Source organism: Streptomyces sp. NPDC047315 (assembly GCF_040643215.1).
Lineage (GTDB): Bacteria > Actinomycetota > Actinomycetes > Streptomycetales > Streptomycetaceae > Streptomyces.
In genome coordinates this window covers 56,900-162,276 of sequence record NZ_JBEYTZ010000023.1, presented here as the reverse complement: position 1 = coordinate 162,276, position 105,377 = coordinate 56,900, and the positions used below count along the sequence as shown (strand labels likewise).

Below are 105,377 nucleotides of genomic sequence, written 5' to 3'. Positions count from 1 at the left end.
CATATCTGGCGTTGACTTTTGGCACGCTGTTGAGTTCTCAAGGAACGGACGCTTCCTTCGAGTCCCTTCCAGGACCCTCCGGGCTTTTCCCTTCGATGTTTCAAACCTTATCAGGCTTTTTCTGTCCCTCTGACCATCCCCTGCGGGCAGGCAGAGGTGTAGACCAGTTAGGATCTCGGCTTGAAAGGTTGCTGCCGACCCCCGACTCGACGTCGCGTTGGGGTCACGCAGGGGTACGACAGTACCTGGCGCCGGAGAGCGAGGCAAATCGTTTCCGGGGGCCCTCTAGGTCCGTCAACCCGGTAGCTTTCGGGCGGAACTAGGACTTCAACTGACATACGCTTCTGAACAGTGTGCCGCCCCCTACGAGCAGTCACGGGGGTGCGGCGAATCTCCACCCCTGGGAGGCCCCATGACCACAGTGACGTCCCCGCTCGCCGGACGTGCCATCGGACTGTCCGCGGTGCCGGACCCGGTGTTCTCCGGCGCGATGGTCGGTCCCGGTACCGCCATCGACCCCGTCCGTGAGCCCTCCGAGGCCGTGTCCCCCGTCGACGGCGTCGTCGTCTCCCTGCATCCGCACGCGTACGTCGTGGTGGACGGCGAGGGGCACGGCGTGCTGGTGCACCTGGGCATCGACACCGTGCAGTTGAACGGCGAGGGCTTCGAGCTGCTGGTCAACAAGGGCGACACCGTCACGCGCGGTCAGGCCATGGTGCGCTGGAACCCCGTCGCCGTAGAAGAGGCCGGCAAGTCGCCGATCTGTCCGATCGTGGCGCTGGAGGCCACGGCCGATGCGCTCGCGGACGTCGTCGAGAGCGGCGACGTGAAGGTGGGGGACTCCCTCTTCTCCTGGCAGTGACGTCGTCATGACGTCCGTAGGCCGTGGTCACGGCCGGTACGACATCCACCGCGGCGGCACGGGCCGCCGCTCGACCGGGGACGGGTGAAATGGAGACAACCCTGCGAGGCGTCGGCGTGAGCCACGGTGTCGCCATCGGAGAAGTGCGGCACATGGGCACGGCGGTGCTGGAGCCGCCCGCCAAGCAGAACCCCGCGCAGGACACGGAGCGCGAACAGGGGCGCGCCCGTCAGGCGGTTGACGCCGTGGCCGCCGACCTGATCGCCCGGGGCAATCTGGCGGGCGGTGAGGCGCAGGCCGTGCTGGAGGCCCAGGCGCTGATGGCCCAGGATCCGGAGCTGATGGCGGACGTGGACCGGCGGATCGCCGTCGGGAGCACGGCGGAGCGCGCGGTCTACGACGCGTTCGCCGCCTACCGGGCGCTGCTGGCGGGTGCCGGCGAGTACCTGGCCGGTCGGGTCGCGGACCTCGACGACGTGCGCAACCGGATCGTGGCGCGGCTGCTCGGCGTGCCCATGCCGGGCGTACCGGACAGCGACGAGCCGTACGTACTGATCGCACGGGACCTCGCGCCCGCGGACACGGCGCTGCTGGATCCGACGTTGGTGCTCGGCTTCGTGACCGAGGAGGGCGGGCCGACCAGCCACAGCGCGATCCTGGCGCGGGCGCTCGGGGTGCCGGCCGTGGTGGCGCTGCCCGGTGCCGGCGAGCTGGCCGAGGGCACGCTGGTCGCGGTGGACGGCAGCACGGGCGAGATCTTCGTACAGCCGAGTGCGGAGAAGCAGGCCGAGATGGAGCGGGCCGCGGCGGAGCGGAAGGCGGCGCTCGCGGCGTCGAGCGGGCCGGGGGCCACCTCGGACGGGCACAAGGTGCCGCTGCTGGCGAACGTCGGCGGCCCCGATGACGTGCCGGCGGCCGTGGAGGCCGGTGCCGAGGGCGTCGGGCTGTTCCGTACGGAGTTCCTGTTCCTCGACGACAGCAAGCAGGCGCCGTCGGAGGAGAAGCAGGTCGAGGCGTACCGCCGGGTGCTGGAGGCGTTCCCGGAGGGCCGGGTCGTCGTGCGGGTGCTGGACGCGGGCGCGGACAAGCCGCTCGACTTCCTGACGCCGGCCGACGAGCCGAACCCGGCGCTGGGCGTGCGGGGGCTGCGGTCCCTGCTGGACCACCCGGAGGTGCTGGCGACGCAGCTTTCGGCGCTGGCGAAGGCGTCCGAGGGCCTGCCGGTGTACCTGGAGGTCATGGCGCCGATGGTGGCGGACCGTACGGACGCGAAGGCGTTCGCGGACGCGTGCCGGGCGGCCGGGCTGCGGGCGAAGTTCGGCGCCATGGTGGAGATCCCGTCGGCCGCGCTGCGGGCGCGGTCGATCCTCCAGGAGGTGGAGTTCCTCTCGCTGGGCACCAACGACCTGGCGCAGTACACCTTCGCGGCGGACCGTCAGGTGGGTGCGGTATCGCGCCTGCAGGATCCGTGGCAGCCGGCGCTGCTGGACCTGGTGGCGCTGTCCGCCGAGTCGGCCCGGGCCGAGGGCAAGAGCTGTGGGGTGTGCGGTGAGGCCGCCTCCGATCCGTTGCTCGCCTGCGTGTTGACGGGGTTGGGCGTCACGTCGCTGTCGATGGGTGCCGCGTCGATCCCGTACGTGCGGGCGATGCTCGCGAAGTACACGCTGGCGCAGTGCGAGCGGGCTGCCGCCGCTGCGCGGGCCGCGGACACCGCCGAGGAGGCGCGGGCGGCTGCCCAGGCGGTGCTGTCGGGCGAGTAGCGCTCGCTGGTTGATTGTGTGTGGGAAGGGCCTCGCTGGCGCGGGGCCCTTCCGTCGTCTTCGTACGACTCGGCTTCAGCGGTGGGAATCCGGGTCGTCCGTGGGAACCTCGAAGCCGGCGCGGTACTCCACGTTCGGCTCGGGGGACACGGGCTCGCCGGTGGTGGCGTCGGTGCAGTAGGCGCTGAAGACCTCGGCTTCGGTGAGGGGGACGAGGCTGCTCGCGTGCAGCCGCCAGCCGTGCAGTCGGACGGGGGCGTCCTCCTCGGTGGTGGTGCGCAGGACGACGCCTGCGGGGCGGTCGAGGGCGACGGCGGTGGCGAGGACGGTCACGAACTCGGTCAGCGCGACGGTGTCGATGCGGGCGGTGGCGCTGGTGGCGTCGCGCTCCGCCTGGAGGGCGGCGAGGAGGTGTTCCTCCGGGGCGAGGACGCTGCACACGAGGTGGTGTGCGCCGGGGCCGGCGGCTTCGAGGAGCCGGCTGAGCAGGTGGAACGCCCGGTCGAAGGACGCCTTCCCGATGTCTTCGCCGCAGTGGGCGCAGGCTCCGATGTCGGCGAGGAGCGAGGCCGCGTACTCCCAGGTGGCCCGGCGGACGGCGTTGTCGATGAGTCGGGGCAGCAGTTCGTCCAGGGGTTGGCCGGTGTAGGTGAGGGCGTCGCCGCGGGCGGCGACGGATGCGGTGAAGCGGCTTCGACTGCGGACGGCGTCGGGGGCGATGCCCTCGTCGGTGCAGTACTCCGCGAAGTCGTCGGGGTCGAAGAGGGCCACGGAGGTGTGCAGGCCGCCGGCGGCACGGGAGGTGAGCAGGGCTTCGACGTGGCGCAGGTACGCGGGGTGGTCGTCGAAGGGGAAGGTGTCGTACCCGCGCATGGCTTGGAAGTCGTGGGCGTCGGTGAGGACGCCGACGGTGCCGGGGACTTCGCGGCGCAGGGCGCGCCGCTGCGCTGCCCGGGTCCGCGGCCGGCCCGTGGTGCGTCGGGGTCGATGGGGACGGCGGCGGGCCCTCGGCGTACTGCTGTGGTCTCGGTGGTCGCGGTCACGGTCGTCGCGGTGGTCACCGTGGTCGCCGTGCTCGGTCGGTGTGGTGTCGGGTGCCATGGTCTCCCCCTGGGCGTGCCTCGGCCGGGCGTGCGTAGGGGCACGTCCGACCGAGCGCGTTGCGTCGATCAGTGGCTACTCACCGTAGCGACCGCCACTGACAACGCCGGCGGGAGCGGGCGTCAGGCGCGGTGCCGGGTACGGGCGAGTTCCACGTAGAACGCGAGCAGTTCGGGCTTGTCGACGGAGCCCGGGTTGACCGCCTTGTCGGGGGCGGCGCCTTGGAGGAGGCGTTTGACGGGCACTTCGAGGCGCTTGCCGGTGAGGGTGTGGGGGACGGCGGGGATCTCGATGATGTCGTCGGGGACGTGGCGCGGCGAGAGCTGTTCCTTGATGGTGTTCTTGATCGTGGTGCGCAGTTCGCCGTCGAGCGCGACGCCGTCGGCGAGGTGGACGAAGAGGGGCATCCAGTAGCCGCCGCCTTCTTCTTCCAGGCCGATGACGAGGGATTCGCGGATCTGCGGAAGGCGTTCGACGGCTTCGTAGATGTCGGCGGAGCCCATCCGGACGCCCTGGCGGTTCAGGGTGGAGTCCGAGCGGCCGTGGATGACGACGGTGCCGCGGCTCGTGATGGTGATCCAGTCGCCGTGTCGCCAGGCGCCGGGGAACATGTCGAAGTACGCGGCGCGGTAGCGGGCCTCGTCGGGGTCGTTCCAGAAGGAGGTCGGCATGGAGGGCATGGCCTGGGTGACGATCAGCTCGCCGACCTCGTCGACCACGTCGTGGCCCGCGGGGTCCCAGGAGTGCAGGTCGGTGCCGAGGCCGGCGGCCTGGAGTTCGCCGATGTGGACCGGGAGGGTGGGGACGGCTCCGGCGAAGCAGCTGCACACGTCGGTGCCGCCGCTGACGGAGGCGATCCACAGGTCGGCGCCGGCCGCGGCGAACTCGTCGTGCAGCCAGCGGAAGCCGTCGGGCGGCAGGGGGGAGCCGGTGGTGGCGACGCAGCCGATGCGGGAGAGGTCGTGGTCGCGCGCGGGGTGCACGCCGGCCTTGCGGCAGGCCATGACGTACGCGGCGGAGGTGCCGAAGAAGGTGGCGCCGGTGCGTTCGGCGACGGCCCACTGGGCTCCGACGTGGGGGTGGCCGGGGCTGCCGTCGTAGAGGACGACGGTGGTGCCGGTGAGCAGGCCGGAGACGAGGAAGTTCCACATCATCCAGCCGGTGGAGGTGTACCAGAAGAACCGGTCGCCGGGGCCCAGGTCGCAGTGCAGGGCGAGCTGTTTGAGGTGTTCGAGGAGGATGCCGCCCTGAGATTGGACGATGGCTTTGGGCAGTCCGGTGGTGCCGGAGGAGTACAGGATCCACAGCGGGTGGTCGAAGGGAACCGGTTCGTACGTCGGGGGGCCGGGGTCGCCCGCGGTGACCTCCGCCCAGCCGTCGGCGCCGTCGGGTGTCGGGGTGCCGAGCAGGGGGACGTGGACGACGGCGCGCAGGGTGGGGAGTTCGGCGCGGAGTTCGGCGACGGCGGCGGTGCGGTCGTGTTCCTTGCCGCCGTAGCGGTAGCCGTCGACGGCGAAGAGGACGACGGGTTCGACCTGTTGGAAGCGGTCGAGGACGCTGCGGGCGCCGAAGTCGGGGGCGCAGGAGGTCCACACGGCGCCGACGGCGGCGCTGGCGAGGAGTGCGACGACGGCCTGGGGGACGTTCGGCAGGTAGGCGCAGACGCGGTCGCCGGGGGCGACGCCGAGGGAGCGCAGGTGGCCGGCGAGGGCGCCGACCTGGCGGCGCAGCTCGGCCCAGCTGGTCGCAGCGGGCCCTGTGGTGTCGTCGGTGGCTTCGTCGACGTGGAGGAGGGCCGGGGCGTCGGGGCGGGTGTCGGCGGCGCGCAGGGCGTGTTCGGCGTAGTTGAGGGTGCCGCCGGTGAACCAGCGGGCGCCGGGCATCCCGGGGTGGGACAGCACCTGGCTGTAGGGGGTGGTGAACGTGACGTCGAAGTACTCGGCGATCGCGCCCCAGAAGGTGTCGAGGGACTCGACGGACCAGGCGTGGAGTGCCGGATAGCCGCCGTCGGCGGGCGCTCCGTGGTGCTCGGCGGCCCAGCGCTGGAAGTGGGTGATCCTCGCGGCGGCGATCCGGTCGGCGTCCGGCTGCCACAGCGGGGCGGGGGCGGCGGCTGGGGTCGCTTGGTGCGCTGCGTTCGCTGGGGTCACGGTGCGGCTCCCGGATGGCTCTGGTCCGCGCCCCGGCCCTGGGTGTCAGGGGTGGGGCGCCGTGTGCTGTCTGAGGCTTGGTGCGGCGGTGAAGGGGCTCCGTGCGGGTGCGGGGTGTGTCCGTGGCACGGGCTGACACGGACGATGCCACGTGATCGTCTTTCGCACCAGAGCGGCCGGAGCGTCGAGAGCCACAGGCGCAGTGCGGGTGCGGCGCGGGTGCGGTGGCTGTCCGGACGTGCACGGGCCTGTACGTACCTGCACAGGTCTGAGCAGTATTGATCGAATCCCCAAGAAGTTGTCGGAGATGAGAGCGGATGAGGGCGCATGAGAACAGATGCGACCGAACCCGATCTGTCATTCGGTCGGAGGTGGCGTCACCCTGGGTGAACGGCAGTTGAACGGTCCTCGTGTACGGGCCCCCGGGTGGCAGGCTGACGTGCATGGACGGTCATGAGCTCGTGCGTTCGGTGAGGAACCTGGCGACGCGCCGGGGGCTGCGCTCCGTTCGGTCGGCGTGGCGCGGACGTCGTGCCGATGCGCGCAGCCTGCCGGCGCGGGGTGCGGAGCGGGCGCGGATGCCCGGTTCGGTGACGGGCGTGGAGCCGCTGCCCGGCGGTGGCGTCGTGCGCTTCGCCCGCTCCGAGTTGCGGATCCTGGTGGCGTCCGGGGGCGCGGTGTTCTGGGGGTGGGACGGGGCCGGCCCCGAGCCGTCGTACGCACTGGCCGGCGCGGCGCCCGAGGCGGATCCGCGGGCGCAGTTGGAGCCGGACAAGGACGGCGGCTGGCGGGTGGTGTCCGAACGGGTGACGGTGGAGGTCTCCCGGCACGGTGCCGTGGAGGTCCGTACGCCCGGCGGGGTGGTGTTGCGACGGGATCTGCCGCCGCGCTGGTGGGAGCCGGTGCGGGGCGGCACGGCGCGGTGGGTGCAGCGCACCGAGGTGGCGGCGGACGCGCGCTTCTTCGGCCTCGGCGGGCGGGCCGCCGGCCCGCGGCTGCCCAGCGGTGAGTACCGCCTGTGGAACACCGACCCCAAGGGTTCGTTCGGCCCCGGCGACGATCCGCTGTCCATCACGATGCCGGTGCAGGTGGTCGTCGCCGACGCCGGGACGCACCTGGCCTTCTACGACAACACGTGGGAGGGGCGGGTGGTGCTGCGCGAGGGCGCGGAGGGCGAGGGCTCGGGGCACGACCGGCCGGGCACCAGCGTGCTGCGGATGGACGGCGGCCCGCTGCGGTGCTGGGTGATCGTGGGGACCCCGGCGCGCGTGCTGGCGCGCTGGTCGCAGCTGACGGGGCCGGCCGCGGTGCCGCCGTCGTGGGCGCTCGGCCCGCAGCACGCCCGTTGGGGCTTCGGCAGCCAGCAGGAGGTGCGCCGGATCGTCGCCGGCTACCGGGAGCGGGACCTGCCGCTGTCGGCGGTCCACCTCGACATCGACCACTACGACGGGCACCGGGTGTTCACGGTGGACCGGGAGCGGTTCCCCGACTTGCCGGCGCTCGCCGAGGAGTTGCGGGACGCCGGGGTGCGGACGGTCTCCATCGTGGATCCCGCGGTGAAGGCGGAGCCGGGGAACGCGGTGTACGACAGCGGCCGGAGGGCCGGGGCCTTCGTACGGGACGCGCGCGGGCGCGAGGTGCGCGGCGAGGTGTGGCCCGGCGCCTGCGCGTATCCGGACTTCACGGATCCGCAGGTGCGGCAGTGGTGGGGCGAGTGGTACGAGGAGCGCCTGGCCCAGGGCTTCTCCGGCGTGTGGCACGACATGAACGAGCCCGTGTCGTTCGCACCCTTCGGGGACATGACGCTGCCGCGTTCCGCGCGGCACGTGCTGGAGGGGCGCGGGGGTGACCACCGCGAGGCGCACAACGTGTACGGGCTGACGATGGCGCGCGCCGGGTACGAGGCGCTGCGCCGGCTGCGCCCCCAGGAGCGGCCGTTCCTGTTCACCCGTTCGGGGTGGGTGGGGATGCAGCGCTACGGCGGGACGTGGTCGGGCGACGTGGCGAGCGACTGGCCGGGGCTGCGGGCCTCGCTCGCGCTGGTGCTGGGGCTCGGGCTGTGCGGGGTGCCGTACTCGGGCCCGGACGTCGGCGGCTTCGACGCGGTGCCGTCGGCGGAGCTGTATCTGCGCTGGTTCCAACTGGGTGCGTACCTGCCGCTGTTCCGCACCCACAGCGCGATCGACGCGGGGCGCAGGGAGCCGTGGGAGTTCGGCCCCCAGGTCCTGCGGCACGCGCGCGCCGCGCTCGTGGAGCGGGAGCGGCTGCGCCCGTACTTCGTGACGCTGGCGCACCTCGCGCGGTTGACGGGGGCGCCGTACGTGCGGCCGGTGTGGTGGGGGGCGCCTCAGGACCGGGCGCTGCGGGAGTGCGACGACGCCTTCCTGCTCGGGGACGCGCTGCTGGTGGCTCCGGTGTTGGAGGGCGGGGTGGAGCGGCGCACGGTGCGGTTGCCGCGGGGCCGTTGGTACGACACGGCGACCGGTCGGGCGTACGACGGGCCGGGACAGGTGGAGGTGGCGGCGCCGCTGTCGCGGGTGCCGGTGCTCGCGCGCGCGGGTTCGGTCGTGCCGGTGCGGGGGGCGGACGGGCGGCTGGAGTTGGAGGTGTGGGCGCCGGTGGAGGGGCGCAAGGGCGGAGGGCTCGTGGTGCCGGACCGGGGGGACGGCTGGGGGCGCGCGGAGGTGGAGCGGTACGCCACCAGGTTGACGAAGGGGCGCGTGGTGGTGAAGCAGATCCGCGGGGACGGCACGGCCGCGCCCCGCCTGCGGGTGCGGGTGCGGGGCCTGCCGTAGAGGTACGGCGCCGAGTCAGGCGTAGCGACCGGCGAACCAGTTCGCGACCGCCGCGGTGTGCAGGGGGAAGGCCAGTTCGTCGGGGGCGCGCAGCAGGTGCCAGCCGGTCGTCTCGGCCGTGGGCGCCGACGGCGGCAGGACGTCCGCGGCGAGCGTCGGCAGCAGGGCGAAGACCAGCAGGTGCCCGCTGGAGCTGCTGAGGGCGTCGGCGAGCCGGACCGTCGACGCTTCGGCCTCGATGCGCGTCTCCTCACGCAGCTCCCGTACGGCGGCTTCCTGCCAGGTCTCCTGGAAGTCGACGAAGCCGCCGGGGAGCGCCACCTTCCCCGCCTCGGGCTGCACGGTGCGGGTGATGACGACGAGTCCGGTGCCGTCGGCGTCGTGCACCGGCTGGAGCGCGACGGCCACGGGCAGCGGATTGCGGTAGGCCGTGGCGCCGCACGACGTGCAGGTGCGCGGCCAGTCGACCGCGGATGCGTACGGGGCGCCGCAGTCGGCGCAGTGGGAGTTCGGGGGCACGCGCGGACTGTAGCCGACGGCGCCGCGGGGGCTTACGGTGCCGGGCATGGAGCGGACTTTCGATTCGTACGAGGAATTCTGGCCGTACTACGTGGCGATGCACTCCAAGGCGGCCACCCGGTGGGTCCACCTCGCGGGCACGCTGACCGGGCTCGCGGTCACGGCGTACGGGCTCGCGCGCGGGCGCCGGCGGTACCTGGCGGCGCTGCCGCTGATCGGGTACGGCACGGCGTGGCCCGCGCACTTCTTCATCGAGGGGAACAACCCGGCGACGTTCGGGCATCCGGCGTGGTCGCTGCGGGGTGACGCGCAGATGATCCGGATGATGCTGGCCGGCAGGGACGCGGAGTTGGCGGAGACCGCCGCCAAGTGGCTCGCCGAGAACGGCTGACCCGTGGCACACTTCTGACGTTCCGTCAGATCTCGTGTTCGGGAGGAACCCTTGACGCGCACACCCGTGGTGGCCGGCTGGTTCACGCTGGGCGACGGAGAGGAGTTCCGACTGCTCGGCACCCGCTGCGCCGACTGCGGTGCGGTCTTCTTCCCGCGCGAGGACTCCTTCTGCCGCAACCCCGCCTGCGCCGGTGAGGAGTTGGCACAGGTCGCGCTCGCCCGGCGGGGCACGGTGTGGTCGTACACCGACGGCCGCTACCGTCCCCCGCCACCGTACGTCTCCGACCCGGACGCGCCCTGGGAGCCGTACGTCCTCGTCGCGGTCGAGTTGGCCGCGGAGGGAATGGTGGTGCTGGGGCAGGCCGCACCCGGGGTGTCGACGGCGGACCTGGCGGTGGGCGCCGAGGTCGAGCTGGTGCCCGGGGTGCTGGACGAGGACCCCGACACGGGCGCCGTACGGACCACCTGGCACTGGCGTCCGGTGGGTGCGGCGTCATGAGCGGGGAGCGGGACGTCGCGGTCCTCGGGGCCGGCATGCACCCCTGGGGCAAGTGGGGTCACAGCTTCGTCCGGTACGGCACCCTCGCCGCCCGGGCCGCCCTCGCCGACGCGGGCTTGGACTGGCGCCGCGTCCAATCCGTCGTCGGCGCGGACACGGTGCGCGGCGGCTACCCCGGATACGTGGCCGGCGCCACCTTCGCCCGGGCCCTGGGCTGGCAGGGGGCGCGCGTCACCAGCGTGTACGCCGCCTGCGCCTCCGGGGCGCAGGCGATCGCCACCGCACGCGCCCAGATCCTCGCCTCGCTCGCCGACGTAGTGCTGGTCGTGGGCGCCGACGCCGCCCCGAAGGGCTTCTTCGCGCCCGCCGGCGGCGACCGGCCGGACGACCCCGACTGGCTGCGCTTTCGGATCCTGGGGGCGACCAACCCCGCGTACTTCGGCCTGTACGCCCGCCGCCGCATGGCCCTGTACGGGGACACCACCGACGACTTCGCCCTCGTCAAGGTGAAGAACGCGGCGGCCGGCGCGCTCAATCCGCACGCCCGCTACCGCAGGGCCGTCACGGTCGGTGAGGTCGCCGCCTCCCCCGTCGTCGCCGACCCGCTGCGGCTGCTGGACGTCTGCGCCACCTCGGACGGCGGCGCGGCGCTGGTGCTGTCCAGCGTGGAGTTCGCCCGTCGGCACGGCGCGGTCGACCCGGTCCGCATCCGGGCGGTGTCGACCGTGACCCCGACGTATCCGAAGACCGTGCTCGACCTGCCGGACATCGCGACGGACTCGACCACGGCGGTCCGGGCCGACGGCGGCGGCTCGTTCAGGGCGTCCATCGCCCGCGCCGCGTACGAGGAGGCGGGCATCGGGCCCGATGACCTGTCGCTCGCCGAGGTGTACGACCTGTCCACCGCGCTGGAACTGGAGTGGTACGAGGACATCGGGCTGTGCGGACCGGGCGAAGGGGCGAAGCTGGTGCGCGAGGGGGTCACGGCGCTCGGCGGGCGGGTACCCGTCAATGCGAGCGGTGGGTTGGCGTCGTTCGGGGAGGCCGTGCCCGCCCAGGCCATCGCGCAGGTCTGCGAGCTGACCTGGCAGTTGAGGGGGGCGGCGGGCGCACGTCAGGTGGCCGGGGCCCGGGTCGGGGTCACCGCCAACCAGGGGTTGTTCGGGCACGGGTCGGCGGTGGTGGCCGTCCGCTGACGACCGCAGGACACGGGTCGGGCATCAGGCGGAGGCGTGGCGGCGCTCGGACGCGACCCGCTCCAGGGCGTGCTCGACCACCGCTGCCAACACCAGCTTGGCCGAGTCGCGTTCGCGGGCGTCGCACGTCATCAGCGGCACCCCGGGGTCGAGGTCGAGCGCGGCGCGCACGGACCCCACGGGGAACCGCTCCGCCCCGTCGAAGCAGTTGACGGCGACGGTGAAGGGGATGCCCCGGCGCTCGAAGTAGTCGACGGCGGCGAAGGAGTCCGCGAGGCGTCGGGTGTCGGCCAGCACCACGGCGCCGAGCGCGCCCTGCGCCAACTCGTCCCACAGGAACCAGAAGCGCTCCTGCCCCGGCGTGCCGAAGAGGTAGAGCACCAGGTCCTCGCGGAGGGTGATGCGGCCGAAGTCCATGGCGACGGTGGTGGTCGTCTTGCCCGCGACGCCCGCGGTGTCGTCCACCGGACGCCCCGCCTCGCTCAGCACCTCCTCGGTGCGCAGCGGCCTGATCTCGCTCACCGCGCCCACCAGCGTCGTCTTGCCCACCCCGAACCCACCGGCGACCAGGATCTTCAGTGCCACCGGCTCGACGGGCTTGCGGACACTAGAGCGCCCGAAGGCCATTGATCACCTCACGGAGGATGTTCACGTCCGGCAGCTCGGCCGGCGGAACGGGGCGGGAGACGTGGACGAGTTCGCCCTCGACGAGATCGCCCACCAGCACCCGCACGACCCCCACCGGGAGGTCCAGACCCGTGGCGAGTTCGGCGATCGACTGCGGGCTGCGCTCGCAGCGCTCGACGATGTCGACGTGCTCCGGTGAGAGCGACCCGTCGTGGTGCAGGTGGTGGGCGGTGGGTTCGGCCACCACCAGGGCGATCAGATCGAGCCGGTGCTGACCCGTACTGCTGGTGCGACCGCGGGTCATGGCGTACGGGCGGACCACCGGTGACGCGTCGGCGTCGAAGAAGTGGTGGCGGTGCTGGGAGTGCCGGGGGTGGTGTGCCGAGTCACTCATGCCCGCGCTCATCCCCCGGCGCTGGCGTGACCGGTCCGGGGGGCGGTGGACAGGTGCGCGCCGACCCGCTTGACCATGAGGGTCATCTCGTACGCGATCTGGCCGACGTCGGAGTCGGCGTCGGCGAGGACGGCGAGGCAGCTGCCGTCGCCGGCCGCGGTGACGAAGAGGAACGCCTCGTCGAGCTCCACCACGGTCTGACGGACCTCGCCCACGTCGAAGTGGTGTCCGACGCCTTTGGCGAGGCTGTGGAAGCCGGAGGCGACGGCGGCGAGGTGCTCGCCGTCCTCCCGGGTCAGCGCGCGGGAGGCGCCGGTGGCCAGGCCGTCCCGGGAGAGCACCAGGGCCTGGCGGATGCTGCCGACCCGGTCGACGAGTTCGTCGAGCAGCCAGTTGAGTGCGCCGGAGCCCTGCGCGGGGTGTTCGCCGACGGCGTGTGCTGCGGCGTGCGGTGCGGTCATGGGCCGTCCCCCTCGGAGGTGGTTCGTGGTGCCGGCCGGCCGGTGCCCGGGCCGGTGGACTGGTGGACGCCGTCGGCGGCACCGTCCGCGTTCTCGCGGCGGCCCCGTTGCCAGCCGCGCTGCATCGCCGCCATGCGGTTGCGCACCTCGTCCGGGTCGCGTTCGACGTTCGGGCCCGGGTGGCGGGCGTCGTCGCGGTGGGCGGGGGGCCGCCGGGCCCCGCCGGTGTCGGGGTCGGCCTTGAGCTGCGGGGCGAGGCTGGCCTGGCGCACCCGGCGCGGCAGTCCGTCGACCGACGTCGGCGACGGCTCGTGCGAGGGCTCGTACAGCGGGACGGCGGCGGGCGCTTCGGGGCGGCCGGCTGATCCCGCGCGCGCGGGACCCGGCTCCGCGGGGTCCGGGGCCGGCAGGGGCTCGGGGAACGGCACCGGGTGGGTGCGGCCGGGCTCGTCGACCCTGCGTCCGCCGTCGGTGATCAGGGTGGGCGGCTTGGTGCGCCGGGGCAGCGGTGCGCGGCGGGCCTCGTCGGGCTGCGGCTCGTACGGAGCGGGGGCGAGCGGGGGCAGCGCGTCGGAATGGTCGGCGTGGTCGGCGTGGTCGTCAAGGGCTTCGGGGTCCCCGAGGTCGCCGGGGGCGTCCCAGTCCGTACCGCTGCCGAGGAGCGCAGGACCGTTCCGCCGCCCCTGGCCGCTCTTGGCGAGGGCGGACAGCTTGGCGCCCCCCTCGCCCTTGCCGGAGCGCCGGCCGAAGGGCCCCTCCCCCGCCCGCTCGATGCGGACGCCCCTGCTCTCGGTGTCCGGGGCGTCGGTGAGCAGCGCTGCGGGGACGAAGACGATCGCCGAGGTACCCCCGTACGGGGAGGGCTGGAGCGACACCCGTACGTTCTGGCGCTGGGCGAGCCGGCTGACCACGAACAGGCCGAGCCGGTCGGTGTTCGACAGCTCGAACTCCGGGGTCTCCGCGAGGCGCAGGTTGGCGTCCAACAGGACCTCGGGCGCCATGCCGAGGCCGCGGTCGTGGATCTCCAGGGTGAAGCCGTTCGCGACGCGTTCGCCGTTGACCTGGACCGTGGTGTGCGGCGGTGAGAACACCGTCGCGTTCTCCAGGAGTTCGGCGATGAGATGGGTGAGGTCGGCGACGGCCGATCCGCCGACGCCGATGCGGGCCAGCCGGCGCACCTCGATGCGTTCGTAGTCCTCGACCTCGGCGACCGCTGCCCGGACCACGTCCATCAGCTGGACGGGTTTGCGCCACTGGCGGGAGGGGGTGGCGCCGGAGAGGATCACCAGGCCCTCGGCGTGGCGGCGCATCCGGGTGGTGAGGTGGTCGAGCCGGAAGAGGTCCGCGAGTTCGTCGGTGTCCTCGGTGCGGCGCTCCATCGTGTCGAGGAGCGTGAGTTGGCGGTGGAGCAGTACCTGGTTGCGGCGGGCGAGGTTGACGAAGACCTCGGAGACGCCGCGGCGCATCTCGGCCTGGCGCACGGCCGCGTCGACGGCGGCGCGCTGGAGGGTGTTGAGGGCGTGGCCGGCCTGGCCTATCTCGTCCTTCTCGTACTCCAGGCGCGGGGCTTCGGTCTCCACGTCCACCTGTTCGCCGGCGGCCAGGCGCCGCATGACGCTGGGCAGCCGGACGCTGGAGACCTCGTGGGCCTCCCGGCTCAGTCGGGAGAGGTCGCGGACCAGGTCACGGCCGATGCGGACGGAGACGACGACGGAGACGAGGAGGGCGGCGAAGCCGAGGATTCCGGCGATGCCCGCCTTGACGAAGACGTCGTACGTGACCGGTTCCACCCGGTCCTCGTGACGGTTGTGTGCCGCGACGCCCTCGTTGCGGAGTTCGTCGAGCACCGGGGCGGCGGCCACCTGCCACTCCTCGGCTTCGGACGCGGACGCGTGCCGCACCGGGCCGCCGGTGGTCAGCCGCTTCTCGGCGTCGCGCAGGGGCGCGGTCTCCGGGCCCTTCCAGAACTGGCGGTGGATCTCGCGGTCCTTGGGGAGCAGAGCTTCGAGGCTGGTGTCGTACAGGACCTCGCGCCGGGCGACGAGGCCGGTGAGCTGGCGCAGTTCGTCGGCGTCCACCCGGCCGGCGGCGAAGGCGGACGCGATCAGGGCGTCCTCGCGCGCGAGCGCCTCCCGTGCGCGGCCGAGGCCGACGAGGGCGCGGCCCTGGCGCTCCAGGCCGACGTCGCCGAGGGAGTGGAGGGAGTTCAGGAGGGAGAAGCCGGGGTCGACGATGCCGTTGTAGTACTCCAGCGCCTCGACGCGGGTGACGGTGCCCGTCTCCACGGAGCGGCGGAGCGCGGCCAGTCCGTCGTATCCCTTGACCAGCTTGGCGAGCTTGCGTTCACCATCGGAGCGCACCGCCTCACGGATATCGTCGTCTTCCGCCCTGGCCCTGACCTCGGCGACGGCCTCGTCCGTGGTGCCGCGCTTGGTGCGTAACTCGGGGAGCGCGGTGGAGGCGCGGCGGTCCGCGAGGTAGACGAGGGTCTGGCGGCGCTCTTGCTGGAGGGCGTCGATCGCGCGGGTGACGGGTTCGCCGACGTCCTCGCTGACCGAATTGGCGTCGAGGAGCTCGCTGGCCTCCCGGCCGGTGAGTGCGGTGGTGAAGGCCCACAGCGCGGTGAGCGAGAGCAGCGGCACCAGCAGCACCGCCACGATCTTCCGGCGGATGGACTTCCCGCGAAAGCGCATGGCCTCCCTCCCCCGGCCGGAACCGCCCCAGCGGACGGTGGTGTTCCGTCAGCTCCGTCAACAAACGGCGCGAGCCTACTACTGTCACACAAGCAACTCGAAGGGTCGTCCGGACGATTTTCGGCCGACCGCGGCGGCGTTGCCCACGGGTCGTTCCGGCATTCAAGGTGTTGGGATTCTCGGCGTGTCGCGAGGGGGCGGGGAGAGTGCCGACTCCTCCGCCGTTGGAGATGGCCGGATTCCTTCGTTCTTTGCCCGTGTGGTGGAACAAATCCGCGCAGTCGTGCGTCCTTATGTGCAGAGCTGTTGGGATCCTGGCGATACCGGTCGGTAGTGCGAGGTTCGCCCGCACTGCCGGTTTTCCCCTGAGGTCTCCGGTCCCGGTTCACCAGTGTCGATTTTCCGGTGGCCGTGGCGTCGGCGGCGGCAGGGGCTGGAGTAGGTGCGGGGGATTTCGGGCAGCCACCCAAAGGCCGGATGGATGTGGGGGGACGTGGGGAGTGACCAGAACGATGGACAAGGGGGAGCGCCGCGAGCCGATGCGGTACGCCGCGGGTGAGGCGCGCGCGCCGCGGCAGCTGTGGATGGAGGAGCCCACCGCCCGGCCCCGGCTCGCGGACCCCGTGCGCACCGCCGCGGTGCGGGCCGTGCTCATCGTGGCCGTCACGCTCATTCAGGCGATGGTGGCCTTCCTCAGCACCCTCGCCGGCTCCTGGCTCGCCTTCCCGATGGTGCTCAGCAGCGTCGCCAGCACGGTCGTGGCGACCTGGGCGGTCTTGGACGTGTGGGTGACCCACCAGGTCTGGAAGCAGCGTCACGGCGTGATTTCCGAGCCCAGCAGCAGCGCCCGCCAGTTGCGTCGGGAGCGGCGCCGGGCCCGGCGGGCGGCCCGTGCCGAAGCTCGTCGCGAGGCGCGAATACGCCGCCGCGAGCAGCACGGCACAGCGCGGATGGCCGAGGTCGAGGCGTAAGTCGGCGCCGCCGCCCGACGGAAGGGCGCCGGCGGCCTGCTGCCGTCACCCTTCCTGTGCGTGCTCCTGTGCTTACTGCTGGCTTTGCTGCTGTGCTCGCTGCTGCTGCGTCTGCTCCTGTACGTGCTGCGGTGTTTGCTGCTGGGGGGAGTGCGCCGCCTCGCTGGTGGCGGGCGGGGTCTGGGCGGGCAGGGGTGCCGGTTCGCTCGTCGCCCGCTTGTACATCCGCGTGGCGGTGATCTCTCCGTGGACCTGCTCGCCCGACGGGTCCTGCTGGGGCAGCCCGGGGCGCAGGTGCTCCTCCACGCTGATGTACTTCAGCCCGGCCCGCAGGTCGGCGTCGTTGCGCAGCCGGATCACCAGGGGGAACTCCGCCAGGGCAGTGGTGTCGAAAAGGCCCGTCGTGTAGAGGAGCTGGACGCCGAGCGCATCGGAGACGGCGCGCTGGAGTTCCAGCAGATAGGTGGCGTTGGCCCGGCCGATCGGGTTGTCGAGGAAGAGCGTGCCGGCGTGCCGGTGGCGGTCACGGCCGCGGTCGTTGCTGCGGAGCGCCGCCATCGTGCAGTACAGCGCGATGGCCGCGGTCAGGAGCTGGCCGCCGGAGAAGACGTCGCCCATCTGGCCGACCGGGACGCGTTCGGCGCGCAGCACCGCGTCCGGCTTCAGGATCTCCACGGCAATGCCCTTGGGTTGCAGCGCCGCCTGGACTCCGCGCAGCAGCAGGGACATCCCGTCCCTGCGGCCCTCGCCGTACGCCGCTGAGGCGTTCTTGCGCACGGCCGCGCGGGTGGCCTCGTCGATGACCTCGCCGAGGCGCTCCGCGAGCGTGGCCTGGTCGGGCTCTTCGAAGCGGATCCGGAGGAACTCCTGCCCGGACCACTCACCGAGCCCTTCCGGCAGCCGGGACAGGCGCTGCGCCGAGCGCAGGGTGGCCAGCGCCGATTCCACCAGTCCGCGGAGCCGGTCGACGATGGTGTCGCGGTTGCGCTCCAGCTGCTGGAGTTCGTCGGTGAGCACCCGCAGCCGGGGGGCGAAGGCTTCCGCCCACGCCGCCGCGTGTTCGGGCAGTGCGGCGGCCGGCAGCTCGCGGATCTGCTGGCGCGCGGGGGTGCGGACCTGTTCGTACCGGGTGGAGTTGGCGTGCCGTACGAGGACGTCGGAGGCTTCCCGTACGGCGGACTCGGCCGCCGACAGGTCCGTGGCGCAGCCGCGCAGGGAGCGCCGGGCCTCGGCGGTGGACTGCCGGGCCTCGGCGAGGTCCCCGGCGTACGGCTCGGGGTCCTGGGCCGGCTCGTCGTCCTGCTGGTCGCGCAGCAGGTCGCGGAGTTGGGCGGCGGTCTCGTCGAAGCCGCCGGCGGCGTCCTCCGCGGCGCGGTGCGCCTGGAGCAGTCCGCCGTGGACCTCGCGGGCGGTGTCCAGGGCGTCGGTGCGGGCGGCCAGTTCGGCGGTGGCGGTCCGCAGCAGGGTCTGGGCGTGTTCGGCGTCGGCGGGGAGCAGTTCGTCCGGAAGGTCCGTGTGTGATTCGCCGTCGGCGGGGGCCAGCCGCTCCGCTTCGCCCCGCAGCCTGCCCAGCTTCTCGCTGGCCTCCGACGCGCGGGACTCCAGGGTCTGGACGAGGGATTCGGCCCGGGCGACGGCGGACTGCCGCGAGGGCCCGTCGGCGCCTTCGGTGCTCTCCAGCAGCTGTGCCGCACGGGTGCGGACCTTGTTGGTGAGCCGGTCCAATTCGGCCAGGGCGGCGCTCTCGTCGCTCTCGGCACGGGCCTGTTCGGCCCTCAGGTCGGCGCCGACGCCGACCTTCTCGTAGAGCTGGGAGGCCGCGCGGTACGCCTCGCGCAGCGCGGGCAGCGCGGTGCGTGTGCGCGTCGACGCTTCTTGAGCCGGGTCGTCCTCGTCGGGGAGGTGGTCCGGAGCGCCGGCGATCTCGGCCCGTTCGGCGCGCAGCGCGCGTGCGGTGCGGCGGGCGTCGTCGGCGGCGCGCTGGGCGACCCGGCGGTCCTCGTCCGCCGCCTTCGCCCGCTCCAGGCAGCTCGCGGCCCGCTCTTCCGACTCGGCGGCCTCGTCGGCCAGTTCCCGCAGCTTGACCTGCCAGCCCGCGCGTTCCCTGAGCCGGAAGGCCAGCCCTGCGAGGGCGTCGGCGGCGCGGCGGGCGCGCTGGGCCTGCTCCTGGCGCTCTTCGCGTACGGCCGCGGTCTCGGCCGCCGCCTCGTCGGCTTCGGTGCGTACGACGCGGGCCTCGGCGAGCTCGGCTTCCGCTGCCTCGGCGGCGTCGCGGGCCGCGGCGGAGCCCCGGGCGAGCTCGGCGAGCATGCCGGGCGGGCAGTCGGCGCGCCACGAGCCGAGGCGCGCGGCGAGCGCGCGGTCCCCGGCGAGCCGGGTCGCGAGCGCCCTGATCTCCTCGTCCCTGGCGGTGGCGCGGGCGCGCAGCGCCTGGCGCTCCTCGTCGGCGGCGTGTTCGTCGTGCATCGCCGGGTTCGGCGGTACGAGGAACACGCCGGAGTCGTCGCCGCCCTGTGCGGGCACCGGCGCGAGCAGGGCGGCGGTCGTGCCGACGGCGACGGCGGAGCGGGGCAGCAGGGCGGCGCCGGCCAGCACCTCGCGGGCGCGGACGTGGGAGGCGGGGTCGGTGATCACCACGCCGTCGACCAGTTCGGGGCGGGCCGCGAGCACGGCGGCGTGGTCGGCGGGGTCGACTGCCTGGGCCAGGTAGCGCCAGCCGGGCAGGGCGGGGACGCCGTGCTCGGCCAGGAACTCGACGGTCGCCAGGACGTCGGGGCCCGGCGGCAGCAGCCCGCCGTCGCCGAGCGCGCCGAGGATCCGGGCGTCGTCGGCGGCGGCCGTCCGCAGGTCGAAGAGCTGACGCTCGGCCGCGGTGACGTACTGCTCCAGCAGCGCGCGCAGCTCGTCGGCACAACGGTCCAGCTCTTCGGCGGCGAGGGGGCCCTCGTCGGCGCGCAGGGGTTCGCCGGGGCGGGCGTCTTCGCCCTGCGGGTCGTCCGCGTCAGCGGGGCGGGGCGCAGCCGCGGTCGGTGCCGGGGCCGGGGGCAGGCTCAACAGCTCCGCCAGGCGGGGGTCTTCGGCGATGGAGGCGGCGGCCCGGTGCTCCGCGCCGTGGGCGTTCTCCGCCGCGCTCGCCGCGTCCGCGGCCCGGGCGGCGGCCAGTTCGGCGCGGGACTCCGCGGCGGCGGCCTCCTTCGCCCGCTCGGCGGTGCCGCGCGCCGCTTCCCGCGCGGTGTCCCATGCGGCGACCGCGGTCTTCTCGGCGTCGCTGGCCGCGAGCGCGGCCCTGGCCGGGTCGGCGTCGGGGGCGGTGTCGTCGAGCCAGCCGGCGCGTACTGCTTCGGCGGTCTCCTGCTCGACCTCCGCCAGCCGCTGGCGCAGGTGGCCGATCTCGCTGCGGGCGCGCTGGGCTTCGGTGGCCGCGGCCGTGGCGTCCCGGTGGGACGCTTCACCGGTCTCCTGGAGCGCGGCGGACCGCTCCTCTTGTTCGTTGGCGAGCCGTTCGCCGTCTTCGGCGGCGGCGTGCAGGGCGCGGACGAGGTCGGCGGCGGCCCGGGCGCGGGCGGCGAGCGCGGGGGCGGCGTCCCGCTCGGCCTCGCGGATGGCGGCGGCCACGCGCGCGGAGCGGTCGCCGGCGGCCCGGTGCCGTAGGACGGCCTCCGCGGCCTGCCACGCCGAGTGCAGCGTACGGGCGTCGATCAGCTCGCGGCGCTGGGCGGTGGCGCGCTTCTCGGCGACGGCGAGGGCGAGCGAGGCGTTGCGGTAGGCGAGTTCGGCGGCGACCAGGGAGCTGCGGGCCCGGGTCCGTTCGGTTTCGGTGACGGTGTGGGCGGCTGCGGTCACCTGCTGTGCGAGGTCGGCGGCGCGGGCGCGTTCCTCGGCGGCGCGGGCGGCGAGCCGACGGGTCAGGCTGCGCGTGCGGCGTTCGGCGCCGGCGTGGATCTCGCGGGCCCGGGCGCGGGTGTCGGCGGCCTCCACGATCCGGTGCAGCAGGTCGACCGAGCCGGCGGTGAAGTCGCGTTCGGCGGTGAGTTCGGCGCGGCGGCCGAGTTTGTTGCCGAAGCCGCTGACGAGGTCGGCGAGGCCGTCGGTGTCCCGGGTGTCGGTGACGGCCCGCAGCAGGAGGTCGGTGAAGTCGGAGTCCTTCTTCACCGCGAAGAGGCCGGCCGCCTCGCCCTCGTCGGCGTTCATCTCGCGCTGGTAGCGGAAGAGTTCGGGGTCGAGACCGAGGTCGCCGAGGTGTTCGTTCCAGCGGTCGTGGATCTCTTCCCAGTGGACGTCCAGGTGGAGGTACGCCTTGCCGGCGTCGGTGAGCGCGTCCCGGAAGCCCTTCATCGTGCGGCGCCGGCCCCGCGCGCCGGAGGCCCCTTCGGCCGGGCGGCGCACGGCGGTGGACTCGGCGACCGGGAGGGAGTCCAGGCTCAGGCCGGGGCCGGGGCGGAAGGAGTACCACGCCTCGGCGAACTTGCGCGGGTCGTTGGAGACCTGGCGGCCCCGCCACTCGCTGACCTTGCCCACCACGACCAGTTCGCCGGTGAGGGTGTGCTGCCATTCGAGGGCGACGTGCCCGCAGTCGTCGGCGAGCAGGAACTTGCGCAGCACGCCCGAGCTGGCGCCGCCGAGGGTGTTGCGGTGGCCGGGCAGCATCACCGAGAAGATCAGCTTGAGCAGTACGGACTTGCCGCCGCCGTTCTCCAGGAAGAGCACTCCGGCCGGGGCCGGTCGGCGCGGCGGACCGACGGGCTCGTCCTCGAAGAACTCCGCCTGGGTGGGGGCGGGGTGGGGCACCGGCTCGCCGACTCCGCGCAGGTCCAGGACGGTGTCGGCGTAGCGCGCACCGGCGGGCCCGATGGAGTAGAGGCGAACGCGGGACAGCTCGTACATGGCGGCGGACTCTCAGATGTCGACTGGTCGGGGTGCGTGCGGACGGGGCGCGGGTCGCGCGGTGGGCAGTGGTCGCGGGGCTGGGTGCGGAAGGGCTGCGTGTCTACGTGTGGAAGGGCAGGCCGGCGTCGGCGGCCAGCTCCAGGTCGTCCCCGTCGGGGGGCGGGACCAGGGTGGGGCTTCCGTCGCTGACGGGGACGACGCCCAGCTCCAGCAGTTCGGCCATGGCGGCGGTGCCGGCCATGTCGCGGACCTGGAGCTGGTAGCGCGCGGTGGTGCGGTAGGCGCCGCCGGCGTCGTCGCCGGTGCGCTGGAGGAAGCCGGAGTCCGCGAGGAAGGCGACGGCCTTGCCGACGATGCCGGTGGTGGATCCGGCCAGTCGCCGGGCGTCCTTGGTGGCTCCGGTGGCGCTGCGGCGGGAGTAGACGCGCCAGGCGGCCTCCAGGCCGGGGGCGTCGGTGGCCGGGTCGGTGTTGTCGCCGCGCTCGTCGGCGCGCTCCTCCAGCCGGCGGCACGCCTGGCGGACGTAGCCGTCGACGCCGAGGATCGTGATGCGGCCGATGTAGGCGTCGTCGGCGAGGTCTTCGGGGCGGGGGAAGGCCATGGCGGCGACCGCGAGGTGGGCCAGTCCGTGCAGGAAGCGGTCGGTGGAGTCGGCGGAGGTGCGGCGGGCGTAGTCGCCCATGCGGACGGCGAAGACGGAGTCCTCGCCGGCGCTGATCGCCATGCCGGCGCGCGGGGACACCTCCAGGACGAGGAGTCCGAGGCCGGTGGCGACCGCGTCGGCGAGCCGGGCGAAGGGGGCGTCGTCCCGGTAGCGGCGCAGCAGTTCGGCGTACTCGGCGTCGCGGGCGGGCAGCAGCTTGGGCTGGAGCCCGAAGGAGACCAGGCGGGCGGCGTCGGCCGCGTCGGCGGGGGTGACCTGGGCGGCCGGGGTGCCGGCCGCGTCCACGGGCGCGTCCGCCGGGGCGGGGCCTGGCCAGGGGGCGCGCTCGGCGTGCGGTTCGGTCACTGGACGTGCTCCTCGTACGGGCGGGCGGGTCGGGGGCGCAGCGGGGCGGCGGCCGGTCGTCGGCGGGGGCGCGGGCGGGGGTTCATGCGGCTTCCGTGCGGTCGGCGGCCATGCCGACGGCGTCGAGCAGGGCGGTGCCCACGATCAGGTCGGCGCCGCCGAACTCCGGGTCGTCGAGTTCGGTGCCGTCGTCCACGGCGAACAGGAGGCGTTCTTCGCCCTGGCGGTAGGCGGTGCCGACCGGGGGGCTCGCGGCGTGCACGGCGAGCAGTGCGACCAGGTACGGCAGGTCGGGGTCGCGGCGGCGGGCGTCGGCGAGGAGTCCGGAGAGCCGGCGCGGCGCGTCGTGCTCCAGGTCCAGGAGCTCCATGGCCTGGGCGAGCTGTTCCTCGCTGAAGCGGCTGTCGTCGGGGGTGGCGATCAGGTCGGGCTCGGGCATTTCGGCGCCGAGGTGGTCCCGTTCGACGGGGGGCGTGAGCAGCAGGTCGACCAGGTCGGCCAGGCGTACGGACGACGGGGTGCGCAGCCCGGTGCCCCGGGCGAAGAAGGCGTCGGTGACGCGGACCGCCGACTCGACGGGGAGGGGCAGGAGGGGGGCGACGAGCTGGCCGTGGAGGTCGAGTCCGGTACGGGTGGTGGGGCGGGCGAACGCCTGTCGGTCCTGTTCGGCGCGGAAGAGGGGTCCGGCTTCGAGGAGTCGGGACTGGAGCTGGGTGTGTCGGCGGATGCAGTCCTTGACGATGTCGACGAGTTCGGCGGCGCGGCGCTTGTGTTCGGGGTCCTCGGCCTCGTCACGCGCCTTGCGGATGTTCGTCAGGATCGCGTTCTCGTGCCGGTAGCGGTCGGCGACGTGGTCGAGCGCTTCGGCGATCAGGTCGGGAACGGCGTTCAGCCAGTCCACCGCGCGGACGTTGCGGCGGGTGGCTTCCAGGGTGCGGCGCAGGGTCTCGGCGTACTGCACGGTGCGGTAGCGGGCCTGTTCGGCGGCGAGTTGGGCGTCGGCGAGCCGACCGCGGCTGATCAGGACTTCCAGTTTGACCTCGGCGGCGATCTGCGCACTGGTCACGTCGGTGTCGAGGGCGCCGACGAGGACGTTGACCGCTTCGTCGGTGGTGCGGAGGTAGACGCTGCCGCCGTAGCCGGGGACCTCTTCGATCAGCTTGAAGTCGTAGTCGCGGCGGGTGTAGACGCCGTCGGTGCCGAAGGTGCCGTAGACGGCGCGGAAGCCGCGGTCCACGCTGCCGACGTTGATCAGGTTCTCCAGGACCCAGCGGGCGACGCGCTCGTGTTCGGCGGCGGGGCGGCGGGGGGCCTGGGCGGCGATCCGGGGCAGCAGCCTGGCGACGATCTGTTCGTGGTCGGCGCCGGTGTCGAAGTCCATGTGCAGGGTGACGAGGTCAATGGCCGCGAGGGCGACCTCCGCCATCGCGTAGACCGTGTACTCGCCGGCGAGGTTCGCCTTGCGGGCGTCGAGGTCGTGCAGCGGCGCGGTGCAGGCGAGCGCGCGCAGCCGCCGCGCGAGCCCCTCGTCGGCGGCCGGGCCCTGCGCGGGCCGCGGCCCCGCGCTGAGCTGGGGCGGAACGGGGTCCGTCGAGGCTGGCGAAGTCACGGTGCACAGATTAGGTCCTCGCACTGACACTGGTCGAAACGGCGCAGATGCCGCCCGTCGGGTGCGGCGCGGCGGGCACCGGAACGGGGCCGGTGCGGGCGCGGGAGCGCGTGCGCGCCCATACGTCGTACGCCACTACGTCAGTACGCGTCAGTACGCGTCGGAGCCGTCGACCAGGTGTGCGTACGTCTCGACCATCTGGGCCCGGGAGTCCTCCAGGTACTGCACGAGCAGCCGTTCGGCCGCGGTGGCGTCGCCGGCGCGGAGGGCTTCGAGGATGGCGCGGTTGCGCACGAGGTACGGCTGGTGGAGGCGGCGCGGGTCGTCGACGACGTGGAAGGCCAGGCGCAGCTCCGCCAGCACGCCCCGCATGAGTTCGTCGGTGCGGGCGCTGCCCGCGAGGGCGACCAGCTCGCGGTGGAAGTGGATGTTCGCCGTGGACACGCCCGTCCAGTCCGCCTCGCGCTCGTGCTGTTCGCCGGCGCTGACGGCGGCTTCGAGCGCGTCGACGTCGTACGGCGGTGCGCCGAGGCCGTGGACGACGGCGCACTCGACGAGCTGACGGGTGCGGTAGATGTCGGTGACGTCCTGGACGGCGAGCATCCGGACGAAGACGCCTCGGTTGAGCTGGTGGACGAGCAGCCGTTCGTGGGTCAGCAGGCGGAAGGACTCGCGCAGGGTGTTGCGCGACACTCCGAGCGCCCGCCCGATGACCTCCTCGGACAGGCGTTCACCGGGGCGGAAGTAGCCCTCGGCGATGCGGGTGCGCAGGATGTCCGCGACGCGTTCGGCCGTGCTCGTGCGGCCGAGCAGCGCGCGGTCGTCCTCCAGTCCGCCGGGACTGCCCGGACCGCCGGGATCGCCGGGAGCGCCGGAACCACGGGGACCGCCGGGGACACTCGAACCGCTCGCCCCACCGGCCCCACTCGAACCCCCCGTCCCACCGACTCCGCTCGGCCCGCGGGATCCGCCCGTTTTACCCGTTCCGGTCTCCGTCGCCCTCACGACACCTCTCTCTCCAGCCGGGAGCAGCTTCAACCCGGCGCGCACCGGCGCACGGAAGCCATCGTAGAAGGAAACAACGAGCCAACGCGCCCCTTGTCGGATCGTTCAACGATCCCCTAGCTTGATGACATCGCACAGTCACCCTCCCCGCTCGACACTGCGAGGTGCAGATGAGCACGACTCGGGTACAGCCGAAGAAAGGTCAGCTCCCGGCGGACGCGGGAGCCTTCGCCTGGCTGAGGGCGTTGGGGCCGCGCGGACGCCGGGCGTTCGGCGGCGCCTTCGGGGGCTACGCCCTCGACTCGTACGACTACTTCACACTGCCGCTGAGCATGGTGGCCATCTCCGCCTACTTCAGCCTGGACAACGGCCAGACGGGGCTGCTGACCACGGTCACCCTGGTGGTGTCCGCCATCGGCGGCGCGCTCGCCGGGATACTCGCCGACCGCATCGGCCGGGTGAAGGCGCTGATGGCCACCGTCATCACCTACGCCGTGTTCACGGTCGCCTGCGGCTTCGCCCCCAACTACGAGACGCTGCTGGTCTTCCGGGCGCTCCAGGGCCTCGGCTTCGGCGGCGAGTGGGCGGTCGGTGCGATCCTGGTCGCGGAGTACGCGACGGCGAAGCACCGGGGCCGCACGCTCGGCGCCGTGCAGAGCGCCTGGGCCGTCGGCTGGGGCCTGGCCGTGATCGTGTACACGCTGGTGTTCGAGTTCCTGGACCCGGACACCGCCTGGCGGGTGATGTTCTGGACCGGCGCGCTGCCCGCGCTCCTCGTCATCTACGTGCGGCGACACGTCAGCGACGCCCCCGAGGCGACCGCACGGCGACAGGCGAGCACGGCACGCGGGTCCTTCGCGGCGATCTTCAAGAAGGACCTGCTCAAGGTCACCCTGTTCGCCACCCTGCTGTCCACCGGCGTCCAGGGCGGGTACTACACCCTGGCCACCTGGGTGCCCACGTATCTGAAGACCGAGCGCGGACTGACCGTGGTCGGCACCGGCGGATATCTGGCGCTCCTGATCTCCGGGGCGTTCCTCGGCTATCTGACCGGTGGCTATCTCACGGACCGAATAGGTCGCAAGAACAACATCGCGCTGTTCGCGGTGCTGTCCGCCGTGGGCATCCTCTGCTACGCCAAGCTCCCCGAAGGGGAGAACGGCCTGCTGCTGCTCCTCGGCTTCCCGCTCGGGTTCTGCATGTCGGCCATCTTCAGCGGGTTCGGCTCGTTCCTGAGCGAGCTCTACCCGACGGCCGTACGCGGCACGGGCCAGGGATTCACCTACAACAGCGGCCGGGCGGTGGGGGCGTTCCTGCCGACCTGGGTCGGCTACATGTCCGACAGTTGGGGTGTGGGCGGCGCGCTGCTCCTCGGCGCCGTCGGTTACGGTCTCGCCGTCGTGGCGCTGCTCGGGCTTCCGGAGACCCGGGGCAAGGAGTTGCTGTGACACCGGGGGACCGGGAAAGGAAGGGCTGCACATGACGTGGGCGTCCATCGATCTCAACGCCGATCTGGGCGAGGGCTTCGGCCAGTGGCGGCTGACCGACGACGAGCAGTTGTTGTCCGTGGTCACCAGCGCGAACGTCGCCTGTGGCTTCCACGCCGGGGACGCGACCACCATGCGTCGGGTCTGTCGGCTGGCGGCCGAGCGCTCGGTGCGCATCGGGGCCCACGTGGCGTACCGCGATCTGGCCGGGTTCGGGCGGCGGGCCATGGACGTGCCCCCGGACGAACTCGCGGCCGAAGTCGCCTACCAGATAGGCGCGTTGGAGGTGTTCGCCCGATCCGCCGGCTCCCGCGTCGCGTACGTCAAGCCGCACGGCGCCCTGTACAACCGGGTGGTCCGGGACGAGGATCAGGCGGCGGCCGTGGTGGACGGCGTGCTGCTGACGGGAGAGCGGCTGCCGCTGCTCGGGCTGCCCGGGTCCGCCCTGCACGTGGCGGCGGAGAAGGCCGGACTGCCGGTGATCACCGAGGGTTTCGCGGACCGTGCGTACACCGCGGAGGGCACCTTGGTGCCCCGTGACCAGGATGGAGCGGTGCTCACCGACGCGTCGGCCGTGGTCGACCGGTCCGTCAGCATGGCACGCTTCGGCGTGGTCGGCTCGCACTGCGGTCGGTCGGTGTCGGTGCGGCCCCGCTCCCTGTGCGTCCACGGGGACACCCCGGGCGCGGTGGCATTGGCCCATCAGGTGCGCCGGGGGCTGGAGAGCGCGGGCGTACGGGTCGGGGCGTTCGCATGAGGGCTCTACCGGTGGGTGATCGGGCGCTGCTCGTCGAGCTCGCGGACGGGCAGGAGACGGGCGCGCTGCACGCCGAGTTGGTGCGCCGGCGCGCGGCGGGCGACCTGCCGGCGGTGACGGAGATCGTGCCCGCCGCGAGGACGGTGCTGCTCGACGGCCTGGCCGACCCCGCCGGCTTCGCCGTCGAGTTGGCCGGGTGGCGCGTGCCGCCGCTGCGGTCGCAGGAGGCGGACGTCGTCGAGGTGCCGGTCCGCTACGACGGGCCCGATCTGGCGGAGGTGGCCGCGCTGTGGGGGGTGTCGGTGGAGCAGGCCGTGGCGGTCCACTCCGCGGTCGAGTTCCGGGTCGCCTTCTGCGGCTTCACACCGGGCTTCAGCTACCTCACCGGCCTCCCCGCACGGTACGAGGTGCCGCGCCGGGCGACCCCGCGCACCTCGGTCCCGGCCGGCTCCCTCGGCCTCGCCGGCCCGTACACCGGGATGTATCCCCGCTCCTCGCCCGGTGGCTGGCAGCTCATCGGCACGACCGACAGCCCCCTGTGGGATCCGCGCCGGGAGCCGGCCGCCCTGCTGTCCCCCGGAGCTCGGGTGCGGTTCGTACCGGAGAGCGCATGACGGATCGCGCGATCGCCGTCGTACGGGCCGGGGCACTGACGACCGTGCAGGACCTGGGCCGCTTCGGGCACGCCCACCTCGGGGTGGGGCGGTCCGGGGCGCTCGACGGGCCCGCGGCCCGGCTGGTGAACCGGCTGGTGGGCAATGCCGAGGGGGCCGCGGTGTTGGAGACCACGGTCAACGGTTGTGCCGTGCGGCCCCGTCGGGCGGTGACCGTGGCCGTGGGCGGTGCCCCCTGCCCGGTCGCCGTGGACGGCCGGCCGGTGGCGTGGGGGGCGGCGGTGCGGGTGCCCGCCGGCGCGCTGCTGGAGCTGGGCCCGGCGACGTACGGCGTACGGAGCTATCTGGCGCTGGCCGGCGGTGTCGCCGTCGAGCCGGTGCTCGGCAGCCGGGCCACGGATCTGTTGTCGGGCCTCGGCCCGGCGGTGCTCACGGACGGGGCCGTGCTTCCGCTGGGGGCGCCGGGCGGTGCGCCGGGCCGGGTCGACGGCGTCGTGCCCTGGTCCAGCCCGCCGCCCGAGTTGGTGTTGCGCATCCGCTTGGGGCCCCGCGCGGACTGGTTCACCGGGGCGGCGCTGCACACCCTCGTCGCCGGCGGCCACCAGGTCTCGGCGGCGGGCAACCGCATCGGGATGCGCCTTGAGGGCCCGCCGCTCCAGCGGGCGCGGGAGGGGGAACTGCCCAGTGAAGGCATGGTGTTGGGGGCGGTCCAAGTGCCGCCGGACGGCTGCCCGGTGGTCTTCCTGGCCGACCATCCGACGACTGGCGGCTATCCGGTGGTCGCCGTCGTCGACCACCGCGACCTGCCCGGCGCGGCCCAGGCCGTGCCCGGCACCCCGGTGCGGTTCGTCCCCGTGTGACGAGGGAGCCGGATCCCGGGGGCACGGTTCAGGGCACGGGTGGTCCGTATCCCCCGCCGCCCGGGGTCTTCATCACCAGGACGTCGCCTGGGGCGACGTCCACCGCATCGACGCCGCGGAGCGGGGTGACGGTGCCGTCGGCGCGTTCCACCGCGTTCTCGCCGAGCGCCCCGGGGCCGCCGCCGGCCATGCCGTAGGGCGCGATGCGACGATGACCGGTGAGCAGGGCCACGGTCATCGGCTCCAGGAAGCGGATGCGACGGACGACGCCGCAGCCGCCGTGCCAGCGGCCGGTGCCGCCGCTGCCGGTGCGCACGGCGAAGGAGTCGACGCGCACCGGGTAGCGCCACTCCAGGACCTCCGGGTCGGTGAGGCGCGAGTTGGTCATGTGGGTCTGGACTGCGTCCGCGCCGTCGAAGCCGTCGCCCGCGCCGGAGCCGCTGGCCACCGTCTCGTAGTACTGGACGCGGTCGTTGCCGAAGGTGAGGTTGTTCATGGTGCCCGCGCCCTCGGCCTGGACGCCGAGGGCGGCGTACAGCGCTCCCGTGACGGCCTGGGACGTCTCCACGTTGCCGGCGACGGTCGCCGCGGGATGTTCGGGCGCGAGCATCGACCCGGCGGGGACGCGGACCTCCAGGGGCTCCAGACAGCCGCTGTTCAGCGGGATGTCGGCGCCGACGAGGGTGCGGAAGACGTAGAGCACGGCGGCCATCACCACGGAGGTGGGGGCGTTGGCGTTGCCGGGCAGTTGCGGCGAGGTGCCGGTGAAGTCCAGCACGGCGCTGCGCGCCTCGCGGTCCACCCGCAGCGCGACCTGGATCACCGCGCCGCCGTCCGTCTCGTAGCGGTACGTCCCGTCCGTCAGCCCGGCGACGATGCGACGCACCGACTCCTCCGCGTTGTCGCGCACGTGCCGCATGTAGGCGTGCACGACATCCAGCCCGAACTGGTCGACCATGTGGTCCAGTTCCGCGATGCCCTTCTCGTTGGCGGCGATCTGGGCGCGGAGGTCGGCGAGGTTCACGTCCGGTGCGCGCGACGGGTAGCGGCCGGCGGTCAGCAGTTCACGGGTCTCCGCCTCCCGCAGCCGCCCGTCCCGCACCAGCAGCCAGTTGTCGAAGAGGACGCCTTCCTCCTCGATGGTGGTGCTGAAGGCGGGCATCGACCCCGGGGTGACGCCCCCGATCTCGGCGTGGTGGCCGCGCGAGGCGACCAGGAACCGCAGCCGCGGACCGTCGGCCCCCGCGCCGTCCCCACCGTTGCCGCCGTCGCCGCCTTCGGCGCCGAAGACCGGTGTCACCACGGTCACGTCGGGCAGATGGGTGCCGCCGTGGTATGGGTCGTTGATCGCGTACACGTCTCCGGGGCGCAGCCGGTCGCGGTTGCGGCGCAGCACCTCCTTGATCGACTCGCCCATGGAGCCGAGGTGCACCGGGATGTGGGGGGCGTTGGCGATGAGGTTGCCCTCCGGGTCGAACAGGGCGCAGGAGAAGTCGAGCCGCTCCTTGATGTTGACGGAGTGGGCGGTGTTCTCCAGCCGTACGCCCATCTGCTCGGCGATGGCCATGAAGAGGTTGTTGAAGACCTCCAGCAGCACCGGGTCCACGTCCGTGCCCACGGCGACGCGCTCGGGCCGGGCCGTGACCCGGGTCAGCAGCAGTTCCCCGCCGTCGTCCGCCTCGGCCCGCCATCCGGGGTCGACGACGGTGGTCGCATCGTCCTCCGCGACGATCGCCGGCCCGGTCACCGCGTCGCCCGCGCGCAGGTCCGTGCGCCGGTGCAGCGGCACGTCCCGCCAGGCGCCGGCGACGTACATCGGCACCATGGCCCGCGGCCCGGCCCTGTTGGGCTCTCCCCCTTCCTCTGCCCCTTCGTCAGCCCCTTCGTCAGCCCCTTCCTCAACGCCGTGTTCGGCCCGGTGCTCCTCCGCCGCCCCGGTCGCCTCCACCGACACCGCCTCGACGACCAGCGGTTTGTCCATGGTGAAGGCGTACTGCGCGCGGTGGGCGGCCTCGAAGTCGCCCCGCATCACGTTCTCGTCCGCGAGCGGTACGGGCAGGGGCGCGTCCGTGCCGGCGTACCGCAGCAGCACCTTCGCGCGGGTGGTGATCGCCGCGTCCGCGATGCCGTCGGCCCGCAGTTCGGCGCGGGTGCGGTCGGCGAGTTCCCGGCACAGCTCCCGCACCCGAGCGACGGCCCGGGCGTTCAACTCGGCTTCCACGGACTGCTCGCGCATGGCGGTGGCGTCGGCGAGCCCGATGCCGTACGCGGAGAGCACACCGGCCAGCGGCGGCACGATCACGGTGGAGACGCCGAGGGCGTCGGCGACTGCGCAGGCGTGCTGGCCGCCGGCGCCGCCGAAGGAGTTCAGGGCGTAGCGCGTGACGTCGTGGCCGCGCTGAACGGAGATCTTCTTCACGGCGTTCGCCATGTTGAGGACGGCGATCTCCAGGAAGCCGGCGGCCACGTCCTCTGGCGCGGGGGCGGTCTCGGTCTGCTGCCGCACCCGTTCGGCGAGTTCGGCGAAGCGCTCGCGGACGGCGGCGGCGTCCAGCGGTCGGTCGCCGTCCGGGCCGAAGACGGCGGGGAAGTGGGCCGGTTGGATGCGGCCGAGCATGACGTTGGCGTCGGTGACGGTCAGCGGTCCGCCGCGGCGGTAGCAGACGGGGCCGGGCACGGCGCCCGCCGAGTCGGGGCCCACGCGGTAGCGGCGGCCGTCGAAGTGGAGCACGGAGCCGCCGCCCGCGGCGACGGTGTGGATGCTCATCATGGGCGCGCGCATCCGCACGCCGGCGACCTGGGTGCCCAGTTCGCGTTCGAACTCCCCCGCGTAGTGCGACACGTCGGTGGAGGTGCCGCCCATGTCGAAGCCGATGACCCTGCGGTGGCCGGCGCGCCCGGCGGTGCGGGCCATGCCGACCACTCCCCCGGCCGGTCCGGACAGCACCGCGTCCTTGCCGCGGAAGTGGGCGGCCTCCCGCAGTCCGCCGTTGGACTGCATGAACTGCAGGCGGATGCCGGGGAGTTCGGCCGCCACCTCGTCCACGTACCGCCCGAGGATCGGCGAGAGGTACGCGTCGACGGCGGTGGTGTCGCCGCGGGGTACGAGTTTGATCAGCGGGCTGACCTCGTGGGAGCAGCTGACCTGGGTGAAGCCGAGTTCGCGGGCGGCTTCGGCGACCTGCGTCTCGTGGTCGCGGTGGCGGTAGCCGTGCATCAGGACGACGGCCGCGCTGCGGAAGCCGTCGGCGCGGGCCGCGGCCAGCCGTTCGGTGACGGTCGCCAGGTCGAGGGGGCGTACGACGGTGCCGTGCGCGTCGACGCGTTCGGGGACCTCCACGACCCGGTCGTACACGGCCTGCGGCAGCAGGATGCGGCGGTCGAAGATGCGGGGGCGGTTTTGGTAGGCGATCCTCAGGGCGTCGCCGAACCCTTCGGTGATCAGCAGGACCGTCGGCTCGCCGCGCCGCTCCAGCAGGGCGTTGGTGGCGACCGTGGTGCCCATCTTGACGCAGGAGACCCGCTCGGCCGGGACGGGCTCGTCCGGACCCAGGCCCAGCAGCAGTCGGATGCCGGCGACGGCCGCGTCCCGGTAGCGCTCGGGGTCGTGGGAGAGGAGCTTGCGGGTGACGAGGCGTCCGTCGGGGCGTCTGCCCACGATGTCGGTGAAGGTGCCGCCGCGGTCGATCCAGAACTCCCAGGGCCCGGTCATCCCTCCATTGTGGCGGGCGGGAGGCCGGCGGACACGGCGACGGAACCGACCGGCGCTGGGCGGTGTATACGAGGTGCGGCGCGGCGGGCGGGTCCGGGCGCACGGCGGGCGGCAGGGCCGGCGGGCGGGTCCGGGGGCACGGCCCGGGTTCGGACCCGCCCGCCCTCGTGCGGGGCGCGCAGCGCGTCAGATCGCCGGGGTGTCCGGACTGATCCTGCTGCGCACGGCCGTCTGGACCTCGTCCTCCTCGGCCGGGTCGGCGGCGAGGCGGCGCAGGCGTTCGGCGACGCGGATGTCACCGGTCTCGGCGTGGCGGGCGGCCACCTCGCGGGTCGTCTCCTCGCAGTCCCAGAGGCATTCGACGGCGAAGCCGGCCGCGAAGGAGGGGTCGGTGGCGGCCAGGGCGCGCGCGGCGCGTCCCCTGAGCTGGGAGGAGGCGGTCTCTCGATAGATGTGGCGCAGGACGGGGGCGGCGCAGGCGATGCCCAGGCGGCCGGTCCCGTCGACGAGCGTCCAAAGGAGGGGGGCGTCCGGCCCGTCGGCCCGGACGGTTTCGCGCAGGGCGCCCAGGACCAACTGGGCGTCGCTGGCGGTGCCCCGGCAGGCGAGCACGCAGGCGGCCGACGCGCCGAGCGCGTCGGGGCGGTGGACCCAGCCGCGGGCGCGGTCCACGGCCTCCTCGCCGCACATGCGCTCGAACGCGGCGATCGCGGCGTCGGCGACGGTGCGGGAGCCGGTGGACGCGGCGAACTCGACGAGGTCGAGGACGGCGGGGTCCCGGGATTCGGCGAGGTAGTGCAGGGCGGCGCTGCGGGCGCCGTCGCCGCCCTCGCGCGCGGCGGTGACGATCAGGGCGCGGTCGTCCGTGCCGGCGACCGCGACGAGGCACCGGGCGGCGGGGACGTGCAGTGCGACACCGCGCGCCGCGCCCTCGTCGGCCCAGTCGAAGACGGCCTGGACGCTCCAGCCCGGGCGGGGGCCGCTGGGCCGCAGTTGGCGCTGCCAGCGGTCGAAGGAGCCGGCTTCCTGGGCGGCGCGCACCCGGGCGCCCACGCCCTCGCGCGGGTCGTCGGCCCACAGCCGCCACGGCCGTGGCTCGAAGGCGTCGCGCACGGTGACGGCCAGGTCGGCGTCGCCCTCCGGGGTGGCGGGAAATCTGGCCAGGATCGGAGTGGCGAGGGAGCGCAGCCCGGCGTCGTCGTCACGCAGCGCGAGCTCGTCGAGGGCCCAGGCCCAGTTCGAGCCGCGGGTAGCGTAGTCGCGCAGCACCTCCAGGGCGTCCCGCCTGCCGTACGAGGCGAGGTGGCCGAGGACGGCGAGTGCGAGCCCGGTGCGCGCCTCGTCGGTGTCGACGAGGTCGTCCGTATCGCACAGGTGGCGCTGGATCGCCTCAAGACCTCCGTGGAGGTCCAGGTAGAGGCGTGCGTAGTAGAGGGAGCGGTTCTCGACCTGCCAGTCCTTGCGGGGGTCGTTCAGTACGCAGTGGTTGAGGGCAGCGAGCGCTTCGGCGCGCGGTGCGGCAAGCGCGTGCAGCGTGCCGTCGCCGCGGCCCCTCTGCAGCAGGCCGAGCAGCGTGCCGCTCGGCGCTATGACTGGATCGAACATGGGGAAAGCCTCACATCAAGCTCTCGACGCGACCGGTGAACGTGAATGCCTAGGCCGCGCAGCAGCATGCGGACCCGTCCGTCGCCACGCGCGCTCGACGCGTCTTCTGCTCGGTGTAGACCATCTTCATCGCCTCTCGTCGGTGGGTCCCAGGGGAATTCCCGGTGATGTCCAGGACAGGACCCGTCGTCATGATGACCCACCCATATCGCCACCGCGACCACATTTACGACGTCCCTCCCGGGGCGGCCGAGACGGCCTCCGGGCGACGACGGCGGAAACTCTCCGTGACGAAACGGTGGGCGCCCGGCAGCTCACTCGTCGCCGAACAGCCTCAGAAGCTCTGTCTTCCCAAACATCCGCGCGGTATCCACGGCGGAGGGAGTTCCCGCGCGCGGATCGGCGCCGTGCGCCAGCAGGACGCGGACGACCTCGTCCTCCCCCTTGAAGACCGCGCCGGCGAGCGGGGTCTGGCCGCGGTCGTTGGGGCGGTCCGGCTCGGCGCCGCGGGCGAGGAGGGCCTCGACCGCTGCCGTGTGGCCGTGGTAGGCGGCGAGCATCACGAGGGTGTCGCCGCGGTCGTTGGTGAGGTTCGCGGGCACTCCGGCGTCGACGTACGCGGCGAGCGCCTCGGTCTCGCCGCGGCGAGCCAGGTCGAAGACCTTGGTCGCGAGTTCGATCACTTCCGGATCGGGGGACTCGCTCATCGGAAGGACCTCCTTTCACTCCGTTGACCTGGGCGTACGGCGGGAACAGCCGTACGAGCGCATCGATTGGGCGACAGGTTACTGCCCGCGGCGCCGGCCGCGGGCCGCGACCGCGGCGGGCGCATGTCGACGCGCGGACCGATGTGCACCATTTCAGTGAAGTTCATTACTTTTCACCCGTTTGCACCTTTAATCGCATATGTGATTCCTGTGAGGTTGGAAGTACTCATGGTGACTGTCCCCTCACCCAGGAGAACCTCACATGATCCTCTCCATCTCAGGCGTGGTCCTGCTCGCGATCATCGTCTTCCTCTTCTTCAAGAAGGACGGGCTGAAGGCGTCCCACGCACTCGTGTGCGCGCTCTTCGGATTCTTCCTGGCGGGCACCGCCATCGCCCCCAGCATCACGGCCGGCAGCCAGAGCCTCGCCAGCCTGCTTGGCGGCATCAAGTTCTGACCCGCGAGCCGCCGTTGCGACCCGCGAACCGCCCCCCTTACCGCACGCATCCCAGGAGAACGACGTGGCCCGGCTACCGCTCCCCCGCATCCTGAGCACCGGATCCGCGCAGCTCGCCCGGAGTCGGGAGTTCGCACGCACGGCCGCGGACGGCGCCACCGACGTGCTCCATCCGCTGATCACGGTCTCCCGCGGGCTGCGGCAGCTGACGGGCCTCGCCCGGCAGAGGTGGCTCGCCACCCCCAGGGAGAAGCGCGGTCCCCTGCTCTTCTTCGTCGCGGTCGGCGTGCTGGTGGTGGCGTTCGTCCCGTACGGGCCGCTCACGGCCCTGATCGCGCTGATGGCCGCAGCCGCCTGGAAGGGGCGGGTGCGCACACCCGTGCGGACCGGCCCCGACGAGGCCGAGGCCGGTCGGCTCCAGGCCCTCTACGACGCGCTCGTGCCGTACTTCACCAACCCCGACGACCCCGCTCCGCTGTTCGCCCACGGCGGCCAGTGGAGCAGCGCCTTCAGCGACCACGCCTTCGACGGCGCCGGCCGGCTCACCGCGCTGCGCATCTCCTACCCCGCCTACTTCACCGACGGCGAGGAGGAGTCCCGGGCGCGGATCGAGCAGGTGCTGCACGCCAAGTCGGGGCGGGGGCGCGAATACCGCTTCTGCTGGGACGAGGAGGGCAACCGCCTGCTGATGACGGTGCTGCCGGCGCTGGCGACCACCATCACCGCCCAGCGCTTCGTGACCGCCCCCGGCGAGACCGTGCTCGGCTTCACCGACGCCGACGCGGTGCAGCGCACGGTGCCCGTCGCGGACGGCGACGGCACCCGGGACGCGCCCCCGGTCATCTGGCGCACCGGCCCCCGCTCCACCGAGCCCCATCTGCTGGCCGTGGGCGAGCCCGGCAGCGGGACCACCACCCTGCTGCGCTCGATCGCCCTCCAGGCACTGGCCCACGGCGACGTGCTGATCGTGGAGGGCAGCGGCACCGGGGAGTACGCCTGCCTCACCGGGCGCGGCGGGGTACTCGCCGTGGAGTGCGCACTCTCCGGCGCCCTGGCGAGCCTCGAATGGGCGGCCCGGGAGACCGAGCGGCGGCTGATCGCCGCGAACCGCGCACGCCAGGCGGGGCTGCCCGCGCCCGACGACACCAAGCGTCCGCTGTGGATCCTGGTGGACCGACCGTCCGTCTTCGGGCACCTGGCCGCGGCCGACGGCCATCCCGACCCGCAGGAGCTGCTGTCGGTGCCCCTGCGGCACGGGCGGGCGGCCCACGTCACCGTCGTGGTGGCCGAGCAGTCCGACTGCCTGGACGAACTGTGCGAGGCGGTGCTCGCGCACACCCGCGCCCGGGTCGTGCTCGGGCCGGCCGACTTCGACCGGGTCGAGGCCGTGCTCGGGGCGGTGCCGCAGACCACCCCCGCGCCGCAGGTGCCGCCGGGCCGCGGCTACGCGCGGCTCGGCACCGGTCCCGTGCTACGGCTCCAGGTGCCGGCGACGCCCGATCCGTACGACGAAGCGACCGGCCACGACCAGCGGCTGGCCGTCCTGGAACTGCTGCCCGAACGGCCCGACGGGGCCGAGCAGGGCGAGGCGTACGGGCAGCGGGACCCGCACCGGCAGCACGACGTGCGCCCCGTCGAGCCGGTGTCGATCCCCGCCGCGAAGATCGACGGGCCGGCCCCGCCAGCGGACACCGCGCGACCGGTGCCCGCAGAAGGCTGACCCGCGGCGTCCGCGCCTCACGCCACGAAGGTGCGCGGCGCCTCCGCGCCCGTCGTCCCGCCGGTGCGCACCACCCGCGCCGCGGCGGCCAGCCGCACCGCCGCCTCGTCCGCGACCGGTCCGCCCACCGTGAACGGCAGCCGGACGAAGCCCTCGAAGGCCCCGTCGACCCCGAAGCGCGGGCCGGACGGCACCCGCACCCCCACGCGTTCGCCCGCCTCCGCGAGCCGGGAGCCGGAGAGTCCGCCGGTGCGCACCCAGAGGGTGAGGCCGCCGCGGGGGACGGTGAACTCCCAGTCGGGCAGCTCCCTGCGCACCGCGCTCACCAGCGCGTCCCGGTTCTCCCGCGCCTGGGCGCGGCGCACCGCGACCGCCTCGTGCCACCCGCCGGTGCGCATCAGCCAGTGGACGCCCAACTGCTCCAGGACCGGGGTGCCGAGGTCCGCGTAGGCGCGGGCGGCGACCAGCGAGCGGATCACGTCGGGCGCGGCGCGCACCCAGCCGATGCGCATCCCGGCCCAGAACGCCTTGCTGGCGGAGCCCACCGTGACCACCGTGCCGCCCGCCGGGTCGAAGGCGCACACGGGTCGGGGCATAGCCCGCCCGTCGTCGTCCAGGTCCAGCTCGGCCATGGTCTCGTCGACCACCAGCACGGTGCCCGCGGAGCGGGCCGCCTCCACCAGGCCGCGGCGCTGGTCCTCGTCGGCGAGTGCGCCCGTGGGGTTGTGGAAGTCGGCGACGACGTACGCCAGCCGGGGCGCCGCCTGGCGCAGCACCTGCCGCCAGCGCGACAGGTCCCAGCCGCCGAGTTCCTCCTCCATCGCGACCGGCACCAGCCTGGCCCCGGCCTCCCGCATCAGCTGGAGGATGTTGGCGTACGACGGCGACTCGACGGCGATGCGCTCGCCGCGGCCGGCGAAGAGGTGGCACAGCGCGTCCATGGCGCCCATCGCCCCGGTGGTGACCATGATCTGTTCGGGCATGGTGGGGATGCCCTGCGCCGTGTAGCGGTCGGCCAGCATCTGGCGCAGCACGGGGATGCCCGCGGGGTAGTCGCCGTGGGTGTGCGCGTACGGCGGCAGCTCGTCGAGCGCCCCTTGGAAGCTGCGGGTGAGCCACGGCTCCGGGGCCGGCAGCGCCGCGCAGCCGAGGTCGATCACGGAGCCGAGCGCCTCGGGCGGCAGCGGCTCCAGACCGCGCGCCGGCAGCGGGTTGCCGGCCGGGACGGCGGTCCAGCTGCCCGCCCCCCGGCGGGATTCGAGGAAGCCCTCCGCGCGCAGCGCCTCGTACGCCGCGGCGACCGTGGTGCGGGAGACGGTGAGGGCCAGCGCGAGCTCGCGCTCGGCCGGCAGTCGGGCGGCGACCGGAACGCGCCCCTCCAGGACCAGCAGGCGGATGCCGTCGGCGAGCGCCCGGTAGGCGGGCGGCTTGCGCGTGCCGGGACCGGCCGGGCGGTGCTGTTGGGCGGCGAGCTGCCGGGCGAGCTGAGCAGCACCCACGGCAGAAGTCCACTGAGCCATGGAAGTCAGTCCACCTTCCTTGAATTGGCCATGGTTGGCATCTACTCAATGGCCACAGGGTGTCATGAGTCAGTCCACCATCGCCAGGAGGGGGCCTCATATGTCTGAGGAATCGATCGCACCGACGGACGCACCTTCGGACTCGGCCCGGGCCGCCGGCGCCGTGCGCTCCCGCCGACTGCCGCGTCGGCTCGCCCAGCTCTACGGAGGGCTGGTGCTGTACGGGGTCAGCGCCGCCGTGATGGTCCGCGCCGGCCTCGGGCTCGACCCGTGGGGCGTCTTCCACCAGGGGCTGGCCGAGCGGACCGGGCTGACCATCGGCGTGGTGACCACCCTCGTCGGCGTGCTGGTGCTCCTCGCCTGGATCCCGCTGCGCCAGCGGCCGGGGCTCGGCACGATCTCCAACGTCCTGGTCATCGGCGTCGCGATGGACGCCGCCCTGTTCGTCCTCCCCGACGCGAAGGGGCTCGCGGTGCAGATCCCGGTGCTGGTCGCGGGCGTGGTGGCGAACGGCGCGGCCACCGGGCTCTACATCGCGGCGCGCTTCGGGCCCGGCCCCCGGGACGGTCTGATGACCGGGCTGCACCGGGTCACCGGCCGCTCCATCCGACTGGTCCGCACCGGCATCGAGGTGGCGGTGGTCGCCAGCGGCTTCCTGCTCGGCGGCACGGTGGGCGTCGGGACGGTCGCGTACGCCCTGGGCATCGGTCCGCTGGTCCAGGTGTTCCTGCGGATCTTCGCCGTGCCCGAGGACGGTCCGGCCGCCGAGGCACCCGGGGGCCGCGTGGTGGCCCGCGGGCAGGTCGCCGAGGGCGGACCGGACGCCGGCGCTCCGGCTGAAGGAGCGATACTGCGGCAGTGACCCGCGTACCGAGACCCCGACCGTGCCACCCCGCGCTGGAGCATCCGTCCGTGCTGCCGTTCGCCCACCGCGGCGGGGCGGCGGACGGCCTGGAGAACACGGTCGCGGCCTTCCGGCGCGCCGCCGCCCTCGGCTACCGCCACTTCGAGACCGACGTCCACACCACCGCGGACGGACGGCTCGTCGCCTTCCACGACGCGACCTTGGACCGGTTGACGGACGTCGGCGGCCGGATCGCGCAGCTGCCGTGGCGCGAGGTGCAGCGGGCCAGGGTCGCCGGCCGGGAGCCGGTGCCGCTCTTCGAGGAGCTGGTGGAGGAGTTCCCCGCCGCCCGGTGGAACGTGGACATCAAGGCGGAGTCCGCCTTGGAGCCGCTGGTGGACCTGGTGCACCGGGCCCGGCTGTGGGACCGGGTGTGCGTGGGGTCCTTCTCGGAGGGCCGGATCGCCCGCGCCGCCAAGCTCGCCGGCCCCCGGCTCGCCACGTCGTACGGGGTGCGCGGCGTCGTCGGGCTGCGGCTGCGCTCCCTCGGGCTGCCCGCGGCGGTGCGCGCCGGCGCGGTGTGCGTGCAGGTCCCCGAGACCCGCGGGGGCGTACGGGTGGTGGACCGCCGCTTCGTGCGGACCGCGCACGCGCGCGGGCTCCAGGTCCACGTGTGGACGGTGAACGACCCGGACCGGATGTGCGCCCTGCTCGACCTGGGGGTGGATGGCATCATGACCGATCGTTTGGAGACGCTGCGCGCGGTGCTGACCGATCGGGGTGCCTGGGCCTGACCCGCGCGTCCGCACCGCGCACGAACGAGGGGGGCGCGGCATGACCGCCGGGACCGCGGAGCACGAGGGGGCTGCGGGCGACGGCCGCGGGCCGGACGGGCCGGAGGGCGCCGCGCCGCGGGAACGCCGGCGCGAGCAGCACGGCTGGTACGCGTACGACTTCGCCTGCTCGGTGTACTCGACCAGCGTGGTCACGGTGTTCCTGGGGCCGTACCTGACCTCGGTGGCGAAGGCCGCGGCGGACGGCGAGGGGTACGTGCACCCGCTGGGCGTCCCGATCCGGGCAGGTTCCGTCTTCCCGTACGCGATCTCCGCGTCGATCGTGCTGGCAGTGGTGCTGATGCCGCTGGCGGGCGCGTGGGCGGACCGCACGGGGCGCAAGAAGCCGCTGCTGGCCGTCGCCGCGTACACCGGCGCCGCCGCGACCTGCGCCATGTTCCTGCTGGACGGGGAGCGCTATCTGCTCGGCGCCGGCCTGCTGATCGTCGCCAATGCGTCACTCGCGGTGTCGATGGTGCTCTACAACGCGTATCTGCCCCAGATCGCGACCCCCGAGGAGCGCGACGCGGTCTCCTCTCGCGGCTGGGCCTTCGGCTACGCCTCCGGCGCGCTGATGCTGGTGCTGAACCTGGTGCTGTACGCGGGCCACGGCTCCTTTGGGCTCTCCGAGTCGGAGGCGGTGCGGATCTGTCTGGCCTCGGCCGGCCTGTGGTGGGGCGCCTTCACGCTCGTCCCGCTGCGGCGGCTGCGGGACCGGGCGGCGCCGCGGGCGGGCCGCGGGGCACCGTCGGGCGGTTGGCGGCAGCTGGTGGCGACCTTGAAGGACATGCGGCGGCATCCGTTGACGCTGTCGTTCCTGCTGGCGTACCTCGTCTACAACGACGGCGTCCAGACCGTGATCTCCCAGGCGTCGGTGTACGGCTCCGAGGAGCTGGGGCTGGGACAGACGACGCTGATCGTGGCGGTGCTGCTGGTGCAGGTGCTGGCGGTGGCGGGGGCGCTGTGGCTGGGTCGGCTGGCCCGCACGCACGGAGCGAAGCGCGTCGTCCTCGGCTCGCTGTCCGCGTGGACCGCGATCCTGGCCGCGGGCTACTTCCTCCCGGCCGGCGAGCCGGCGTGGTTCTTCGCGCTCGCGGCTGCGATCGGGCTGGTGCTGGGCGGCAGCCAGGCGCTGTCCCGCTCCCTCTTCTCCCACCTGGTGCCGCGCGGCAAGGAGGCGGAGTACTTCGCGGCGTACGAGATGAGCGACCGGGGCCTGAGCTGGCTGGGGCCGCTGGTGTTCGGGCTCGCGTACCAGCTCACCGGGAGCTATCGCGACGCGATCCTCTCACTGGTGGCCTTCTTCGCCCTCGGATTCGTCCTGCTGGCGCGGGTGCCGGTACGGCGGGCGGTGGCCGCCGCGGGCAATCCCGTGCCGGAGCGGATTTAGACGTTGAAGTGAAAGGCCGGTAGTGTACGCGTTTGGCCTGCCAGGCGGACCGTTACTGCGCACTGAGGAAGCGGCATCACTGGGTGACACTTTCTGTCAGATGTGACAAACCGGGCACTGGTGGGTACTTCAACCTAGGGCTTGTCGTGTGGATCCCGCCCGATCCGTTCGACGCGTCCAGGGGAAAGCAGCGGCACGACGGGCGACGCATGACCCGGAACGGGAATCTTTACGGCCGACCGGACGTTGACCGGATGACGACGACAGCGACACCTGTCCTGTGGGCGACAAGCCCGGGAGGCACGATTCATGAGTGAGCGAGCTCTCCGCGGCACGCGACTCGTGGTTACCAGCTACGAGACGGACCGCGGCATCGATCTGGCCCCGCGCCAGGCGGTGGAGTACGCATGCCAGAACGGACATCGGTTTGAGATGCCGTTCTCGGTGGAGGCGGAAATTCCGCCGGAGTGGGAGTGCAAGGCGTGCGGCGCCCAGGCACTCCTGGTGGACGGCGAGGGCCCCGAGGAGAAGAAGGCCAAGCCCGCGAGGACGCACTGGGACATGCTCATGGAGCGGCGCACCCGCGAGGAGTTGGAGGAGGTGCTGGCCGAGCGGCTGGCGGTCCTGCGCTCCGGCGCGATGAACATCGCGGTGCATCCGAGGGACAGCCGCAAGTCCGCCTAGGTTCGCCTGGGCATGGGCACCGGGTCGCCCGCGACCCGGTCAGCCGGCGGTCCCTACACGGACCGCACGGACGGCGCCAAGAAGGACGGCACCATCGAAAGGGGCCGGGACACACACCGTGTGTCCTGGCCCCTTTCGTATGTTCGCTTTCACACGTCTTCGTATGTCCGCCTTCGCGCGTCTTCGTATGTCCGCCTTCGCGCGTCCGCCTTCACATGCCGGGCGCTTTCGAATGCCTGCTGCCCGTTACGGCCTGGGGTCGCCGTCCGGGCGGATGACCTTGCCCTCGATGATCCTCGGCTCCTGCTCGGCCCCGGACCCCGCCCCCTGGCCGGACCCGGCTCCCCCGGCCGACGGCTCCGGGTGGATGACCTCGCCCGGGACGACCTTGCCGTCGGGACGGCGCATCCGCGCCTGGTTGAACGCGTCGCCGAGGCTGCCCGGCGCGGCGGCCTGGATGCGCCGCTCGATGGAGCGCTCGACAGCCCTGCTCAGGAAGGTGCGGACGGGCGGTACGAGCAGCACCAGGCCCACCGCGTCCGAGATGAACCCGGGCAGCATGATCAGGCCCCCCGCGAGCATCAGGAAGCCGTTGCCGTTCGCCCCGCTCTCCGGCGTCTCGCCGCGCTGCTGCCGCTGGAGCGTCTCCGCGAGGTTGCGGTAGGCGTTGCGGCCGGCGCGCTTGATGATCGTGCCGCCGAGGACCGCCCCCGCGATCAGCAGGGCGAGGACGGTCAGCGCGCCGACCTTGGAGCCGACGAGGATCAGCACCCAGATCTCCAGGGCCAACCAGAGGGCGAGGCCGATCGGGAGGATGCTGCGGACGCGCGAGCGCTTGGGGGGCAGGGAGCCGGTCGTCATGCTCCCAGTGTGCCTGGGTGCCCGTCGAAGCGGCACGGGCGGGTGATCATCGGACGGAACGGAGCTGGGCTGGGACGACGGGCGTCGGGTCCGTCAGACCGGCGGACGGCCCCGGAAACGGTTCGCCCGGTCCGAGAGACCCCAGCCGGCGACCCGCCACAGGGCCTCCACGGCGATGTCACGGTTCATCTTGGAGTCGCCCAGCTCCCGCTCGACGAAGGTGATCGGCACCTCCACCACGTGGAACCCCAGGGCCACGGCCCGGCGCGCGAGGTCGACCTGGAAGCAGTAGCCCTGGGAGGCGACCTGCGAGAGCCCGAGGCCGCGCAGCGTCTCGGCGCGGAAGGCGCGGTAGCCGCCGGTGACGTCCCGGATGGAGAGGCCGAGGAAGAGGCGGGAGTACGTGCTGCCGCCGCGGGAGATGAACTCGCGGTACTTGGGCCAGTTCACGACCCGGCCGCCGGGGACCCAGCGCGAGCCGAGCACCAGGTCGGCGCCCTTGAGGGCGGTGAGCAGCCGGGGCAGTTCCTCGGGCTGGTGGGAGCCGTCGGCGTCCATCTCGATCAGGACGCCGTAGTCGCGCTCCAGCCCCCAGGCGAAGCCCGCGAGATAGGCGGCGCCCAGCCCTTCCTTGCCCTTGCGGTGCAGGACGTGGACCTGCTCGTCCTCCGTCGCGATTTCGTCGGCGAGCTTCCCGGTGCCGTCGGGGCTGTTGTCGTCGGCGACGAGCACGTCCGCGTCGGGGACCGCGGCGCGGACCCGGGAGACGATCTTCCTGATGTTCTCGGCCTCGTTGTAGGTCGGGATGATCACCAAGGCTCGGCCGAGCGGACCGTACCGCCTCTGGGCCTCGCGGTCCTTAGCGCCGTCGTTCACTGCTGCCCCTTCGTGTCGTGCACAGGGCCCCACCTTAGCGATCGTCGGAGCGTTCGCAGGGCACCCGGCAGCGACGGCACGGACAGGGGGTGTCGTGGGGCCCGGGCCAGCGGGACCGAGAGGCGAGGGGCGGGGGCGGTGCGCGTACGGATCGGGGACCGGCGTCCTTCGGGCCGACCTGGGATCCGCTGGCTGCGGATCGACCGAGAGCCGTTGTCTACTGAACGCCGGGCCCCACCCGGGTCACACCTGCCGATCGGCTGAAACCTTCCCTCGCCCCCGAGGCGCGGACGCTGGACCTGGCTCCCAGTGGCAGTGCTCCGGTGCGGTGCACTGCCCCATGACCCAGCGGCGTCGACGACTTGCGTGGAGGTCCTGCCGGTCGGACGTCCTGTGGTGGACTCGGCCGAACCTACCCGCCCGTGGGCGCTCCATGTCAACAGTCGTGCGATCTGCGCGGTTTGCCCAATTCGCCCGACCAGTACCGAAGATCCGCAGGTCGTGGCGGACCGTTCCGAGCGCCGGTTGACGGAGCGAAATGTCCGTACGTCACCCGTTCAGGCGATCAAAGACGGTGCGACCGGAGACCACCGTGCGCAGGCAGCGCGGGAGTTCGCCACCGGGCGTGAGGTCGGGCAGCCCCGGGGTGCCCGAGCGCGGGTCGGTGGACCAGCGGGCGACCCGGTCGTCCGGGGCCTGGACCACCAGGTCACCGGCGTGCCACACGGCGTAGTCGGCGGGTGCGCCGGGCACCAGGACGCCCGCGTCGTCCCGGCCGATCGCCCGCCAGCCGCCGCGGGTGTGGGCGGTGAAGGCCGCCCGCACGGACACCCGGTGCTCGGGGGTGCGGTGGAAGGCCGCCGCGCGGACCGCGCCCCAGGGGTCGAGCGGGGTGACCGGGCTGTCGGAGCCGAAGGCGAGCGGCACGCCCGCGCGCAGCAGCGCCGCGTACGGGTTGAGGGTGCGGGCCCGCTCGACGCCCAGACGCTCGGCGTACATGCCCGTTTCCCCGCCCCAGGCGGCGTCGAAGGCCGGCTGGACGGAGGCGGTGAGCCCGAGGTCGGCGAAGGCGGCGACGTGCTCGGGGGTGAGCATCTCGGCGTGCTCGACCCGGTGCCGGGCGGCGCGCACCCGGGCCGTGCCGAGCGCGTCGGCAGCCGTCCGCACACCGGCCACCACCGCGCTCAGGGCGGCGTCACCGATGGCGTGGAAGCCGGCCTGGAGCCCGGCTTCGGTGCAGGCGGTGACGTGGGCGGCGATCTCGGGGACGTCCAGGTGACGGACGCCCGTGTGGTCCGCGTCGGCGTACGGGTCGTGCAGACAGGCGGTGTGGGAGCCGAGTGAACCGTCGACGAACAGGTCGCCCGCAGCCCCGACGGCGCCGAGGTCCCGGATGCGCCGGGCGTCCTTTGCATCCGCGATGCGCTCGGCCCAGTAGCCGACGACCCGGGGGCCGGGGTGGGACTCGGCGAGGGCCAGCAACCCGGTGAAGTCGGCCTCGTCGGAGATCTCAGGCCCGCCGCACTCGTGCAGGGTGCCGATGCCGAGGGAGGCCGCGCGGTCGAGCGCGGCGCGCTGGGCCGCGGTGCGCTGCGCGGGGGTGACGGCGGCGTGCGCCGCGGCCCGGACCGCGTGGTGCGCGGCGCCGGTGAGCGGTGCGTCGGGGTGGTACCCCGACAGCTCGGTGACGCCCGGCACCAGGTCGAGCAGGGCGGTGCTGACGACGGCCGAGTGGACGTCGACCCGGGGCAGATAGAGCGGACGGCCCCCGGTCGCCTCGTCCAGCTCCGCGCGGGAGGGCGGCCGGCGCTCCGGCCAGCGGGCCGCGTCCCAGCCGCCGCCGAGCAGCACCGCGTCGTCCGGGCGCGCGTCGGCGTGCCGCCGTACGAGCGCGAGCGCGTCCGCCACCGTGTCCGCCGCGGCGAGGTCGAGGCCGGTGAGTGCGAGCCCGGTGGAGGTGGTGTGCACATGTGCATCGGTGAACGCGGGGGTGACGAGGGCACCGTCGAGGTCGACGACGTCGTCGGCCGCCGCGGCGAAGGCGTCCGCGGCCCCCTCGGACCCCACCCAGGCGACGTGTCCCCGTTCGACCACCATCGCGGTGGCGAAGGGGTCGGCGGGGCTGTGGACTTCTCCCCCGCGCAGCAGGACGGTGCGGTGATCGCCGCGGGCGGGGGTGGTGCGCTCGGTCATGGCACCAGCCTAGGTCGCCCGTTCCTGGCCCCTCTGCCCGCCCTGCGGACGGGCCGGGCCCTTTGGTGGGTACGACCTCCCGGGACAGAACGCCCGGGTCGGATCCTGATGGTCCCGCGCGCTTCCTTGTGCCTCAGGACGTAGCCGCCGCGACCCTGCGGGAGGATTGGTCTCCGCCGCCCGGTGGGTGGCTGTTCGCGCAGTTCCCCGCGCCCCTGATCCGCTGCCCCCGTCACTCGTCTGCGGGCTGAGGGCAGGGCATTCAGGGGCGCGGGGCGACAAACCACAGACGGGCCGCAGACGCCGCGCTGCGCATTCGCCACGCCGCTACCGCCCCGCCAGGGCGGTGGCGTTGGGGGCTCTCCGGGCGCGCTCTAAGGGGCGCCCTTGATCTTGGGCGGGCGGGCCTCGTAGGGGGTGGAGAGGACGACGGTGGTGCGAGTGGAGACGCCGGAGAGGGAGCGGATGCGCGTGAGCAGGTTCTCCAGCTCCACCGGTGCGGCGACGCGCACCTTCAGGATGTAGTTCTCGTCGCCGGCGACGCTGTGGCACGCCTCGATCTCCGGGACGCCCGCGAGGCGTTCGGCGATGTCGTCCGGGGCGCTGGGGTCGAAGGGCTTGACCGAGATGAACGCGGTCAACGGCAGCCCCACCGCCTCCGGGTCGACGACGGCCGCGTAGCCGCGGATGACGCCGCGCTGTTCCAGCCGGCGGACGCGCTGGTGCACCGCCGAGGTGGACAGCCCGGTGGCCTTGCCCAGGTCGGTGTAGCTCATCCGCCCGTCCTTGACCAGCAACTCAACGATCTGACGATCCAGCTCCTCCATGCGGATCAACTTAATTGCCGCGGCGGCTTCCGGCACACCCGTACGCCGCGTCGAGCGCCCCCGGGGCGTTCGTGTGACCAACGCCACAGACCCTGAGGGGTGTCCGTCGTGACCGGACGGTTATCCGGGGGGCCCATGGGGAAGTGCTTGCTGTGGTCGAGGCCACATGAGCCGGGTTGGCCCACCTGAGGGGGAGTACTCCATGCAGAGCGTCAGGAAGAGCGTCCGCACCGAACCGGAGCCTGTTGATCCGGCGGAGTCTGCGAGGTCTGCCGAATTGGACGAGCCGAGCGCCTACGACACCTTCGACATGTACCGGGTCATCTGCCCGGACTGCGCACAGCCCATCGCTCTCCTCGCGGAGGAGGACGTACTCCCGGAGCACGCCCTGTGCCCCACCCCCTGGAACCCCTTCGGACTGACGGTCTGCTCGGGCACCGGTCGCCCGGCGGCACAGGCGCGTCCCGCTGACGAGACGATGGAGCCCCAGGAGCAGGGCATGGGGCTGCTGTTGACGCTGCCTCAGGGGCTGGACTGGCGCATGCAGCCGTTCTCGCACGTCGGCGGCCCCGGCTCGCGCCCGCGGCAGTTCCCGCCGATGCGTCACCGCGCGGCCTGACGGCGCGCAGGGCCGGCCGGTCACGGCGGCCCCACGATCGAACGGCACGCGGAAGGGGGCCGGGCTGACGCCCGACCCCCTCTGTTCTTGCGTCGACTCCCGTGCCGACTCCCCAGTGGAGCGCCGTTCTCGTGTCACCCCGCCCGGGTCAGCGGGATTCGGGTCCCGCCAGATGACGGGCGATCACCATCCGCTGGATCTGGTTGGTGCCCTCCACGATCTGGAGGACCTTGGCCTCGCGCAGGTATCGCTCGGCGGGGAAGTCCGCGGTGTAGCCGTAGCCGCCGAGCACCTGCACGGCGTCCGTCGTGACGCTCATCGCCGCGTCCGTGCAGAACAGCTTCGCCATCGCGGCCTGCTTGGAGAAGGGCCGGCCGGCGTCCCGCAGCCGCGCGGCGGTGAGGTACAGCGCCCGCCCCGCCTCCACCTTGGTGGCCATGTCGGCGAGCAGGAACCGCAGCCCCTGGAAGTCCGCGATGGGCCGGCCGAACTGCCGCCGCCCCGCGGCGTAGCGAACGGCCTCGTCCAGCGCCGCCTGGGCGACGCCGACCGCGCAGGCGGCGATGCCGAGCCGGCCCGTGTCCAGCGCCGCGAGCGCGATGCCGAAGCCCTGTCCCTCGTCGCCGATGCGCCGGCCGTCGGGGACCCGTACGCCGTCGAGGTGGAGTTGGGCGGTGGGCGAGCCCTTCATGCCCATCTTCTTCTCGGGCGCGGCGGGGGCCAGCCCCTCGGCGTCGCCGGGGACCAGGAAGGCGGTGATGCCCCGGGGCCCGTCCTGGCCCGTGCGGGCGAAGACGGTGTAGAAGTCGGCGACGCCGCCGTGGGTGATCCACGCCTTGGTGCCGGTGAGCACCCAGTCGTCGCCGTCGCGCACGGCGCGGGTGCGCAGGGACGCCGCGTCGGAGCCGGAGGACGGCTCGGAGAGGCAGTACGCGCCGAGGAGCCCGCCGCCGAGCATCGCGGGCAGGTGCTCGGACTGCTGCTCCTTCGTGCCGTAGCCGGCCAGGGCGTGGCAGGACAGCGCGTGGACGCTGACGCCGAGGCCGACGGTCAGCCGGGCCGCGGCGAGCTCTTCCAGGACCTGGAGGTACACCTCGTACGGCTGGTCTCCGCCGCCGTACTCGCTCGCGTAGGTGAGGCCGAGCAGTCCCGACTCGGACAACAGGGCGAAGGTGTCCCGGGGGAAGCGGCCGGCGTCTTCCTCTTCGGCGGCCCGGGGGGCGATCTCCCGCTGGGCGATGTCTCGCACCAGGGCGATCAGGTCCCTGGCCTCGTCGGTCGGCAGCTCACGTTCCACCGGCTGCGGGGGGCGGTCGGGCATTGCGGCACTCTCCTCCCTCTCGGGCGATGCGGGTGGCGCGCCCCATGGTTGGGTGCACGCAGCACCGGTTTTTTAGCCATGCCGATGCTGCCCTTCCGGATCGCGAAACGGCTGCACGGCTGTGTCGGCGCGTCGAGTATGCCCGATCTTCGTACCCGCGTCACCAGGGGAAAGAGCCGTCCCGGTGGCCCGATTCCCGCCTCCCGCCGGCGCTGAGCTGCGGCGCTGGGCGCCGCTCAGTGGATGCCGAAGGCCGCCAGTGCCTTGCGCTGGGCCGGCGTGGGGCGCTCGGGCCAGAAGAGGTAGCAGATGCCTCCGGTGCCGGACACCACCCGACCGCTGGCGTTGTACCGCTTGGTCCGCAGCCAGATGTTCTCCCACTCGCGGCGAAGATAGACGCGGCGCACGGCCTCGTTGTCGTCGGACGCGGGGTCGTTGGCGATCACGTCGCCGTCCGGGGTGAAGCCTATGACCGTCATCAGGTGGCCGGCCGTGCCGTAGCCCGCGCCCGTCAGCTCCTCCGCGCGGAAGGACTGCGAGGTGATCGCCGGGATCCCCACCCGGATCAGCCGCTCCAGGTCCGTGACCGAGGCGAGCCGGGTGACCACGGCGTTCATCCCGGGGTAGGTGGCGGCGTAGGCCGCGTTGAAGGACCAGTTCCCGCAACCCTTGTACTGGTAGTCGTACGTCTGGCGGGCCGCGTGGCACACCTGCGGGTCGTCGAACGTCGGGTTCACCCACGCCAGGTCGTCGGCGGTGGGCTTGCGCCCCCAGTACTCGACGATCATCTGCGAAGACGTCGGGCTGCACCACGCCTCGCCGCCGTTGTCGTACTCCGGGTACCGGCCGGCGTGGATGTTCTGCGAGTAGCGCGGCACCGCCAACTCGCGCGCCGGGCCCGGTTCCGACGCCGGCACCGTGAAGCGGTCCGGTACGTCCGAGGCCATCGCGCCCAGCCGCCACACCGTGGGCGTCGGACGGGTGCCCGGCCTGCGGTACAGGGTGAGGCGCAACCGGTAGGCGGCCAGCCGCAGCCCGCTCGCCGGGTCGTTCACGGAGAAGGTGTCGGTCCAGATGCTCGACCTGCCGTCGGTCTGGTCGTCGACCGAGGTGCGCCGTATGTCGCCGTCCCCGGCCGCCCAGCGGCCCATGACGAACCAGGGCGTGGCGGTGCCGTCCGAGTAGGTGCCGCCGAGTTCGACCTGGATCCAGGTGCCGGCGGGGGTGTGGGCGTTCCACGAGGCCACCACCTCGGTCGCCGGCACCGCGGACCGGTGTGACGGCGAGGTCCAGGTGGCGTACTCGTAGCGCTCGGTCCGTCCGGTGTGCGGATCGGTGTGGTCCACCACGCCCACGGCCCGGTCGATCACCACCCCGGGGCGCTGTCCGGGGGCGGCGCGGGTGCCGTCGGCAGTGCCGCAGCGCCAGTCGGTGTACGAGGTCCAGAAACGGTTGTCCACGGTCCGGGTGGTCCTCACGGGCGCATCGGGAACGTCGGGCGTGTCGGGCGCTGCGAGTGCCGGGACGGCGGTGGAGGCGGACAGCGCCCCGGCTCCGGCCGCCGCGGCGATCGCCGCACCCAGCACGGACCTGCGCGTAGTGGCTCTGGCCATGGAAACCCCCAAGTCGAGTGCGCCCAGTGGATGGCGCGGGCTGCCGCCCGCCGGTGGGCGGCCCGCGGGCCGCGCCGCAGGCCACTATCACCCCTGCTCGCCGTTTCGGCCAGCGTCCCGGGCCTGCGTCGTTCAACCAATATTGGTCTGGTCCACTGAAGCCCGTGCCGTCTTCCGCGCCCGGTCAGGGGCCGGGCGCCGCACGCGGGGCGGCGGCGCGCGGGCCCCCGTAGGGTGGTGGTGTGGACGATGTGGACCGACTGGCCGAGTCGCTGTACGCCGGGCCGCCCTCCTGCGGGCCGGTGCGGCTGGTCGCCGTCGACGGGCACGCCGGGTCGGGCAAGAGCACCTTCGCCGGCCGCCTCGCCACCGTGCTCGGCGGTGACGTGCCGGTGCTGCACCTCGACGACCTCGCCAGCCACGAGGCGTACTTCGACTGGACGGGCCGGGTGCTCGACCAGGTCGTCGATCCGCTGTCGCGGGGCATCACGGCGCACTACGAGCCGTACGACTGGGTGGCGCGGCACTTCGCCCCGGCGCGGGAGCTGCCGCCCGCCCCCCTGGTGCTGATCGAGGGCGTGGGCGCGGGCCGCGCGGCGCTGCGCCCGCACCTGGCCCGACTGCTGTGGATGGAGCGCTCGCCCGAGGAGTCCTGGCTGCGGGGCCGGCAACGGGATGGAATCGGCCTTTCGGCCTTCTGGGACAGCTGGACCGTGGCCGAGACCCAACACTTCCTGGCCGATCCTTCGCGCGCGTTCGCCGATGCACTGGTTCGTGAGTGCCCCGAGGGGTACGAGGTGCACCCGGGGCCGATGACGTCCGCTTGAGGGCATAGGATCATCACATAGAGTGACACCCCTCTCCGGTCAGTGCGCCGCGTCGGGAATCCGCCTCATCAGTGCCCGAACTCCGCTTGACCCGGGGGGTGTCCAGGTCTTACGTTCTCAATGTGCGGCTTTTCGAAGCTGCCGCAGACGCGAAGCCCCCGGTTGTTCCCCCGTGATCGGGGGCTTCGTTCTGTCTTCGTCGCGCCGCCGCCGGCCGCCGCTCCTAACCCACGGTCACCGTCGCCGGATCACTCCCCGGTGGCCTTAAGCCAGGCGTCCCCCCGCAGGTACGATGCCCTTCGATGGGGCCCCGGCCGGGCCAATTCCCGTCCGCGACAAGGTGGTTTACGTCGGTGTACTTGTGGGGGACCTGATGGACATCGGCACGCAGGGCGGACCAGCCCCGGCCGACCTCGCTTGGGTGCGCGGTGTCGACGCGTACACCATGGGGGCGTATCCGCAGGCCGAAGAGGAGTTCCGCACCGCCGTACGGCTCGACCCGGGGATGGCCGACGGTTGGCTCGGGCTCCACGCACTGCGCGTGGACACGGCGAACGCCCTGCTCCGCATGTTCCGGGCCCGCGACCGCTTCGGCGAGCAGCGCCACCGCCACCGCCGGACCCTGAACTCCTGGTACTGGCTCGGCTGGTGGGTCCAGCCGGTCCTGGAGAGCCCGCGCGACCTCCTGCTCGCCCACGCCTCCCACTGGCTCGACGGCCGCCACGTCCCGGAGCTCGACCGGGCGCTCGCCGGGCTGCCGCCGATCGACGCCGACCCTCAGGTGCGCTTCCTGCACGCCTGCCGCGCGTACCTCGTCAAGGACTGGGAACAACTGGTCCGGCACACCGAGCAGTTGGTCCACGATCCGCTGTTGGGGATCGAAGCCGGGCTCTTCGCCGGAATGGCACGGGTGCGCCTGGAGATGTACGGACAGGCGGAACCGCTGCTGGCCACCGCCCTGATGCGGTGCCGCAGCGAGCAGCCGCAGCGCAAGGAGCTGCGGTACTGGCTGGCGCGCGCCCACGAGGGCACCGGCCGGACCGCGGCGGCCCTGCCGCTGTACCGCGCGGTGCACCGCATCGACCCGGCGTTCATGGACACCTCGGCGCGGCTGGCCGCGATCGCGGAGTACGACGGACTCGACGGGGTGGACGTCGCCACCGGCTACGACGCGGCGGGCCTGGCGGTCAGCCTCGCCGGCTACGGCCAGGAGGCGACGGAGGTCGAGGCGGAGGGGCCGGCGGCGACGGAGCCGCGCCCCGGTGGCGAGCCGCCGTCCCCGCTCGATCCGACCGTCCCGCCCGAGGCGGCGACCCAGCCGCCCGGAGCGGACCCCGCCGCCGCGCCCGAGGCGATCCGGCGCCGCGAGTCCGCTTCGGCGTCCTCCGCTCCCCCGCTCTTCCCCTCCGGCCCCACCGATCCCGTACTGCTCGCCCAGGCGCTGGCCGAGTTGGAGCGCATGGTCGGGATGGAACCGGTCAAACGGCAGGTCAAGGCATTGTCGGCGCAGTTGGAGATGGCGCGGCTACGGGCCAGCCAGGGCCTGCCGGTACAGCCGCCGAAGCGCCACTTCGTCTTCTCCGGCCCCTCCGGCACGGGTAAGACCACGGTCGCCCGGATACTCGGCCGGGTCTTCTACGCGCTGGGGCTGCTCGGCGGCGACCACCTGGTGGAGGCGCAACGCGCAGACCTGGTGGGCGAGTTCCTCGGTCAGACGGCGGTGAAGGCCAACGACCTGATCAACTCGGCGCTCGGCGGCGTCCTCTTCGTGGACGAGGCGTACAGCCTGTCCAACTCCGGTTACGCCAAGGGCGACGCCTACGGCGACGAGGCGCTCCAGGTCCTGCTCAAGCGCGCCGAGGACAGCCGCGATCACCTGGTGGTCATCCTCGCCGGATATCCCGAGGGGATGGATCGCCTCCTGACCGCCAACCCCGGGCTGACCTCGCGCTTCGCCACCAGGGTCGACTTCCCCTCCTACCGTCCGCTGGAGCTGACCGCGATCGGCGAGGTGCTGGCCGCGGAGAACGGCGACAGCTGGGACGAGGAGTCGATCGAGGAGCTGCGCTCCATCTGCGGCCACGTGGTCGACCAGCGCTGGATCGACGAGTTGGGCAACGGCCGCTTCCTGCGCACGCTGTACGAGAAGAGCTGCGCCTACCGCGACCTGCGGCTCTCCGGCTATCCGGGCACGCCGACCCGGGAGGACCTGTCGACCCTGCGGCTGCCCGATCTGATGCAGGCGTACGGCGAGGTCCTGTCGGGCCGCGGCCCCTTGGAGCGCGGCCCGCAGGACCCGCCGTCGTCCTGACGACCGGGTTCCGGCAGGTCAGGCAGTGCCCGGGGTGCTCCGGGACGGGTTGCTCCGGGACTCGGCCAGCGCGCGCAGTGCGCGGGCGTCCGCGACGGCCTTGCTCTGCGCGATGCCCGGCTGGATGCCGAGCGCGGGCAGGCTGGTGCCGTCGCTGAGGTCGAGGTAGACCCAGGGGTCGCCGGGGCGGAGGTTCACCCGCAGGATCTCGGCCCACGCGAGCCGGCGCACCCGGGTGATGTTGACGACCGTGACGCCGTCCTCGTCCGCGACGACCTTGGGCCGGGCCAGCAGGTAGAGCACGAAGAGGAAGAGCCCGGCGGTGACGACGAAGCTGGCCCGCTCCCCCGCGCTGAGCCGGTCGAGGGTGAGCCCGACGGCGCTGATCACGGTGAACATGACCGTGCCGACGCACAGCAGCACGACGCGGGTGCGGCCGGGACGGAAGGTGACGGGGAGCGCGGGGGGTCCGGGCTGGTGCGTGGACATGGTTCGCAGGGTCCTCAGAGCCGGCAGGCGTGGATGGCGGTGGTGAGGATGGCGCGGGCGCCCAACTCGTACAGGTCGTCCATGACCCGCTGGGCCTCCTTGGCCTCGACCATCGAGCGGACGGCCACCCAGCCCTCGTGGTGCAGCGGGGAGATCGTGGGCGATTCGAGGCCGGGGGTCAGGGCGACGGCCTGCTCCAGGTGCTCGACCCGGCAGTCGTAGTCCATCATCACGTAGCTGCGGGCGACCAGGACGCCCTGGAGGCGGCGCAGGAACTGCTGCACCTTGGGGTCGTCGGACTCGGCGCCGGTGCGTCGGATGACGATCGCCTCGGACGTCATGATCGGCTCGCCGACGATCTCCAGGCCCGCGTTGCGCAGGGAGGTCCCGGTCTCGACGACGTCCGCGATGACCTGGGCGACGCCGAGTTCGACGGCGGTCTCCACGGCCCCGTCGAGGTGGACGACGGAGGCGTCGATCCCCTGCTCGGCGAGGTGCTTGGCGACGACGCCCTCGTAGGAGGTGGCGACGGTCATGCCGGTGAAGTCCTGGACACCTCGTGCGGTGCCGGGCCGGGTGGCGTAGCGGAAGGTGGAGCGGGCGAAGCCGAGCTGGAGGATCTCCTCGGCGTTCGCGCCGGAGTCCAGCAGCAGGTCACGGCCGGTGATGCCGATGTCGAGCCGGCCGGAGCTGACGTAGATCGCGATGTCGCGCGGGCGGAGGTAGAAGAACTCGACCTCGTTCTCGGGGTCCACGAGCACCAGCTCCTTGGACTCCTTGCGCTGTTGGTAGCCGGCCTCATGGAGCATCGCCGCCGCAGGCCCGGACAGTGAACCCTTGTTGGGGACGGCGATGCGCAACATGAGTGATCGGCTTCCTTCTGTGATCTACGGATGCGTGCTGGGCGGATGGGAGCTGGTCGAACGGAAGGGGTCGGGCGGGAGGGCTCAGAGGTGGGCGTAGACGTCGTCGAGGGAGATCCCGCGCGCCACCATCATCACCTGGACGTGGTAGAGCAGCTGGGAGATCTCCTCCGCGGCGGCTTCCTTGCTCTCGTACTCGGCGGCCATCCACACCTCGGCGGCCTCCTCCACGACCTTCTTGCCGATGGCGTGGACGCCCTTGTCGACCAGTTCGGCGGTGCGGGAGGAGGCGGGGTCGCCGGTCTCCGCCTTGAGCTGGAGCTCGGCGAAGAGTTCTTCGAAGCTTTTGCGGTTCGTGTTCGCCATGGTGGTCCCAGGGTACGGGGTCCGGGCGGCCCGCTCAGCGCCAGGGCTCGCTCACGGAGCGCAGCGTCGCCGCGGTGGCGACGGCGGCGGTCACCGCCTCGTGCCCCTTGTCCTCGCGCGACCCCTCGATGCCGGCCCGGTCCAGGGCCTGCTCCTCGGTGTCGCAGGTGAGCACCCCGAAGCCGATGGGGACGCCGGTGTCCACGGAGACCTGGGTCAGGCCCTGCGTGACGCCCTGGCAGACGTACTCGAAGTGCGGGGTGCCGCCGCGGATGACGACGCCGAGGGCGACGACGGCGTCGTAGCCGCGGCCGGCGAGGACCTTGGCGACGACGGGCAGCTCGAAGCTGCCGGGGACGCGCAGCAGCGTCGGCTCGTCGATGCCGAGTTCGCGCAGGGCGCGCAGGGCGCCCTCGACGAGGCCGTCCATCACCTTTTCGTGCCACTGGGCGGCGACCACGGCGACGCGGAGGTCCCCGCAGTTACGTACGGACAGTTCGGGTGCGCCCTTGCCGCTCACGCTTCTCCTCGGTGCAGGTGTGGGTGGTGGTGGGTGGTGGGTGGTGGGTGATGGTGCTCGGATGGTCGGGGTGGTGCTACTGGCTGCTGCAGGTGGAGACCGTGCCGGGGTCGAGCCAGGGCAGGTCGTGCCCCATCCGGTCGCGCTTGGTCCGCAGGTAGCGCAGGTTGTGCTCGCCGGCCTGGAGGGGCATCGGCTCGCGGCCGTGCACGGTCAGGCCGTGCTCCTCCAGCGCGCTGATCTTGTCGGGGTTGTTGGTCATCAGCCGTAGGCCGCGTACCCCGAGGTCGGCGAGGATCCGGGCGCCGGCCGCGTAGTCGCGGGCGTCGGCGGGCAGTCCGAGCTCCAAGTTGGCGTCCAGGGTGTCCCGGCCGCGCTCTTGGAGCTCGTACGCCCGCAGCTTGGACATCAGTCCGATGCCGCGGCCCTCGTGGCCGCGGAGGTACACCACCACGCCCCGGCCGGCTTCGACGATGCGCCGCATGGACTCCTGGAGTTGGGGTCCGCAGTCGCAGCGCAGGGAGTGGAAGATGTCGCCGGTCAGGCACTCGGAGTGGACGCGCACGAGGACGTCCGCGCCGTCGCCGAGGTCGCCGTGGACGAGGGCGACGTGCTCGACGCCGTCGCGGGTGGAGCGGTAGCCGTAGGCGGTGAACCGGCCGAAGGCGGTGGGCAGGTCGACCGCGGCCTCGCGTCGGACGGTGGGCTCCGAGGCGCGGCGGTAGGCGATCAGGTCCTCGATGGAGATGATCGTCAGCCCGTGCTTGCGGGCGAAGGGGATCAGCTCCGGCAGCCGCAGCATCACCCCGTCCTCGCCGGCGATCTCCACGATCGCGCCGGCGGGGCGCAGCCCGGCGAGCCGGGCGAGGTCGACTGCGGCCTCCGTGTGGCCGTTGCGGGTGAGCACTCCGCCGGGCTTGGCCCGCAGCGGGAAGACGTGGCCGGGGCGGACGAAGTCGCCCGGTGCGGCCGTGCCGTTCGCCAGCAGTTGCAGGGTGGTGGCGCGGTCGGCGGCCGAGATGCCGGTGGTGACGCCGTGCCGGGGGGCGGCGTCGACGGAGACGGTGAAGGCGGTCTGCATGGACTCGGTGTTCCGCTCGACCATCTGCGGGAGGTCGAGCCGGTCGAGCTCCTCGCTCTCCATGGGGGCGCAGATCAGCCCGCGGCACTCGCTCATCATGAAGGCGACGATCTCGGGGGTCGCCTTCTCGGCCGCGATGACGAGGTCGCCCTCGTTCTCGCGGTCCTCGTCGTCGACGACCACGACCGGCCGGCCGGCGGCGATGTCGTGGACTGCCTGTTCGACGGGGTCGAGGGCGAGGTCCTCCACGTTGTCGGTGGAGTACCACGTGGGAGCCGTGGTCATGCCGGTGCTCCTTCCAGGGCGGGGGTGCGCGAGCGCAGCCACCAGTCGCGCAGGCCCCACAGGACGAGGGCGAAGTAGATCACGTAGACCAGGCCGGAGAAGGCGAGGCCGCTGTTGAAGGCGAGGGGCACGCCGACGAGGTCGACGAGCAGCCAGGCGAACCAGAACTCGACGAGCCCGCGGGCCTGGGCGACCATCGCGACGAGGGTGCCGACGAAGATGTACGCGTCGGCCCAGGGGCTCCAGGACAGCGACGGGTACAGGCTGAAGAGCCCACCGACGGCGAGGGTGCCCACGAGCGCCCCGCCGGCGAGCAGTCCGCGCTCCTTCCAGGTGGCGAAGCGCACGGCGACGGAGCCGTCCTGCGCCCGGCGGTTGCCCCGGGTCCACTGCTGCCAGCCCCACAGGGCGAGCGCGATGACCAGGAGCTGCTTGCCGACGCCACCGCTGAGCTGGGCGGAGGCGTACGCGGCGACGAGGACGGCGCCGGAGGCGAGCTGGGCGGGCCAGGTCCACACCGAGCGGCGCCAGCCGAGGGCGAGGGCGAACAGGCCGATGGTGCTGCCGATCATGTCGGACCACAGGATGTGCTGTCCGAAGGCGGTGAACGCCTCCGCGTTCAGCCAGGAGACCGCGTTCATCGGGGCGTCTCTTCCGACCGCGCCGGCTCCCCGGCCCGGGGGCCGAGCAGCCGCTCGACGTACTTGGCGATCACGTCGACCTCCAGGTTGACCGGGTCGCCGGGCTGCTTCACGCCGAGCGTGGTCAGGGCGAGGGTGGTGGGGATCAGGCTGACCGTGAACCGGTCGTCGCCCGCGTCCACGACCGTGAGGCTGACGCCGTCGACGGTGATGGAGCCCTTCTCTACGACGTACCGGGCGAGCGCGGCGGGCAGGGCGATCTCCACGACCTCCCAGTGCTCGGAGGGGGTGCGGGCGGTGATGGTGCCGACGCCGTCGACGTGGCCCTGGACGATGTGTCCGCCCAGGCGCCCGCCGACGGGGGTCGGGCGCTCCAGGTTGACGCGCGCTCCGACGTCGAGCGCGCCGAGGCCGGAGCGTTTCAGGGTCTCGGCCATCACGTCGGCGGTGAACTCGCCGTCGGCCGTCTCGACGACGGTGAGGCAGACGCCGTTGACGGCGATGGAGTCGCCGTGTCGGGCGCCTTCGGTGACGAGCGGCCCGCGCAGACGGAAGCGGGAGGCGTCGCCGAGGTCCTCGACGGCGGTGACCTCGCCCAGCTCTTCGACGATTCCGGTGAACACTTCAGCGCTCCTTGGGTGCTGTGGCGGGGACGGCGGTGATGCGCAGGTCCGGCCCGATGCGTACGGCCTCGGTCATGTCGAGCCGCAACGCCTGGGCGATCGTGCTGATTCCGGCGCCGCCGAGTGCGGCCGGGCCGGCGCCGAGGAGGACGGGGGCGAGGTAGCCGACGACCTTGTCGACCGCGCCGGCGGCGACGAACGCACCGGCGAGGGTGGGGCCGCCCTCCAGGAGGACCGAGCGCACGCCCCGGGCGTGCAGTTCGGCGAGCAGGGCGGGGACGGACAGGGCGGCGCCGGTGTCGGGGTCGGCGGGGAGCCTGACGACGTCGGCGCCGGGGATCTCGCCGGTGTCGGCGTCGGCGCCGACGGCGACGAGGGTGGGGGCGGCGGCGTCGAGGACGCGGGCGTCCGGCCGGATCGTGGCGTGGGTGTCGAGGACGACCCGCAGCGGCTGGGTCGCGCCCTCGACGCCGCGGACCGCGAGGTGCGGGTCGTCGGCGTTGAGGGTGCCGGAGCCGACGACGACGGCGTCGGCCTCGGCGCGCAGCCGGTGGACGTCGGCCCGGGCTTCGGGCGAGGTGATCCAGCGGCTGGTGCGGTCGGCGGCGGCGATGCGGCCGTCGAGGGTGGCGGCGTACTTCCACACGACGTGCGGGCGGCCGGTGCGCACGGAGGTGAGCCAGGCGGTGTTGCCCGCTTCGGCTTCGGCGGCCAGCAGACCGCCCTCGACGGTCACGCCGGCGGTGCGCAGGGTCGCGGCGCCACCGGTGGCCTGCGGGTTCGGGTCGCCCACCGCGTACACGACCCGGTCGACGCCGGCGTCGATCAGCGCCCGGGCGCAGGGGCCGGTGCGACCTGTGTGGTTGCAGGGTTCGAGGGTGACGTACGCGGTGCCGCCGCGGGCCCGGTCGCCCGCCGCGCGCAGGGCGTGGACCTCGGCGTGCGGGCCGCCGGCGCGCTGGTGGTAGCCCTCTCCGACGACGGTGCCGGAGGCATCGGTGACGACGCACCCGACGACGGGGTTGGGGCTGGTCGCGCCGAGACCGCGGGCGGCGAGCGCGACGGCTCGGCGCATGGCGGTGATGTCGGCGGTGGTGGCCACCGGGTCCTCCTGCCTCTTCGGGCACGGACTCCGGGGCGCGTCGATCGACGACAGGAGCGGGTGGTGCACCACGGCAGCCGCCGGGCCGCGAAAGCGCCGACCGCCCGCGAAGGGGGCGATCAGCGTCCGTACGGCCGACGTGCCGACTAGGGCCGCCCGCCGCGCACTGCCTCCCATCCGGACTTTCACCGTCGGTCCAGGAGTTTCACCTGGTCAACCGACCGCTGGCGGCGGACGGGTCGCGGACTTTAACCGCCGGCTCGGAATTTCACCGACCCCGGAGTGCGCTGCTGCTGATACGAACCCAGTGTGCCACGCGTGGCGATGAGCCAAACGGGTGACCTCCTGTGGGGTGACTCACAGGGGCTCGTGGGTTGATTCCGGATCGACGCCGGGCGGCCGTTCAACTGGGCTTGTCCGCCACCCTATTGACGCAATGGTCTAGTCCTTTTAGTCTCGGGCGCACTCCGCTCGCGCGCGGGGTGCGGACGCCCGGCGGTGGAGTCCCGGCCCTTGCCGCCGCCGGGCGTTCCGACGGACGCACCCGTGCTCAGGCCAGCAGCCGGACCGGGGCACCTGCCAGATGCGCCTCGATGTCCTCGACCGCCTCCCGGAAGTACCCCTCGTAGTTGCGCCGGGTCACGTACCCCAGGTGCGGCAGGGCGAGGAAGCGGGGCGCCGTGCGCAGCGGGTGGTCGGTCGGGAGGGGTTCCGTTTCGAAGACGTCCGCGCCGGCGCCGGCGATCCAGCCCTCGCGCAGCGCCCGCAGCAGCGCCGTCTGGTCGACGATCGCGGCGCGGGAGGTGTTGACGAGCAGGGCGGTGGGCCGCATCCGGCGCAGTTCGGGCTCGCTGATCAGCCCGCGGGTGCGCTCGCCGAGCACGAGGTGTACGGAGACGACGTCGCTGCGCTCCAGCAGCTCCTCCTTGGAGGCCGCGGCGACCACGCCCTGCGCGGCGGCGTGCTCGGGGTCGAGGTGCTGGCTCCACGCCGTCACCTCCATGCCGAACGCGGCGCCGACCCGGGCCACCTGGGTGCCGATCTTGCCGAGTCCGAGCAGGCCGAGCCGTCGGCCGTGCAGATCGGTGCCGACGGTCTGCTGCCAGGGGCCGCCGGAGCGCAGGGCGGCGTTCTCGACGGTGACGTTCCGGGCGAGGCCGAGGATCAGGGCCCAGGTCAGTTCGGCGGGCGGGGTGGAGTTGCTGGCCGTGCCGCAGACCGTGACGCCGCGGGCGGCGGCTGCCTTGAGGTCGAGGGAGGCGTTGCGCATGCCGGAGGTGATCAGCAGCCGCAGCCGGGGCAGCCGGTCGAGCAACTCGGCCGGGAAGGGGGTGCGTTCGCGCATCACGACGAGGATCTCGCACTCCCCCACGGCCCGGACGACCTCGTCGTGGGAGCCGAGGTGCTCGGTGATGAAACGGGTCTCGACCCGGTCGGCGATGCGCGACCAGTCGGCCAACGAGCGGGCGACCCCCTGGTAGTCGTCGAGTACGGCGCAGCGCAGCCTCGTCGTCACGTCCCCCACACCTCCACGCTTCCCACGGATGTTCGACGGGCGGGAGCGTACCCCGGGCGGGCGGTGCGGCCGGCTCCGCAACGGGCGGTGTTGCCGGGCAACGGCGGGCGGGCGCCGGGCGCGTCCTACGGCCGGCGCCCGCCCGTGACCTGGGCCGACGGGCCGCGCCGCGGGCGGGTGCGCGCTGCGTCGCGGCTGCCAACGTTGCCGGTTCCCCAATCGGCAGGCGCAACGCACCGCCGGCCCTCCATGCTGGGCTCGCCCTCCCGCGACCGCCGGGGGGAGATGGTGTCCCCGCCGGTGTCCGGCCGGGCGAGAGAGGGAGGGACGCGATGGAACGACCACTTCTGTCGCCCAGGTCCGCTCTGGTGCTGTTACTGGCCGTCCTCGTGGGCGTGGGCGCCGGGGTGCTCGCGGCGCTCGCGGGCGAGGGCGCCGCGCGCAGCGTGCTGTGCGGGCTGGCCGCGGCCGGGGTCGCGGTGCCGTTCTTCAACGGGCTGGTGGCCCCCGACGCGTCGGCACCGACCCCGCCCGTGCACCCGTCGGTGCGCTCGTCGGGGGCACCGGAGGGCGGTGAGGGGCATGGCTGAGCTGCGACCGCTCGCACCCGATCTGAGCAAGGAGTCCCGGGAGTTGGCGATGGCGCTGCGCCGGCTGTTCCTGGGCCTGGAGGTGTCGGTGCGGCGGTACGCGGTGCGGCGCGTCCGGGACGCCGGGACCTTCTCGCGCTACCTCAGCGGCACCCGCGTACCGCCGTGGGAGGTGGTGATGGACCTGTTCACCGATCTCGCCGAGCACCTGGGCACCCCGGCCACCCCCGCCGCCATCGAGCTGGTGCGGACGCTGCACCGCTCCGCGGTGGCGACCGCCGGGTCCCCCCGGCACGCCGTGGAGGTGCTGGAGCGGCAGTTGGCCGACGCCGACCGGGTCTCGCGGCGGCAGGCGGTGCGCGGTGACGCGCTCGGAGAGGCGCTGCTCGACCGGCAGCACCGGATCGCGGACCTGGAAGTGCGGCTGCGGCAGTTGGAGGCCGAGTGGAGCGTCGAGCGGGAGCGGGCGGACCGGTTGGCCGCCGCGGCTCCCGGGGCGTCGGACCTGCTGCGGGAGCGCGACGAGCTGCGCGGCGAGGTGGGGCGGCTCAGCGAGGAGCTGGCGGCGACCCGGCTCCAGCGCGACCGGGCGGAGCAGCGCTGCGGGCTCCTGGAACGTCAACTGGAGGCGGTGGAGGGCGTGACGGCGGCCAGCGCGGGGCCGGCGGCGGCCGTGGGGCCGGTCGGCCCGCTGCCGGAGGACCGCACCCTGCCGAAGGTGCTGGTCGTGGACGACCAGCCGGACAACCTCCTGGCCATGACCGCGGTGCTGTCGACGCTCGACCAGGAGCTGGTGGCGGTGTCGTCCGGACGCGAGGCGCTGAAGGCGCTGCTGGACCACGACGACTTCGCGGTGATCATCCTGGACGTGCAGATGCCGCTGATGGACGGCTACGAGACGGCGGCCCACATCAAGCGGCGCAACCGGAACTCGAACGTGCCGATCATCTTCCTCACCGCGATGGGCGCCGACCCCGAGCACTCGGCCCGGGGGTACGCGGCGGGCGCGGTCGACTACATCGGCAAGCCGTTCGACCCCTGGGTGCTGCGGGCGAAGGTCGCGGTCTTCACCGGCATCTACCTGGAGCGCCGCGCGGCGTCCCGCGTGAGGCACTGACCGCGCCCGACGGCCGCCCTCGCTCCCGCTCCTGTTCAGCCGAAGACGGCCTCGGAGCGGTCGCGCGCTTCGTGCAGGTCCCAGTACAGGGGGGCGATCTGCTCGGGCGTGGCCGTCGGGCTGCCTTCCGGGCCGCCCCCGCCGATCCAGACGTTGATCGCCACGTGGGCGGCGTGCACGCCGCTGCCGGCCAGTTCCTTGTTCAGGTTGAGCGCCCAGTTGCGCAGGGCTGCTTGCGCCGCGTTGGCGTTGCCGAACATCGGCACCGGGTCCACGGAACCGCCGCCGGTGGTGAACAGCAGGGTCCCGGCGCCCGCCTCGCGCATCGCGGGCAGTACCGCCCGGGCTGCCGCGACGGCGCCGTAGAAGCCGTACTCGATCATCGGCTGCAGATTGTCCACGGTGACCTCCGAGGGAGCGGCCAGGGTGAGACCGGGCACCGGTGAGTGCGGGGCCGGCGAGTACTCCAGTACGTCGATGGCGCCGAAGCGGGCCTTGGCCGCGTCCAGGGCGTCGGTCAGCGAGGCGCGGTCGAGGATGTCGGCGGGGAACGCGGCGGCCGTGATGTCTTCCCGACCGAGCTGGGCGACCAGCGTTTCCAACTTCTCCTTGGTGCGGGCGATCAGGGCGACGTCGAAGCCGCGGCTGCCGAAGGTGCGGGCGATGGCCAGGCCCATGCCGGGGCCGGCGCCGACGATGGCGAGAGTGGGCACGGTTGAATTCCCTTCCGGGTTGGGACCGCCGGGACACGAGGAGATCGCATGCCCGGCGGGCGGGTGGATCAGGTCTGCGGTCAGGTCGGTGGATCGAGCGCGAGGGCGTGGGCGGCTTCGCCGTTCGCACCTCGGACCTGACCTCTAATTCCTACTGCTTGTTCGTAACGCCACTATGAGCCAGTATCGAAGGCGGTACAAAAGGCACATCGGTGTGCGCGACGGAGAGGAACGGGCGCCATGCAGGACAGCGCGGACATGGGGACGGCGGCTTCGGTCGGACCGTGCGCGAGCATCCCCGTCGAGCACATGGACTTCGTCCGCCAGGTGCTCGACCGGGTGGGCGACAAGTGGAGCATGTTGATCGTCGCCGTCCTGGAGGGCGGCCCGCTGCGCTACACGGACTTGCAGCGCCAGATCCCTGGCATCTCCCAACGCATGCTGACCCGCACCCTTCGCCAACTCGCGGAGGACGGGTTGATCAGCCGTACCGCCTACGCCGAGGTGCCACCGCGCGTCGAGTACGCGCTCACCCCGCTCGGCGGCGGCCTGATCGGCATCGTCAAGCAACTCATCGGCTGGGCTGCCGACCACCACGACGAGATCCGCACCAACCGTTCCCGCACCGGCACCACCACCGCCGCGTCCCGCCGAAAGGCCGCGGGCACGGGCTAGGTCGTGCCCGCGAGGTCCCATGCGGCAGTGCCGCGCCTTGGCTGGCGCGCTGGCGCCGTGGCGCGTGTGCGGTCATGGCGTCCGCGGCCCGTCTGTGGTTGTTCGCGCAGAGACCAACGCTCCCGAAGGGGAACCGCGGCTGCGTCCAGACGCACGGGCCCTAGCTACGCCCTGGGCGCGAAGAGCTGGTCCTGCGCCCGGTCGCGTGCGGTGAGCAGCGCGCCGCGCACGATCGCCGAGCCGCCCAGCTCGCCCGGGCGGACCTCGGTGGACAGCGGGTTGAGGCCGACCAGCCGCGCGGCGACCCGGGACGCCAGTTCCGTCCCGCCCGCCAGCCCGACCTCACCGCCGAGGACCACGCAGCCGGGGTCCAGCACGGAGACCACCCCGGCCGCGCCGACGGAGACGCGGTCGGCGAGGGCGTCGAGGAAGGCGTCATGGCCTGCGGCCACCGCCCGTGCGACCACGCCCGCCGCGGCGGGCGACGGCGCCGCCTCGTCGACGGGGAGCCCGTGTTCCGCCCCGAGGGCGCAGATCGCCGCCGAGCCGGCGAGTGAGTGGAAGCCGCCGGAGCAGTCGGCGTTGGACGGCAGCCCGCCGGTCCCCGGCACGGGCAGGAAACCGATCTCGCCCGCGCCGCCGGACGCCCCCCGGCGCAGTCGCCCGTCGAGGAAGAGGCCGGCGCCCACGCCGACGCCGAACCACAGGAAGGCGAAGGTGTCGCGGTCGCGCGCGGCCCCGGCCCGCTGCTCGGCCACCGCCGCGAGGTTGGTCTCGTTCTCCAGCACGATCCGCGCGGACAGCCTGTCTTGGAGCGCGCCGACCAGGCTGCGGTGCCAGCCGGGCAGGCCCGAATCCCGCAGGTCGCCGGTGGCCGGGTCGATCAGGCCGGGTACGCCGATGGCCACGGTGTGCAGCCGGGACGCGCCCGCACCGGCCGCGGTGCGCTCCAGCAGGGAGACCGCGGCGGCGACCGCGGGGCCGGTGCCGCTGCCGGCGTCGATCGGGAGGGACGCCTCGGCGAGGGTGTGCCCGAGCAGGTCGGCGACGACGAGGGAGACGCCCTGGGTGCGCACGTCGAGCGCGGCGAGGTGGGCGCGGTCGGCGACGATCCCGTACACCCGTGCGTTGGGGCCGCGCCGCTGGGCGCCCGCCTCGCCGACGACGCCGATCAGGCCGGACACCTGGAGCCGCTCGACCAGGTCCGCGATGGTGGGTCGGGAGAGCCCCGTCAGGGACTTCAACTGCCCTGCCGTCAACGGCCCTTCGTCCTGGAGAAAGCGCAGGGCGAGACGGTCATTGATGACCCGGGCGGTGCTCGGGGATGCGGCCATGCCGGAATCCTTCCAGATCGGCTTCCCCCGGCCTGGCGAGGGGCGGCTGTGGAACGCGGACGAAACCCAGACGAGAAAGGACTGGCGCACGAGCTAACTATCAGGCAAGGTTCCTGATAGTTTACGCCAGGACGCGCAACCGCCAATGGGAGGGGCAGGAGCATGGGGGACGTGAAGGTCGAGGGCCCGGCGGGGCTGAGGCGGGCCCGGTTCGCCCTCGCCGCGGTCTTCTGCGTGCACGGCGCGGTGACCGGCAGCTTCGCCACCCGGATCCCCTGGATCCAGGACCACGCCGACGTCAGCGCGGGTCAACTCGGTCTCGCGCTCGCCTTCCCCGCGATCGGCGCCTCGCTCGCGATGCCGCTGGCGGGTGCGGTCAGCCACCGCCTCGGCGCCCGCACCGCGCTGCGCGTGACGCTCGCCCTGTGGACGCTGTCGCTGACGCTGCCCTCCCTCGCGCCCAATCTGCTCGGCCTGTGCGCCGCGCTCTTCGTGTACGGCGCGACCTCGGGCATGTCGGACGTGGTGATGAACGCACTCGGCGTCGAGTTGGAGAACCGCCTCGACCGGTCGATCATGTCGGGGCTGCACGGGATGTGGAGCGCCGGAGCGCTCGTCGGCTCGGCCGGCGGCACCCTCGCGGCCCACCTCGACACCGACGCCCGGGTGCACCACGCACTCGCCGCCGCCGTCCTCACCGTGCTCGGCCTGCTGGCCTGCCAGTTCGTACTCGACCAGCGCAGCGCCCCCGACGAGGAGCCGCCGCCGCGGTTCGCGCTGCCGCCCAAGTCGGCGGTGGTGATCGGCGCGATCGGGTTCTGCGCGGTCTTCGCCGAAGGCGCCAGCCTGGACTGGTCCGCGGTCTACCTGCGCGACGTACTGGACACCTCGCCCGGTCTCGCCGCCGCGTCGACGACCGCGTTCGCCCTCACCATGGCGGTGGCGCGGCTGGCGGGCGACCGCATCGTGGACCGCTTCGGGCCGGTGCGCACGGTCCGTACGGGCGGGGTGCTGGCGACCCTCGGCGGACTGCTCGTGGTGAGCGCGCCGCACCCGGCGGTGGCGCTGACCGGCTTCGGCTTCCTGGGCCTCGGGGTCGCCGTCGTCGTCCCGCTCGCCTTCGCCGCTGCCGGGCGCAGCGGCCCGCGCCCCAGCCAGGCGATCGCGGGCGTCGCCACCATCACGTACACCTCCGGGCTGATCGCGCCGTCCGCCATCGGTGCGGTCGCCGACGCGACGAGCCTGGTCGTCTCCTTCGGGCTGGTCACGGCGCTGGCGATGGGTCTGGTGCTGGGCGCAGGGGTGCTGCGCTCGGCCGGGCGGACGAGTGCGGCGCCTGCGTCGACGGACCCCGCCGCTCCCGTCGATCGCACCGTCGCCGAGCGCAGCCCCTGACCGGCGGGCGCCCTTGACCGGCGCCCGCCCCACAGTCGGCCCCGGGCGGACCCACTGCCACCCCGTCCGCCCGGGGCCCTTCTCCCCGTCCGCCGGTGCGTACCGGCGGTCAGCCGGCGATCGAGTCGAGTTGCTCGGCGGCCGGCCGCAGCGCCCAGATGTCCCCGCCCGGCGGCGCCTGGAGCTTCGGCACGGCCGCCTTGGCGCGGCGGTCGCCCGCGTCGGCGGCTGCGTGCACCACGTCGGTGGCCGCGTACCGGCGGAAGTCCAGCTCCGGATGGGGCCAGCCGGCGGCCCCGGTGGCGGCCGGCAGCAGGTAGTGGACGGCCTTGGCGAGGCTCTGCCCCTGCGGCCCGCGGTGCGCCCACAGGTCCACGCCGACCTGCCGGCCGATGTTCGCCAGCCGGGTGTACGCGACGAGGTCGAAGGTGGAGTAGTGCCAACTGCGGGTGCGCCGCAGCTCCTGCGGCTGGCTCCCGTCGGCGGCGATCTGCGGATCGATCCGCTTCGCCGGTACGCCGCGCACGATCGAGCGGGCGAGCGCGCGGTCACCGGTGGCCAGCGCGAGGGCGGCGACCTGGAGGTCGTAGAAGGTGCCGTGGTTGTTCTTCGCCGCCGCCTCCTCCTTGCCGAACGGGCTGGTCAGCAGCCAGTCGAGGAAGGCGGAGTGCCAGGCGCGCACACCGGTGCGGTCGGCGCGCGTCCAGCCGGGCGCGCCGGTGTCGAGCAGGGCGACGGCGTCCAGGACGCTGGTGTGCATCTGCGAGAAGTCGATGATGCCGATCGCCCGGCCTTCGTACTTGCAGGGGATGAACTGCGCGTGCTTGAGGTGCGGGTTCATCCGGGTGTCCGGGTCGACGAACCAGGTCCGCAGCACGGTCGCCGCGTGCCGTGCGTACCGGGCGTCCCCGGTGTAGTACCAGGCGAGGCTGAGGGTGACGGAGGAGTCCACGACCTTGCCGATGTCGGGGCGGTCCGTGCCGGTGTCGACCTCGGGGTTGCGTTCGCCGTCCCGCTGCTCGTACGGGCAGCCCCAGGGGTTCTCGGGCGTGCGGGGCTGGGTGGGCCACCAGTACGGCGCCTGGCTCAGGTAGTCGTGCCGATCGCCGCTGGGCGCGGGCCTCGGTTTGTCGACGACGGTCCAGGGGCCCTGTCCCAGCCAGCGCTCGGCGCGCGCGGTCAGCGCCGCGGCTGCCGCCCTGAGCGCCGGATCGCCGCGCTGGAGCCGCCGTTTCGCCTCGGTCATCCGCTTTCCGTCGATCACGACGGTCTTCGGGTCGCCCTCGGCCGTGTGCACGGCCGCGGCGGCGGCCGGGGGCGGGGCGACCGGGAGCAGGACTCCGGCGCAGACGGCGACGCAGGTCAGCACGGCGGTGACCACGAAGGACCACCGGGGTAACGGGATTTTGGCCATCGAACGCTCCCTCCAGCAGCCGGTCCGCTGCTCGGCCAGAGACTTCTCCAGGTGACGGACCAGATGACGGACCAGGTAGGTGAACATCGTTCATGGATGCGACCGTACGAACGTAGGGCGACGAGGTCCGGGTGGCAATGACCCGGGCGCAATTCACGAACGGGACCCGCGCTGGGGCTTTGGCTGAAACATGCCACTACGATTGCGCCGGCGCTGACGCCGACGCCGTACGACACACGACGCCGACGCCGTACCGCCGCAGACGACCGCGAGAACGTGAGAAGTGGAGCCGCCCGTGAACCTCGGCGTGCGCTGGACCCTGCACGGCGACGGGCGGACCCCCGCTCCGGGCGCCGTCGTACGCCCCGACGAACGGCTGTCGTGGCCGCGCACCGCGGGCCTGGGCGCCCAACACGTGGTGGCGATGTTCGGGGCGTCCTTCGTGGCCCCCGTCCTCATGGGCCTCGACCCGAACCTCGCGATCATGATGTCCGGCGTCGCGACGATGATCTTCCTGCTGGCCACCCGCGGGCGGGTGCCGAGCTACCTCGGTTGTTCGCTCTCCTTCGTCGGCGTCGCCGCGGCGATCCGGGCGAGCGGCGGCGACAGCGCCACGGTCACCGGCGCGGTGTTCGTCGTCGGCGTGGCCCTGTTCCTCTCCGGTCTCGCGGTGCAGCGCTTCGGCGCCCGGATCATCCACGCGGCGATGCCGCCGATCGTCACCGGCGCCGTCGTGATGCTGATCGGCTTCAACCTCGCACCGGTCACCGCCAGTACGTACTGGCCGCAGGACCAGTGGACCGCCCTGCTGGTGATGTTGTTCACCGGGCTCGCGGTGGTGTGCCTGCGCGGCTTCTTCTCCCGGATCGCGATCTTCCTCGGCCTGCTCTTCGGCTATCTGCTGTCCTGGGTGCTCGACCGGGTCTTCGGCAAGATCAACTCCCCGGTCGGCGGCGAGACGGTCGACCACTGGCGGCTGGACCTCTCCGGCGTCGGCAAGGCCGAGTGGATCGGCCTGCCGTCCTTCCACGCCCCCGCCTTCGAGTGGTCCGCGATCCTGGTCGCCCTGCCGGTGGTCATCGCGCTGATCGCGGAGAACGCCGGGCACGTCAAGGCCGTGGGCGAGATGACCGGGGACCGCCTCGACGACAAGCTGGGCACGGCCATCGCCGCGGACGGCGCCGCTTCCATGCTCTCCACCGCGGTGGGCGGCCCGCCGAACACCACGTACTCCGAGAACATCGGCGTCATGGCGGCCACCCGGGTCTACTCCACCGCCGCGTACTGGGCCGCGGCCGGCTTCGCCCTGCTCTTCGGCCTCTGCCCCAAGTTCGGGGCGGTCGTGGCCGCGATTCCCGGCGGGGTGCTCGGCGGTATCACCGTCATCCTGTACGGGATGATCGGCCTGCTCGGCGCGCAGATCTGGATCAACGCCAAGGTGGACCTGCGCAATCCGCTGAACCTGGTGCCCGCGGCGGCGGGCATCATCATCGGCGTCGGCGGCGTCAGCCTGAAGATCACCGACGACTTCGAGCTGGGCGGGATCGCGCTCGGCACGATCGTCGTCATCACCGGCTACCACGTGCTGCGGGCGTTTGCGCCGGCGCACCTGAAGTCCGAGGAGCCGCTGCTGGACGCGGGCACCTCCAGCTACGACAAGGACGCCCGCGAGTAGGGCCTTGGCGGGCGCGATGGCGCCGTGATGGCTGTGCGGTGATGGCGTCTGCGGACCGTACTGGGTTGCTCGCGCAGTTCCCCGCGCCCCTAAACCCCCCGGTCCGCAGACGGACGGGGGTTTGGGGCGGCTGGGGCTCCCGTGCCCGCAGGGCACAGCGGGCGGAACTGCGCCCGCAGGCACGCGGCGGGTGCGTTCACGGGCGCAGGGGCGCGCGCGGGGCGTAGTCCGTTTCGGCGAAGTCACGGCGGGCGGGGGCCGATCGGGGCCGCGCCCTGGGACGCTGCCCGAATGATCCGGATGCAACGGCCCCCCGCACCCCACGTCGCCCCCGACGTCGCGGACGTGACCGCAGAGATGCGCGCCCTCGGCGCCCGCTGGCCGGCCGCCGACGGCGTCGCCGTCTTCAACCGCGTCTATCTCGCGGTGACCGAGGAGATCGGTCGCCGCGTTGAGGCGGGCGAGTTCCCCGACCGGCGCGCCGCGGTCACCCTCGACGTGCTCTTCGCCCGGCGCTACCTCACCGCCGTGCGACTGGCGGAGTCGGGCGGGCGCCCGCCCGACTGCTGGCGTCCGCTGTTCCACCACCGCCGCCACCCGGGGGTGCGGCCGGTCCAGTTCGCGCTCGCCGGGATCAACGCCCACATCGGGCACGACCTGGCCCTCGCCGTCGTCGACGCCTGCCACGCCCTCGACTGCGTGCCTGCGGACCTGGAGAACGAGTTCGACCAGGTCGGCGACGTGCTCACGTTGATGGAGGAGCGCATCCGCGAGGACCTGATGCCGGGTCCTGACCTCCTGGAGGTCGCCGACCCGCTGACCCATCTGATCAGCTCCTGGAGCCTGGACCGGGCTCGTGACGCGGCCTGGTCGGCGGCCCGGTTGCTGTGGGGCGTACGGGAACTCCCCGGCCTGGCCGAGGAGTTCACCGAACGGCTGGACACCAGCGTGGGGCTCGTCGGGCGCTGTCTGCTCACGCCCTGGCCCGCCGCCGTCGCCCCGTGAAGCCCCGCGCCCCCGCGCTCAGGCGTTCGTGCCCGCGTCGACGGTGACGGCCGTGCCCGTGACGAGCCGTCCGCCAGGCCCCGCGAGGTACGCCACGGCCTCGGCCACGTCGTCAGCGGACAGATAGCTGCCGAGCGCCGTGAGCCGCCGGGACCCCTCGGCCCCCGGGCCGTCTGCCGGGTTCATGTCGGTGTCCGTGGGCCCGGGCTGCACCACGTTGACCGTGATGCCGCGCGGCCCGAGCTCCCGGGCGAGCGCCCGGGTCAGCCCGGTGAGCGCCGACTTCGTCATCGTGTACAGCACCATGCCGGTGAAGGGCACGAAGTCCGCCAGGTTGGTGCCTATGTTGACGATCCGGCCGCCCCTCGGCAGGTGTTCCAGCGCCGCCTGGACGGCGACGAACGGCGCCTTGGCGTGGATCGCGAAGGCGCGCTCCAACTCCTCGGCGGTGACGTCCTCGACCCGCCCGTGGGGAAAGATGCCCGCGTTGTTGACGAGGACGTCGAGCCGGCCGAACTCCGCCACTGTGCGCGCGACGGACGCGGCGACCGCCTCCGCCCGTGCGGCGTCCGACTCGATGGCCACCGCCCGCCGCCCCAGCGCCTCGACCTCGGCGACCAACTCCTTCGCCCTGGCCGCGCTCGACGCCGACACGTAGGTGAACGCCACGTCGGCGCCGTCGCGCGCCAGCCTGCGCACGATCGCCGCCCCGATCCCCCTGCTGCCGCCCGTCACCAAGGCGGCCTTGCCCGACAGTGCGCTCATCTCGCGCCCCCAATTCCGTATCGATCAACACAGAAATACGAGCACAGCCGTTCGAGCACGTCAAGGTATATTTTTAACGAGCGACACAGAAATGGCCGGGGACGGACCCGGGCGCACGCGAGGAGGCACGCGATGGCGGGACGGGGACGGCCGAGGAGCTTCGACCGGACGGTCGCCCTCGGCCGGGCGATGGAGACCTTCTGGCGGCGCGGCTACGAGGCGACCTCGATGACCGACCTCACCGCCGCCATGGGGATCAACTCCCCCAGCCTCTACGCCGCCTTCGGCTCCAAGGAGAAGCTGTTCCGGGAGGCCGTGGAGCTGTACGACGCCACCGAAGGCGCCCCGATCGCCCGGGCGCTGGCCGAGGAGCCCACGGCGTACGACGCCGTCGCGGCGATCCTGCACGTCAACGCCCGCGCGTACACCGACCGCGACCGGCCCACCGGCTGCATGATCGTGCTGGCCGCCACGAACACCGGCGACGACGCCGCGCGCGACTACCTCGCCGGCTGGCGCAGGTCCGGGGTGGACCAGCTCCGGGACCGGCTGGAACGCGCCGTGCGGGAGGGGGAACTGCCGCCGGACGCCGACGCCCTGGGCATCGCGGAGTTCTACACCGCCGTGCTCCAGGGGATGTCCGTCCAGGCCCGCGACGGGGCCCGGCGCGAGGACGTGGAGCGCATCGCGCGGCGCGCCCTCGCGGCGTGGGACGCGGTCACCGGCGCCGGGCTTCAGTCCTCCGGCAGTTCCACCGGCGCGATCTCGTCGTAGACGTCGCCCGGCCCCGGGTTCGCCGCGTCGCTCGCCCCGCCGAAGTGGTGCATCACGCCCCACACGGCGTTCAGCGCGGTCTGCACGGCGCCCTCGGCCCACCCCGCCGTCCAGGAGATGTCGTCGCCCGCGAGGAAGATGCCGCGCTGGTCCGCCGGCAGCCGGTCCTGCATGAAGTGGGTGAACAGCCGGCGCTGGTAGCGGTAGTGGCCGGGCAGGTTCGCCTTGAACGCGCCCATGAAGTACGGCTCGTTCTCCCAGGACACCGTCACCGGGTCGCCGATGATGTGGCTGCGGATGTCGACGTTCGGGTAGATCTCGCCGAGCGAGTTCAACATGACCTCCATCCGCTCGTTCGCGGACAGCGGCAACCACTTGAGGCTGTCGTCGCACCAGGTGTACGACAGGCAGATCACGGCGGGCCGGTCCGGGCCGTCGTCCAGCAGGTAGGTGCCGCGGGTCATCCGGTCGGTCAGCGTCATCGACATGGCGTCGCGGCCGGTCACCTCGTCCTTGTCCAGCCAGAACGGCCGGTCGACCGGGACGAAGAGCTTCGAGGACTCCATGTAGTGGGTGCGCTCGATCGCCGTCCAGTGGTCGATCGGGAAGAGCCGGTCGTCACACGCGATCTTGGAGAGCAGCATCCAGGACTGGGCGGTGAAGATCGCGGCCCGGTAGGTGCGGATGGAGCCGGAGGCGTCGGTGACGGTGATCCCGTTGCCCGCGGTGCGGTTGAGCCGGGTCACGGCCGGCCGGTGGCCGCCCTCGTGCAGCGAGGCCAGCGAGGTGCCCTGCGGCCAGTGCACGATCTTCTCCGGCGCCCGCTCCCACAGCCGCAGCGGAAGCTGCTGGCTGCCCTCCACGATGCCGCGGTGGTGGTCGTCGGCCTCGGAGTAGACGACCCGCAGGATCTCCAGGATGGAGTTGGGGAAGTCGGTGTCCCAACCGCCGGTGCCGAAGCCGACCTGGCCGAAGATCTCCCGGTGGCGGAAGGACCGGAACGCCTCCGACGCGCACAGGAAGCCGTAGAAGGTCTGGTTGTCCAACTGCTCGACCAGGCGCGCCCAGATCTCCCGGATCTTCGGCACGTCGCGCTCGCGCATGGCGCGGTTCATGGCGGCGAAGTCGGCGCCCTCCTCCAGACAGGCGTTCCAGGCGTCCATGACGTCCCGGTAGACCTGCGGCAGGTCGTCGATGGTCTCGGCGTAGTGGCTCTCGCCCTTCAGGTCGACCACGGTCGAAGGGGTGCCGGGCGCCAGCGGGTTGGGGAACGGCCGGGTCGTCAGCCCCACCAGGTCGACGTAGTGCTGGAGCGCGGTCGACGACGGCGGGAAGCGCATCGCACCCATCTCGGCGCTCAGCCCGGGGTCGCAGCCCTCGAAGCCGACGGTCCGCAGCCGTCCGCCGATCCGGTCGGCCTCGTACAGGACGGGCTTGAGCCCCATCTTCATCAGCTCGTACGCGGCCACCACGCCCGACAGCCCGCCGCCGATGACCGCCACCTCGGTGCCGTGCTCGGTCGCCGGCACCTGCCCGAGCCCGGCCGGATGCGCCAGGAAGTCGTCGTACGCGTAGGGGAAGTCCGGCCCGAACATGGTGATCGGCGGCTGCGCGTCGGTGTGCTGGACGGCAGTGGGGACCGTGGACGTCATGGGGTACGGGCTCCTTGCGGGCAAACGCGGTGGTACGGGGTGGTGCGCGAGCGCCCGGAAGGGACGTGGCGGACGCCTACGACGGTACGGTCCGGGCTCGCGCGGGGACAAGGCGTGACCGTTGCGCGCATCCGACCTGTTCGTTGCGCCGTTCCGGGGCTCGCCGGCGATTCGTTGCGCGGCGGACGCGGGGCGGGGCGGCGGGGTCCGACCACGGTCGTACCGGGCGTCCGCTGGCCCCGGCCGGATGGCGGACGACGGGTGGTTCCGCGGCAGGATGCGCGGCCCGCTCGGCGACGCGAGAGTGGGCGTCGTCCACCCGGCGGGGCGGAGCGGCACCGGCTTGCGGGGGCTCGTTCCGCGGTCCGTCGGCAGCCAGGGAAAGGACCGTTTGTGAAACGCCACTTAAGCGGCCGGCCCGCGGCGCCGACCGGCTCGGCTACAACTGGGCCTCGCGACCCGGTCGCGATGGGGAGCGTGCCCGCGTGCGTGGGCTCCGCGCCGTTCGAGCAGGCGAAGGCCGGCACCGGCGGCTTCCGGGTGCTGCCCTGGCGCCCCGCGTTCTGACCGTACGGGGTCCGCTCACGCCGCCCGGTCGGTGCGGGCGGTCACGGGGTCGCCGGAGGATACGGGGGTGTCGCCGGCGAAACCCCCGTATCCGCCGAGTAGCGGCGCAGCAGCGGGGAGAGCACCAGGACCGACTTGGTGCGCTCCACGAACGGCTCGCCCGCGATGCGCTCCAGCACCTGCTCGAAGTGGCGCATGTCGGCGGCGAAGACCTGGACGACGGCGTCCGCGTCACCGGTGACGGTGGAGGCAGACGCGACTTCCGGGTAGCGCTCCAGACCGCGTTCGATGGCCTCGGGCGAGGTGTTCGAGCGGCAGTAGATCTCGATGAAGCCCTCCGTCTCCCAGCCGAGCGCCGCGGGGTCGACCCGTACGGTGAAGCCGGTGATGGCGCCGACCGCGCGCAGTCGGTCCACCCGGCGCTTGACGGCCGGGGCGGAGAGGCCGACCAGGGCGCCGATGTCGGCGTAGGAGCGGCGGGCGTCCTCGGCGAGGGCGTGGACGATGCGTTCGTCGAGATCGTTGAGTCGCACGGCGGGTGGTTCACTCTTCATTCGCTGGGTGGGCTTGCCTGACGGCAGTAGAACACGCCGGGGCGGGCCGCAGGACCCGCCCCGGCGGCGGCCCGGCACAGCCCGACGGGCCCGGACTGCTCCGGGCCCGTCGGGTGCGGTGCGGCTCAGGTCCAGCTGGCGTGCAGCGGCTTGCCCTCCGCGTAGCCCGCGGCGCTCTGGACGCCGAGGACGGCGCGCTCGGCGAACTCCTCCAGCGTGCCGGCACCGGCGTAGGTGCAGGAGGAGCGGACGCCCGCGATGATCGAGTCGACCAGGTCCTCCACGCCGGGGCGCGTCGGGTCGAGGAACATCTTCGAGGTGGATATCCCCTCCTCGAACAGGGCTTTGCGGGCGCGGTCGTAGGCGGACTCCTCGCTGGTGCGGTTGCGCACGGCGCGGGCGGAGGCCATGCCGAAGGACTCCTTGTACGGACGTCCGTCGGCGGTCTGCTGGAGGTCGCCCGGCGACTCGTGCGTACCGGCGAACCAGGAGCCGACCATGACGTTGGACGCGCCGGCGGCCAGCGCCATCGCCACGTCGCGCGGGTGGCGCACGCCGCCGTCGGCCCAGACGTGCTTGCCGTACTTCTTCGCCTCGGCGGCGCACTCCAGGACGGCGGAGAACTGCGGCCGGCCGACCCCGGTCATCATCCGGGTGGTGCACATGGCGCCGGGGCCCACGCCGACCTTGATGATGTCGGCGCCCGCCTCGACGAGGTCGCGCACGCCCTCGGCCGCGACGATGTTGCCCGCCACGACGGGGACCTTCGGGTCCAGCGAGCGGACCGCCCTGATCGCCTGGATCATGCTCTCCTGGTGGCCGTGGGCGGTGTCCACCACGAGGGTGTCGACGCCCGCGTCCAGCAGCTGCTTGGCCTTGCCCGCCACGTCGCCGTTGATGCCGACGGCGGCGGCGATCCGCAGCCGGCCCTGGGCGTCCACGGCCGGGGTGTACAGGGTGGCGCGCAGGGCGCCCTTGCGGGTGAGGATGCCGACGAGCCGGCCGTCCTCGTCCACGGCGGGGGTGTAGCGGCGGTTGGCGCCGTCGAGGTGGTTGAACGCCTCGCGCGGGTCGATGTCCGCGTGCAGCAGCACGAGGTCGCGCGACATCACCTCGGAGAGCTGGGTGAAGCGGTCGACGCCGGTCAGGTCGGCGTCCGTGACGACGCCTATCGGGCGGTGGTCCTCGTCCACCACGACACCGGCCTCGTGCGCCCGCTTGGGCAGCAGGGCCAGCGCGTCGGCGACGGTCTGGTGCGGGGTGAGCACGATCGGGGTGTCGAAGACCAGGTGGCGGGCCTTGACCCAGGCGACGACGTCCGTGACGACGTCGATCGGGATGTCCTGGGGGATGACGGTGAGCCCGCCGCGGCGCGCCAGGGTCTCCGCCATCCGTCGACCGGCGATGGCGGTCATGTTCGCGGCGACGAGGGGGATGGTGGTGCCGGTGCCGTCCGGGGTCGACAGGTCGACCGCCTGGCGGGAGCCGACGGCGGAGCGCCGGGGCACCATGAACACGTCGTCGTACGTCAAGTCGTAGGGAACCGGCGAACTCTCCACATGGCGCCCCGTACCGGGCTCAAGAAAACGCATAAGTCTCACATTTTCACGCGAAACGGTGCAGGTCACTACCTCGAACGACACAACAAAGAACCCCCGCTTCGTGCTTTCCTCCAGGGGAGGGACGGGGGCTGTTGTTGCAGACGGTGGGCCTGCCTTACGTCAAAAGGTTACCCGAGGTCGAACGCGACAGCGAACGACCGAGAACGCGCCACGGGGTGCGCAAGCCGTCGACGCCGGATCCGCGCGGGGCCGGCGAGGAAGCACTTCGGGGGCCGGCGAGGGGGCCGCGCAGGGCTGGCGCGGGGCGCCGCGCGGCCGTCCGGTCGTTGCGGGACACACTCGTTTTCCCATCACTCCTGACCTAGTCTGACCGCGTGGTGAGTGCCGAGAGAGCCTTGCGAGCAATCAGCGACCTGCACATTTCCTACGCCGAGAACCGCGACATCGTGGCCGCGCTGAAACCGGAGTCGCCCGACGACTGGCTGATCGTCGCCGGCGACGTCGGTGAGCTGATGGCCGACGTCGAGTGGGCCCTGACCCTGCTGCGGGACCGGTTCGCCCAGGTGATCTGGGTGCCGGGCAACCACGAACTGTGGACCGTCCAGCGCGACCCCGACCAGCGGCGCGGCGTGGAGCGCTACGAGGCGCTGGTGGCCATGTGCCGCCGACTCGGCGTCCTGACCCCCGAGGACCCCTACCCCGTGTGGACGGGCCCGGGCGGACCGGTGCGGATCGCCCCGCTGTTCCTGCTGTACGACTACACCTTCCTGGCGCCCGGGACCACGACCCGCGAGGAGTCGCTGGCCAAGGCGCACGAGGCCGGGATCGTGTGCACCGACGAGTACTACCTCCACCCCGACCCCTACCCGAGCCGTCAGGACTGGTGCGCGGCCCGGGTGGCCTACTCCGAGCAACGGCTTGAGGAGGTGGCCGGGGACCTCCCGCTGGTCCTGGTCAACCACTGGCCGCTGGTGCGGCGCCCCACCGAGATCATGACGCACCAGGAGTTCGTCCAGTGGTGCGGCACGGTGCGCACGGCCGACTGGCACACCCGCTTCGACGTGCACGCGTCCGTCTACGGGCATCTGCACATCCCCCGCAGCACGGTCTACGACGGCGTCCCCTTCGAAGAGGTGTCGCTCGGCTATCCGCGCGAGTGGCGCCGCTTCGGCCTCCGCTCCGACCTGGCCCGACAGATCGTCCCCCGACCGGAAGGGTTCACCGCGTGATCGAGACGATACTGCCGGCCTCGGTGCGCTCGGCGCAGTCGTTCAGCGACCGTCTCGACATCAGCCTGTTCCCCCAGGAGCAGGCCGTCATCGAACGGGCCGTGGACAAGCGCCGAGCGGAGTTCACCACGGTCCGCGCACTGGCCAGGGACGCCCTGGCGGCCATCGGGCAGTCCCCCGTGCCGCTGCTGCCGGACGAGCGCGGCGCCCCGGGGTGGCCGGCGGGCGTCGTGGGGAGCATGACCCACTGCGCCGGCTACCGGGCCGCCGCCGTTGCGCGGGTCAGCGAGTGCACCGCGGTGGGCATCGACGCGGAGCCGAACGACGCGCTGCCCGAGGGCGTGCTGGAGACGATCTCGCTCCCGGAGGAACTGCCCCTGCTGGCGCAGTTGCCGGACGCCGACGGCACCTCCTGGGACCGGCTGCTGTTCAGCGCCAAGGAGTCCGTCTACAAGGTCTGGTACCCGCTCGCGCGGCGGTGGTTGGGCTTCCAGGACGCCCGGGTGAGCTTCTCCCCCGACGGCACCTTCACCGCCAGCATCCTCGTCCCCGCTCCCCGGGTCCACGGCGAGCCCCTGACCACCCTCAACGGACGCTGGGCCGCGGACGCCCAGCACGTGATGACGGCGATCACCCTGGAGCGACCGGCCGGATAGGCCCCGGCACGCACCGACGCCCCGGCCGGGCGGACCCGGTCCGCACACCCGAGGATGAACGATTCCTCGGTGGTACGGGCCGGCGCGGCCGGGGCGTCGTCGGCTAGGCGTCCGGGTCGGCCCGCTCCAGCGCCGGGCGCAGCCCGGGCGGCGCCGACATCAGCAGGTCGGCGGCGGCGGTGTCGGTGACCAGGCTGGTGACGAGTCCCGAGCGGAGCACCGCACCGATGGCCTCCGCCTTGCGCTGCCCGCCGGCGATCGCCACCACCTCGGGGATGCGGCGCAGCCGGTCGGCCTCGACCGTGATGCACCGCTCGCCGAGGTCGCGCCCCACGCGGCGGCCGTCCCGGTCGAAGAGGTGCGCCGACATCTCGGCGGCCACGCCGTAGGAGGCGTACCGGGCGCGCTCGTCCTCGGAGAGCATGTCGTGGACGGTGGAGATGCCCGCCTCCCACGAACCGATGGAGACGGCCGCAACCGTGACCTTGTCGAAGTACTCGAAGGCGCGGGCGATGCCCGTCTGGTGGCGCAGCGCGGCGGCGGTGGCCGCGTCGGGTAGCAGCATCGGCGCGTAGATCGGGTGGGCGTCGCCGCCGGATACCTGGGCGGCGCGGCGCACCGCCTCCACCGACCCGCGCTCCGCGGTGCCCGCGTCGTACACGCCGGTGAGTTGGACGACGGTGCACGGCGGCAACCGGTCGAGCGCCGCGGCCATGTGGATGGTGGAGCGGCCCCAGGCCAACCCCAGCACGTCGCCCTCGGTCACCAACTCGCCCAACAGGTCCGCGGCCACCTCGCCCAGGTTCTCCGGATCGGGCGATTCGTCGGCCTCCGCCGGCGACTCGACGACGACGGCGTGCCGCAGCCCGAACCGGGCGCGGAGCGCGTCGGAGCGCTCGGCGTCCAACTCGGCGGGGACGCGGATCTCGATGCGCACGAGATCGCGCTCCAGCGCCGTCTCCAACACCCTCGCCACCTTGAAGCGGCTGACGCCGAACTCCTCCGCGATCTGGATCTTGGACTTGCCCTCCAGGTAGAAGCGGCGCGCCATGGCCGCCGCCTGCACGAGCTCCGCGGGTCCCATCCGCAGGGCAGATCGTCCCGCCGACCTAGCAGACACCGCGATCTCCTCACTGCTGTTCACACTTCGGATCCGTCATCCTGTCAGATCCGACGGATGTTGATCAGCCCGGTCGGGCCGAGTTCACTTGTCTGTCGCCCCGCCGTCGCTGGGCGTGATCACCGGGGTGGTGGTCCTGGTCGGTGCGGGCGGGGTTCCGCCGCGCTCCGACCCGACGTCGCTGGACGTCCTGCTCAGTGTGCGCAGCCCCAGGCCGTCGTCGCGACGGTCTGTTCGGCCTTTGCCCGCAGGGCGCGCACCGCGGCGGCGGGGTCGTCCGCCCCGTACACCGCGGAGCCGGCGACGAAGACGTCCGCCCCGGCCTCGGCGCACCGCTCGATGGTGGAGTCGGCGACCCCGCCGTCGACCTGGAGCCACAGGTCGAGGCCGTGCTTGCCGATCAGCTCACGGGTGCGGCGGATCTTGGGGAGCATGATGTCGAGGAACGCCTGGCCGCCGAAGCCCGGCTCGACGGTCATGATCAGCACCATGTCGAGTTCGGGGAGCAGGTCCTCGTACGGCTCGATCGGGGTCGCCGGCTTCAGCGCCATCGAGGCCCGGGCGCCCTTGGCGCGGATCTCCCGCGCGAGCCGTACGGGGGCGGCTGCGGCCTCGACGTGGAAGGTCACGGACCCGGCGCCGGCCTCGACGTACTGGGGCGCCCAGCGATCGGGGTCCGCGATCATCAGATGGCAGTCCAGCGGGGTGTCCGTGGCCCGGCTCAGGGACTCCACGACCGGTACGCCCAGGGTCAGGTTGGGCACGAAGTGGTTGTCCATGACGTCGACGTGGAGCCAGTCGGCGCCGGAGACGGCCCGCGCCTCGTCCGCCAGGTGGGCGAAGTCCGCGGAGAGGATGCTGGGGTTGATCTGTACGGCCATGGCCCAAGCCTGCCACGTCCCGCGGCGCTTCCCCGCCTCCGTCCGGTTTCCGGTACCGGTCGAACGGTGAACGGCGAGACCCCGCCGGGGAACAGTCCCCGCATTCCCGACCTTTCGCCCCGCTCCGTGGGAGCGGGGGTGTCCGAAAAGCTCCCCCGCCGACCGGGTCGGTCCGGTCAGCCGGTGCGCCGCAGCAGCGCCAGGTACATCGCGTCCGTGCCGTGCCGATGCGGCCAGAGCTGGACGTCGGGGCCCTCGCCTAGCTCCGGCACCCCCGGCATCAGGGGCCGGGCGTCCACCCACTCGGCCCGGACGGGCGCCCCGCCGCCGCGCCCGCGCAGCACGTCGTCGACGACCACCCGGGTCTCGGCGAGGTGCGGCGAGCAGGTCGCGTAGCCGACGACCCCGCCGACGCGCACCGCCGCCAGCGCCTCGCGCAACAGGCCGCGCTGGAGCGGGGCGAAACCCTCCAGGTCCTCGGGGCGGCGGCGCCAGCGGGCCTCCGGGCGACGGCGCAGCGCGCCGAGGCCGGAGCAGGGGACGTCGACCAGGACCCGGTCGAAGCTGCCGGGCCGCCACGCCGGGCGGGTGCCGTCGGCGACGACGACCTCGTACGGGCCGGGGTTGCCGGCGAGGGCCCGCGCCACCAGCCCGGCGCGGTGCGGCTGCTTCTCGGCCGCCAGCAGGAAGGCGCCGCGCTCGGCGGCCAGCGCGGCGAGCAGGGCCGCCTTGCCGCCCGGGCCGGCGCAGCCGTCGAGCCAGCGGGCGTCGGAGCCTTCGACGGGGGCGTTGGCCAGGGCGACGGCGACCAACTGGCTGCCCTCGTCCTGGACTCCGGCGCGCCCCTCGCGCACCGCGGCCACCGCGCCGGGCTCGCCGCCCTCCGCCAGCCGCACGGCGTACGGGGACAGGCGCCCGGGGACGGCCGCCTCCTCGGCGAGCAGCTCGTCGGTGGTGGCCCGGCCTGGGCGGGCGACCAGGGTCACCTCCGGGCGTTCGTTGTCCGCCGCCAGCAGGTCCTCGATCCCGGCGCGGCCCCCGCCGAGGGAGTCCCACAGCGCGGAGACGATCCACCGGGGGTGCGAGTGCACCACGGCGAGGTGGTCCTCGGGGTCCTCGTCGTACGGCGGGGCCACCCGCTGCACCCAGGTGTCCAGGTCGTCGCGAGCGACCTTGCGCAGGACCGCGTTGACGAACTTGGCGCGCCCGTCGCCGAGCACCACCCGGGCCAGCTCCACGCTCGCCGACACGGCCGCGTGGCTCGGGATCCGGGTGCCCAGGAGCTGGTGGACGCCGAGCGAGAGCACGTCCAGCACCGGCGGGTCGACCTCGCGCAGCGGGCGATCGACGCAGTCCGCGACGATCGCGTCGTACGTGCCCTGGCGGCGCAGGGTGCCGTACACCAACTCGGTGGCCAGCGCCGCGTCCCGGGCGTCGAACCCGTCCTTCTCCCGGGCCTTGCGCAGCAGCGGCGGCAGGACGAGGTTCGCGTACGCGTCCCGCTCGTCCACCGCGCGCAGCGCCTCGAAGGCGAGGAACCGCACGGGGTCCTTCACCGGGCGTCGGTAGCGCTTGTCGGGTCCGGGGCGGCGGCCCCTGCTGGGGCGTGCCTGGTCGTTCAAAGGTGCTCCGCTGATCAAGGGTGGTTCATGGGTTCTCACAGGGGCGACGCGCGTGCGCCGCCCGTCCAGCGTACGTTCCGGCGGCGGCCGGGGCCGGGCGGTGCGGGGCGGTCAGGAGACCGCGGTCGGTCAGGAGGCCGCGGGGGCGCCGAGCGTCTCCCCGGGGGCGATCCGCACCCCGCGGGCCCAGTCGGCGGCGGCCATCGGCTTCTTGCCCTGCGGCCTGACCCACAGCAGCTCCACGGCGTACGAGCCGGTGCCCACGTGCACGGCGTTCTTGGTGGCCGCCAGCTCGCCCGGGGCGAGGTCCGTGCGGTCGGGCACCAGGCGCACCGAGACCAGCTTCAGCCGCTCGCCGCGGAAGACGGTCCACGCGCCGGGCGCCGGGGTGCAGCCGCGGACGACGCGGTCCACCCGCAGGGCCGGGGCCCGGAAGTCGACGAGGGCGTCCTCGACGGTGATCTTCGGGGCGTGGGAGACGCCGTCCGCGGGCTGGGGCACCGCCTTCAGCGAGCCGTCCTCGATGCCGTCCATGGTGGCGCTCAGCAGCCCGGCGCCGGCGAAGGCGAGCCGGGTGAGCAGGTCCCCGCTGGTGTCGCTGGGCCGGATCCGCTCGGTGACCACCCCGTACACGGGCCCGGAGTCCAGCCCCTCCTCGATGAGGAAGGTGGCCGCGCCGGTCATCTCGTCGCCGGCGATCACGGCGTGCTGGACGGGGGCCGCGCCCCGCCACGCCGGCAGCAGCGAGAAGTGGAGGTTCACCCAGCCGTGCGCGGGGACGTCGAGGGCGACCCGGGGCAGCAGCGCGCCGTAGGCGACGACGGGGCAGCAGTCGGGGCCGATCTCGCGCAGCCGGGCGAGGAAGTCCTCGTCACGCGGCTTGGCCGGCTTCAGCACCTCGATGCCCGCCTCCTCGGCGCGCTGCGCGACCGGGCTGGCGACCAGGCGCCGACCGCGGCCGGCGGGCGCATCGGGCCGGGTGACGACGGCGGCCACCTCGTGCCGCTCGGAGGCGATGAGGGCGTCCAGAGCGGGTACGGCGACTTCGGGGGTGCCTGCGAAGACGAGCTTCATGGGTGGCTGACTGCCTCTCGGCTGTACGGGCGGCGGTACGGGCTGTGCGCAATGAGCAGCGCACCAGTGTAGGCAGGGCGGTTGCCGGTGCGCCCTCCAGCCGCGGTTTCGCCGTGCGGCGCGCTGAATCGTGGCGTCTGCGGCCCGTCTGTGGCTTGTCGCGCAGTTCCGCCCCCTACGCCCAGAGGGCGTGGTGGGACCCCCAGCGCCCCTGATGTGCTGCCCCCGTCGTTTGTCTGCGGGCTGAGGTCGAGGCTTTTGGGGGCGCGGGGAACTGCGCGAACAGCCACAGACGGGCCGCAGACGCGATCACTCAGCGCGCCGCACGGCGAAACCGCGGCGACCGTCCGGGGCGCGGCCCGGGGGACGGACTCAGGGGGCGTATGGAATCCCACGCGCCCTGAATGCGTGCACCCACGCCCCCGCAGCGTGACCACATCGACGGGTGCGGCGTTGGTCAAGTGAGATTGACCGGTCTCCGGCTCGCCCGCGCGGTTTGCCGGAGCCCGGCGCAGTGGGCCGCCAGGGCGCGGCCCGGCCCCCTTTCAACGCCGGTTCGAGAGGCTTCCCGATGGCCGACCACGCAACCCACGACGCCCAAGCTCGGGCGAGCCTGCACCTGTTGGTGCGCGACATCGAGCGGGTCCGCCGGCAGGTGGACGCGCTGCGCACGCTCACTGCTCAGCTGGGCAACGTCTATCGTCCACGGCGCACCGGTCCCTCCACCGGCTTCGTCGTCTACGGCCGGGCCCCGGCCCCCACCGTCCGGCTCGCCCAGGAGCTGCGGGACAGCGTCGAGACGCTGGTGACCGCGGCGGTGGACTTCGACCGCTCGCTGGGCTTCTCGTGGGACGCGGTGGGCTCCGCGCTCGGGGTCACCAAGCAGGCCGTTCACCGCCGTTACGGAGCGCGGCGCACCACTCCGCCCGCGGTCGCGCCGGACGCGGACCGCTCCGCGGAGCCGACGACGACGCGCACCCTGCCGACGGGCGGGCTGCCCGCGGCCGTGCCCGCGGCCCGGAGCATGCCGCCGCAGCCGACCGTCGCCAACCACGCGGCCACTCACCCGGCCAACCACGCAGCCAATCACGCAGCCCGACACGACGAGGCCCGCCCGAGCGCCTTCCCGAGCCCCCGCAACGGCTGACGCGCAGCGCGGCACCGCGGCACCGCGGTGCCCTCAACCGATGTCCGGCGGGTCGATGCGGATCCGGACCTGGTCCGGTCCGCCGCGGGCCGTACGGACCGCCTGGGCGGCCTTGAGGGCGGCGGCGAGGGCGGCCCCGCGGCCCGGGGGCACCCGCAGCAGCGCCCGGGTCCACGACTCCCCGACGGGCGGGTCCCCCGGCCGCCGGGGCCGCCCGGGCGGCGGCGCCGGCAGCGGCACCGGCCCCAGGACCTCCGCTTCGACGGGCAGTTCGGCCGCCGCGACGAACGCGTCCACCGCATCGGCCCGGCCGCTCACCGACGCCATCCGGGAGACCGGGGGGAACCCCAGCTCGGCACGCTCGGCCAGCTCCCGCTGGGCGTGCCCGACCGGGTCCCAGCGCACCAGCGCCTGCACCGCGCGGGCCGTGGGCTCGGCGACGACCACGACCGTGCCGCCCTCCCCCTGGCCGCGCACCAACGACGCGGCGTCTATCCAGCGCCGCAGCGCCTCCTCCGACGAGCGCAGGTCCGGCCGGCCGAGCATCGCCCAGCCGTCGAGGAGCAGCGCCGCCGCGTACCCGCCGTCGGCGACGGGCTCGGCGCCCGGCGTGCTGACGACGAGCGCAGGGCGGCCCGGGACGGCGTCCAGGACGTGGTCCCGGCCCGAGGTGCGCACGGGCACCGCGGGAAAGGCCCGCCCCAGCTCCTCCGCGGTGCGCCGGGCCCCCACCACGCGGGCCCGCAGCCGGGTGCTCCCGCAGGCGACGCAGTGCCAGTCGGCGGCGTCCCGCCCGCACCAGCGACAGCTCAGGTCCCGCTCCCCGGGCGCCTGGAGCGGGCCGGAGCAGTGCCGGCAGCGGGCGGGAGTGCGACAGCGCTCGCAGGCCAGCCTGGGGACGTAGCCGCGCCGGGGCACCTGCACCAGCACCGGGCCGCTGCGCAGCCCGTCCCGTACGACCTGCCAGGCCAGCGAGGGCAGCCGGGCCGCGCGGGCGGCCCCGTCCCGGGCCAGCTCCTCGTCGCCGACGGTGCGCACGAGGGGGGCCGTGGTCCGGACCTGCTCGCGGTCCGCCGTCAACGGCCTGGCCCAGCCGCTCTCCACCAGCTGGGCCGCCTCCACCGTGCACGCGGTGGCCCCGAGCAGGAAGCCGCACGACTCGTGGGCGGCGCGCAGCTCCAGGACCTCGCGGACGTGCGGGAAGGGGGCGTTGTCGTCGCTGTGGCTGGAGTCCCCGTCGTCCCAGACGGCGACCAGACCGAGGTCGCGCACGGGGGCGTACATCGCGGCGCGGGTGCCGACCACGGCCCGTACGGATCCGCGCAGGACGGCGAGCCACTGGCGGTAGCGCTTCTCGGGCCCGGACTCCGCGGTCAGCACCGAGTGCCGGCCCTCGCCGAGGAGGGCCGTGAGCGCGGCGTCCACCCGGGCGGCCCGCCGGCCGTCGGGCACGACCACCAGCGCGCCCCGCCCGGAGGCGAGCGTCGCCACCACGGCGCGGGCGAGCTCGTCGGGCCAGTGCGGGCCGGGCAGGGCCGTCCACACCGCGCGCGGGGTGCCGCCGGCCGCCAGCGCCCGCAAGAACGCCTCCCCCGCGCCGTACCGCCGCCAGGTGCCGGGCTCCGGCGGGCCGGGCGGCGGCAGCGGATCGGGCGACGGCCGCCCCTCGGCGCGGGCGTTGCGCGGCGGCACGGCGAGCTGCACCACGTCCGCCAACGAGCCCGCATACCGATCGGCGATCGCCCGGGCCAGCTCCAGCGTCCGGGGGCCGAGCACCGGCTCGGGCGACACGACGGAGGCGAGGGCGGCGAGCGCCCCGCCGTAGTCCGTGGCGGCCCGCCGCTCGATGACGAAGCCGTCGATCAGCCCGCCGCCCTCGCGCCGGCCCTCGCGCACCCGGCGCGCGCCGGCGCCGAAGCGCACCCGCACCCGCACACCCGGCTGCGCCTCGGCGTCCAACTCCAGGGGCACGGCGTAGTCGAAGTACTGGTCGAGGTGGAGCACGCCCTTGTTGACCAGCACCCGGGCGACCGGCAGCTCCTCCGCGAGCGCGGCGCCGCGCCAGGTCCGGGGCTTGGCCTTCGGCACCTTGGCCCGGCGCACGGTCTCCCGAATGAGCGCAAGCTGCTCGGGCCCCCGGCCTTCGGGCTCCGGCGTCCGCTCATCGTCGCTGCTCACACCGACTTTCCTACCAGACGCCACCGACAGCGGGCGCCCGCCGAGCACAAGGCCGGACCCCGGCTCCTTCGAGAGAGCCGGGGTCCGGGGTGCTTCAGGCGGGGGCCGGTGGGTTACAGGCCGGCCGCCGCGCGCAGGGCCGCGGTGCGGTCCGTGCGCTCCCAGGTGAAGTCGGGCAGCTCACGGCCGAAGTGACCGTAGGCGGCGGTCTGGGCGTAGATCGGCCGCAGCAGGTCGAGGTCGCGGATGATGGCGGCCGGACGCAGGTCGAAGACCTGGCCGATGGCCTGCTCGATCTTGTCCACGTCGACCGTGGCGGTGCCGAAGGTCTCGACGAAGAGGCCGACCGGCTCGGCCTTGCCGATCGCGTACGCGACCTGGACCTCGCAGCGGGCGGCGAGGCCGGCGGCCACGACGTTCTTCGCGACCCAGCGCATCGCGTACGCGGCCGAGCGGTCCACCTTGGACGGGTCCTTGCCGGAGAAGGCGCCGCCGCCGTGGCGGGCCATGCCGCCGTACGTGTCGATGATGATCTTGCGACCGGTCAGGCCGGCGTCGCCCATGGGGCCGCCGATCTCGAAGCGACCGGTGGGGTTCACCAGCAGGCGGTAGCCCTCGGTGTCCAGCTTGATGCCGTCCTCCACGAGCTGCTTGAGCACGTGCTCGACGACGAACTCGCGGATGTCGGGCGCGAGCAGCGAGTCCAGGTCGATGTCGGAGGCGTGCTGCGAGGACACCACGACGGTGTCGAGGCGGACGGCCTTGTCGCCGTCGTACTCGATGGTCACCTGCGTCTTGCCGTCGGGACGCAGGTAGGGGATGGTCCCGTTCTTGCGCACCTCGGACAGCCGGCGGGAGAGCCGGTGGGCGAGGTGGATGGGGAGCGGCATGAGCTCCGGGGTCTCGTCGCAGGCGTAGCCGAACATCAGGCCCTGGTCGCCGGCGCCCTGTCGGTCCAGCTCGTCCACGTCGCCGCTCGCGGCGGCCCCCTCGACCCGGGACTCGTAGGCGGTGTCCACGCCCTGCGCGATGTCGGGCGACTGGGCGCCGATCGACACGGAGACGCCGCAGGACGCGCCGTCGAAGCCCTTCTTGGAGGAGTCGTACCCGATGTCCAGGATCCGGTTGCGCACGAGCGTCGGAATGTCCGCGTATGCCTTGGTGGTGACCTCACCGGCGACGTGCACCAGTCCGGTGGTGATCAGGGTCTCGACGGCGACGCGCGAGGTCGGGTCCTGGGTGAGGAGGGCGTCGAGAATGGTGTCGCTGATCTGGTCTGCGATCTTGTCGGGGTGACCCTCGGTCACGGATTCCGAGGTGAAAAGACGGCGGGACACATCGCTCCCTGGGGTTGCAGCGGCTGCTGGCTGATCATGGGTGGACCGGCAGGGGGCTGCGGCCCCGCGACGCTCCGCCGACCAGTTTATCCACCGTCTCGCACACATGGTCCACCTGTCTCATTTTTGCGGTTGTGCCGCGGTGGCCGATTCACCAGCAGAGATAAGGCGGGAAACGCGGGCGATAGCAGGATTTCATCGAGAGAAACACCACTTTTGGGCCACTTTGTCGTGCGCGATGCACCGCGACCCCGGGGCCGCCGGGGCCGCGGCGACATGGCGTGGAATCACCCAACTCGGGGCACGATGTCACCCCAGTCGGGGCACCACGAGGTCCCAGACCGTGTCGGCCAGGGCCTCCTTGGGGCCGTACGGCACCGGCGTCTCGCCGCCGTCGGCCGCCAGGACGACCGCTTCGCTCTCCGCGGCCCCGAAGGTCTTGCGCTCCCCCACCTCGTTGACCACCAGGAGGTCGCAGCCCTTGCGGCGCAGCTTCTCGCGGCCGTTGGCGAGCACGTCGTCCGTCTCCGCGGCGAAGCCCACGATCACCTGGTCGGCCCGGGGCCGATCGGCGGAGAGCTCGGCGAGGACGTCGGGGTTGCGGACCAGGGCGACCGGCTCCGGGTCCCGGCCGTCCTTCTTCTTGATCTTGCCGCTGGCGTACGCGGCGGGGCGGAAGTCGGCGACCGCCGCGGCCATCACGACGGCGTCCGCGTCCGCCGCGGCCTTCAGCACGGCGTCGCGCAGGTGCAGGGCGGTGTCGACGTGGACGACGTCGACGCCCGCCGGGTCGGGCAGCGCGGCGTTCGCGGCGACCAGCGTGACCCGGGCGCCCCGGGCGGCGGCCGTACGCGCCAGGGCGTACCCCTGCCGGCCGGAGGAGCGGTTGCCCAGATAGCGCACCGGGTCCAGCGGCTCCCGGGTGCCGCCCGCGCTGACCACCACGTGCCGGCCCACCAGGTCGGGCGCGGCGGCGCCGCGCGCCAGCACGCGCCGGCACGCCTCGAAGATCTCGACCGGGTCGGGCAGCCGGCCCTTGCCGGTGTCGACGCCGGTGAGGCGGCCGACCGCGGGCTCGATGACGACGGCGCCGCGGCGGCGGAGCGTGGCCACGTTCTCCCGGGTCGCCGGGTGCTCCCACATCTCGGTGTGCATCGCGGGGGCGAAGACCACCGGACAGCGGGCGGTCAGCAGGGTGTTCGTCAGCAGGTCGTCGGCGAGGCCGTGGGCGGCCTTGGCGAGCAGGTCGGCGGTGGCGGGCGCCACCACGACGAGGTCGGCGCCCTGGCCGATCCGTACGTGCGGAACCTCGTGCACCTCGGACCAGACCTCAGCGGAGACCGGGTGGCCCGAGAGCGCGGACCAGGTCGGGGCGCCGACGAACCGCAGCGCCGAAGCGGTCGGCACCACCCGTACGTCGTGGCCCGACTCGGTGAGCCGGCGCAGCAGCTCGCACGCCTTGTAGGCGGCGATGCCCCCGCTGACCCCCAGCACCACCTTCGGCTTGCCCGACCCGTCCGACCCGTCCGATGCGTTCACGGCCATCTCCCGCCTCTCCCCGAACTCCTACCGGCAGCTCCTATGACACACCACAGACCCGGCGGACGTGCCGCCGGGTCTGTGGTGAACGCATGGATCCGCCGGGGCGGAGCGGTGCTTACGCCTGGCCTTCGATGGCCTCGGAGGTCAGCAGGCCTGCGTTGATCTCACGCAGCGCGATCGACAGCGGCTTCTCGTGGACGTGGGTGTCGACGAGCGGACCGACGTACTCCAGCAGGCCCTCGCCGAGCTGCGAGTAGTACGCGTTGATCTGACGCGCACGCTTGGCCGCGTAGATCACGAGGCTGTACTTGGAGTCCGTGGCCTCCAGCAGCTCGTCGATCGGCGGGTTGATGATGCCCTCGGGCGCAGTGATGGAAGAGGACACGCTCTACCTTCCGAAAGAGGGAAAAGTTCGATGGACGTCGACACCGCGGGGAGCGCCGGGACGGTCACTTCAGTGACGTGGGGAGCTTCCGCGCGGCTCCGGCGAATCACTCGCCGGATGACACCGCCACCAAGGCTAGCAGCTCGCGCGCCACGTCCTCGACGGAGGTGTTGACCAGGGTCGTGTCGAACTCCGATTCGGCCGCCAGCTCCACCCGGGCGGCGGCCAACCGCTCCTCGATGACCTCGGCCGACTCGGTGCCCCGGCCGGTGAGGCGGCGCACCAGCTCGTCCCAGCTGGGCGGGGCGAGGAAGACCAGCCGGGAGTCCGCGAGGGACTCCTTGACCTGGCGGGCGCCCTGGAGGTCGATCTCCAGCAGCACGGGCTCGCCCGCCTCCAGCCGCTCCATGACGGCCTGCCGCGGGGTGCCGTAGCGGTTGCCGGCGAAGGTGGCCCACTCCAGCAGCTCGCCGTTGGCGATCATCTTGTCGAACTCGTCGTCGGTGACGAAGAAATACTGGACGCCGTGGCGCTCGCCGGGGCGCGGCTTCCTGGTGGTGGCCGACACCGAGAGCCAGACCTCGGGGTGGACCTTGCGCATATGCGCGACGACCGTGCTCTTACCGACCCCTGAGGGGCCGGAGAGCACGGTCAGCCGCGGACGTACTTCTGCTGCCATGCAGCGATTATCCAGGTTCCGCGGAGTGCCCGGGACCGCCGCCCCGGGACACGCGCGGAACGTCAGGCGGGGCCGCCGCCGAACTCGCGCTCCAGGGAGGCGATCTGGTTGGAGCCGAGACCGCGCACGCGGCGGCTCTCGGAGATGCCGAGTCGTTCCATGATCTGCTTGGCGCGGACCTTGCCCACGCCCGGGAGGGACTCCAGCAGGGCGGAGACCTTCATCTTTCCGATGACGTCGTTTTCCTGACCCTGCTTGATGACCTCGTGGAGCGAGGCGCCGGAGTGCTTGAGTCGATTCTTGACCTCGGCCCGCTCCCGGCGAGCCGCGGCGGCCTTTTCGAGCGCGGCTGCGCGCTGTTCAGGGGTAAGGGGCGGAAGAGCCACGCCTACGTCACCTCGGATGTCGAACTGTCGGATACGGACCGGTGAGGAAGCTAGTCGCCCCACACCAGGCGAGCGACGGGCACGGATGCTCGTGCGCTCTCGACGGAGACTAGCGGGCCACACCGCTCCAGTCAGCGAGAACAGACGAAAAGTCCTGGTCAGCATCGACCGACCAGGACTTTTGCGGCATATCGCCCGCGATTTTCGTCAAGATTCTGCCAACTCGCCGTCAGCAGCGCTTTCGCGGAAGACCCGCTGGTGAGCACGGAAGAACCGCTGTTCGCTACACCTATGCGGAGTCGAAGCGTCCGGCGGTCCGTCCCGCGGGAGGGTGCCTACGCGCCCGAGACGGCCGCCCGGCACTCCTCGGCGAAGCGGGCCGCGGACTCGCGCAGGGCCGCCGCGTCCGGGCCGTGCCGCAGGACGCCCCGGCTGACGCTCGGGACCACGTTGCCGGCCACCGAGCCGAAGACCCGGGGGACGTCCGCCGGGGTGGCGCCCTGCGCCCCGATGCCCGGCGCGAGCAGCGGACCGTTGATCGCGAGGTTCACGCCGGCGTCGGCGAGGGTGGCGCCCACGACCGCGCCGACCGAGCCCAGCGGCCAGGCGTCCACGTTCTCCGCCGCCATGTGGTCGAGCATCACCTGGGCGAGCGGACGGCCGTCGGCGGCGGTGGCCCGCTGGACCTCGGCGCCCTCCGCGTTCGAGGTGAGCGCGAGCACGAAGACGCCCGCACCGGACGCGGCGGCGGCGTCCAGCGCCGGGCGCAGCGAACCGAAGCCGAGGTACGGCGAGAGGGTGACCGCGTCCGAGAAGAGCGGCGACGAGGGGTCCAGATAGGCCGCGGCGTACGCGCCCATGGTGGAGCCGATGTCGCCGCGCTTGGCGTCCATCAGCACCAGGGCGCCCGCGGCGCGCGCCTCCTCGACCGTCTTCTCCAGCACGGCGACGCCGCGCGAGCCGAAGCGTTCGAAGAAGGCGGACTGGGGCTTGAGGACGGCGACCCGGTCGGCGAGGGCCTCCACGGTGGTGCGGCTGAACCGCTCCAGGCCGGCGACGTCGTCGTCCAGCCCCCAGTCCTTGAGCAGGGAGGCGTGCGGGTCGATCCCGACGCAGAGGGGGCCGCGGGTGCGCAGCGCCTCGTGCAGCCGGGCGCCGAAGGGGGTGATGGCGGTCATGCGGCGCTGCTTTCCTTGCGGTCGTGGTCCTGGACCCCGGCTCCGACGGCCTCGGCCAAGGTGGCGTACGGGCTGGCCGCGAGCTTGGCGGCGAGCCCCTTGTGGATCGCCCGGCTGAAGAACGGGCCCCGGTAGATGAAGGCGCTGTACGCCTGGATCAGCGTCGCGCCCGCGAGGATGCGCTGCCAGGCGTCCTCGGCGTCCTCGATGCCGCCGACGCCCACCAGGGTGATCCGGTCGCCCACGCGGGCGTACAGCCGGCGCAGCACCTGGAGGGAGCGCTCCTTGAGGGGGGCGCCGGACAGGCCGCCGGTCTCGGCGGTGAGCTCCGCCGGGGAGGCGAGCCCGGTGCGGGCGATGGTGGTGTTGGTGGCGATGATGCCGTCGAGGCCCAGTTCGACCGCGAGGTCGGCGACCGCGTCGACGTCCTCGTCGGCGAGGTCCGGGGCGATCTTCACCAGCAGCGGCACCCGGCGGCGGGTCTCCGTGCGGTCGGCGGCCTCGCGCACCGCGGTCAGCAGCGGGCGCAGGGACTCGGTCGCCTGGAGGTTGCGCAGTCCTGGGGTGTTGGGCGAGGAGACGTTCACCACCAGGTAGTCGGCGTGCCGGGCCAGGCGCTCGGTGGAGGTGACGTAGTCCTCGACGGCCTCGGACTCCGGTACCACCTTGGTCTTGCCGATGTTGACGCCCACGACGGCCTTGAAGACCGGGCGGCGCTCGCCCAGGCGTTGGGCGACGGCCGCGGAGCCGTCGTTGTTGAAGCCCATGCGGTTGATCAGGGCGCGGTCGGGCACCAGCCGAAAGAGCCGCTTCTTCGGATTGCCGGGCTGGGCCATCGCGGTGACCGTACCGATCTCCACGTGATCGAAGCCGAGCATCGTCATGCCGTCGATGGCCACGGCGTTCTTGTCGAAGCCGGCGGCGAGGCCGAAGGGGCCGTGCATCCGCAGCCCCAGGGCTTCGGTGCGCAGCTCCTCGTAGCGGGGGGCGAGCAGGGCGGCGAGGTAGGTGCGCAGCACGGGGACCCTGGCCGCGCACCGGATCCAGCGGAAGGCCAGGTGGTGGGCGGCCTCGGGGTCCATCCGGGAGAAGAAGAGGGTGAAGAACAGCTTGTACATGGTGGCTTCCTCATGAAGAGGGGGACACCGTCTCGACGGTGTCCCCCTCCCTGCTAGTCGCGGGCCGCGGTCAGGTGTCGTGCGTGTTCCTGGAGGGAGCGCACTCCCACGTCTCCGCGTCCCAGCGCCTCGATGCCCTGGACGGCGGCGGCGAGCGCCTGGACCGTGGTGAGGCACGGGACGGAGCGGGCCACGGCGGCGGTGCGGATGTCGTAGCCGTCGAGGCGGCCCCCGGTGCCGTAGGGGGTGTTCACGATCAGGTCGACCTGGCCGTCGTGGATCAGCTGCACGATGGTCTTCTCGCCGTTCGGCCCCTCGCCCTCGCTGTGCTTGCGCACGACGGTGGCGCCGATGCCGTTGCGCTTGAGGACCTCGGCGGTGCCGGAGGTGGCCAGCAGCTCGAAGCCGTGGGCGACCAGCTCGCGGGCGGGGAAGACCATCGAGCGCTTGTCCCGGTTGGCCACCGAGATGAAGGCCCGGCCCTTGGTGGGCAGCGGTCCGTACGCGCCGGCCTGCGACTTGGCGTAGGCGGTGCCGAAGACCGAGTCGATGCCCATGACCTCGCCGGTGGAGCGCATCTCCGGGCCGAGGACGGTGTCCACGCCGCGGCCGTGGATGTCGCGGAAGCGCGACCACGGCAGCACGGCCTCCTTGACGGAGATCGGGGCGTCCATCGGCAGGGTGCCGCCGTCGCCGGTCGCCGGCAGCAGGCCCTCGGCGCGCAGCTCGGCGACGGTGGCGCCGAGCGAGATGCGGGCGGCGGCCTTGGCCAGCGGCACGGCGGTGGCCTTGGAGGTGAAGGGGACGGTGCGGGAGGCGCGCGGGTTGGCCTCCAGCACGTACAGGATGTCCCCGGCCATGGCGAACTGGATGTTGATCAGTCCGCGGACGCCCACGCCGCGGGCGATCGCCTCGGTGGAGGCGCGCAGCCGCTTGACGTCGTAGCCGCCGAGGGTGATCGGCGGCAGGGCGCACGCCGAGTCGCCGGAGTGGATGCCGGCCTCCTCGATGTGCTCCATGACGCCGCCGAGGTACAGCTCCTCGCCGTCGTAGAGCGCGTCGACGTCGATCTCGATGGCGTCGTCGAGGAAGCGGTCGACGAGGACCGGGCGGGTGGGGCTGATCTCGGTGGACTCGGCGATGTACGCCTGGAGGCGGGCCTCCTCGTACACGATCTCCATGCCGCGTCCGCCGAGCACGTAGGAGGGGCGCACCAGGACCGGATAGCCGATCTCGTCGGCGATGGCCTTGGCCTCGGCGAAGGTGGTGGCGGTGCCGTGCTTGGGCGCCGGGAGCCCGGCTTCCTTGAGGACCTGGCCGAAGGCTCCGCGGTCCTCGGCGGCGTGGATGGCCTCCGGCGGGGTGCCGACGACGGGCACGCCGTTGTCCTTCAGGGCCTGTGCGAGGCCGAGCGGGGTCTGGCCGCCGAGCTGTACGACGACGCCGGCGATCGGTCCGGCCGCGGCTTCGGCGTGCACGATCTCCAGGACGTCCTCCAGGGTGAGCGGCTCGAAGTAGAGCCGGTCGGAGGTGTCGTAGTCGGTGGAGACGGTCTCGGGGTTGCAGTTGACCATCACGGTCTCGTAGCCGGCGTCGCTGAGCGCGAAGGAGGCGTGGACGCAGGAGTAGTCGAACTCGATGCCCTGGCCGATGCGGTTGGGGCCGGAGCCGAGGATGATCACGGCGGGCTTGTCGCGCGGCGCGACCTCGGTCTCCTCGTCGTACGAGGAGTAGAAGTACGGCGTCCTCGCGGCGAACTCGGCGGCGCAGGTGTCGACGGTCTTGTAGACGGGGCGCACGCCCAGCGCGTGGCGGACCTCGCGGACCACGTCCTCGGGCAGCCCGCGGACGGCGGCGATCTGCGCGTCCGAGAAGCCGTGCCGCTTGACCTCGGCGAGCAGCTCGGGGGTGAGTTCGTCGGCGGCGGCCAGCTCGTCCGCGTACTCCTTGATCAGGAAGAGCTGGTCGACGAACCACGGGTCGATCTTCGTGGCCGCGAAGACCTCGTCGGCGGTGGCCCCGGCGCGGATGGCGGCCATGACGGTGTTGATCCGGCCGTCGGTGGGACGCACCGCCTCGCGGAGCAGTTCGTCCTTGTCGCCGAGGTCGGCGACGGGCGTGGCGAAGTCGAACTGGCTGCCCTTCTTCTCCAGGGAGCGCAGGGCCTTCTGCAGCGCCTCGGTGAAGTTGCGGCCGATCGCCATGGCCTCGCCGACCGACTTCATGGTGGTGGTGAGGGAGGCGTCGGCGGAGGGGAACTTCTCGAAGGCGAACCGGGGGGCCTTCACCACGACGTAGTCGAGCGTCGGCTCGAAGGAGGCCGGGGTCTGCTCGGTGATGTCGTTGGGGATCTCGTCCAGCGTGTAGCCGACGGCCAGCTTCGCGGCGATCTTGGCGATGGGGAAGCCGGTGGCCTTGGAGGCGAGCGCGGAGGAGCGGGAGACCCGCGGGTTCATCTCGATGACGATGATCCGGCCGTCGTCGGGGTTGACGGCGAACTGGATGTTGCAGCCGCCGGTGTCGACGCCGACCTCGCGGATGATCGCGATGCCGATGTCCCGCAGCCGCTGGTACTCGCGGTCGGTCAGGGTCATCGCCGGGGCGACCGTGATGGAGTCGCCGGTGTGCACGCCCATGGGGTCGAAGTTCTCGATGGAGCAGACGACCACGACGTTGTCGTGCTTGTCGCGCATCAGCTCCAGCTCGTACTCCTTCCAGCCGAGGATGGACTCCTCCAGGAGCACCTCGGTGGTCGGGGAGAGCGCGAGGCCCTGGCCGGCGATGCGGCGCAGCTCCTCCTCGTCGTGGGCGAAGCCGGAGCCGGCGCCGCCCATGGTGAAGGAGGGGCGGACGACGACGGGGTAGCCGCCGAGGGTGTCGACGCCGCTCAGGACGTCGTCCATGGAGTGGCAGATCACCGAGCGGGCGGACTCGCCGTGGCCGGTCTTGGTCCGGACGGCCTCCACGACCTCCTTGAACAGGTCGCGGTCCTCGCCCTTGTGGATGGCGGTGACGTTGGCGCCGATCAGCTCGACGCCGTACTTCTCCAGGACGCCCTGCTCGTGCATGGCGATCGCGGTGTTCAGCGCGGTCTGGCCGCCGAGGGTGGGCAGCAGCGCGTCGGGGCGCTCCTTGGCGATGATCTTCTCGACGAATTCCGGGGTGATGGGCTCGACGTAGGTGGCGTCGGCGATCTCCGGGTCGGTCATGATCGTGGCCGGGTTGGAGTTGACCAGGACGACGCGCAGGCCCTCGGCCTTGAGGACGCGGCACGCCTGGGTTCCGCTGTAGTCGAACTCGGCGGCCTGACCGATGACGATCGGGCCGGAGCCGATGACCAGGACGGACTGGATGTCGGTGCGCTTAGGCACGCTGGCCCTCCATCAGGGAGACGAAGCGGTCGAACAGGTAGGCGGCGTCGTGCGGGCCGGCTGCCGCTTCGGGGTGGTACTGGACGCTGAAGGCCGGCCGGTCGAGCAGGCGCAGGCCCTCGACCACGTCGTCGTTGAGGCAGACGTGGGAGACCTCGGCGCGGCCGTAGGGGGTGTCGGAGACGGCGTCGAGGGGTGCGTCGACGGCGAAGCCGTGGTTGTGGGCGGTGACCTCGACCTTCCCGGTGGTGCGGTCCTGGACGGGCTGGTTGATGCCGCGGTGGCCGTACTTCAGCTTGTAGGTGCCGAAGCCGAGGGCGCGGCCCAGGAGCTGGTTGCCGAAGCAGATCCCGAAGAGGGGGGTCTCCTTGGCCAGGACCGCCTTGACCACGGTGAGGTCGGCGGTGGCGGGGTCGCCGGGTCCGTTGGAGAGGAAGACGCCGTCGGGCTGGACCGCGTACACCTCCTCGACGGTGGCGGTGGCGGGCAGCACGTGGACCTCGATGCCGCGCTCGGCCATCAGGTGCGGGGTCATGCCCTTGATGCCGAGGTCGATGGCGGCGACGGTGAAGCGCTTCGGGCCGATCGCGGGGACGACGTAGGTCTGCTCGGTGGCGACCTCGGCGGACAGGTCCGCGCCCTTCATCTGGGGGGACTGCCGCACCCGGGCGAGCAGGGTCTCCTCGTCGGCCAGGGCGGCGCCGGAGAAGATCCCGACGCGCATCGCGCCGCGTTCGCGCAGGTGGCGGGTGAGCGCCCGGGTGTCGACGCCGCTGATGCCGACGACGTCCTGGGCGGTCAGCTCGGCGTCGAGGGTGCGCCGGGCGCGCCAGTTGGAGGGGATGCGGGCGGGGTCGCGGACGACGTAGCCGGCCACCCAGATGCGCCGTGACTCGTCGTCCTCGTCGTTGACGCCGGTGTTGCCGACGTGCGGCGCGGTCATCACGACGACCTGTCGGTGGTACGAGGGGTCCGTCAGGGTCTCCTGGTAGCCGGTCATGCCGGTGTTGAAGACCGCTTCGCCGAAGGTCTCCCCCACGGCCCCGTAGGAGCGACCGCGGAAGGTCCGGCCGTCCTCCAGGACGAGTACGGCGGGGGTGGTGCTCCTCGTCGAAGCGACTCCCCTGGTGGAGGTGGTCATCGTGCGCCTTCCGTCGTGTGGATCAGGTGGTTCAGGGCGGTCACCCAGTCGGCGTGCTCGTCGGACCGGTCGGCGCGGAAGCCGGAGTCGATCAGCGTGCCGCCGTGTTCCCAGGTGACGACGAGCAGTCCGCCCTCGGCGAGGACCTTGCCGGCGATGCCCTTGTCGAGGCGGGCTTCGCGCAGGGCGGACCGGGGGACGAAGAAGTCGGTCGCGCCGGGGCGGACGACGTCGAGTCCGGCGTCGGTGAGGGTCAGCTCGACCCGGCTGCGGACGCCGAGCCCGCGGGCGACGATCCGGTCGAGCCACTGCCCGGCGGTGGTGGAGCCGTGGTAGCGGCCGGTCGACGTCCGCAGCGGCTCACCGGGGGCGTCCGGCGCGCTGGGCAGCGCGGGCAGGTCCGACTGGAGGCTGCCGCGCCACTTCCAGCCCTGGCGCATCAGCCAGTACACCAGGGCGATGAAGATCAGCAGCCCGACGACCCAGCCGATGCGGGCCGCCCAGTCGGTCACCTCCGCGGACTTCTTCTCCGCCTCCGCGGCGAGGTGGACGCTTGCGATGGTGGTGAGTGATGTCACGCCAGATTCCCGTCGACGACCGTTGCCCGGCCCCGCAGGAAGGTGTGGGTGACGCGTCCCGGCAGCTCACGGCCCTCGTAGGGGGTGTTGCGGCTGCGGGAGGCGAAGCCCGCGGGGTCCACCGCTCCACGGTATGCCGGATCGACGAGCGTGAGGTTGGCGGGCTCACCGGCCGAGATCGGCCGGCCGTGGCCGTCGAGCCGGCCGATGCGGGCCGGGCGGAACGACATCCGGTCGGCGACGCCGGCCCAGTCGAGCAGTCCGGTGTCCACCATCGTCTCCTGGACGACGGAGAGTGCGGTCTCCAGGCCGACCATGCCCATGGCGGCGGCGCCCCACTCGCAGTCCTTGTCCTCGTGCGGGTGCGGTGCGTGGTCGGTGGCGACGCAGTCGATCGTGCCGTCGGCCAGCGCCTCGCGCAGGGCGAGCACGTCGGTCTCGGTGCGCAGCGGCGGGTTGACCTTGTAGACCGGGTTGTAGCTGCGCACCAGTTCGTCCGTGAGCAGCAGGTGGTGCGGGGTGACCTCGGCGGTCACGTGCCACCCCTTGGACTTGGCCCAGCGGACGATCTCGACCGAGCCGGCCGTGGAGAGGTGGCAGATGTGCACCCGGGAGCCGACGTGGGCGGCGAGCAGCACGTCCCGGGCGATGATCGACTCCTCGGCGACCGCGGGCCAGCCGCCGAGTCCGAGTTCGGCGGAGACGACGCCCTCGTTCATCTGGGCGCCCTCGGTCAGTCGGGGCTCCTGGGCGTGCTGGGCGATGACGCCGTCGAACGCCTTCACGTACTCCAGGGCGCGGCGCATGATCACCGCGTCGTCGACGCACTTGCCGTCGTCGGAGAAGACCCGCACCCCGGCGGCCGAGTCGTGCATGGCGCCCAACTCGGCGAGCTGCTTGCCCTCCAGTCCGACGGTGACCGCACCGACCGGCTGGACGTCGCAGTAGCCGGACTCCTTGCCGAGCCGGTAGACCTGCTCGACCACGCCGGCGGTGTCCGCGACGGGGAAGGTGTTGGCCATGGCGTGCACGGCGGTGAAGCCGCCGACGGCCGCGGCCTTGGTGCCGGTCAGCACGGTCTCGGAGTCCTCGCGGCCGGGCTCGCGCAGATGGGTGTGGAGGTCGACGAGGCCGGGCAGCAGGACCTGCCCCGCGGCCTCGACCACGGTGGCGTCGCCGGGCTCGATGCGCTCGGCGACCTCGGCGATCGTCTCGCCGTCGATCAGGACGTCCTGCGCCTGCCCGCCGAGCACCTGGGCGCCTCGGATAAGGATCTTGCTCATGGTTACGGGGTCTCCTCGGTACGGACGGGCTCGGTGCGGACGGGCTCGGTGCGGGTGTGGGCGGCGGCGGACTCGTTGCCGCCGAGCAGCAGGTAGAGGACGGCCATGCGGATGGACACGCCGTTGGCCACCTGCTCGACGGCGGTGCAGCGGTCGGAGTCGGCGACCTCGGCGGTGATCTCCATGCCGCGGTTCATCGGGCCGGGGTGCATCACCACGGCGTGCTCCGGCATCTTGGCCATGCGCTCGCCGCCGAGGCCGTAGCGGCGGGCGTACTCGCGCTCGGTGGGGAAGAAGGCGGCGTTCATCCGCTCGCGCTGGACCCGGAGCATCATCACGGCGTCGGACTTGGGCAGCACCGCGTCGAGGTCGTAGGAGACCTCGCACGGCCAGCTCTCGACGCCGATCGGGACGAGGGTGGGCGGGGCGACCAGGGTGACCTCGGCGCCGAGGGTGTGCAGCAGCAGGACGTTGGAGCGGGCGACCCGGCTGTGCAGCACGTCACCGACCACGGTGATGCGGCGGCCGGCCAGGTCGCGGCCCATGCCGGCGTCGGGTCCGACCAGCCGGCGGCGCACCGTGAAGGCGTCCAGCAGGGCCTGGGTGGGGTGCTCGTGGGTGCCGTCGCCGGCGTTGACGACCGCGCCGTCGATCCAGCCGGAGTTGGCCAGCCGGTAGGGCGCGCCGGATGCGTGGTGGCGGATGACGACCGCGTCGGCTCCCATGGCCTCCAGGGTGAGGGCGGTGTCCTTGAGGGACTCGCCCTTGGAGACCGACGACCCCTTGGCGGAGAAGTTGATGACGTCGGCGGAGAGCCGTTTGGCGGCGGCTTCGAAGGAGATCCGGGTGCGCGTCGAGTCCTCGAAGAAGAGGTTGACGACGGTGCGCCCGCGGAGGGTGGGCAGCTTCTTGATCGGCCGGTCAGCGACGCGGGCCATCTCCTCGGCGGTGTCGAGGATCAGGACGGCGTCGTCACGCGTGAGGTCGGCGGCCGAGATGAGGTGGTGCTTCATCTGGTGGGCTCCGGTGGGTGGCTCGGTCGGCGTGCGGGGATGTGGCCCGCCCCGGGGGCGTACGGACGCACGGGCGCGCGGGTGCCGCGGGCCGTGCGGGTCGGTGGGCGGTGCGGGTGCGGCGGGGTCAGCGCTGAGCGGCGCCCTGCGGGGCGCTCGCGTCTTCGCGCGGCTCGCGCACGCCGAGCAGCACGGTGTCGCGGCCGTCCTCCTCGCGGAGCAGCACCTTGACCGTCTCGCGCAGCGACGTGGGCAGGTTCTTGCCGACGTAGTCGGCGCGGATGGGCAGCTCCCGGTGGCCGCGGTCGACGAGGACCGCGAGCTGTACGGCGCGGGGGCGGCCGATGTCGCCGAGGGCGTCCAGGGCGGCGCGGATGGTCCGGCCGGAGAAGAGCACGTCGTCGACGAGGACGACCAGCCTGCCGTCGACGCCCTCGCCGGGGATCTCGGTGCGGGCCAGCGCACGGGCGGGCCGCAGGCGCAGGTCGTCCCGGTACATGGTGATGTCGAGGGAGCCGACCGGCATGGTGCGTCCGGTGATCTGCTCCAGCTTGTCGGCGAGCCGGCGGGCGAGGAATACGCCGCGGGTGGGGATGCCGAGGAGCACCACGTCGTCGGCGCCCTTGGCGCGTTCGACGATCTCGTGGGCGATGCGGGTCAGCACCCGCGCGATGTCGGGGGCTTCCAGTACGGGCCGGGCCGCATCGGAGCCGTCTGCACGGCTGTTGGTGTCCATGGGAAAAGGACCTCCTTCTCCGCCTCACGGGACGGACCTTAAAGGACGTCGGTCAATGCGCTCCCCACCGTACCAGGGCCATTCGGGCGAACCTCCCGGGGGAGGGGGTGCCCCTGGTCCGGACCAGGGCCGATTCCAGTCTTGATCATGACAATGAACCGGTCTGGACCCGTTCGGCTTGACGCATGCAGATCACTCTGCGTAACCTCACAGTGAGTCACCAGCCGCGCGGCGGAGCCGCACGTTGTCACAGCGTCCGGGAGCTATATGTCCAGCGAATACGCAAAGCAGCTCGGGGCCAAGCTCCGCGCCATCCGCACGCAGCAAGGGCTGTCCCTCCACGGCGTGGAGGAGAAGTCCCAGGGCCGCTGGAAGGCCGTCGTCGTCGGTTCGTACGAGCGCGGGGACCGCGCCGTGACCGTGCAGCGCCTGGCCGAGCTGGCGGACTTCTACGGGGTGCCGGTGCAGGAGCTCCTGCCGGGCACCACCCCGGGCGGCGCGGCCGAGCCGCCGCCGAAGCTGGTGCTGGACCTGGAGCGGCTGGCGCACGTGCCGGCGGAGAAGGCCGGCCCCCTCCAGCGGTACGCCGCCACGATCCAGTCGCAGCGCGGCGACTACAACGGCAAGGTGCTGTCGATCCGCCAGGACGACCTGCGCACGCTCGCCGTCATCTACGACCAGTCCCCTTCGGTCCTCACCGAGCAGCTGATCAGCTGGGGCGTCCTCGACGCGGACGCGCGTCGCGCGGTGACGCACGAGGAGGGCTGAGCCCTTTCCCCGAGCAGCGCTGCACCGTCGGCCCTGCCACCGGAGAAACGTCACGCCCGAGGGCGGATCCCACCAGGGGTCCGCCCTCGGGCGTGCTGTCGTCCGGGGTACGCGGGGCCGTGCGCGGGCGGCAAGCGGCCCGTGCGGGGGCCGTGTGCCCTTCCCGTACGCGAACGGACGGCGGGCCCGGGGCGGAGGTCTCGCCTCCGCCCCGGGCCCGTGCCGTACGCCCTGACGCTGCGCTCAGTCGCCGTCGCGCCGCAGGGACGGCTTGAGGTCCTTGAGCCGGCCCAGGAGGCCGTTCACGAACGACGGGGAGTCGTCGGTGGAGAACTCCTTGGCGAGCTCCACCGCCTCGTCGATCACCACCGCGTCCGGCGTCCCGTCCACCCAGACCAGCTCGTAGGCGCCGAGTCGGATGATGTTCCGGTCGACGGCCGGCATGCGGTCGAGGTCCCAGTCCCGCGCGTAGGTGACGATCAGCTCGTCGATCCGGGTCGCGTACTGCTCGTACCCCTCGACGAGTTCGATCGTGTATTCGCTGACCGGGGGCTGCCGGTCGTCGGTCCGTGAGTGCCGGATCCAGTCGGCGAGGACGGTCGGCACGGACACTCCGCGCTGGTCGGCCTCGAAGAGGATCTGGAAGGCGCGCTTACGGGCCTTGCTGCGAGCCGCCACGGTTAGTTGTTCACCCGGCTGAGGTAGTCGCCGGAGCGGGTGTCGACCTTGATCTTCTCACCCGTGGTGATGAACAGCGGGACCTGCACCTCGTAGCCGGTCTCCAGCTTGGCGGGCTTGGTGCCGCCGGTGGAGCGGTCGCCCTGGACGCCCGGCTCGGTCTCCGCGATGACCAGCTCGACGGCGGCCGGCAGCTCCACGTAGAGCACGGAGCCCTCGTGGGTGGCGACGGTGGCCTCGAAGCCCTCGATCAGGAAGTTGGCGGCGTCGCCGACGGCCTTGCGCTCGACGTGGAGCTGGTCGTACGTCTGCATGTCCATGAAGACGAAGTAGTCGCCGTCCATGTACGAGAACTGCATGTCGCGGCGGTCGACGGTGGCCGTCTCGACCTTCACGCCGGCGTTGAACGTCTTGTCGACGATCTTCCCGGACAGCACGTTCTTGAGCTTGGTGCGCACGAAGGCGGGGCCCTTGCCGGGCTTGACGTGCTGGAACTCGACGACGGACCACAGCTGGTCGTTGTCGAGCTTGAGCACCATGCCGTTCTTGAGGTCGTTCGTGGAAGCCACGGTTGCGGAATCTCCTGGACTGACGTGGACGACCCGGGGGCTGCGAAGGAACGCGCCGCTAGAGCGCGAGCAGCTCCTTGGTCGTGATGGTGAGTAGCTCGGGTCCGCCGTCCGCCTCCTGGCGTACGACGAGCGTGTCATCGATCCGGACCCCGCCCCGGCCCGGAAGGTGGACCCCCGGTTCGACGGTGACCGGCACGCAAGCGTCCAGTTTACCCATGGCCACGGGAGTCAACTGGGGGTCCTCGTCGATTTCCAAACCCACGCCGTGCCCGGTGAGGGGCGCCAGGCCGGCGCCGTGCCCCGCGCCGTCCAGGATCTGGCGCGCCGCCAGGTCCACGTCGCAGCACGCCATCCCCGGCAACAGGGACTCCCGGGCGGCCCGCTGCGCGCTGAAGACGAGGTCGTACAGCTCGATCTGCCAGTCCGCCGGGGTGGTGCCGATGACGAAGGTGCGGCCGATCTCGCAGCGGTAGCCGCGGTAGTCGGCGCCGACGCAGACGGTGAGGAAGTCGCCCTCCTCCACGCGCCGGTCGGAGGGGCGGTGTCCGCGGCGGCCGGAGTTCGGGCCGGTGGCCACCGAGGTGGCGAAGGCGGGCCCGTCGGCGCCGTGGTCCACCAGTCTGCGCTCCAGCTCCAGCGCGAGGTGCCGCTCGGTGCGCCCCACCAGGATGGACTCCAGCAGTTCGCCGAGGGCCTGGTCGGTGATCTCCGCGGCGATGCGCAGACAGGCGATCTCCTCCTCGTCCTTCACGATCCGCTGCCGCTCCACGGCGAGCCCGGTGTCGATCAGGTGCAGTCGGGGCGCGGTGGCGCGCATCGCCCGGTGGCGCGCCACCGTGAGGTGGTGCTCCTCGACGGCCAGGGCCTCCGCCTTCGCCCGGCTCGCCAGCTCGGCCGCGGCGACCGCCGGGTCGGGGCCGTCCTCGGGCAGGACGGTCAGCCGCAGCGCGTCGTCGGGCCGGCCGTCCCCGGATTCCAGCTCGGGGGTGCGGGGGCAGAGCAGCACGTCCTGGTCGGGTGCGAGCAGCAGAACGGCTCCCGGGGGCGCTCCCCCGGCGAGGTACCGCACGTTCGCGGGGCGGGAGATCAGGGCTCCCCCGCCGCTGCCCGCGCACCGCTCCCGCAGCCGGTCGCGGCGGCCCGCGTACACCTCTGCCATGCATCGAGCGTACGAGTGATCGTCCGGCTCGGCTCGGCGGGACGTCCGACCGGGGGGTGGGCCGGGCTCAGCTGCTGTCCTCAGCGGCCGGGCTCAGCTCGGGCCGGGCTCAGCGGCCGGGCTCCGTCAGAAGGACGGAGGGCTGGCGATGGCGCGGGCCAGCGCCTCGTCCAGGACCCGGGCCGTGGTCTGGACGTCGTACTTCGAGTTGTCGATGATCGGCAGGCCCGAGCCGTACCAGCCGGCCATCCGGCCGTGGATGGAGGCGACCTCCTCGTCGGAGAGCCGGCGGTTGCCGCTGCGGGCCGCGTTGCGCTCCAGGACGACGTCCAGGCCCGGCAGCAGGACGACCGGGAGCAGGCCGGGGCCGACGTGGCGCTTCCAGCCGCCGAGGCCGACCACCGGGCGGTCGGGGAAGACGGCGTCGTCGAGGATGCACGAGATGCCGTTGGCGAGGTAGTTGCGGGCGGCGAAGCCGCAGGTGCGGCGGGCCAGCCGGTACTGCGTCTCGGAGTGCTCGTTCCACCCCGACTGGGGGTCGGCGAAGCCGGAGCGGACCCATTCGCGCACGTCGTCGAGGCTGATGTGGGCGGTGGGGACGCGGCGGCGGGCGGCCCAGTAGCGGGCGACAGTGGTCTTTCCCGCGCCCGCCGGGCCGATCAGCAGTACGGCCAGGGTCGTCGCGCCCGTGCCCGCTTC

At 73.1% G+C, this 105,377-nt stretch carries 90 protein-coding genes and 1 riboswitch (1 of these 91 cut by a window edge); of the genes, 31 read left to right on the top strand and 59 right to left on the bottom strand.

The window, feature by feature from the left end; genetic code table 11:
- The first annotated feature begins 412 nt into the window (after positions 1-412).
- On the top strand, positions 413-862 hold the full coding sequence (locus ABZ842_RS25710) for a PTS glucose transporter subunit IIA (protein ID WP_361541099.1): 450 nt from the start codon (positions 413-415) through the stop codon (positions 860-862).
- An 89-nt stretch (positions 863-951) separates the two neighbouring features.
- Positions 952-2,622, top strand: a complete 1,671-nt coding sequence (gene ptsP, locus ABZ842_RS25705; protein WP_361541096.1) for a phosphoenolpyruvate--protein phosphotransferase — start codon at positions 952-954, stop codon at positions 2,620-2,622.
- Between the two features lie 75 nt (positions 2,623-2,697).
- Here the strand turns inward: ptsP and ABZ842_RS25700 are convergent, their stop codons facing one another.
- Both ABZ842_RS25700 and ABZ842_RS25695 read right to left on the bottom strand, forming a co-directional pair.
- Complete coding sequence (locus ABZ842_RS25700) at positions 2,698-3,723, bottom strand: hypothetical protein (RefSeq protein WP_361541093.1); 1,026 nt, start codon at positions 3,721-3,723, stop codon at positions 2,698-2,700.
- A gap of 122 nt (positions 3,724-3,845) precedes the next feature.
- Complete coding sequence (locus tag ABZ842_RS25695) at positions 3,846-5,873, bottom strand: acetoacetate--CoA ligase (RefSeq protein WP_361541090.1); 2,028 nt, start codon at positions 5,871-5,873, stop codon at positions 3,846-3,848.
- Positions 5,874-6,316: 443 nt separating this feature from the next.
- On the opposite strand from ABZ842_RS25695, the gene ABZ842_RS25690 reads away from it, so the two are divergent.
- The gene (locus tag ABZ842_RS25690; protein WP_361541087.1) at positions 6,317-8,668 is read left to right on the top strand and encodes a glycoside hydrolase family 31 protein; all 2,352 of its coding nucleotides are present in this window, start codon (positions 6,317-6,319) and stop codon (positions 8,666-8,668) included.
- Positions 8,669-8,683: 15 nt separating this feature from the next.
- On the opposite strand, the gene ABZ842_RS25685 is transcribed toward ABZ842_RS25690, so the two are convergent.
- Complete coding sequence (locus tag ABZ842_RS25685; RefSeq protein ID WP_361541084.1) at positions 8,684-9,235, bottom strand: NUDIX domain-containing protein; 552 nt, start codon at positions 9,233-9,235, stop codon at positions 8,684-8,686.
- On the opposite strand from ABZ842_RS25685, the gene ABZ842_RS25680 reads away from it, so the two are divergent.
- The 3 genes from ABZ842_RS25680 (at position 9,234) to ABZ842_RS25670 (ending at position 11,275) form a co-directional block, all read left to right on the top strand.
- Positions 9,234-9,578: a DUF962 domain-containing protein gene (locus ABZ842_RS25680; protein WP_361541081.1), complete on the top strand. Its 345-nt coding sequence runs from the start codon at positions 9,234-9,236 to the stop codon at positions 9,576-9,578. The genes ABZ842_RS25685 and ABZ842_RS25680 overlap by 2 nt on opposite strands.
- Before the next feature lie 69 nt (positions 9,579-9,647).
- A complete protein-coding gene (locus tag ABZ842_RS25675) occupies positions 9,648-10,079 on the top strand; it encodes a zinc ribbon domain-containing protein (protein WP_361541120.1) in 432 nt (143 codons plus the stop codon).
- Positions 10,076-11,275: a lipid-transfer protein gene (locus tag ABZ842_RS25670; protein ID WP_361541078.1), complete on the top strand. Its 1,200-nt coding sequence runs from the start codon at positions 10,076-10,078 to the stop codon at positions 11,273-11,275. The genes ABZ842_RS25675 and ABZ842_RS25670 overlap by 4 nt, the downstream gene beginning before the upstream one ends.
- A gap of 24 nt (positions 11,276-11,299) precedes the next feature.
- Here the strand turns inward: ABZ842_RS25670 and ABZ842_RS25665 are convergent, their stop codons facing one another.
- The 4 genes from ABZ842_RS25665 to ABZ842_RS25650 are packed head-to-tail and all read right to left on the bottom strand — an operon-like array spanning position 11,300 to position 15,450.
- On the bottom strand, positions 11,300-11,902 hold the full coding sequence (locus ABZ842_RS25665; RefSeq protein WP_361541075.1) for an ATP/GTP-binding protein: 603 nt from the start codon (positions 11,900-11,902) through the stop codon (positions 11,300-11,302).
- Entirely contained in the window at positions 11,883-12,296 is a 414-nt protein-coding gene (locus ABZ842_RS25660; RefSeq protein ID WP_361541072.1) for a DUF742 domain-containing protein, read from the bottom strand. The genes ABZ842_RS25665 and ABZ842_RS25660 overlap by 20 nt, the downstream gene beginning before the upstream one ends.
- Positions 12,297-12,304: 8 nt before the next feature.
- Positions 12,305-12,757, bottom strand: coding sequence for a roadblock/LC7 domain-containing protein (locus ABZ842_RS25655; protein ID WP_361541069.1), 453 nt, complete (start codon positions 12,755-12,757; stop codon positions 12,305-12,307).
- On the bottom strand, positions 12,754-15,450 hold the full coding sequence (locus ABZ842_RS25650) for a nitrate- and nitrite sensing domain-containing protein (protein ID WP_361541066.1): 2,697 nt from the start codon (positions 15,448-15,450) through the stop codon (positions 12,754-12,756). The genes ABZ842_RS25655 and ABZ842_RS25650 overlap by 4 nt, the downstream gene beginning before the upstream one ends.
- A gap of 539 nt (positions 15,451-15,989) precedes the next feature.
- On the opposite strand from ABZ842_RS25650, the gene ABZ842_RS25645 reads away from it, so the two are divergent.
- On the top strand, positions 15,990-16,421 hold the full coding sequence (locus ABZ842_RS25645) for a hypothetical protein (RefSeq protein ID WP_361541117.1): 432 nt from the start codon (positions 15,990-15,992) through the stop codon (positions 16,419-16,421).
- A 72-nt stretch (positions 16,422-16,493) separates the two neighbouring features.
- Here ABZ842_RS25645 and ABZ842_RS25640 read toward each other — a convergent pair whose 3' ends face one another.
- The 4 genes from ABZ842_RS25640 to ABZ842_RS25625 all read right to left on the bottom strand — a co-directional run bounded on the left by ABZ842_RS25640 (position 16,494) and on the right by ABZ842_RS25625 (position 24,757).
- Positions 16,494-21,305 carry a hypothetical protein gene (locus ABZ842_RS25640; protein ID WP_361541063.1) on the bottom strand — a complete coding sequence of 1,604 codons (4,812 nt, stop codon included), beginning with the start codon at positions 21,303-21,305 and terminating at the stop codon, positions 16,494-16,496.
- Positions 21,306-21,408: 103 nt separating this feature from the next.
- Positions 21,409-22,317 (bottom strand): hypothetical protein, encoded by a 909-nt coding sequence (locus ABZ842_RS25635; RefSeq protein ID WP_361541060.1) that lies wholly within the window; start codon positions 22,315-22,317, stop codon positions 21,409-21,411.
- A gap of 82 nt (positions 22,318-22,399) precedes the next feature.
- On the bottom strand, positions 22,400-23,926 hold the full coding sequence (locus tag ABZ842_RS25630; protein WP_361541057.1) for a hypothetical protein: 1,527 nt from the start codon (positions 23,924-23,926) through the stop codon (positions 22,400-22,402).
- Positions 23,927-24,076: 150 nt separating this feature from the next.
- Entirely contained in the window at positions 24,077-24,757 is a 681-nt protein-coding gene (locus tag ABZ842_RS25625) for a GntR family transcriptional regulator (RefSeq protein ID WP_361541114.1), read from the bottom strand.
- A 344-nt stretch (positions 24,758-25,101) separates the two neighbouring features.
- On the opposite strand from ABZ842_RS25625, the gene ABZ842_RS25620 reads away from it, so the two are divergent.
- The 4 genes from ABZ842_RS25620 to ABZ842_RS25605 are packed head-to-tail and all read left to right on the top strand — an operon-like array spanning position 25,102 to position 28,649.
- Positions 25,102-26,379, top strand: a complete 1,278-nt coding sequence (locus ABZ842_RS25620) for an MFS transporter (protein WP_361541054.1) — start codon at positions 25,102-25,104, stop codon at positions 26,377-26,379.
- Positions 26,380-26,410: 31 nt separating this feature from the next.
- Positions 26,411-27,175, top strand: coding sequence for a 5-oxoprolinase subunit PxpA (locus tag ABZ842_RS25615; protein ID WP_361541051.1), 765 nt, complete (start codon positions 26,411-26,413; stop codon positions 27,173-27,175).
- Positions 27,172-27,789, top strand: a complete 618-nt coding sequence (pxpB, locus tag ABZ842_RS25610) for a 5-oxoprolinase subunit PxpB (protein ID WP_361541048.1) — start codon at positions 27,172-27,174, stop codon at positions 27,787-27,789. The genes ABZ842_RS25615 and pxpB overlap by 4 nt, the downstream gene beginning before the upstream one ends.
- Positions 27,786-28,649, top strand: a complete 864-nt coding sequence (locus ABZ842_RS25605; RefSeq protein WP_361541045.1) for a biotin-dependent carboxyltransferase family protein — start codon at positions 27,786-27,788, stop codon at positions 28,647-28,649. The genes pxpB and ABZ842_RS25605 overlap by 4 nt, the downstream gene beginning before the upstream one ends.
- A gap of 28 nt (positions 28,650-28,677) precedes the next feature.
- Here the strand turns inward: ABZ842_RS25605 and ABZ842_RS25600 are convergent, their stop codons facing one another.
- From ABZ842_RS25600 to ABZ842_RS25590, 3 genes are all read right to left on the bottom strand, one after another.
- The gene (locus ABZ842_RS25600) at positions 28,678-32,361 is read right to left on the bottom strand and encodes a hydantoinase B/oxoprolinase family protein (RefSeq protein WP_361541042.1); all 3,684 of its coding nucleotides are present in this window, start codon (positions 32,359-32,361) and stop codon (positions 28,678-28,680) included.
- A gap of 186 nt (positions 32,362-32,547) precedes the next feature.
- Positions 32,548-33,966, bottom strand: coding sequence for a HEAT repeat domain-containing protein (locus tag ABZ842_RS25595; protein ID WP_361541039.1), 1,419 nt, complete (start codon positions 33,964-33,966; stop codon positions 32,548-32,550).
- A 314-nt stretch (positions 33,967-34,280) separates the two neighbouring features.
- On the bottom strand, positions 34,281-34,673 hold the full coding sequence (locus tag ABZ842_RS25590) for an ankyrin repeat domain-containing protein (RefSeq protein WP_361541036.1): 393 nt from the start codon (positions 34,671-34,673) through the stop codon (positions 34,281-34,283).
- A gap of 262 nt (positions 34,674-34,935) precedes the next feature.
- Here ABZ842_RS25590 and ABZ842_RS25585 point away from each other — a divergent pair, with 262 nt between their 5' ends.
- Together ABZ842_RS25585 and ABZ842_RS25580 are read left to right on the top strand one after the other, a co-directional pair.
- On the top strand, positions 34,936-35,130 hold the full coding sequence (locus ABZ842_RS25585) for a hypothetical protein (protein WP_358824785.1): 195 nt from the start codon (positions 34,936-34,938) through the stop codon (positions 35,128-35,130).
- 64 nt (positions 35,131-35,194) lie between these two features.
- Positions 35,195-36,850: a hypothetical protein gene (locus ABZ842_RS25580; protein WP_361541033.1), complete on the top strand. Its 1,656-nt coding sequence runs from the start codon at positions 35,195-35,197 to the stop codon at positions 36,848-36,850.
- 17 nt (positions 36,851-36,867) lie between these two features.
- Here ABZ842_RS25580 and ABZ842_RS25575 read toward each other — a convergent pair whose 3' ends face one another.
- On the bottom strand, positions 36,868-38,370 hold the full coding sequence (locus ABZ842_RS25575) for a PLP-dependent aminotransferase family protein (RefSeq protein WP_361541030.1): 1,503 nt from the start codon (positions 38,368-38,370) through the stop codon (positions 36,868-36,870).
- Between the two features lie 100 nt (positions 38,371-38,470).
- On the opposite strand from ABZ842_RS25575, the gene ABZ842_RS25570 reads away from it, so the two are divergent.
- From ABZ842_RS25570 to ABZ842_RS25555, 4 genes are all read left to right on the top strand, one after another.
- Positions 38,471-39,232 carry a hypothetical protein gene (locus tag ABZ842_RS25570; protein ID WP_361541028.1) on the top strand — a complete coding sequence of 254 codons (762 nt, stop codon included), beginning with the start codon at positions 38,471-38,473 and terminating at the stop codon, positions 39,230-39,232.
- Positions 39,229-40,008: a glycerophosphodiester phosphodiesterase gene (locus ABZ842_RS25565; protein ID WP_361541026.1), complete on the top strand. Its 780-nt coding sequence runs from the start codon at positions 39,229-39,231 to the stop codon at positions 40,006-40,008. The genes ABZ842_RS25570 and ABZ842_RS25565 overlap by 4 nt, the downstream gene beginning before the upstream one ends.
- Positions 40,009-40,048: 40 nt before the next feature.
- The gene (locus tag ABZ842_RS25560; RefSeq protein WP_361541023.1) at positions 40,049-41,437 is read left to right on the top strand and encodes an MFS transporter; all 1,389 of its coding nucleotides are present in this window, start codon (positions 40,049-40,051) and stop codon (positions 41,435-41,437) included.
- Positions 41,438-41,746: 309 nt separating this feature from the next.
- The gene (locus ABZ842_RS25555; protein WP_361541020.1) at positions 41,747-42,121 is read left to right on the top strand and encodes an RNA polymerase-binding protein RbpA; all 375 of its coding nucleotides are present in this window, start codon (positions 41,747-41,749) and stop codon (positions 42,119-42,121) included.
- A 246-nt stretch (positions 42,122-42,367) separates the two neighbouring features.
- Here the strand turns inward: ABZ842_RS25555 and fxsA are convergent, their stop codons facing one another.
- The 4 genes from fxsA to ABZ842_RS25535 form a co-directional block, all read right to left on the bottom strand.
- Entirely contained in the window at positions 42,368-42,982 is a 615-nt protein-coding gene (gene fxsA / locus ABZ842_RS25550; protein WP_361541017.1) for an FxsA family membrane protein, read from the bottom strand.
- A 93-nt stretch (positions 42,983-43,075) separates the two neighbouring features.
- Positions 43,076-43,858, bottom strand: a complete 783-nt coding sequence (locus ABZ842_RS25545; protein WP_361541014.1) for a polyprenol monophosphomannose synthase — start codon at positions 43,856-43,858, stop codon at positions 43,076-43,078.
- Between the two features lie 549 nt (positions 43,859-44,407).
- On the bottom strand, positions 44,408-46,051 hold the full coding sequence (locus tag ABZ842_RS25540) for an amidohydrolase (RefSeq protein WP_361541011.1): 1,644 nt from the start codon (positions 46,049-46,051) through the stop codon (positions 44,408-44,410).
- A gap of 374 nt (positions 46,052-46,425) precedes the next feature.
- On the bottom strand, positions 46,426-46,878 hold the full coding sequence (locus ABZ842_RS25535; protein ID WP_361541008.1) for an Lrp/AsnC family transcriptional regulator: 453 nt from the start codon (positions 46,876-46,878) through the stop codon (positions 46,426-46,428).
- Between the two features lie 202 nt (positions 46,879-47,080).
- Between ABZ842_RS25535 and ABZ842_RS25530 the strand changes: the two genes are divergently transcribed.
- On the top strand, positions 47,081-47,497 hold the full coding sequence (locus ABZ842_RS25530; RefSeq protein WP_361541005.1) for a hypothetical protein: 417 nt from the start codon (positions 47,081-47,083) through the stop codon (positions 47,495-47,497).
- Between the two features lie 148 nt (positions 47,498-47,645).
- Here the strand turns inward: ABZ842_RS25530 and ABZ842_RS25525 are convergent, their stop codons facing one another.
- Positions 47,646-48,818, bottom strand: coding sequence for an acyl-CoA dehydrogenase family protein (locus tag ABZ842_RS25525; protein WP_361541002.1), 1,173 nt, complete (start codon positions 48,816-48,818; stop codon positions 47,646-47,648).
- A gap of 236 nt (positions 48,819-49,054) precedes the next feature.
- The gene (locus ABZ842_RS25520; protein ID WP_361540999.1) at positions 49,055-50,431 is read right to left on the bottom strand and encodes a peptidase C39 family protein; all 1,377 of its coding nucleotides are present in this window, start codon (positions 50,429-50,431) and stop codon (positions 49,055-49,057) included.
- Positions 50,432-50,673: 242 nt separating this feature from the next.
- Here ABZ842_RS25520 and ABZ842_RS25515 point away from each other — a divergent pair, with 242 nt between their 5' ends.
- Together ABZ842_RS25515 and ABZ842_RS25510 are read left to right on the top strand one after the other, a co-directional pair.
- On the top strand, positions 50,674-51,258 hold the full coding sequence (locus ABZ842_RS25515) for a hypothetical protein (protein WP_361540996.1): 585 nt from the start codon (positions 50,674-50,676) through the stop codon (positions 51,256-51,258).
- Positions 51,259-51,631: 373 nt separating this feature from the next.
- A complete protein-coding gene (locus tag ABZ842_RS25510) occupies positions 51,632-53,569 on the top strand; it encodes an AAA family ATPase (RefSeq protein WP_361540993.1) in 1,938 nt (645 codons plus the stop codon).
- 18 nt (positions 53,570-53,587) lie between these two features.
- On the opposite strand, the gene ABZ842_RS25505 is transcribed toward ABZ842_RS25510, so the two are convergent.
- From ABZ842_RS25505 to ABZ842_RS25465, 9 genes are all read right to left on the bottom strand, one after another.
- Positions 53,588-54,058 (bottom strand): PH domain-containing protein, encoded by a 471-nt coding sequence (locus ABZ842_RS25505; RefSeq protein ID WP_361540990.1) that lies wholly within the window; start codon positions 54,056-54,058, stop codon positions 53,588-53,590.
- A gap of 14 nt (positions 54,059-54,072) precedes the next feature.
- Positions 54,073-54,921: an ATP phosphoribosyltransferase gene (hisG, locus tag ABZ842_RS25500; protein WP_361540987.1), complete on the bottom strand. Its 849-nt coding sequence runs from the start codon at positions 54,919-54,921 to the stop codon at positions 54,073-54,075.
- Positions 54,922-55,005: 84 nt separating this feature from the next.
- Positions 55,006-55,287: a phosphoribosyl-ATP diphosphatase gene (locus ABZ842_RS25495; RefSeq protein WP_361540984.1), complete on the bottom strand. Its 282-nt coding sequence runs from the start codon at positions 55,285-55,287 to the stop codon at positions 55,006-55,008.
- Positions 55,288-55,321: 34 nt separating this feature from the next.
- Positions 55,322-55,807 carry a 6,7-dimethyl-8-ribityllumazine synthase gene (ribH, locus tag ABZ842_RS25490; protein WP_361540981.1) on the bottom strand — a complete coding sequence of 162 codons (486 nt, stop codon included), beginning with the start codon at positions 55,805-55,807 and terminating at the stop codon, positions 55,322-55,324.
- Between the two features lie 76 nt (positions 55,808-55,883).
- Complete coding sequence (locus ABZ842_RS25485) at positions 55,884-57,173, bottom strand: bifunctional 3,4-dihydroxy-2-butanone-4-phosphate synthase/GTP cyclohydrolase II (RefSeq protein WP_361540978.1); 1,290 nt, start codon at positions 57,171-57,173, stop codon at positions 55,884-55,886.
- The gene (locus ABZ842_RS25480) at positions 57,170-57,814 is read right to left on the bottom strand and encodes a nicotinamide mononucleotide transporter family protein (RefSeq protein WP_361540975.1); all 645 of its coding nucleotides are present in this window, start codon (positions 57,812-57,814) and stop codon (positions 57,170-57,172) included. The genes ABZ842_RS25485 and ABZ842_RS25480 overlap by 4 nt, the downstream gene beginning before the upstream one ends.
- Positions 57,811-58,437 (bottom strand): riboflavin synthase, encoded by a 627-nt coding sequence (locus ABZ842_RS25475; RefSeq protein ID WP_361540972.1) that lies wholly within the window; start codon positions 58,435-58,437, stop codon positions 57,811-57,813. The genes ABZ842_RS25480 and ABZ842_RS25475 overlap by 4 nt, the downstream gene beginning before the upstream one ends.
- A 1-nt stretch (position 58,438) precedes the next feature.
- Positions 58,439-59,539: a bifunctional diaminohydroxyphosphoribosylaminopyrimidine deaminase/5-amino-6-(5-phosphoribosylamino)uracil reductase RibD gene (gene ribD, locus ABZ842_RS25470; RefSeq protein WP_361540970.1), complete on the bottom strand. Its 1,101-nt coding sequence runs from the start codon at positions 59,537-59,539 to the stop codon at positions 58,439-58,441.
- A gap of 159 nt (positions 59,540-59,698) precedes the next feature.
- Positions 59,699-59,829: riboswitch (FMN riboswitch) on the bottom strand.
- 260 nt (positions 59,830-60,089) lie between these two features.
- Positions 60,090-61,055 carry a D-2-hydroxyacid dehydrogenase family protein gene (locus ABZ842_RS25465; RefSeq protein ID WP_361540968.1) on the bottom strand — a complete coding sequence of 322 codons (966 nt, stop codon included), beginning with the start codon at positions 61,053-61,055 and terminating at the stop codon, positions 60,090-60,092.
- A gap of 332 nt (positions 61,056-61,387) precedes the next feature.
- On the opposite strand from ABZ842_RS25465, the gene ABZ842_RS25460 reads away from it, so the two are divergent.
- Together ABZ842_RS25460 and ABZ842_RS25455 are read left to right on the top strand one after the other, a co-directional pair.
- The gene (locus ABZ842_RS25460) at positions 61,388-61,645 is read left to right on the top strand and encodes a hypothetical protein (protein ID WP_361540966.1); all 258 of its coding nucleotides are present in this window, start codon (positions 61,388-61,390) and stop codon (positions 61,643-61,645) included.
- On the top strand, positions 61,638-62,762 hold the full coding sequence (locus ABZ842_RS25455; RefSeq protein ID WP_361540964.1) for a response regulator: 1,125 nt from the start codon (positions 61,638-61,640) through the stop codon (positions 62,760-62,762). The genes ABZ842_RS25460 and ABZ842_RS25455 overlap by 8 nt, the downstream gene beginning before the upstream one ends.
- A gap of 35 nt (positions 62,763-62,797) precedes the next feature.
- On the opposite strand, the gene ABZ842_RS25450 is transcribed toward ABZ842_RS25455, so the two are convergent.
- Positions 62,798-63,475: an SDR family NAD(P)-dependent oxidoreductase gene (locus ABZ842_RS25450; protein ID WP_361540961.1), complete on the bottom strand. Its 678-nt coding sequence runs from the start codon at positions 63,473-63,475 to the stop codon at positions 62,798-62,800.
- Between the two features lie 240 nt (positions 63,476-63,715).
- On the opposite strand from ABZ842_RS25450, the gene ABZ842_RS25445 reads away from it, so the two are divergent.
- Positions 63,716-64,150, top strand: a complete 435-nt coding sequence (locus ABZ842_RS25445; RefSeq protein ID WP_361540958.1) for a helix-turn-helix domain-containing protein — start codon at positions 63,716-63,718, stop codon at positions 64,148-64,150.
- A gap of 164 nt (positions 64,151-64,314) precedes the next feature.
- Here the strand turns inward: ABZ842_RS25445 and ABZ842_RS25440 are convergent, their stop codons facing one another.
- Positions 64,315-65,484, bottom strand: a complete 1,170-nt coding sequence (locus ABZ842_RS25440; RefSeq protein WP_361540955.1) for an ROK family transcriptional regulator — start codon at positions 65,482-65,484, stop codon at positions 64,315-64,317.
- Positions 65,485-65,646: 162 nt separating this feature from the next.
- Here ABZ842_RS25440 and ABZ842_RS25435 point away from each other — a divergent pair, with 162 nt between their 5' ends.
- Positions 65,647-66,879: an MFS transporter gene (locus ABZ842_RS25435; RefSeq protein WP_361540952.1), complete on the top strand. Its 1,233-nt coding sequence runs from the start codon at positions 65,647-65,649 to the stop codon at positions 66,877-66,879.
- 109 nt (positions 66,880-66,988) lie between these two features.
- Here ABZ842_RS25435 and ABZ842_RS25430 read toward each other — a convergent pair whose 3' ends face one another.
- Entirely contained in the window at positions 66,989-68,293 is a 1,305-nt protein-coding gene (locus tag ABZ842_RS25430; protein WP_361540949.1) for an alginate lyase family protein, read from the bottom strand.
- Positions 68,294-68,588: 295 nt separating this feature from the next.
- On the opposite strand from ABZ842_RS25430, the gene ABZ842_RS25425 reads away from it, so the two are divergent.
- On the top strand, positions 68,589-69,968 hold the full coding sequence (locus tag ABZ842_RS25425) for a solute carrier family 23 protein (RefSeq protein WP_361540946.1): 1,380 nt from the start codon (positions 68,589-68,591) through the stop codon (positions 69,966-69,968).
- Positions 69,969-70,268: 300 nt separating this feature from the next.
- A complete protein-coding gene (locus ABZ842_RS25420; RefSeq protein ID WP_361541111.1) occupies positions 70,269-70,973 on the top strand; it encodes a DUF5995 family protein in 705 nt (234 codons plus the stop codon).
- A gap of 18 nt (positions 70,974-70,991) precedes the next feature.
- On the opposite strand, the gene ABZ842_RS25415 is transcribed toward ABZ842_RS25420, so the two are convergent.
- Positions 70,992-71,738, bottom strand: coding sequence for an SDR family oxidoreductase (locus ABZ842_RS25415; RefSeq protein WP_361540943.1), 747 nt, complete (start codon positions 71,736-71,738; stop codon positions 70,992-70,994).
- 132 nt (positions 71,739-71,870) lie between these two features.
- Between ABZ842_RS25415 and ABZ842_RS25410 the strand changes: the two genes are divergently transcribed.
- A complete protein-coding gene (locus ABZ842_RS25410; RefSeq protein ID WP_361540940.1) occupies positions 71,871-72,512 on the top strand; it encodes a TetR/AcrR family transcriptional regulator in 642 nt (213 codons plus the stop codon).
- Here the strand turns inward: ABZ842_RS25410 and ABZ842_RS25405 are convergent.
- The 3 genes from ABZ842_RS25405 to ABZ842_RS25395 form a co-directional block, all read right to left on the bottom strand.
- The gene (locus tag ABZ842_RS25405) at positions 72,473-74,164 is read right to left on the bottom strand and encodes an NAD(P)/FAD-dependent oxidoreductase (protein ID WP_361540937.1); all 1,692 of its coding nucleotides are present in this window, start codon (positions 74,162-74,164) and stop codon (positions 72,473-72,475) included. The genes ABZ842_RS25410 and ABZ842_RS25405 overlap by 40 nt on opposite strands.
- Before the next feature lie 608 nt (positions 74,165-74,772).
- Complete coding sequence (locus tag ABZ842_RS25400; RefSeq protein WP_361540934.1) at positions 74,773-75,264, bottom strand: Lrp/AsnC family transcriptional regulator; 492 nt, start codon at positions 75,262-75,264, stop codon at positions 74,773-74,775.
- Between the two features lie 146 nt (positions 75,265-75,410).
- Positions 75,411-76,877 (bottom strand): GuaB1 family IMP dehydrogenase-related protein, encoded by a 1,467-nt coding sequence (locus ABZ842_RS25395; protein ID WP_361540931.1) that lies wholly within the window; start codon positions 76,875-76,877, stop codon positions 75,411-75,413.
- A 344-nt stretch (positions 76,878-77,221) separates the two neighbouring features.
- Between ABZ842_RS25395 and ABZ842_RS25390 the strand changes: the two genes are divergently transcribed.
- Together ABZ842_RS25390 and ABZ842_RS25385 are read left to right on the top strand one after the other, a co-directional pair.
- The gene (locus ABZ842_RS25390) at positions 77,222-78,076 is read left to right on the top strand and encodes a metallophosphoesterase (protein ID WP_361540928.1); all 855 of its coding nucleotides are present in this window, start codon (positions 77,222-77,224) and stop codon (positions 78,074-78,076) included.
- A complete protein-coding gene (locus ABZ842_RS25385; RefSeq protein ID WP_361540925.1) occupies positions 78,073-78,732 on the top strand; it encodes a 4'-phosphopantetheinyl transferase superfamily protein in 660 nt (219 codons plus the stop codon). Before ABZ842_RS25390 ends, ABZ842_RS25385 begins: the two co-directional genes overlap by 4 nt.
- A gap of 103 nt (positions 78,733-78,835) precedes the next feature.
- On the opposite strand, the gene ABZ842_RS25380 is transcribed toward ABZ842_RS25385, so the two are convergent.
- The 4 genes from ABZ842_RS25380 to fmt all read right to left on the bottom strand — a co-directional run bounded on the left by ABZ842_RS25380 (position 78,836) and on the right by fmt (position 83,429).
- Positions 78,836-79,876, bottom strand: a complete 1,041-nt coding sequence (locus ABZ842_RS25380; RefSeq protein WP_361540922.1) for a sugar-binding domain-containing protein — start codon at positions 79,874-79,876, stop codon at positions 78,836-78,838.
- 170 nt (positions 79,877-80,046) lie between these two features.
- Positions 80,047-80,733, bottom strand: a complete 687-nt coding sequence (gene rpe, locus ABZ842_RS25375) for a ribulose-phosphate 3-epimerase (protein ID WP_361540919.1) — start codon at positions 80,731-80,733, stop codon at positions 80,047-80,049.
- Between the two features lie 176 nt (positions 80,734-80,909).
- Positions 80,910-82,355 carry a transcription antitermination factor NusB gene (locus ABZ842_RS25370; protein WP_361540916.1) on the bottom strand — a complete coding sequence of 482 codons (1,446 nt, stop codon included), beginning with the start codon at positions 82,353-82,355 and terminating at the stop codon, positions 80,910-80,912.
- A gap of 129 nt (positions 82,356-82,484) precedes the next feature.
- Positions 82,485-83,429 (bottom strand): methionyl-tRNA formyltransferase, encoded by a 945-nt coding sequence (gene fmt, locus ABZ842_RS25365; RefSeq protein WP_361540913.1) that lies wholly within the window; start codon positions 83,427-83,429, stop codon positions 82,485-82,487.
- Between the two features lie 571 nt (positions 83,430-84,000).
- Here fmt and ABZ842_RS25360 point away from each other — a divergent pair.
- Positions 84,001-84,576 (top strand): hypothetical protein, encoded by a 576-nt coding sequence (locus tag ABZ842_RS25360; RefSeq protein ID WP_361540910.1) that lies wholly within the window; start codon positions 84,001-84,003, stop codon positions 84,574-84,576.
- 33 nt (positions 84,577-84,609) lie between these two features.
- Here the strand turns inward: ABZ842_RS25360 and ABZ842_RS25355 are convergent, their stop codons facing one another.
- The 14 genes from ABZ842_RS25355 to pyrR all read right to left on the bottom strand — a co-directional run bounded on the left by ABZ842_RS25355 (position 84,610) and on the right by pyrR (position 101,501).
- Positions 84,610-86,754 carry a primosomal protein N' gene (locus ABZ842_RS25355; RefSeq protein WP_361540907.1) on the bottom strand — a complete coding sequence of 715 codons (2,145 nt, stop codon included), beginning with the start codon at positions 86,752-86,754 and terminating at the stop codon, positions 84,610-84,612.
- Between the two features lie 113 nt (positions 86,755-86,867).
- A complete protein-coding gene (gene metK, locus ABZ842_RS25350; protein WP_361540904.1) occupies positions 86,868-88,091 on the bottom strand; it encodes a methionine adenosyltransferase in 1,224 nt (407 codons plus the stop codon).
- Positions 88,092-88,400: 309 nt separating this feature from the next.
- Entirely contained in the window at positions 88,401-89,636 is a 1,236-nt protein-coding gene (gene coaBC / locus ABZ842_RS25345) for a bifunctional phosphopantothenoylcysteine decarboxylase/phosphopantothenate--cysteine ligase CoaBC (RefSeq protein WP_361540901.1), read from the bottom strand.
- Between the two features lie 112 nt (positions 89,637-89,748).
- Positions 89,749-90,018: a DNA-directed RNA polymerase subunit omega gene (rpoZ, locus tag ABZ842_RS25340; protein ID WP_361540898.1), complete on the bottom strand. Its 270-nt coding sequence runs from the start codon at positions 90,016-90,018 to the stop codon at positions 89,749-89,751.
- A gap of 106 nt (positions 90,019-90,124) precedes the next feature.
- Entirely contained in the window at positions 90,125-90,697 is a 573-nt protein-coding gene (gene gmk, locus ABZ842_RS25335; RefSeq protein ID WP_361540895.1) for a guanylate kinase, read from the bottom strand.
- A 62-nt stretch (positions 90,698-90,759) separates the two neighbouring features.
- Positions 90,760-91,083: an integration host factor gene (locus tag ABZ842_RS25330; RefSeq protein ID WP_003956414.1), complete on the bottom strand. Its 324-nt coding sequence runs from the start codon at positions 91,081-91,083 to the stop codon at positions 90,760-90,762.
- 335 nt (positions 91,084-91,418) lie between these two features.
- Entirely contained in the window at positions 91,419-92,261 is an 843-nt protein-coding gene (gene pyrF, locus ABZ842_RS25325) for an orotidine-5'-phosphate decarboxylase (RefSeq protein ID WP_361540892.1), read from the bottom strand.
- On the bottom strand, positions 92,258-93,379 hold the full coding sequence (locus tag ABZ842_RS25320) for a quinone-dependent dihydroorotate dehydrogenase (RefSeq protein ID WP_361540889.1): 1,122 nt from the start codon (positions 93,377-93,379) through the stop codon (positions 92,258-92,260). Before ABZ842_RS25320 ends, pyrF begins: the two co-directional genes overlap by 4 nt.
- A gap of 53 nt (positions 93,380-93,432) precedes the next feature.
- On the bottom strand, positions 93,433-96,750 hold the full coding sequence (gene carB, locus ABZ842_RS25315; protein WP_361540886.1) for a carbamoyl-phosphate synthase large subunit: 3,318 nt from the start codon (positions 96,748-96,750) through the stop codon (positions 93,433-93,435).
- Positions 96,743-97,891 (bottom strand): glutamine-hydrolyzing carbamoyl-phosphate synthase small subunit, encoded by a 1,149-nt coding sequence (carA, locus tag ABZ842_RS25310; RefSeq protein WP_361540883.1) that lies wholly within the window; start codon positions 97,889-97,891, stop codon positions 96,743-96,745. The genes carB and carA overlap by 8 nt, the downstream gene beginning before the upstream one ends.
- A complete protein-coding gene (locus tag ABZ842_RS25305) occupies positions 97,888-98,469 on the bottom strand; it encodes a hypothetical protein (RefSeq protein ID WP_361540880.1) in 582 nt (193 codons plus the stop codon). The genes carA and ABZ842_RS25305 overlap by 4 nt, the downstream gene beginning before the upstream one ends.
- The gene (locus tag ABZ842_RS25300) at positions 98,466-99,752 is read right to left on the bottom strand and encodes a dihydroorotase (protein WP_361540877.1); all 1,287 of its coding nucleotides are present in this window, start codon (positions 99,750-99,752) and stop codon (positions 98,466-98,468) included. The genes ABZ842_RS25305 and ABZ842_RS25300 overlap by 4 nt, the downstream gene beginning before the upstream one ends.
- A gap of 2 nt (positions 99,753-99,754) precedes the next feature.
- Entirely contained in the window at positions 99,755-100,765 is a 1,011-nt protein-coding gene (locus tag ABZ842_RS25295; protein ID WP_361540874.1) for an aspartate carbamoyltransferase catalytic subunit, read from the bottom strand.
- Positions 100,766-100,892: 127 nt separating this feature from the next.
- Positions 100,893-101,501 (bottom strand): bifunctional pyr operon transcriptional regulator/uracil phosphoribosyltransferase PyrR, encoded by a 609-nt coding sequence (gene pyrR / locus ABZ842_RS25290; RefSeq protein WP_361540871.1) that lies wholly within the window; start codon positions 101,499-101,501, stop codon positions 100,893-100,895.
- Between the two features lie 267 nt (positions 101,502-101,768).
- On the opposite strand from pyrR, the gene bldD reads away from it, so the two are divergent.
- Entirely contained in the window at positions 101,769-102,269 is a 501-nt protein-coding gene (gene bldD / locus ABZ842_RS25285) for a transcriptional regulator BldD (RefSeq protein WP_361540868.1), read from the top strand.
- Between the two features lie 243 nt (positions 102,270-102,512).
- On the opposite strand, the gene nusB is transcribed toward bldD, so the two are convergent.
- The 4 genes from nusB to ABZ842_RS25265 all read right to left on the bottom strand — a co-directional run.
- Positions 102,513-102,947, bottom strand: a complete 435-nt coding sequence (nusB, locus tag ABZ842_RS25280; protein WP_361540865.1) for a transcription antitermination factor NusB — start codon at positions 102,945-102,947, stop codon at positions 102,513-102,515.
- Positions 102,948-102,949: 2 nt separating this feature from the next.
- Positions 102,950-103,516, bottom strand: coding sequence for an elongation factor P (gene efp, locus ABZ842_RS25275; RefSeq protein ID WP_361540862.1), 567 nt, complete (start codon positions 103,514-103,516; stop codon positions 102,950-102,952).
- A gap of 58 nt (positions 103,517-103,574) precedes the next feature.
- Positions 103,575-104,678 carry an aminopeptidase P family protein gene (locus ABZ842_RS25270; RefSeq protein WP_361540859.1) on the bottom strand — a complete coding sequence of 368 codons (1,104 nt, stop codon included), beginning with the start codon at positions 104,676-104,678 and terminating at the stop codon, positions 103,575-103,577.
- Positions 104,679-104,804: 126 nt separating this feature from the next.
- Positions 104,805-105,377, bottom strand: the 3' portion of a protein-coding gene (locus ABZ842_RS25265) for an AAA family ATPase (protein WP_361541108.1). It continues 315 nt past the right edge of the window; 573 of the gene's 888 nt are visible here — the last part of the coding sequence; the start codon falls outside the window, past its right edge — the gene reads right to left on this strand; it ends in the stop codon at positions 104,805-104,807.

What these genes read in the sequence shown, in the direction of transcription:
- ABZ842_RS25710 (WP_361541099.1), top strand. Translation starts at nt 413, where the DNA reads ATGACCACAGTGACGTCCCCGCTCGCCGGACGTGCCATCGGACTGTCC.
- ptsP (WP_361541096.1), top strand. Translation starts at nt 952, where the DNA reads ATGGAGACAACCCTGCGAGGCGTCGGCGTGAGCCACGGTGTCGCCATC.
- ABZ842_RS25700 (WP_361541093.1), bottom strand. Translation starts at nt 3,723, where the DNA reads ATGGCACCCGACACCACACCGACCGAGCACGGCGACCACGGTGACCAC.
- ABZ842_RS25690 (WP_361541087.1), top strand. Translation starts at nt 6,317, where the DNA reads ATGGACGGTCATGAGCTCGTGCGTTCGGTGAGGAACCTGGCGACGCGC.
- ABZ842_RS25680 (WP_361541081.1), top strand. Translation starts at nt 9,234, where the DNA reads ATGGAGCGGACTTTCGATTCGTACGAGGAATTCTGGCCGTACTACGTG.
- ABZ842_RS25685 (WP_361541084.1), bottom strand. Translation starts at nt 9,235, where the DNA reads ATGCCCGGCACCGTAAGCCCCCGCGGCGCCGTCGGCTACAGTCCGCGC.
- ABZ842_RS25670 (WP_361541078.1), top strand. Translation starts at nt 10,076, where the DNA reads ATGAGCGGGGAGCGGGACGTCGCGGTCCTCGGGGCCGGCATGCACCCC.
- ABZ842_RS25665 (WP_361541075.1), bottom strand. Translation starts at nt 11,902, where the DNA reads ATGGCCTTCGGGCGCTCTAGTGTCCGCAAGCCCGTCGAGCCGGTGGCA.
- ABZ842_RS25660 (WP_361541072.1), bottom strand. Translation starts at nt 12,296, where the DNA reads ATGAGTGACTCGGCACACCACCCCCGGCACTCCCAGCACCGCCACCAC.
- ABZ842_RS25655 (WP_361541069.1), bottom strand. Translation starts at nt 12,757, where the DNA reads ATGACCGCACCGCACGCCGCAGCACACGCCGTCGGCGAACACCCCGCG.
- ABZ842_RS25650 (WP_361541066.1), bottom strand. Translation starts at nt 15,450, where the DNA reads ATGCGCTTTCGCGGGAAGTCCATCCGCCGGAAGATCGTGGCGGTGCTG.
- ABZ842_RS25645 (WP_361541117.1), top strand. Translation starts at nt 15,990, where the DNA reads ATGCGGTACGCCGCGGGTGAGGCGCGCGCGCCGCGGCAGCTGTGGATG.
- ABZ842_RS25640 (WP_361541063.1), bottom strand. Translation starts at nt 21,305, where the DNA reads ATGTACGAGCTGTCCCGCGTTCGCCTCTACTCCATCGGGCCCGCCGGT.
- ABZ842_RS25620 (WP_361541054.1), top strand. Translation starts at nt 25,102, where the DNA reads ATGAGCACGACTCGGGTACAGCCGAAGAAAGGTCAGCTCCCGGCGGAC.
- ABZ842_RS25615 (WP_361541051.1), top strand. Translation starts at nt 26,411, where the DNA reads ATGACGTGGGCGTCCATCGATCTCAACGCCGATCTGGGCGAGGGCTTC.
- pxpB (WP_361541048.1), top strand. Translation starts at nt 27,172, where the DNA reads ATGAGGGCTCTACCGGTGGGTGATCGGGCGCTGCTCGTCGAGCTCGCG.
- ABZ842_RS25605 (WP_361541045.1), top strand. Translation starts at nt 27,786, where the DNA reads ATGACGGATCGCGCGATCGCCGTCGTACGGGCCGGGGCACTGACGACC.
- ABZ842_RS25600 (WP_361541042.1), bottom strand. Translation starts at nt 32,361, where the DNA reads ATGACCGGGCCCTGGGAGTTCTGGATCGACCGCGGCGGCACCTTCACC.
- ABZ842_RS25595 (WP_361541039.1), bottom strand. Translation starts at nt 33,966, where the DNA reads ATGTTCGATCCAGTCATAGCGCCGAGCGGCACGCTGCTCGGCCTGCTG.
- ABZ842_RS25590 (WP_361541036.1), bottom strand. Translation starts at nt 34,673, where the DNA reads ATGAGCGAGTCCCCCGATCCGGAAGTGATCGAACTCGCGACCAAGGTC.
- ABZ842_RS25585 (WP_358824785.1), top strand. Translation starts at nt 34,936, where the DNA reads ATGATCCTCTCCATCTCAGGCGTGGTCCTGCTCGCGATCATCGTCTTC.
- ABZ842_RS25575 (WP_361541030.1), bottom strand. Translation starts at nt 38,370, where the DNA reads ATGGCTCAGTGGACTTCTGCCGTGGGTGCTGCTCAGCTCGCCCGGCAG.
- ABZ842_RS25570 (WP_361541028.1), top strand. Translation starts at nt 38,471, where the DNA reads ATGTCTGAGGAATCGATCGCACCGACGGACGCACCTTCGGACTCGGCC.
- ABZ842_RS25560 (WP_361541023.1), top strand. Translation starts at nt 40,049, where the DNA reads ATGACCGCCGGGACCGCGGAGCACGAGGGGGCTGCGGGCGACGGCCGC.
- ABZ842_RS25555 (WP_361541020.1), top strand. Translation starts at nt 41,747, where the DNA reads ATGAGTGAGCGAGCTCTCCGCGGCACGCGACTCGTGGTTACCAGCTAC.
- fxsA (WP_361541017.1), bottom strand. Translation starts at nt 42,982, where the DNA reads ATGACGACCGGCTCCCTGCCCCCCAAGCGCTCGCGCGTCCGCAGCATC.
- ABZ842_RS25540 (WP_361541011.1), bottom strand. Translation starts at nt 46,051, where the DNA reads ATGACCGAGCGCACCACCCCCGCCCGCGGCGATCACCGCACCGTCCTG.
- ABZ842_RS25535 (WP_361541008.1), bottom strand. Translation starts at nt 46,878, where the DNA reads ATGGAGGAGCTGGATCGTCAGATCGTTGAGTTGCTGGTCAAGGACGGG.
- ABZ842_RS25530 (WP_361541005.1), top strand. Translation starts at nt 47,081, where the DNA reads ATGCAGAGCGTCAGGAAGAGCGTCCGCACCGAACCGGAGCCTGTTGAT.
- ABZ842_RS25525 (WP_361541002.1), bottom strand. Translation starts at nt 48,818, where the DNA reads ATGCCCGACCGCCCCCCGCAGCCGGTGGAACGTGAGCTGCCGACCGAC.
- ABZ842_RS25520 (WP_361540999.1), bottom strand. Translation starts at nt 50,431, where the DNA reads ATGGCCAGAGCCACTACGCGCAGGTCCGTGCTGGGTGCGGCGATCGCC.
- ABZ842_RS25510 (WP_361540993.1), top strand. Translation starts at nt 51,632, where the DNA reads ATGGACATCGGCACGCAGGGCGGACCAGCCCCGGCCGACCTCGCTTGG.
- ABZ842_RS25505 (WP_361540990.1), bottom strand. Translation starts at nt 54,058, where the DNA reads ATGTCCACGCACCAGCCCGGACCCCCCGCGCTCCCCGTCACCTTCCGT.
- hisG (WP_361540987.1), bottom strand. Translation starts at nt 54,921, where the DNA reads ATGTTGCGCATCGCCGTCCCCAACAAGGGTTCACTGTCCGGGCCTGCG.
- ABZ842_RS25495 (WP_361540984.1), bottom strand. Translation starts at nt 55,287, where the DNA reads ATGGCGAACACGAACCGCAAAAGCTTCGAAGAACTCTTCGCCGAGCTC.
- ABZ842_RS25485 (WP_361540978.1), bottom strand. Translation starts at nt 57,173, where the DNA reads ATGACCACGGCTCCCACGTGGTACTCCACCGACAACGTGGAGGACCTC.
- ABZ842_RS25480 (WP_361540975.1), bottom strand. Translation starts at nt 57,814, where the DNA reads ATGAACGCGGTCTCCTGGCTGAACGCGGAGGCGTTCACCGCCTTCGGA.
- ABZ842_RS25460 (WP_361540966.1), top strand. Translation starts at nt 61,388, where the DNA reads ATGGAACGACCACTTCTGTCGCCCAGGTCCGCTCTGGTGCTGTTACTG.
- ABZ842_RS25455 (WP_361540964.1), top strand. Translation starts at nt 61,638, where the DNA reads ATGGCTGAGCTGCGACCGCTCGCACCCGATCTGAGCAAGGAGTCCCGG.
- ABZ842_RS25445 (WP_361540958.1), top strand. Translation starts at nt 63,716, where the DNA reads ATGCAGGACAGCGCGGACATGGGGACGGCGGCTTCGGTCGGACCGTGC.
- ABZ842_RS25440 (WP_361540955.1), bottom strand. Translation starts at nt 65,484, where the DNA reads ATGGCCGCATCCCCGAGCACCGCCCGGGTCATCAATGACCGTCTCGCC.
- ABZ842_RS25435 (WP_361540952.1), top strand. Translation starts at nt 65,647, where the DNA reads ATGGGGGACGTGAAGGTCGAGGGCCCGGCGGGGCTGAGGCGGGCCCGG.
- ABZ842_RS25430 (WP_361540949.1), bottom strand. Translation starts at nt 68,293, where the DNA reads ATGGCCAAAATCCCGTTACCCCGGTGGTCCTTCGTGGTCACCGCCGTG.
- ABZ842_RS25420 (WP_361541111.1), top strand. Translation starts at nt 70,269, where the DNA reads ATGCAACGGCCCCCCGCACCCCACGTCGCCCCCGACGTCGCGGACGTG.
- ABZ842_RS25415 (WP_361540943.1), bottom strand. Translation starts at nt 71,738, where the DNA reads ATGAGCGCACTGTCGGGCAAGGCCGCCTTGGTGACGGGCGGCAGCAGG.
- ABZ842_RS25410 (WP_361540940.1), top strand. Translation starts at nt 71,871, where the DNA reads ATGGCGGGACGGGGACGGCCGAGGAGCTTCGACCGGACGGTCGCCCTC.
- ABZ842_RS25405 (WP_361540937.1), bottom strand. Translation starts at nt 74,164, where the DNA reads ATGACGTCCACGGTCCCCACTGCCGTCCAGCACACCGACGCGCAGCCG.
- ABZ842_RS25395 (WP_361540931.1), bottom strand. Translation starts at nt 76,877, where the DNA reads ATGCGTTTTCTTGAGCCCGGTACGGGGCGCCATGTGGAGAGTTCGCCG.
- rpe (WP_361540919.1), bottom strand. Translation starts at nt 80,733, where the DNA reads ATGGCCGTACAGATCAACCCCAGCATCCTCTCCGCGGACTTCGCCCAC.
- fmt (WP_361540913.1), bottom strand. Translation starts at nt 83,429, where the DNA reads ATGAAGCTCGTCTTCGCAGGCACCCCCGAAGTCGCCGTACCCGCTCTG.
- ABZ842_RS25360 (WP_361540910.1), top strand. Translation starts at nt 84,001, where the DNA reads ATGGCCGACCACGCAACCCACGACGCCCAAGCTCGGGCGAGCCTGCAC.
- coaBC (WP_361540901.1), bottom strand. Translation starts at nt 89,636, where the DNA reads ATGGCCGTGAACGCATCGGACGGGTCGGACGGGTCGGGCAAGCCGAAG.
- gmk (WP_361540895.1), bottom strand. Translation starts at nt 90,697, where the DNA reads ATGGCAGCAGAAGTACGTCCGCGGCTGACCGTGCTCTCCGGCCCCTCA.
- pyrF (WP_361540892.1), bottom strand. Translation starts at nt 92,261, where the DNA reads ATGACCGCCATCACCCCCTTCGGCGCCCGGCTGCACGAGGCGCTGCGC.
- ABZ842_RS25320 (WP_361540889.1), bottom strand. Translation starts at nt 93,379, where the DNA reads ATGTACAAGCTGTTCTTCACCCTCTTCTTCTCCCGGATGGACCCCGAG.
- carA (WP_361540883.1), bottom strand. Translation starts at nt 97,891, where the DNA reads ATGACCACCTCCACCAGGGGAGTCGCTTCGACGAGGAGCACCACCCCC.
- ABZ842_RS25300 (WP_361540877.1), bottom strand. Translation starts at nt 99,752, where the DNA reads ATGAGCAAGATCCTTATCCGAGGCGCCCAGGTGCTCGGCGGGCAGGCG.
- ABZ842_RS25295 (WP_361540874.1), bottom strand. Translation starts at nt 100,765, where the DNA reads ATGAAGCACCACCTCATCTCGGCCGCCGACCTCACGCGTGACGACGCC.
- pyrR (WP_361540871.1), bottom strand. Translation starts at nt 101,501, where the DNA reads ATGGACACCAACAGCCGTGCAGACGGCTCCGATGCGGCCCGGCCCGTA.
- bldD (WP_361540868.1), top strand. Translation starts at nt 101,769, where the DNA reads ATGTCCAGCGAATACGCAAAGCAGCTCGGGGCCAAGCTCCGCGCCATC.
- ABZ842_RS25270 (WP_361540859.1), bottom strand. Translation starts at nt 104,678, where the DNA reads ATGGCAGAGGTGTACGCGGGCCGCCGCGACCGGCTGCGGGAGCGGTGC.